General features: G+C 71.1%; 105 protein-coding genes and 1 pseudogene (2 of these 106 running past the window's edge). 28 read left to right on the forward strand and 78 right to left on the reverse strand.

Going from position 1 to position 113720, the window contains the following annotated elements:
• The 8 genes from hpf to efeU all read right to left on the reverse strand — a co-directional run.
• Positions 1-425 carry the 5' portion of a ribosome hibernation-promoting factor, HPF/YfiA family gene (hpf, locus tag ACGFIQ_RS04305; protein WP_357071759.1) on the reverse strand. Its footprint begins 217 nt before the window's first position, so 425 of the gene's 642 nt are visible here — the first part of the coding sequence; the start codon lies at positions 423-425; the stop codon falls past the left edge of the window.
• Between the two features lie 243 nt (positions 426-668).
• Entirely contained in the window at positions 669-1373 is a 705-nt protein-coding gene (locus ACGFIQ_RS04310) for a ComF family protein (protein ID WP_393238949.1), read from the reverse strand.
• A gap of 12 nt (positions 1374-1385) precedes the next feature.
• Entirely contained in the window at positions 1386-3200 is a 1815-nt protein-coding gene (locus ACGFIQ_RS04315) for an LpqB family beta-propeller domain-containing protein (RefSeq protein WP_393238952.1), read from the reverse strand.
• Positions 3197-4954: an MtrAB system histidine kinase MtrB gene (gene mtrB, locus ACGFIQ_RS04320; protein ID WP_393238955.1), complete on the reverse strand. Its 1758-nt coding sequence runs from the start codon at positions 4952-4954 to the stop codon at positions 3197-3199. Before mtrB ends, ACGFIQ_RS04315 begins: the two co-directional genes overlap by 4 nt.
• Positions 4955-4966: 12 nt before the next feature.
• On the reverse strand, positions 4967-5656 hold the full coding sequence (mtrA, locus tag ACGFIQ_RS04325) for an MtrAB system response regulator MtrA (RefSeq protein ID WP_110564421.1): 690 nt from the start codon (positions 5654-5656) through the stop codon (positions 4967-4969).
• Between the two features lie 209 nt (positions 5657-5865).
• Positions 5866-7143 carry an iron uptake transporter deferrochelatase/peroxidase subunit gene (gene efeB, locus ACGFIQ_RS04330; protein ID WP_357071745.1) on the reverse strand — a complete coding sequence of 426 codons (1278 nt, stop codon included), beginning with the start codon at positions 7141-7143 and terminating at the stop codon, positions 5866-5868.
• 25 nt (positions 7144-7168) lie between these two features.
• On the reverse strand, positions 7169-8302 hold the full coding sequence (gene efeO, locus ACGFIQ_RS04335; protein ID WP_393238959.1) for an iron uptake system protein EfeO: 1134 nt from the start codon (positions 8300-8302) through the stop codon (positions 7169-7171).
• A 24-nt stretch (positions 8303-8326) separates the two neighbouring features.
• Complete coding sequence (gene efeU, locus ACGFIQ_RS04340; RefSeq protein WP_393238962.1) at positions 8327-9229, reverse strand: iron uptake transporter permease EfeU; 903 nt, start codon at positions 9227-9229, stop codon at positions 8327-8329.
• Between the two features lie 172 nt (positions 9230-9401).
• Here efeU and ACGFIQ_RS04345 point away from each other — a divergent pair, with 172 nt between their 5' ends.
• Positions 9402-9560 (forward strand): hypothetical protein, encoded by a 159-nt coding sequence (locus ACGFIQ_RS04345; protein WP_393238965.1) that lies wholly within the window; start codon positions 9402-9404, stop codon positions 9558-9560.
• A gap of 94 nt (positions 9561-9654) precedes the next feature.
• Here the strand turns inward: ACGFIQ_RS04345 and ahcY are convergent, their stop codons facing one another.
• The 13 genes from ahcY to ACGFIQ_RS04410 all read right to left on the reverse strand — a co-directional run bounded on the left by ahcY (position 9655) and on the right by ACGFIQ_RS04410 (position 24275).
• Positions 9655-11154, reverse strand: coding sequence for an adenosylhomocysteinase (ahcY, locus tag ACGFIQ_RS04350; RefSeq protein WP_393238968.1), 1500 nt, complete (start codon positions 11152-11154; stop codon positions 9655-9657).
• Positions 11155-11433: 279 nt separating this feature from the next.
• Positions 11434-12597, reverse strand: coding sequence for a mannose-6-phosphate isomerase, class I (gene manA / locus ACGFIQ_RS04355; RefSeq protein ID WP_393238971.1), 1164 nt, complete (start codon positions 12595-12597; stop codon positions 11434-11436).
• Between the two features lie 3 nt (positions 12598-12600).
• Entirely contained in the window at positions 12601-13602 is a 1002-nt protein-coding gene (locus ACGFIQ_RS04360; RefSeq protein WP_393238974.1) for a cation diffusion facilitator family transporter, read from the reverse strand.
• Between the two features lie 67 nt (positions 13603-13669).
• Positions 13670-14866, reverse strand: coding sequence for an SIS domain-containing protein (locus ACGFIQ_RS04365; protein ID WP_393238977.1), 1197 nt, complete (start codon positions 14864-14866; stop codon positions 13670-13672).
• Positions 14863-15048 carry a Trm112 family protein gene (locus tag ACGFIQ_RS04370; RefSeq protein ID WP_091394023.1) on the reverse strand — a complete coding sequence of 62 codons (186 nt, stop codon included), beginning with the start codon at positions 15046-15048 and terminating at the stop codon, positions 14863-14865. Before ACGFIQ_RS04370 ends, ACGFIQ_RS04365 begins: the two co-directional genes overlap by 4 nt.
• 94 nt (positions 15049-15142) lie before the next feature.
• Positions 15143-16528 carry a phosphomannomutase/phosphoglucomutase gene (locus ACGFIQ_RS04375; protein ID WP_393238980.1) on the reverse strand — a complete coding sequence of 462 codons (1386 nt, stop codon included), beginning with the start codon at positions 16526-16528 and terminating at the stop codon, positions 15143-15145.
• A gap of 69 nt (positions 16529-16597) precedes the next feature.
• Entirely contained in the window at positions 16598-17653 is a 1056-nt protein-coding gene (locus ACGFIQ_RS04380; protein WP_393238983.1) for a hypothetical protein, read from the reverse strand.
• Between the two features lie 307 nt (positions 17654-17960).
• Complete coding sequence (locus ACGFIQ_RS04385) at positions 17961-18710, reverse strand: endonuclease V (protein ID WP_393238986.1); 750 nt, start codon at positions 18708-18710, stop codon at positions 17961-17963.
• Positions 18711-18766: 56 nt separating this feature from the next.
• A complete protein-coding gene (locus tag ACGFIQ_RS04390) occupies positions 18767-19015 on the reverse strand; it encodes a hypothetical protein (RefSeq protein ID WP_393238989.1) in 249 nt (82 codons plus the stop codon).
• Between the two features lie 259 nt (positions 19016-19274).
• The gene (locus tag ACGFIQ_RS04395) at positions 19275-19562 is read right to left on the reverse strand and encodes a hypothetical protein (RefSeq protein WP_393238992.1); all 288 of its coding nucleotides are present in this window, start codon (positions 19560-19562) and stop codon (positions 19275-19277) included.
• The gene (locus ACGFIQ_RS04400) at positions 19534-23508 is read right to left on the reverse strand and encodes a toxin glutamine deamidase domain-containing protein (RefSeq protein ID WP_393238995.1); all 3975 of its coding nucleotides are present in this window, start codon (positions 23506-23508) and stop codon (positions 19534-19536) included. The genes ACGFIQ_RS04395 and ACGFIQ_RS04400 overlap by 29 nt, the downstream gene beginning before the upstream one ends.
• Positions 23509-23523: 15 nt before the next feature.
• Positions 23524-23856 carry a hypothetical protein gene (locus ACGFIQ_RS04405; RefSeq protein WP_393238998.1) on the reverse strand — a complete coding sequence of 111 codons (333 nt, stop codon included), beginning with the start codon at positions 23854-23856 and terminating at the stop codon, positions 23524-23526.
• Complete coding sequence (locus ACGFIQ_RS04410; protein ID WP_393239001.1) at positions 23853-24275, reverse strand: YbaB/EbfC family nucleoid-associated protein; 423 nt, start codon at positions 24273-24275, stop codon at positions 23853-23855. The genes ACGFIQ_RS04405 and ACGFIQ_RS04410 overlap by 4 nt, the downstream gene beginning before the upstream one ends.
• A gap of 79 nt (positions 24276-24354) precedes the next feature.
• On the opposite strand from ACGFIQ_RS04410, the gene ACGFIQ_RS04415 reads away from it, so the two are divergent.
• Positions 24355-25596: an SUKH-3 domain-containing protein gene (locus ACGFIQ_RS04415; protein ID WP_393239004.1), complete on the forward strand. Its 1242-nt coding sequence runs from the start codon at positions 24355-24357 to the stop codon at positions 25594-25596.
• Positions 25597-25606: 10 nt separating this feature from the next.
• Here the strand turns inward: ACGFIQ_RS04415 and ACGFIQ_RS04420 are convergent, their stop codons facing one another.
• The 15 genes from ACGFIQ_RS04420 to ACGFIQ_RS04490 form a co-directional block, all read right to left on the reverse strand.
• Positions 25607-26281, reverse strand: coding sequence for a hypothetical protein (locus ACGFIQ_RS04420; protein ID WP_393239007.1), 675 nt, complete (start codon positions 26279-26281; stop codon positions 25607-25609).
• Between the two features lie 57 nt (positions 26282-26338).
• Positions 26339-26992: a M15 family metallopeptidase gene (locus ACGFIQ_RS04425; protein ID WP_393239009.1), complete on the reverse strand. Its 654-nt coding sequence runs from the start codon at positions 26990-26992 to the stop codon at positions 26339-26341.
• A 20-nt stretch (positions 26993-27012) separates the two neighbouring features.
• Entirely contained in the window at positions 27013-28143 is a 1131-nt protein-coding gene (locus tag ACGFIQ_RS04430) for a D-alanine--D-alanine ligase family protein (RefSeq protein ID WP_393239012.1), read from the reverse strand.
• A complete protein-coding gene (locus ACGFIQ_RS04435) occupies positions 28140-29153 on the reverse strand; it encodes a threonine/serine dehydratase (RefSeq protein ID WP_393239015.1) in 1014 nt (337 codons plus the stop codon). The genes ACGFIQ_RS04430 and ACGFIQ_RS04435 overlap by 4 nt, the downstream gene beginning before the upstream one ends.
• A gap of 71 nt (positions 29154-29224) precedes the next feature.
• Positions 29225-30289: a sensor histidine kinase gene (locus ACGFIQ_RS04440; protein WP_393239018.1), complete on the reverse strand. Its 1065-nt coding sequence runs from the start codon at positions 30287-30289 to the stop codon at positions 29225-29227.
• Positions 30286-30951 (reverse strand): response regulator transcription factor, encoded by a 666-nt coding sequence (locus ACGFIQ_RS04445; RefSeq protein ID WP_393239021.1) that lies wholly within the window; start codon positions 30949-30951, stop codon positions 30286-30288. The genes ACGFIQ_RS04440 and ACGFIQ_RS04445 overlap by 4 nt, the downstream gene beginning before the upstream one ends.
• A 400-nt stretch (positions 30952-31351) precedes the next feature.
• Entirely contained in the window at positions 31352-32149 is a 798-nt protein-coding gene (locus ACGFIQ_RS04450; protein WP_393239024.1) for an endonuclease domain-containing protein, read from the reverse strand.
• Between the two features lie 274 nt (positions 32150-32423).
• Complete coding sequence (locus ACGFIQ_RS04455; RefSeq protein WP_393239027.1) at positions 32424-33206, reverse strand: ABC transporter permease; 783 nt, start codon at positions 33204-33206, stop codon at positions 32424-32426.
• Positions 33203-34117, reverse strand: coding sequence for an ABC transporter permease (locus tag ACGFIQ_RS04460; protein WP_393239030.1), 915 nt, complete (start codon positions 34115-34117; stop codon positions 33203-33205). The genes ACGFIQ_RS04455 and ACGFIQ_RS04460 overlap by 4 nt, the downstream gene beginning before the upstream one ends.
• Positions 34114-35265, reverse strand: a complete 1152-nt coding sequence (locus ACGFIQ_RS04465) for an ABC transporter ATP-binding protein (RefSeq protein WP_393239033.1) — start codon at positions 35263-35265, stop codon at positions 34114-34116. The genes ACGFIQ_RS04460 and ACGFIQ_RS04465 overlap by 4 nt, the downstream gene beginning before the upstream one ends.
• Positions 35266-35270: 5 nt before the next feature.
• Positions 35271-36467, reverse strand: coding sequence for a spermidine/putrescine ABC transporter substrate-binding protein (locus tag ACGFIQ_RS04470; RefSeq protein ID WP_393239036.1), 1197 nt, complete (start codon positions 36465-36467; stop codon positions 35271-35273).
• A 251-nt stretch (positions 36468-36718) separates the two neighbouring features.
• On the reverse strand, positions 36719-36913 hold the full coding sequence (locus ACGFIQ_RS04475; protein ID WP_393239039.1) for a DUF397 domain-containing protein: 195 nt from the start codon (positions 36911-36913) through the stop codon (positions 36719-36721).
• Positions 36914-36932: 19 nt separating this feature from the next.
• Positions 36933-37121 (reverse strand): DUF397 domain-containing protein, encoded by a 189-nt coding sequence (locus ACGFIQ_RS04480; RefSeq protein ID WP_393239042.1) that lies wholly within the window; start codon positions 37119-37121, stop codon positions 36933-36935.
• On the reverse strand, positions 37112-37855 hold the full coding sequence (locus ACGFIQ_RS04485; RefSeq protein WP_393240340.1) for a Scr1 family TA system antitoxin-like transcriptional regulator: 744 nt from the start codon (positions 37853-37855) through the stop codon (positions 37112-37114). The genes ACGFIQ_RS04480 and ACGFIQ_RS04485 overlap by 10 nt, the downstream gene beginning before the upstream one ends.
• Positions 37856-38168: 313 nt before the next feature.
• Positions 38169-38537 (reverse strand): DUF3499 domain-containing protein, encoded by a 369-nt coding sequence (locus ACGFIQ_RS04490; RefSeq protein ID WP_357071658.1) that lies wholly within the window; start codon positions 38535-38537, stop codon positions 38169-38171.
• Between the two features lie 152 nt (positions 38538-38689).
• On the opposite strand from ACGFIQ_RS04490, the gene ACGFIQ_RS04495 reads away from it, so the two are divergent.
• Positions 38690-39139, forward strand: a complete 450-nt coding sequence (locus ACGFIQ_RS04495; protein ID WP_110562108.1) for a metallopeptidase family protein — start codon at positions 38690-38692, stop codon at positions 39137-39139.
• 156 nt (positions 39140-39295) lie between these two features.
• Here the strand turns inward: ACGFIQ_RS04495 and ACGFIQ_RS04500 are convergent, their stop codons facing one another.
• The 5 genes from ACGFIQ_RS04500 to ACGFIQ_RS04520 form a co-directional block, all read right to left on the reverse strand.
• Positions 39296-39553: a WhiB family transcriptional regulator gene (locus ACGFIQ_RS04500; RefSeq protein ID WP_007455784.1), complete on the reverse strand. Its 258-nt coding sequence runs from the start codon at positions 39551-39553 to the stop codon at positions 39296-39298.
• 459 nt (positions 39554-40012) lie between these two features.
• Positions 40013-40342: a phospholipase gene (locus tag ACGFIQ_RS04505; protein ID WP_393239046.1), complete on the reverse strand. Its 330-nt coding sequence runs from the start codon at positions 40340-40342 to the stop codon at positions 40013-40015.
• Between the two features lie 15 nt (positions 40343-40357).
• Positions 40358-41749 (reverse strand): DUF4331 domain-containing protein, encoded by a 1392-nt coding sequence (locus ACGFIQ_RS04510; RefSeq protein WP_393239049.1) that lies wholly within the window; start codon positions 41747-41749, stop codon positions 40358-40360.
• 51 nt (positions 41750-41800) lie between these two features.
• Positions 41801-42079, reverse strand: a complete 279-nt coding sequence (locus ACGFIQ_RS04515) for a hypothetical protein (RefSeq protein ID WP_357071649.1) — start codon at positions 42077-42079, stop codon at positions 41801-41803.
• Positions 42080-42244: 165 nt separating this feature from the next.
• On the reverse strand, positions 42245-44788 hold the full coding sequence (locus ACGFIQ_RS04520) for a bifunctional FO biosynthesis protein CofGH (RefSeq protein ID WP_393239052.1): 2544 nt from the start codon (positions 44786-44788) through the stop codon (positions 42245-42247).
• 94 nt (positions 44789-44882) lie between these two features.
• Here ACGFIQ_RS04520 and ACGFIQ_RS04525 point away from each other — a divergent pair, with 94 nt between their 5' ends.
• On the forward strand, positions 44883-45032 hold the full coding sequence (locus tag ACGFIQ_RS04525; protein ID WP_393239055.1) for a hypothetical protein: 150 nt from the start codon (positions 44883-44885) through the stop codon (positions 45030-45032).
• Between the two features lie 301 nt (positions 45033-45333).
• On the opposite strand, the pseudogene ACGFIQ_RS04530 reads toward ACGFIQ_RS04525, so the two are convergent.
• Positions 45334-46281: pseudogene (locus tag ACGFIQ_RS04530) on the reverse strand (hypothetical protein); the annotation flags it as partial.
• A gap of 98 nt (positions 46282-46379) precedes the next feature.
• Between ACGFIQ_RS04530 and cofD the strand changes: the two are divergent.
• Both cofD and ACGFIQ_RS04540 read left to right on the forward strand, forming a co-directional pair.
• Positions 46380-47381: a 2-phospho-L-lactate transferase gene (gene cofD, locus ACGFIQ_RS04535; protein WP_393239058.1), complete on the forward strand. Its 1002-nt coding sequence runs from the start codon at positions 46380-46382 to the stop codon at positions 47379-47381.
• Positions 47378-48463, forward strand: coding sequence for a coenzyme F420-0:L-glutamate ligase (locus ACGFIQ_RS04540; protein ID WP_393239061.1), 1086 nt, complete (start codon positions 47378-47380; stop codon positions 48461-48463). The genes cofD and ACGFIQ_RS04540 overlap by 4 nt, the downstream gene beginning before the upstream one ends.
• Positions 48464-48610: 147 nt before the next feature.
• Here ACGFIQ_RS04540 and ACGFIQ_RS04545 read toward each other — a convergent pair whose 3' ends face one another.
• Together ACGFIQ_RS04545 and ACGFIQ_RS04550 are read right to left on the reverse strand one after the other, a co-directional pair.
• Positions 48611-49609, reverse strand: coding sequence for an ArsR/SmtB family transcription factor (locus ACGFIQ_RS04545; protein WP_393239064.1), 999 nt, complete (start codon positions 49607-49609; stop codon positions 48611-48613).
• Positions 49610-49894: 285 nt separating this feature from the next.
• On the reverse strand, positions 49895-50941 hold the full coding sequence (locus tag ACGFIQ_RS04550; protein ID WP_393239067.1) for a hypothetical protein: 1047 nt from the start codon (positions 50939-50941) through the stop codon (positions 49895-49897).
• A gap of 39 nt (positions 50942-50980) precedes the next feature.
• Here ACGFIQ_RS04550 and ACGFIQ_RS04555 point away from each other — a divergent pair, with 39 nt between their 5' ends.
• A complete protein-coding gene (locus ACGFIQ_RS04555; RefSeq protein ID WP_393239070.1) occupies positions 50981-51589 on the forward strand; it encodes an NUDIX hydrolase in 609 nt (202 codons plus the stop codon).
• Here ACGFIQ_RS04555 and ACGFIQ_RS04560 read toward each other — a convergent pair.
• Both ACGFIQ_RS04560 and ACGFIQ_RS04565 read right to left on the reverse strand, forming a co-directional pair.
• Positions 51558-52649 carry a mannose-1-phosphate guanylyltransferase gene (locus ACGFIQ_RS04560; RefSeq protein ID WP_393239073.1) on the reverse strand — a complete coding sequence of 364 codons (1092 nt, stop codon included), beginning with the start codon at positions 52647-52649 and terminating at the stop codon, positions 51558-51560. The genes ACGFIQ_RS04555 and ACGFIQ_RS04560 overlap by 32 nt on opposite strands.
• A gap of 62 nt (positions 52650-52711) precedes the next feature.
• A complete protein-coding gene (locus ACGFIQ_RS04565; RefSeq protein ID WP_393239076.1) occupies positions 52712-53857 on the reverse strand; it encodes a glycosyltransferase family 4 protein in 1146 nt (381 codons plus the stop codon).
• 152 nt (positions 53858-54009) lie between these two features.
• On the opposite strand from ACGFIQ_RS04565, the gene ACGFIQ_RS04570 reads away from it, so the two are divergent.
• A complete protein-coding gene (locus ACGFIQ_RS04570) occupies positions 54010-54699 on the forward strand; it encodes a TIGR03089 family protein (RefSeq protein ID WP_393239079.1) in 690 nt (229 codons plus the stop codon).
• 195 nt (positions 54700-54894) lie between these two features.
• Here the strand turns inward: ACGFIQ_RS04570 and ACGFIQ_RS04575 are convergent, their stop codons facing one another.
• Both ACGFIQ_RS04575 and ACGFIQ_RS04580 read right to left on the reverse strand, forming a co-directional pair.
• Positions 54895-56895 carry an acetoacetate--CoA ligase gene (locus ACGFIQ_RS04575; RefSeq protein WP_393239081.1) on the reverse strand — a complete coding sequence of 667 codons (2001 nt, stop codon included), beginning with the start codon at positions 56893-56895 and terminating at the stop codon, positions 54895-54897.
• Between the two features lie 141 nt (positions 56896-57036).
• Positions 57037-57555, reverse strand: coding sequence for an acyl-CoA thioesterase (locus ACGFIQ_RS04580; protein WP_204943434.1), 519 nt, complete (start codon positions 57553-57555; stop codon positions 57037-57039).
• A gap of 23 nt (positions 57556-57578) precedes the next feature.
• Here ACGFIQ_RS04580 and ACGFIQ_RS04585 point away from each other — a divergent pair, with 23 nt between their 5' ends.
• The gene (locus tag ACGFIQ_RS04585; protein WP_393239084.1) at positions 57579-58250 is read left to right on the forward strand and encodes a hypothetical protein; all 672 of its coding nucleotides are present in this window, start codon (positions 57579-57581) and stop codon (positions 58248-58250) included.
• 39 nt (positions 58251-58289) lie between these two features.
• Here ACGFIQ_RS04585 and ACGFIQ_RS04590 read toward each other — a convergent pair whose 3' ends face one another.
• Positions 58290-59510, reverse strand: coding sequence for a multidrug effflux MFS transporter (locus ACGFIQ_RS04590; RefSeq protein WP_393240343.1), 1221 nt, complete (start codon positions 59508-59510; stop codon positions 58290-58292).
• Positions 59511-59826: 316 nt separating this feature from the next.
• Here ACGFIQ_RS04590 and ACGFIQ_RS04595 point away from each other — a divergent pair, with 316 nt between their 5' ends.
• The 7 genes from ACGFIQ_RS04595 (at position 59827) to ACGFIQ_RS04625 (ending at position 65269) form a co-directional block, all read left to right on the forward strand.
• A complete protein-coding gene (locus tag ACGFIQ_RS04595) occupies positions 59827-60405 on the forward strand; it encodes an RNA polymerase sigma factor (protein ID WP_393239087.1) in 579 nt (192 codons plus the stop codon).
• On the forward strand, positions 60402-61199 hold the full coding sequence (locus ACGFIQ_RS04600; protein ID WP_393239089.1) for a hypothetical protein: 798 nt from the start codon (positions 60402-60404) through the stop codon (positions 61197-61199). Before ACGFIQ_RS04595 ends, ACGFIQ_RS04600 begins: the two co-directional genes overlap by 4 nt.
• Positions 61200-61240: 41 nt before the next feature.
• On the forward strand, positions 61241-62041 hold the full coding sequence (locus tag ACGFIQ_RS04605; protein ID WP_393240346.1) for an ABC transporter ATP-binding protein: 801 nt from the start codon (positions 61241-61243) through the stop codon (positions 62039-62041).
• Positions 62038-63420, forward strand: a complete 1383-nt coding sequence (locus tag ACGFIQ_RS04610) for a hypothetical protein (RefSeq protein WP_393239092.1) — start codon at positions 62038-62040, stop codon at positions 63418-63420. Before ACGFIQ_RS04605 ends, ACGFIQ_RS04610 begins: the two co-directional genes overlap by 4 nt.
• Complete coding sequence (locus ACGFIQ_RS04615) at positions 63417-64031, forward strand: hypothetical protein (RefSeq protein WP_393239095.1); 615 nt, start codon at positions 63417-63419, stop codon at positions 64029-64031. Before ACGFIQ_RS04610 ends, ACGFIQ_RS04615 begins: the two co-directional genes overlap by 4 nt.
• Positions 64009-64266: a GNAT family N-acetyltransferase gene (locus ACGFIQ_RS04620; protein ID WP_393239098.1), complete on the forward strand. Its 258-nt coding sequence runs from the start codon at positions 64009-64011 to the stop codon at positions 64264-64266. Before ACGFIQ_RS04615 ends, ACGFIQ_RS04620 begins: the two co-directional genes overlap by 23 nt.
• Before the next feature lie 196 nt (positions 64267-64462).
• Entirely contained in the window at positions 64463-65269 is an 807-nt protein-coding gene (locus tag ACGFIQ_RS04625; protein WP_393239101.1) for an SAM-dependent methyltransferase, read from the forward strand.
• A gap of 115 nt (positions 65270-65384) precedes the next feature.
• On the opposite strand, the gene ACGFIQ_RS04630 is transcribed toward ACGFIQ_RS04625, so the two are convergent.
• The 3 genes from ACGFIQ_RS04630 to ACGFIQ_RS04640 form a co-directional block, all read right to left on the reverse strand.
• On the reverse strand, positions 65385-66395 hold the full coding sequence (locus ACGFIQ_RS04630) for a DUF5954 family protein (protein ID WP_393239104.1): 1011 nt from the start codon (positions 66393-66395) through the stop codon (positions 65385-65387).
• Positions 66396-66557: 162 nt separating this feature from the next.
• Positions 66558-67601 carry an ABC transporter permease gene (locus ACGFIQ_RS04635; RefSeq protein ID WP_393239107.1) on the reverse strand — a complete coding sequence of 348 codons (1044 nt, stop codon included), beginning with the start codon at positions 67599-67601 and terminating at the stop codon, positions 66558-66560.
• Complete coding sequence (locus ACGFIQ_RS04640) at positions 67598-68350, reverse strand: ABC transporter ATP-binding protein (protein ID WP_393239110.1); 753 nt, start codon at positions 68348-68350, stop codon at positions 67598-67600. The genes ACGFIQ_RS04635 and ACGFIQ_RS04640 overlap by 4 nt, the downstream gene beginning before the upstream one ends.
• Positions 68351-68438: 88 nt before the next feature.
• On the opposite strand from ACGFIQ_RS04640, the gene ACGFIQ_RS04645 reads away from it, so the two are divergent.
• From ACGFIQ_RS04645 to ACGFIQ_RS04655, 3 genes are all read left to right on the forward strand, one after another.
• Positions 68439-69098 carry a response regulator transcription factor gene (locus tag ACGFIQ_RS04645; RefSeq protein ID WP_393239113.1) on the forward strand — a complete coding sequence of 220 codons (660 nt, stop codon included), beginning with the start codon at positions 68439-68441 and terminating at the stop codon, positions 69096-69098.
• Positions 69085-70152, forward strand: a complete 1068-nt coding sequence (locus ACGFIQ_RS04650; RefSeq protein WP_393239115.1) for a sensor histidine kinase — start codon at positions 69085-69087, stop codon at positions 70150-70152. Before ACGFIQ_RS04645 ends, ACGFIQ_RS04650 begins: the two co-directional genes overlap by 14 nt.
• Before the next feature lie 266 nt (positions 70153-70418).
• The gene (locus tag ACGFIQ_RS04655) at positions 70419-71339 is read left to right on the forward strand and encodes a helix-turn-helix domain-containing protein (RefSeq protein WP_393239118.1); all 921 of its coding nucleotides are present in this window, start codon (positions 70419-70421) and stop codon (positions 71337-71339) included.
• Between the two features lie 192 nt (positions 71340-71531).
• Here ACGFIQ_RS04655 and ACGFIQ_RS04660 read toward each other — a convergent pair whose 3' ends face one another.
• Entirely contained in the window at positions 71532-72311 is a 780-nt protein-coding gene (locus ACGFIQ_RS04660) for an NAD(P)H-dependent oxidoreductase (RefSeq protein WP_393239121.1), read from the reverse strand.
• Between the two features lie 145 nt (positions 72312-72456).
• Here ACGFIQ_RS04660 and ACGFIQ_RS04665 point away from each other — a divergent pair, with 145 nt between their 5' ends.
• Positions 72457-73305, forward strand: a complete 849-nt coding sequence (locus tag ACGFIQ_RS04665; protein ID WP_393239124.1) for a helix-turn-helix transcriptional regulator — start codon at positions 72457-72459, stop codon at positions 73303-73305.
• Positions 73306-73343: 38 nt separating this feature from the next.
• Here the strand turns inward: ACGFIQ_RS04665 and ACGFIQ_RS04670 are convergent, their stop codons facing one another.
• Positions 73344-75596 (reverse strand): MMPL family transporter, encoded by a 2253-nt coding sequence (locus ACGFIQ_RS04670; RefSeq protein WP_393239127.1) that lies wholly within the window; start codon positions 75594-75596, stop codon positions 73344-73346.
• Between the two features lie 107 nt (positions 75597-75703).
• Between ACGFIQ_RS04670 and ACGFIQ_RS04675 the strand changes: the two genes are divergently transcribed.
• Positions 75704-76318, forward strand: a complete 615-nt coding sequence (locus ACGFIQ_RS04675) for a TetR/AcrR family transcriptional regulator (RefSeq protein WP_393239130.1) — start codon at positions 75704-75706, stop codon at positions 76316-76318.
• Between the two features lie 72 nt (positions 76319-76390).
• On the opposite strand, the gene ACGFIQ_RS04680 is transcribed toward ACGFIQ_RS04675, so the two are convergent.
• From ACGFIQ_RS04680 to ACGFIQ_RS04690, 3 genes are read right to left on the reverse strand one after another with little or no spacing between them, the layout of a single operon-like run.
• Entirely contained in the window at positions 76391-76810 is a 420-nt protein-coding gene (locus tag ACGFIQ_RS04680; protein WP_393239133.1) for an NADPH-dependent F420 reductase, read from the reverse strand.
• A 53-nt stretch (positions 76811-76863) separates the two neighbouring features.
• A complete protein-coding gene (locus ACGFIQ_RS04685; protein ID WP_393239136.1) occupies positions 76864-77805 on the reverse strand; it encodes an SDR family oxidoreductase in 942 nt (313 codons plus the stop codon).
• A gap of 52 nt (positions 77806-77857) precedes the next feature.
• The gene (locus ACGFIQ_RS04690; RefSeq protein WP_393239139.1) at positions 77858-78481 is read right to left on the reverse strand and encodes an NADPH-dependent F420 reductase; all 624 of its coding nucleotides are present in this window, start codon (positions 78479-78481) and stop codon (positions 77858-77860) included.
• 282 nt (positions 78482-78763) lie between these two features.
• On the opposite strand from ACGFIQ_RS04690, the gene ACGFIQ_RS04695 reads away from it, so the two are divergent.
• Entirely contained in the window at positions 78764-79678 is a 915-nt protein-coding gene (locus ACGFIQ_RS04695) for a LysR family transcriptional regulator (protein ID WP_393239142.1), read from the forward strand.
• Positions 79679-79732: 54 nt separating this feature from the next.
• On the opposite strand, the gene ACGFIQ_RS04700 is transcribed toward ACGFIQ_RS04695, so the two are convergent.
• The 6 genes from ACGFIQ_RS04700 to ACGFIQ_RS04725 form a co-directional block, all read right to left on the reverse strand.
• A complete protein-coding gene (locus ACGFIQ_RS04700) occupies positions 79733-80377 on the reverse strand; it encodes a response regulator (RefSeq protein WP_393239145.1) in 645 nt (214 codons plus the stop codon).
• A gap of 47 nt (positions 80378-80424) precedes the next feature.
• Entirely contained in the window at positions 80425-81765 is a 1341-nt protein-coding gene (locus ACGFIQ_RS04705) for a sensor histidine kinase (RefSeq protein ID WP_393239148.1), read from the reverse strand.
• Positions 81766-81839: 74 nt separating this feature from the next.
• The gene (locus ACGFIQ_RS04710) at positions 81840-83927 is read right to left on the reverse strand and encodes a serine hydrolase domain-containing protein (RefSeq protein WP_393239151.1); all 2088 of its coding nucleotides are present in this window, start codon (positions 83925-83927) and stop codon (positions 81840-81842) included.
• A 615-nt stretch (positions 83928-84542) separates the two neighbouring features.
• Positions 84543-84923 carry a carbon-nitrogen hydrolase family protein gene (locus ACGFIQ_RS04715; protein ID WP_393239154.1) on the reverse strand — a complete coding sequence of 127 codons (381 nt, stop codon included), beginning with the start codon at positions 84921-84923 and terminating at the stop codon, positions 84543-84545.
• A 55-nt stretch (positions 84924-84978) separates the two neighbouring features.
• Positions 84979-85512, reverse strand: a complete 534-nt coding sequence (locus ACGFIQ_RS04720) for an NUDIX domain-containing protein (protein ID WP_393239157.1) — start codon at positions 85510-85512, stop codon at positions 84979-84981.
• 175 nt (positions 85513-85687) lie between these two features.
• Positions 85688-86431: a hypothetical protein gene (locus ACGFIQ_RS04725; protein ID WP_393239160.1), complete on the reverse strand. Its 744-nt coding sequence runs from the start codon at positions 86429-86431 to the stop codon at positions 85688-85690.
• Between the two features lie 221 nt (positions 86432-86652).
• Here ACGFIQ_RS04725 and ACGFIQ_RS04730 point away from each other — a divergent pair, with 221 nt between their 5' ends.
• Complete coding sequence (locus ACGFIQ_RS04730) at positions 86653-86853, forward strand: hypothetical protein (protein WP_393239162.1); 201 nt, start codon at positions 86653-86655, stop codon at positions 86851-86853.
• Positions 86854-87341: 488 nt separating this feature from the next.
• On the opposite strand, the gene ACGFIQ_RS04735 is transcribed toward ACGFIQ_RS04730, so the two are convergent.
• Complete coding sequence (locus ACGFIQ_RS04735; protein WP_393239165.1) at positions 87342-88511, reverse strand: acyl-CoA dehydrogenase family protein; 1170 nt, start codon at positions 88509-88511, stop codon at positions 87342-87344.
• A 249-nt stretch (positions 88512-88760) separates the two neighbouring features.
• Here ACGFIQ_RS04735 and ACGFIQ_RS04740 point away from each other — a divergent pair, with 249 nt between their 5' ends.
• On the forward strand, positions 88761-90188 hold the full coding sequence (locus tag ACGFIQ_RS04740) for a UDP-glucose dehydrogenase family protein (RefSeq protein WP_393239169.1): 1428 nt from the start codon (positions 88761-88763) through the stop codon (positions 90186-90188).
• 149 nt (positions 90189-90337) lie between these two features.
• Positions 90338-95236, forward strand: coding sequence for an SCO7613 C-terminal domain-containing membrane protein (locus tag ACGFIQ_RS04745; protein ID WP_393239172.1), 4899 nt, complete (start codon positions 90338-90340; stop codon positions 95234-95236).
• 175 nt (positions 95237-95411) lie between these two features.
• Here the strand turns inward: ACGFIQ_RS04745 and purE are convergent, their stop codons facing one another.
• The 9 genes from purE to mca all read right to left on the reverse strand — a co-directional run bounded on the left by purE (position 95412) and on the right by mca (position 105548).
• Positions 95412-95903 (reverse strand): 5-(carboxyamino)imidazole ribonucleotide mutase, encoded by a 492-nt coding sequence (purE, locus tag ACGFIQ_RS04750; protein ID WP_393239175.1) that lies wholly within the window; start codon positions 95901-95903, stop codon positions 95412-95414.
• A 26-nt stretch (positions 95904-95929) separates the two neighbouring features.
• The gene (locus ACGFIQ_RS04755; protein WP_393239178.1) at positions 95930-97105 is read right to left on the reverse strand and encodes a 5-(carboxyamino)imidazole ribonucleotide synthase; all 1176 of its coding nucleotides are present in this window, start codon (positions 97103-97105) and stop codon (positions 95930-95932) included.
• A 111-nt stretch (positions 97106-97216) separates the two neighbouring features.
• A complete protein-coding gene (locus tag ACGFIQ_RS04760) occupies positions 97217-99253 on the reverse strand; it encodes a thioredoxin domain-containing protein (RefSeq protein ID WP_393239180.1) in 2037 nt (678 codons plus the stop codon).
• A gap of 41 nt (positions 99254-99294) precedes the next feature.
• Positions 99295-99930 (reverse strand): restriction endonuclease subunit S, encoded by a 636-nt coding sequence (locus ACGFIQ_RS04765; protein ID WP_393239183.1) that lies wholly within the window; start codon positions 99928-99930, stop codon positions 99295-99297.
• Positions 99927-101261 (reverse strand): class I SAM-dependent DNA methyltransferase, encoded by a 1335-nt coding sequence (locus tag ACGFIQ_RS04770; protein WP_393239186.1) that lies wholly within the window; start codon positions 101259-101261, stop codon positions 99927-99929. Before ACGFIQ_RS04770 ends, ACGFIQ_RS04765 begins: the two co-directional genes overlap by 4 nt.
• On the reverse strand, positions 101231-101374 hold the full coding sequence (locus ACGFIQ_RS04775) for a hypothetical protein (protein ID WP_393239189.1): 144 nt from the start codon (positions 101372-101374) through the stop codon (positions 101231-101233). Before ACGFIQ_RS04775 ends, ACGFIQ_RS04770 begins: the two co-directional genes overlap by 31 nt.
• Before the next feature lie 240 nt (positions 101375-101614).
• Positions 101615-104146 (reverse strand): putative bifunctional diguanylate cyclase/phosphodiesterase, encoded by a 2532-nt coding sequence (locus ACGFIQ_RS04780; protein WP_393239192.1) that lies wholly within the window; start codon positions 104144-104146, stop codon positions 101615-101617.
• Between the two features lie 178 nt (positions 104147-104324).
• Positions 104325-104618, reverse strand: a complete 294-nt coding sequence (locus tag ACGFIQ_RS04785; RefSeq protein ID WP_393239195.1) for a hypothetical protein — start codon at positions 104616-104618, stop codon at positions 104325-104327.
• Between the two features lie 48 nt (positions 104619-104666).
• Positions 104667-105548, reverse strand: a complete 882-nt coding sequence (mca, locus tag ACGFIQ_RS04790; RefSeq protein WP_393239198.1) for a mycothiol conjugate amidase Mca — start codon at positions 105546-105548, stop codon at positions 104667-104669.
• Positions 105549-105750: 202 nt separating this feature from the next.
• On the opposite strand from mca, the gene ACGFIQ_RS04795 reads away from it, so the two are divergent.
• On the forward strand, positions 105751-106191 hold the full coding sequence (locus ACGFIQ_RS04795; protein WP_393240349.1) for a DUF4307 domain-containing protein: 441 nt from the start codon (positions 105751-105753) through the stop codon (positions 106189-106191).
• A gap of 156 nt (positions 106192-106347) precedes the next feature.
• Positions 106348-106845: a transcription elongation factor GreA gene (gene greA, locus ACGFIQ_RS04800; RefSeq protein WP_357078998.1), complete on the forward strand. Its 498-nt coding sequence runs from the start codon at positions 106348-106350 to the stop codon at positions 106843-106845.
• A gap of 203 nt (positions 106846-107048) precedes the next feature.
• Here greA and ilvA read toward each other — a convergent pair whose 3' ends face one another.
• The 5 genes from ilvA to ACGFIQ_RS04825 all read right to left on the reverse strand — a co-directional run bounded on the left by ilvA (position 107049) and on the right by ACGFIQ_RS04825 (position 113068).
• Positions 107049-108269: a threonine ammonia-lyase gene (gene ilvA / locus ACGFIQ_RS04805; RefSeq protein WP_393239201.1), complete on the reverse strand. Its 1221-nt coding sequence runs from the start codon at positions 108267-108269 to the stop codon at positions 107049-107051.
• Positions 108270-108422: 153 nt separating this feature from the next.
• Positions 108423-109226: a DUF4328 domain-containing protein gene (locus ACGFIQ_RS04810; RefSeq protein ID WP_393239204.1), complete on the reverse strand. Its 804-nt coding sequence runs from the start codon at positions 109224-109226 to the stop codon at positions 108423-108425.
• Positions 109227-109341: 115 nt separating this feature from the next.
• On the reverse strand, positions 109342-110751 hold the full coding sequence (locus ACGFIQ_RS04815) for an amidase (protein WP_393239207.1): 1410 nt from the start codon (positions 110749-110751) through the stop codon (positions 109342-109344).
• A gap of 12 nt (positions 110752-110763) precedes the next feature.
• Positions 110764-111906, reverse strand: coding sequence for a cystathionine gamma-synthase (locus tag ACGFIQ_RS04820; protein WP_393239210.1), 1143 nt, complete (start codon positions 111904-111906; stop codon positions 110764-110766).
• Positions 111907-112018: 112 nt separating this feature from the next.
• Complete coding sequence (locus ACGFIQ_RS04825) at positions 112019-113068, reverse strand: YncE family protein (protein ID WP_393239213.1); 1050 nt, start codon at positions 113066-113068, stop codon at positions 112019-112021.
• Between the two features lie 250 nt (positions 113069-113318).
• On the opposite strand from ACGFIQ_RS04825, the gene ACGFIQ_RS04830 reads away from it, so the two are divergent.
• Positions 113319-113720, forward strand: partial view of an HIT family protein gene (locus tag ACGFIQ_RS04830; protein WP_393239216.1) — the 5' portion only. Its footprint extends 21 nt past the window's final position; the window shows 402 of its 423 coding nt (coding positions 1-402); the start codon lies at positions 113319-113321; its stop codon lies off the right edge, out of view.

A 113720-nucleotide genomic window follows, 5' to 3' on the forward strand; every position in this document is an offset into this window, starting at 1 on the left:
TCCGCGACGGCGGTGCCGGCGCGGGCACCGTCAAGCGGCGCGCTCAGCGGGGTGGCCACCAGGTCCGCGACGGGCAGATTCGCGGTGGCCTCGGCGACGGAGATCGGAGCGTGCCGACCCCGGTGTACGCGGCGGCGGTCGGCCGCGCGGCGCAGCCGGGTGTCGAGCTTCGCGATGGCCGCGTCGAGTGCGCTGTAGAAGTCGTTCGTGCAGGCCTCGGCCCGCATCACCGGGCCTCGGGAAACGCAGGTGATCTCCACCCGCTGGCAGTGCTCGGCCTGGCGCGGATTGCGCTCGTGAAACAGCTCGACATCGACGCGAATCAGTTTGTGGTCGTAGCGTTCGATCTTTGCGAGTTTCTCGGCTACGTGCACCCGGTAATGGTCCGGCACTTCGACGTTTCGGCCCTTGACCACGATGTCCACGTGACCTCCCTTGTTCGGACGGTCTTCGATCCGGTAACCCGGTCGCGCGCCGTGGGGGGACCCGCTGGCGTCGACCGGTTGGTACGGCTACGCCTCCTCTCACCGCCGAGGGCGTTGGAACGACCTCCTACCCCCGACAGCGAAACGCTAACTCCTGTTCGCCCGACAGTCACCCCAAGTCGCCAAGACTCTCAGGATTTTTCGCAGCTCATACACCAATGGGTGAAACGTAAACACGGTCTGTTACAAGCGGTGTCTTTTTTGGGTCGCCGCGAGCACCGCGGCGACACTCGGCACCCATCCGGTCGCACTCAGCACCCGGGTCGCGGCGGCCAGGGTCACGCCGGTGGTGACGATGTCGTCGAGCAGCACCACGACCGGCGCCGTGCCGGCGGCACGACCCCAACTCGCCGTGGAACGCGGCCGGAAAGCCGCCTCGGCCGCCGCCGCCCGGCCGGCGCTGTCCAGGGTGACCGAGTCGGGCCGGGGCAGGGCACGCAGCGGACGGTGCACCCGCGCCGCCCAGCCGCCCCGGTTGAGTCGGGCCGCGCAGTGTCTTGCCAGTCGGTCCAGGTGGTCCCCGTAGCGGGACCGGGCCGCCGCCGCCGTGTCCGGAACCGGCACCAGCGCCACGGGCCGCGCCGTACCGACCGCGGCGGCGACAACCTCCGCGAGCAGTGCGCCGAGCGGGCGGGCCAGGCCGTGCCGGCCGTGCTCCTTGTACGCCAGCAGAGCCTCGCGCAGCGGGCCGGCGTACGGGCCGAGGGCGACGCAGGCCGGCAGGCCCGGCGGGGCGGGTGTCGGGCGGACCGACCGTGGGCGCAGTGCGCCCAGCGCCGCGACGCAGGCCGGGCAGACCCCGTGCCGCAGGCCGGGCCGGCGCTCCCGACAACCCGCGCAGGTGGCGGGCAACACCAGGTCGGCCAGGTCGGTCCAGAGCCCGGTCATCGCGTCAGTGCTTCAGTGGAGGAAGAACGGTGCCGACGGGTTGCTCGGGCGCACGCCGGTCGGGACCGGGGCGATGTCCCGCACGCTGTCCGGCTCGATCCGTTCGAAGGGGCTGCTGCGGTAGGCCACCCCGTTCGCCTCGTACATGTAGGCGCCGCTGGGCACCCGGATGGTGCGGTTGGTCGGGTACGCCGTCAGGTGGGTGACCTTGGCACCGAGGTCGGTACGCAGCGGCGTCTCCAGGGCACCGTCGACGCTGATCTCGTAGATCGCCGGCTGACCGACGGACCCCGCCACCACCAGTTGGTCCTCACTGCCCCAGTCGACAGCGGTGAGGGCGGTCAGCGAGGTGGCCAGCTGTCGGGGCGGGCCGACGGACACGCCCCCGCCATCCGGGTTGACGGCGGCGACGTAGAGCCGGCCGCCGGCGATCAGCGCGACCCGTTGGCCGTCCAGCGCGGCGGCCACCGCGGTGACGTCGGCGGGCAGGTTGAGCGGCACCTGATACATCCGCGCCGACTCGTCGAACCGGTAGAGCTGCCCGTCGGCGACGACCAGACCACGGCCGGGGCGTGCGTCGACGGCACGCAACCAGACCGGACGGCTCATCGAGGAGTATTCGGACGTGCTGCGGTTGAGGGCGGAGATCGGCGCGGCGCTCGCGCCCACCGCGAGGCGGTGCCGGCCGTCGCTGCTGCCCTTGACCACCATCGCGGCGAGGACCCGCTTCCCCTTGGCCAACGCCAGGTCGGCGGAGACGATGTTGCGGTTGGCCTCGGGCGCCAGCGGCACGGCGCCGCTGAGTTCGCTGCCGAAGTCGAGCGGATGGATGGCGCCCTCGTACAGGCCGAACCGCTGCGGGCTCTCGGCGTTCGGGTAGAGCTCGACGGAGTCCCGTCGCTCGCTCAGGTCCTGGACGGGTAGCGAGTTGTTGCGGATCCGCAACTCCAGCTCACCCGGCAGGTCCCCCAACGACCAGGCGATCTGCGTGATCAACTGGTCGATGCCGTTCTGGTCGTCGCCGGACATGTCCAGGTTGATCTCCCACCGGCCGTTGCCGCCGGTGGCGTTGTTGATCAGCTCGGTGCGGTCGGGCAGCCCGACGACGCCCGGGCGCAGCCAGTCGGAGGGACCGCCGACCAGCCACTTCACCACCTCGTTGACCCGGCGCTCGGCCGGCACCGCGAGCGGCCGGTAACGCTGGTCGGGCACGAGGCGGGTGCGGTCCGAACTCCAGAAGTAGATCGACTCGTCCTGGTAGTAGCGACGAAGGGCGACGTCGCTGAGCAACAGCACGTTCGGCGGGTCGAGAACGTACAACCCGGCGCGCTCGTCGTTGACGCCGCCGTTGAACGCCGCGCTGCGGAGACCGAACTCGTACTCCGTCTCGGTCGCCACCGGCGGTGCGAGGATGCCGTTGGCCCGCAGCACACCGATCTGCTGCACGGTGATCTTCACGGTGGTGGTCGAGTCGCTGTTGAGGGTGTAGACCGCCTCCCGCAGCCGGACCACGTTCAACGCGACCTCGCTGCCCTTCTTGTCCTGGAGGCGGGACTTGTGCTCCGGGGCGATGTACGCCTTGACCCGCTCGTACGCCCGATCCGGCTCACCGGCGGCGGCGGACAGGAAGTTGCGGACGAACGCCTCGTTGACGCTGCCGCTGGCCGTTCGTGTCGGCGGCTCGTTGCCCGGACCGTTGACCATGCCGGCCTCGGTCGCGGCCCCACCCTTACCGTCCACCCGGACGTCGGAGGCCGCCGGAATGCCGCAGCCGGCGCCCAGCAGCACCACCACGCCGAGCACCGCGACCAGAGCCGGTCGTCTCATGAGCGCACCTCCGCCCGCTGCCCGTCCCCGGTCGGCGCCGGGTCGATCGCCAACGCCCCGCCGCTGCCGGGCCCGATGGCCAGCGGTCCACCGTCGCGGGGACCGCCGAACGGCAGCGCGGCATCGGCCGGCACCAGCCGCAGCGGCGAGGTGGTCAGCCGGTCACCGGCACGGGCCGGCAGCGTGAGCCGGAACTGCGCGCCCTGCCCGGGAGCACCCCACGCCTCCAGCCAGCCGCCGTGCAGCCGGGCGTCCTCCAGGCTGATCGACAGGCCCAGCCCGGTGCCCCCGGTCTGCCGAGCCCGGGACGGGTCCGCCCGCCAGAACCGGTTGAACACCAACTTCTCCTCGCCCGCCTTGAGCCCCACACCACGGTCGCGGACGGTGATCGCCACGGCGGTGTCGTCCACCCCGAGGGTGATCAGCACCGGACGGGCCTCGCCGTGTTCGACGGCGTTGCCGACCAGGTTGCGCAACACCCGCTCGACCCGGCGCGGGTCGACCTCGGCGATCACCGGCGTGCCCGGCAGGTCGAGCTCGATCGGGACGCCCACCCGCTCGGCCAGGCCAGCCAGCCGGTCGACCACCCGGTGCACCACCGGCACCAGGTCGGTCGGCTCGGAGTCCAGCATGGCGAAGCCCGCGTCGAAGCGGCTGATCTCCAACAGGTCGGTGAGCAACTCCTCGAAGCGGTCCAACTCGGCCTGCAGCAGCTCGGCGCTGCGGGCCACCGCGGGATCGAACTCGTCGCGCTCGGCGAAGATCAGGTCGGCGGCCATCCGTACCGTGGTCAGCGGGGTACGCAGCTCGTGCGAGACGTCGGAGGTGAACCGGCGCTGCAGTCGGGACATCTCCTCCAGACGCAGGATCTGCCGTTGCAGGTTGGTGGCCATCTGGTTGAAGGAGGCGGCGAGCAGGGCCAGGTCGTCCTCACCGTTGACCACCATCCGCTGGTCGAGCAGGCCGGCGGAGAGCCGCTGGGCGGTCCGTGCGGCGACCCGGACCGGGTTGACGACCAACCGGGTGACCAGCGCCGCGAGCAGCCCGAGCAGGATCACCAGGGCGACCCCGGTGGCCACGACTGTGGCCCGCGCGTCGGCGGCGGTGACGTCCTGCCGGCTCAACGGCACCAGATAGTAGAGCTCGATCTGGCCGAAGCGGGTGGGCACCGGTGAGCCGTACACCAGGTATTTGGTGGACTGGCTGGTGAGCCGCCCGGTGCGGATCTGGCTGGCCACCTTGCCGTCGGCGATCGCAGCCCGCAGCTCCGGGCTGATCAGCGACTGGACGTTCGCCGATGGCGCGGTGCGGGTCTGGATGTCGTTGTGGTAGCCGTCGGCGGTGATCGCCACCACCACCCCGCTGGTCTGCTGGGGGTCACCGCCGGCCAGGTAGTTGACCGTGCCGTCGATGGTCTCCTGGAGCTGCGCCTCCTGCGGCTGACCGTAGAGGGAGACCTGTTTGGCCGCGTAGCTCGCACCGCTGATCACCCGCTGCCGGACGTCGCTGCGGGCGTTGTCGAGCAGGATGGTGCTGATCTTGTCAGCGATCAGGAACGCGAAACCGCCGACCAGCAGACTGGACGCGACGAGCGTGATGGTCACCACCCGGACCTGAAGTGAACGGCGCCAGGTCTGGTGCACCCGGGCCACCACCCGGGCGACCCGGCCACTCACCGCACGCCAGAGCTCCCCGCCGGCGCTGGGCCGGCGGGCAGCCGTGCTCTGGGGGTGCGGGGGCGGCGAGGTCGACACAGTGCGACCAGGCTATCCGGTCCCCGCCTTGTATCCCACGCCCCGCACGGTGAGGATGATTTCCGGTCGCTCCGGGTCTGGCTCGATCTTGGCGCGCAACCGCTGGACGTGCACGTTGACCAGGCGGGTGTCGGCCGCGTGCCGGTAGCCCCAGACCTGCTCCAGCAGCACCTCGCGGGTGAAGACCTGACGGGGCTTGCGGGCGAGCGCGACCAGCAGGTCGAACTCCAGCGGAGTCAGCTTCACCTCCTCGTCGTTACGGCTCACGGTGTGCGCCGGCACGTCGATGGTGATCTGGTTGTCCGGTGGCCCGATGGTCAGCATCTCGGGAGCGACGTCCTCGCCTCGGCGCAGGCGGGCCCGCATCCGGGCGACCAGCTCCTTGGGCTTGAACGGCTTGACCACGTAGTCGTCGGCACCGGACTCCAGGCCGAGCACGACGTCCACGGTGTCGCTCTTGGCGGTCAGCATGACGATCGGCACGCCGGACTCCGCCCGAATCGACCGCGCGACGTCGATACCGCTCATACCAGGCAGCATCAGGTCGAGCAGCACGATGTCGGGACGGCTGTCACGAAAGGCGGCCAACGCTCGCTCGCCGTCCGCCACGAACGAGGGCTGGAAACCTTCGCTGCGCAGGACGATGCCGAGCATCTCGGCGAGCGCGGGGTCGTCGTCGACCACCAGTACGCGGGCTCTCATGGGATTAATATTGCATCCTCAGTCAGTTCGGTGGGACCGGCGTCCGCCGGTAACGCGTGTCACCGCCGACGAACCTGTCACCGCGACCCGCGGCGGCGGCGCCACGTGCTGCGGTGCCTGGTGCCCGGATGACGTCCCGGGCCAGGCTGCCACCATGATCCCCCTTCGACGCCAGCCAGCGCCACCGCAGCCTGGGAACCAGGTCCAGGTCAGCCGAAGAGGGCGCGCCCCCAGTGGTCCCCGCCGTCGCGTACCCCGGGTGGGCAGGCGAACACCCCGCTGGAGACATGCCGCAGGTACTCGTTCATCACGTCGTGTCGCGCCAACTGGGTCTGGATCGGGACGAACTGGCGACGCGGGTCACGCTGGTAGGCGATGAAGAAGAGGCCCGCGTCGAGCCGGCCGAGGCCGTCCGAGCCGTCGACGAAGTTGTAGCCCCGGCGCAGCAACTGGGCGCCGCTGTTCCGGCTCGGGTGGGCCAGCGTCACGTGCGCGTGCTCGGCGATCACCGGCTTGCCGTCCGCGCCGCGCGCGGCGAAGTCCGGTTCGTCGAACTCGTCGGTCCGGCCGAGGGGTGCACCGCTGCCCTTCGTCCGGCCGACGATCTCCTCCTGCTCGGCCAGGGAGGTCCGGTCCCAGGTCTCCACCAGCATCCGGATCTTGCGGGTGACCAGGTACGAGCCTCCCGTCATCCAGTCCGGCCCGTCGCCCGGCTGCACCCACAGCTGGTCGCGCAGCAGCTCGGTGTCCTCGGCCTTGAGGTTGGCCGTGCCGTCCTTGAACCCGAACAGGTTGCGCGCGGTGGCCTGGTCACGGGAGGTCGACGAGGTACGCCCGAAGCCGAGCTGCGACCAGCGGACGCTCACCACGCCCATGCCGAGCCGGGCCAGGTTGCGGATCGCGTGCACCGCGACCTGCGGATCGTTGGCGCACGCCTGCACGCAGAGGTCACCGCCGGACAGCTGCGGCTGGAGGGCGTCGCCGGGAAACTTCGGCAGCTCGGCGAGGGCGGCGGGCCGCCGGTCGGCGATGCCGAAGCGATCCCGGCCGTCGGCGTCGCGGAACAGCGTCGGCCCGAAGCCGATCGTCAGGGTGAGCTGCGACGGGGGCAGGCCGAGCGCCTCGCCGGTGTCGTCCGGTGGGGCCTCCGGCATCCCGCCCACCGCGCCGAGCACTCCGGCATCCCGCCCGGCGGTCATCCGGGCGGCGGCGGCGGTCCACTCCTCGAGCAGCTCGACGAGCCGGGCCCGGTCCTTGGTGATCACGTCGAAGGCGACGAAGTGCAGCCGGTCCTGCGCCGGGGTGACGATGCCGGCCTGGTGCTCGCCGTGGAACGGCACCGCCCCGGCCGGGTGGTCGCTCGCCCCGGCCGGGCCGCGGGAGCCGTTGACCAACGCCGTCGCACCTGCCGACACCCCGGCGATCCCGGCCACGCCGGCGCCGGCGAGCGTGATCGCCCGCCGCCGGGTCAACCTGCTCCCGCTCATCCCACCAACTCTTTCTGCTATCTGGTCACTTGGCGACGGCCGCGGCGACCTTGCTGATCGGCTCGGCGAGCGCGTTGATCCCGTCGGAAAGCTCCTTGAGCTCGTCCTTGCTCAGCGCGGTGTGCAGCTTCCACCCGTCGCCGTCGCGGTGCTTGCCGAGCAGCGTCTCGACGTTGGCGAACTCGGTGTCCAACTGCTTGACCAGCTCCGGGTTGCGCTGCTCGAGGGCCGGGCGCAGGGCGGACACGGCGGCCTTGGAACCTTCGAGGTTGGCGGCGAAGTCCCACAGGTCGGTGTGCGAGTAGCGGTCCTCCTCGCCAGTGATCTTGCCGCTGGCCACCTCGTCGAGCAGCTCCTTGGCACCGTTGGCGAGTTGGAGTGGGGAGAGCTTCTCGGCGTTGGCCTTGGTCACGATCTCCTTGACGTCGACGAGCAGGCGGTCGGCGATGGGGCCGTCCTTGCTGATGTCGCCGGACTGCCAGAGGTCCTTCTCGATCCGGTGGAAGCCGGTGAACTCCATCCCCTCCTCGATGACCTCCTCGCGGCCATCGATCTTGGGGTCGAGGTCGCCGAAGATCTCGGCCACCGGCTCGATCCGCTCCCAGTAGGTGCGGGCGACCGGGTAGAGCGTCTTGGACTTCGCCACGTCGCCGGCCTTGACCGCGGTCACGAACTCCTCGGTCTTGTCCAGCAGCGCCTCGGTCTGACTCTTGACGTAGCGCTGGTAGTTCTCGGCCGCGCCGGCCAACGCGGCGTCGGCGGTGAGCGGCTGCGCCGACCCGCTGACCTTGAGCGCACCCCGGATGCCCTTGCCGCTCATCCCGGGCTTGCAGGCCGTCTGGTACGTGCCGGCCGGCAACTCCACGTGCAGCTCACGGCTGAGGCCCGGGGCGATGTTCTCCACCTCGCCCAGCACCCGGTCGCCGTCGGCGTAGACGTAGAACTCGGTCACCTTCGCACCGGAGTTGGTGATCTTGAAGGTGGCCGTGCCGGCGCCCAGTTCGGTGGTGCCGACCTCACAGGCGGTGTCCGTCGCCTTGACCGCGATCGGGCCGCCGGCCACGGCCGGGTCGTCCTTGTCGCCGCCGGAGCAGGCGGTCACACCGGCCGTCGCCAGCACGCCGACGGCGGCCAGCGCGAAAAATCGGGTGGTACGCATCTGAGCTGTCTCTCCTCGTGGGGGTCAGGCACGCTGCGGCGTGGTTGCCGCCTCGGCCTTGGCCTCGGTGCCGGTGTCGGCCCCGCGCTCGGTGACGGTGGTGGTCGGGGCAGGTGCCGGCTTGCGCCGGGCCGGCCGCAGGAAGAGCAGGAGGACCGGCACGGCATACCCGATCCAGGCGATCGTCTCCAGCACGGTGGGTGCGGGCGTCACGTTGAACATGCCGGCGAGCAGGGCCGCGTACCAGGTGCTCGGGTCGAGCGCGCCGGTGATGTCGTAGGCCAGGTCGTTCAGACCGGGCAGGACACCGGCCTCCTGGAAGTCGTGGACGCCGTACTTGAGGATGCCGGCGGCGACCAGGATCAGCAGCGCGCCGGTCCAGGTGAAGAACTTGCCGAGGTTGATCCGCAGGGCGCTGGCGTAGAGCAGCACGCCGAGCACCACGGCGGTGACGATGCCGCCGACCAACGCGAGCAGCGGACCGCTGTCACCGGCCGCGCCCTGGGCGGCCGAGTAGAAGATCAGCGCGGTTTCCAGGCCCTCCCGGACGACCGCGAGGAAGGCCATCCCGGCGACCGCGAACGAGCCGACGGCCAGCGCCTCGGTCAGCCTGCCGCGCAGCTCACCGGCGATGGTCCGGGCCGCCCGGCGCATCCAGAAGATCATCCAGGTGACGAAGACCACGGCGGCGACGGAGGTGATCGCCTCGAACAACTCCCGGTCCTCGGAGCGGGACAGCAGCGAGGTCGACGTGTACTCGATCAGCCAGCCGAAGAGCACCGAGAGCGCCACGGCCAGACCGACGCCCGCCCAGACCTGGGGCAGCCGGTCCCGGCGCTGCGACTTCACCAGGAAGGCGACCAGGATGCTGACCACCAGGGTGGCTTCCAGGCCCTCCCGCAGGCCGATCAGATAGGTGGCGAACATCCGGGCTCCGAGTTCATCAGGTACGCCTCAACCAACTTAGGGCAGGCATACCTTGCTCCCTGGTCAGGAGGCCCGTCAAGTCGTACGCGACAAGCTCACTCGACCCCGGCGCCGCAGGCCCGGCCGGCCGGCGACACCGACGCCACCCCTCGGATGTGGAAGGATCCCCGCCGTGAGGGGATTCCTGCCGTGGCTGGCGGTGCTGGCCGTGGTTCTGCTGCTCAGCGCGCTGCGAATGCGGGCGCTGGCCACCATCGTGTCGCTCGGCTGGCTGGCCTGGTGCGTCTGGACGTGGTTCCGCCCCACCCGCCGCGACCCACGGTCGGGCTGAGCCCGCCGAGCCCGGGCGGAGTCGCCCAGCCAAGGCGGAAACGACGAACCGGGCCGGCTGCGAACAGCCGACCCGGTCCGGTGCAGAGCGTCGATCAGTAGCGGTAGTGGTCCGGCTTGAACGGGCCCTCGGTGGAGACACCCAGGTACGCCGCCTGCTCCTTGGTCAGCGTGCTCAGCTTGGCGCCGAGCGCGCCCAGGTGCAGCCGCGCCACCTTCTCGTCCAGGTGCTTGGGCAGCACGTAGACGCCGATCGGGTATTCCTCGGTCTTGGTGAACAGCTCGATCTGGGCGATCGTCTGGTTGGCGAACGAGTTCGACATCACGAAGCTCGGGTGCCCGGTCGCGTTGCCCAGGTTGAGCAGGCGGCCCTCGGACAGCACGATGATGGCGTGCCCGTCGGCGAAGCGCCACAGGTCGACCTGCGGCTTGATGTTGACCCGCTCGACGTCGGAACGCTTGGCCAGACCGGCCATGTCGATCTCGTTGTCGAAGTGACCGATGTTGCCGACGATGGCCTGGTGCTTCATCCGGGCCATGTGCTCGTTCGTGATGACGTCGAAGCAGCCGGTGGCGGTGATGAAGATGTCCGCCTGCTCGACCACGTCGTCCAGGGTGGCGACCTGGTAGCCGTCCATCGCGGCCTGCAACGCGCAGATCGGGTCCACCTCGGTCACCACGACCCGGGCACCCTGGCCGCGCAGCGACTCGGCGCAGCCCTTGCCCACGTCGCCGTAGCCCATCACGACGGCCATCTTGCCGCCGATCAGCACGTCGGTGGCCCGGTTGATGCCGTCGATCAGCGAGTGCCGGCAGCCGTACTTGTTGTCGAACTTGCTCTTGGTCACCGAGTCGTTGACGTTGATGGCAGGGAAGAGCAGGGTGCCCGCCCGGTGCATCTCGTAGAGGCGGTGCACGCCGGTGGTGGTCTCCTCGGTCACGCCCTTGATGCCGGCGGCGATCCGGGTCCAGCGCTGGCTGTCCTCGCCGAGCGAGCGGTGCAGCACCTCCAGGATGACCGCGTACTCCTCGGAGTCGGCGGACTCGACCGGCGGGACCGCGCCGGCCTTCTCGAACTCGGCGCCCCTGTGCACGAGCAGGGTGGCGTCGCCACCGTCGTCGAGGATCATGTTGGGGCCCTGCCCGTCCGGCCAGGCGAGCACCTGCTCGGTGCACCACCAGTATTCCGGGAGGGTCTCGCCCTTCCACGCGTACACCGGGACGCCGGCCGGGGCCTCGGGGGTGCCGTTCGGGCCGACGACGATCGCCGCGGCGGCGTGGTCCTGGGTGGAGAAGATGTTGCAGGACGCCCAGCGCACCTGCGCGCCGAGGGCGACCAGCGTCTCGATCAGGACGGCGGTCTGGATGGTCATGTGCAGCGAGCCGGTGATCCGCGCGCCGGCCAGCGGCTGCGCCTCGGCGAACTCCCGTCGAATCGCCATCAGGCCGGGCATCTCGTGCTCGGCGAGCTGGATCTCCTTACGCCCGAACTCGGCGAGCGACAGATCCGCCACCTTGAAGTCGCCTTCGGCGAGGGTGCTTGGCCGGGCCTCGGACGGCGTACCGCTGGGGGACGCCGGGAGGGTGCTGGTCATGAAAGCTCCTGTCGAACGATGTCTGCGCCGACCCTCCACCTTACGCGCGCCGCCGCCACCTGTCCGGCACGGTCCACGGACAGCGCACGGGGCGGTCGGTGATGAGCGGACTTTCCCGCCCACGTCCCGCCCGCCCCGTGCATCCCCCCGGTTTGGTTCCCCGCACGTTCTCGGACCGTCGTCGCGATAACGCTGCGTACCCATAGAGTCACACTCAGGCAACTCGCCGTCAAGCTATTCCGGAAAAGTCGGACTTGTGTCGTCGCTGACGCGGACGGGTCAGCGCAATCCGGAGGTCGCCACGTACGCCTCGCCGTCGCCGCTGACCCGCAGCGGCTCGCCGGCCGCCGTGCCGATCGCCGCCTCACCGGACGCCAACGTCAACGCGCCGGCACCGTCGTCCACGGTGATCGACCCACCGGCACAGAGCACCACCCGGGGACCGGGCAACGGCAGCGTGGCCGAGGGCACCGCCGCGCCGACCCGTACCCGGTGCAGCGCGAAATCGTCCACCGGCACGGGCCACCAGTCCACACCCGGGCCGACCGGCCGCGCGGCCCGCACCGGATCGTGCAGCACCTCGAAGCGCAGCACCCGCATCAGCTCGTCGACGTCCACCCGTTTCGGGGTCAGCCCACCACGCAGCACGTTGTCGCTGGCCGCCATGATCTCCACACCACAGCCGCTCAGGTAGGCGTGCAGGTTGCCGGCGGGCATCCAGATCGCCTCCCCCGGCACCAGCCGCACATGGTGCAACAGCAACGCCACGAGCACGCCCGGGTCCGCCGGATACGCCTTGGTCAGCCGGCGGGCCAACTCCGCGTCCGGACCGTCGGCGGACGCGGCCACCACCGAACCCAGCAACCCGTCGCGCTCGGAGACCGGCCAGTCGAGCAGCGTCCGCACCGCCGTGCGCAACCCCGCCGGCCCGTCCCGCAACGCGGCGACCACCGGGGCCAACTCCGGTACGCCGAACGCGGCGAGCGCCTCGGCCGACTCCGCCGGCTCCCGAAAACCGCACAGCGCCTCGAACGGGGTCAGCGCGACAAGCAACTCCGGCTTGTGGTGCGGGTCGGAGTAGTTGCGCCGCCCCTCGGGAAGCCCCGCCTCCGCCGCATAGCCGGCCCGCGCCTGCTCGGCGTCCGGATGTGCCTGCAGGCTCAACGGGGCGTCGGCCGCGAGCACCTTGAGCAGGAACGGCAGCCTGCTGCCGAACCGCTCGGACACCCGCTGGCCGAGCCACTGCCCCGGCTCGTCCCGCACCAGGTCGCAGAGGCTCACCCGCAGTCCGGCGCGGTCCACACTGGCCGGGGCACCCGGGTGGGCACCCAACCACAGCTCCGCCTCCGGGCCCGCGCTGGGCACCACCCGGCCCTGCAGGAGGGCGATGGCCGAGCGGGAGCCCCAGGCGTAGTCGCGGATCGGTCCGTACAGTGGCTCCACCCGTCAGCCCCCGGGCCGCCCGGCCGCCTCGCCCGACGCGTCCTGCGGCACGGCGGTGTCGGCGGCCGCACCGGTGCCGGCCTCGGCCGCGGCAGCGCTGTAGATGTCCGGCTCCAGGTAGATCACCCGGGCGATCGGCACCGCGGCGCGGATCCGCGCCTCCACGGCGTTGATGCCCCGTGCCAGGTCGTGGGCACTCTCCCACTCCGGAACGGCGATCTTGGCGGCCACCATCAGCTCTTCCGGGCCCAGGTAGAGCGTCTTCATGTGGATGATCCGCTCCACCTCGGGGCCGTCGGTGACGGCCCGCTCGATGGTGGCCAGGTCGGACGCCTCGGCGCCCTCACCGAGCAGCAGGCTCTTCGTCTCGATGGCCAGCACGACGGCGATGACCACGAGCAGCACGCCGATCATCGCCGTTCCGGCGGCGTCCCACCGGCCGTTGCCGGTGATCAGCGTCATGGTGACGCCGAACAGCGCGAACACCAGACCGACGAGCGCGCCGAGGTCCTCCAGCAGCACCACCGGCAGCTCCGGTGCCTTGGCCCGGCGGATGAAGTGCACCCAGGACTGGTTGCCCCGGACGTGGTTGGACTCCTTGATGGCGGTCCGGAAGGAGAACGACTCCATGATGATCGCCGCTACCAGCACGATCACCGGCACCGCGTGCCACTTGGTGATGCCGTGTGGGTGCGCCCACTTGTGGTACGCCTCGTAGAGCGCGAACAGGCCACCGATGCTGAACAGCACGATGGACACGATGAACGCGTAGATGTAGCGCTCCCGGCCGTACCCGAACGGGTGCTCCGGGGTGGCCGCCCGCTTCGCCCGCTTGCCGCCGAGCAGCAGCAGGCCCTGGTTGCCGGAGTCGGCGACGGAGTGGACCGACTCGGCCAGCATCGACGACGAGCCGGTCAGCAGGAACGCTGCGAACTTGGTGACGGCGATGCCGATGTTGGCCAGCAGGGCGGCGACAATCGCCTTCGTCCCACCGTTCGCGCTCATGCCACCGCTCCGCTTCGCGGCACGAAGCCAACCGGTCCGCGCATGACGCGCCGCCCCCTACGTTCGTTCACTGGTTCGACAGCTCCTTCATCTCGGTGATGGCCGGTACGGCCATCGGGTCCAGTCCGTGTGCCAGAGCAAGGTAGATCGAGGCGAAATCCGGGACCGCGATCAGCGAGGCCAACCGCTCCAACGCGGAGCCACCCTCGGCGGTCACCACGTCGCACCGCACACCACGACGCTCGGCGAGGGTCTGCACCGCGTCCGCGCGGCGCTCCTCGACGGCGAGCGGCTCGTCGGTGTCGTCCTCGGCGTTCAGCCCGCCGTCGCGCAGCAGCACCAGCCGCAACCGGGTGCCCTCGCCATCGTCCTCCGCCGGATCGGCGAAGATGTCCCGCTCGCCCTCGGCCAGACCGCCGAAGACGCCGTCGAGCAGCCCGACCCGGCCCCGACCGGCCTCACCGAGCGCTCCGGTGACCACCGGGTAGCGGGCGTTGGCCGACAGGGTGTCACCGAACCGGCGGGCGGCCACGGTGGCCAGTGGGGACGAGCCCCAGACGATCGGGATCGAGCCGGCCAGGCCCAGGGCCAGTGACTTCGCCGGGTTGACGAACGACTCCGCGGCGGAACGGCAGCGGTCCGCGTCCGCGTCGAGCCGGGCCGCGGTCTCCGCCAGGTCCGCCTCGTTGACCTTCACGAGCCCGAGGGAACGGGCCGCGAGCAGGACCGGCACGGTGAGCGCCCAGAGGCTGGCACGGGCCGGGGCACGGCGGGGCACCGGGATGAACGGTGCCCGGGCCTGCTCGGCGATCGACTGCAACTGCGAGTCGGGGGCACCCACGGCGACCAGCCGGGCACCGCGCCGGTGCGCCGCCTCGGCGGCACCCAGCGCCTCCGGGCTACGACCGGACGCGCTCACCGCGATCACCACGTCCGCCGCGCCCACCCAACCGGGCACCCCGGCGCTGCGGTGCCCGATGATCGGGACCGGGCAGCGCGGCCCGGCGACCGTGGCCAGCACATCCCCGGTACGCCCCGCGGTGCCGATGCCGGCGATCACGACGGCTCGGGGCCGCCCGTCGTCGGCGAGCACCGCCAGGTTCGCCTCGGCAGCCAGAGCCGCGCTCTCGCGAACCTGCGCACCGGCCGACGCCGTGTGCCGGAGCATGCCGCCCGGGTCGCGCTCGGCCAGCGCCTCCGGGTTGTCGAGCAGGGCCTCGTCGGCGTCGCGACGACCGCTGACCCCGGCCGTACCGTCGATCATGACGACTGCCCCGGGCCGCCGCGCGCCTCGTCGAGCAGCAGCACCGGCACGTCGTCGCGGACCTCGAAGATCCGGCCACACTCCGTGCAGGTAAGCGTCTGCGCCTCGGCGTCGTAGGTGAGCGGGGCGTGGTGCGTGTCCGGACAGGCGAGAATCTCGAGCAACTGCGGATCCAGGGCCATGGCACGGCTCCTTCCACGTGTGCGGCTTGACCGGCGGCGGTGCCGACCGGGTGTGCGGCTTGACCGGCGGCGGTACCGACCGGCGCAGGCGATCTTATCGGCGAACGCGGCCGAGCACGTCGTCCCGGAGCGAGACCATCCGATCCTGGGTAGGCGCTTCGACGTTGAGCCGCAGCAGCGGCTCCGTGTTGGAGGCGCGCAGGTTGAACCAGGCGCCGTCGGGGAATCGCAGGGTGAGCCCGTCCATCTCGTCGGCCACCGCGTCGGGGTACGCGGCCCGCACCTCGGCCACCGCCGCCGCCTGGTCGGCCACCGTCGAGTTGATCTCGCCGGAGGCGATGTAGCGCTCGTACTCGCCGGCCAGCACGGACAGCGGCAGCGACTGCTCGCCCAGCGCGGCCAGGGTGTGCATCGCCGCGAGCATCCCGGTGTCGGCGAACCAGAAGTCCCGGAAGTAGTAGTGCGCGGAGTGCTCGCCGCCGAAGACGGCATTGGTCCGGGCCATCTCCGCCTTGATGAAGGAGTGCCCGACCCGGGCGACGACCGGCTTCCCACCGTGCTCACGGATGATCTCCGCGACCGCGCTGGAGGTGATCAGGCCGTGGATCACCGTGGAACCGGGGTGCTTGGCCAACTCCCGTGCGGCGACGAGGGCGGTGATCGCCGACGGCGAGACCGGCTCGCCACGCTCGTCCACCACGAAGCACCGGTCGGCATCGCCGTCGAAGGCCAACCCGATGTCGGCTCCGTGCTCCACCACCGCCCGCTGCAGGTCGACCAGGTTCGCCGGGTCCAGTGGGTTGGCCTCGTGATTGGGGAAGGTGCCGTCCAACTCGAAGTAGAGCGGCACGATCTCCAACGGCAGCGGCGACAGGGCGGCGTCGCCCAGCACGGTGGGCACGGTGAAGCCGCCCATCCCGTTGCCGGCGTCGACGACGACCTTCAACGGCCGGATACCCGAGAGGTCGACGAGCTTGCGCAGGTAGCCGGCGTAGTCGGGGAGCAGGTCACGCCGCTCGGCCGGCCGGGCCGGCGCACCGGCCGGGCGGGCGTCGCCCGAGTCCAGCAGAGCCTGGGCCCGCTCCCGGATCTCCGCCAGACCGCTCTCCTGGCCGATCGGCCGGGCACCGGAGCGGCACATCTTGATGCCGTTGTATTGAGCGGGGTTGTGACTGGCGGTGAACATCGCCCCGGGCAGGTCGAGCGAGCCGGAGGCGAAGTAGAGCAGGTCGGTGGAGGCGAGCCCGATCTCGATCACCGAGCGACCCTCGGCCCGCACGCCGGCGGCGAACGCGGCGGCCAGTCCCGGCGAGGTGGCTCGCATGTCGTACCCGACGACGACCGCGTCACCCGGCTCCTCGGTGGAGTTGAGGAGTTGGGTGAACGCGGCGCCCAGCGCCTCGGCGACCCGTTCGTCCCACTGGTCCGGCACCGTCCCTCGGACGTCGTACGCCTTCACAATCTGGGACAGATCAGACACGTGTTCCACTCCTTGGCCGCAGGTAGACACCGAGCCTGAGCGTAACGGAGGGTCCGGGTCGAGCCCCGCTCAGCCGGGGAGCCGGGGCATGATCACGGTGTGACCGCCGTCGTCGGGAGGCGGATTCCCGGGCAACGGCCGGGTTTCGGGTGCTCCCGGCATCGGCTGCGTCGCCTCCGGGGGCGCGCCGGCAGCCCCTGGCCGGGCCCCGTAGACCCCGCCCGCGGCGGGGCGCGGAGACGGCACGGCACCCCAACCGGTGGCGGGCGGCTGCTGGCCGTACACCTGGCCGGGGCGACCGGGCGCGGCCGGCGGCCCACCGGCGGCCCGGTAGGTGGTGCCGCCGGGGTTGCCCGGCAGCGTGCCGGGCGCCTCGTCGGACGGTTTGCGGTCCTGGCGCGAGCGACGGAACAGCAGCACGATGAGCAGCAACCCGATCGCCACCATGACGATGCCGAAGATCATCACCGGCGACATGCCGGACGAGGCCGCAGCGGCCGCCGAGGTGTCCGGCGCAGTGGACGCGCCTCCCAGCGCCGCCGGGGTCGCCGCGTCGTCGACGGTCGCGACGTCGGTCGGGCTCGGGGTGGGCGTCGCCTTCTTCGACGGCGTCGGCGACGGGGTGACCCGCGCGCCGGTCACCCGCGCCGCGTCGCTGCCCCGGCCGATCTCCTGACCGGCCGCGTTGACACCCACGCCGGTCACGGCGAGCTGGCCGCCAGGGGCACCGGCACCGAACGTCACCCGGTACCGCACCGTGATGCCCTTGCCCTTGCACAGGGTCGGCTTCGACGGCGACGTCTGCGCGGTGCCCACGGCACCGCCGCCGCCGGTGACGGCCACCGGGGTCCACCGCCCGCCCGCGTTGACCTCGACCTTCAACTGGTGCGGCTGGAGCTCCTCGAGGTTGAGAAACAGCACGGTACGCAGCAGGACGCAGCCGTCGGTGCGCTTGCGCACCGCCACGTTCACCGCCTGCCCGGAACCGCCAGCGGCGAAGCTGCTGGCCGCACCCACCCGGACCGAGTCCTCGTCGGCCAGCGCCGGCGACGCGCCGAGCATCACCAGGCCGCCCACCAGACCGCAGACCGCCGCGAGCCGTGCCGCGCGTCGACGCACCGTCATGATCACCTCGCCGTTCTCCCCGGGTGGGGTCCGCGGGTCAGGCTACTACCGGCCCACCCACCCCGCGGGTCATAGAGCGGCCCGGATGTGTGCCGCGTTACGGTTTGCGACCCGACCCGCCGACCTGCTCACGGCGCGGTTCTCGATCAGTGCGCGGCGCGGGGTAGCCCACCACGATCCACTCGGTTTCAGGAAAGTCGGGCTATCCCATGCCCCCGGATGCCCCGACTTCACCAAACCCGAGTCGATCATCATGGCGTGTCACGCGGGCGCTCTGCCGGCCGCCACTCCGGCCGGACGCCGGCCGTCAGTCCGGGTGCTCCGCGCGGGAGAGCGCATCGCGGCAGAGGCGGTCGGCGGTGCGGGTGCTCTCCGGCAGCCGGAATCGCGGAGCCAACGCAAGCACCTGCGCGGTCGCGTTCTCCAGACTCATCCGATGCCCCACGCTGACGAAGACCGGCTTCACCCCGTCCTGGGTCCGTAGCACCCGCCCGACGACATCACCGCCGTCGCGCAGCGGCGACCAGGCACCCCGCCCGGTGGCCGGCGGATCCCACGTCCCGACCAGCGCAGTCTTCCCCACCCCGATCGCGGGCAACCCGGTGACCACCCCGAGGTGGCAGGCCAGCCCGAACCGACGCGGATGCGCCAGCCCGTGCCCGTCGCACACCAGCAGGTCCGGGACCGTGGCCAGGCGGTCCAGGGCGGCGAGCAGCGCGGGCAACTCACGGAAGGCGAACAACCCCGGCACATAGCCGAACGCCGGCCGCCCCACACTGACCGCCGAGTCCACCACGGCCAACGTCCGGGCATCCAACACCGTCACGGCCGCCGCCAGAAGGTCACCACCCAGGGAGTACGCGACGTCCAGGCCGGCCACCGTCTCCGGTGCGCTCGGCCCCGGCCCGACCAGGTCGACCAACGGCCGCAACTCCTCCTGTACGGCCACCGCCTCCGCCACACTGCCCGGCCCCGAGACCACCTCCGCCACGCCACCCGCCCCCGCCACCTCGCCCGGCCCCGGGGCCGCCGCCCGCCATGATCCACTCGGTTTCATGAAAGTCGGGCTATCCCCGGCCCCCGGATGCCCCGACTTCACCAAACCCGAGTCGATCACCCTCGGCCGCGGCCATCAGCGCCGTCCCCGCTGGCACTGCCGTCCGGTGCACCCTGGGCAGGGTCGTCGGCGGTTCGCCCTCGGGTCGCGCCGAAGACGATCGCGGAGACGATGCCGAGAGCCACACCGAAGGCGACGCCGCCCGTCGAGCCGAACGAGGGGATGCCGATCGCCAGGCCAATCAGCATGCCAACCAGCCATGCCCAGACATTGAACTTGCCGCTTCGCGTGTCGAAACTCGCCATCCGTCGATGCTATTCGGCCCGGCCGGCTCCCCAGCTTCGCGCCACAGCGACGACCCACCGTCAGGCCGAAACCCACCGCCAGGCGGCGACCCACCGCCAGGCGGCGACCCACCGCCAGGCGGCGACCCACCGCCAGGCGGCGAACCACCGTCAGGGCAGGCCCAACCTGCCGAATTTCACGAGGTGACTGCTCCCGTGATGCCTCGGGGGCGTGCGACAGTGTCCGCCAGACCTCTGGATGCGCAGCCGTTATCAGCGATCACTGTTGCTGCCCATCCCTGAACATCGCACGAAATGAACTCTCGTCAGGCAACTTCCCGTCCCCGGTGACCGCCTCGGCCACTAACTCAACCGCGGCGCGGCTGACGTTCTTGTAGCGGTCCGCATTACGGTAGTCATCGAGAAAGCGCACAACGAGTTCTGGGTCATAGGCCCAGGCTCGAGCGCGATGATCCCAAAGAACAGCGTGACCGGGTCCCGCATCCATGACGAAGATGCCAACCGGCCTTTCCTCCTCATCAGTCCGGTAGATTACGTAGTAACTCAACAATCTCCCGCTCCAACTCTTCTGCAACATCCGGCGCTACTGGGAAGTCCCGAGACCCTAACCCAAGGTCATGCACAACCTGCGGGAGGCTCGTCCCGCGTTGAGTCAACCACGCATGATACTTGCGCCAAACGTCAATGTTCTGACTAATCCATTTGGCAAAGGTGGCGTCCTTGGCAGGGAAACGAATATCCAGCCCGCCTGGCAGGGCATCCGGCAGGCCACGTTCGCGGTTCGCGGCAAGCATCCGCAGTAACGCCTCGAATCGTCGTTCGGCGCGGTTCGACGGCCGCCGCACGACCTCATACTCTTCGTGAGTAGCCAGCCAGGCCTCCCGCGATACCGGGGTGTGCAGCTGCAGCTCGACCAGCATCCCGTCGGGCAAACGAAGGGTGCAGTTCAAGCCGTAGAACCGATTGCCCTCCCGCCAAAAGTTCTTGCAAGCTGAGGTCGGCACTGAGAACCCCACTCCAACCAGGCCCGCCAGAACCAGATCCACGGCTTGGGTGTAGTGCTCAGCGGACGGGATCTCTAAGCAGAATCTCAAAACGTCATTGACGCTCAGTACGAATTCAGTTACGTCGATCTGGGCGACGCGCCCCTCGTCAAGGTACTTCCGTGCCAACGATTCGAGACCCTTTACCCGAAAATCGCGGTCTCGCAATCGAATCGGATTACTCAGGCCAAGCGTGTTGGTCACGCGTTGCCCGATTCGAGTCAAAGCATCCTCGACCCGGTCAGCGGAACCCAGGGCGCGTTCGCGAAGGTCTGTCAGCGCCGCCAACTCCGAGGTCGTGAGCTGGGCGAGATTGGAAGTTGGCTGACTGGAACTGCCAGAATTCGCCGTGCTGTCGCCCGCGCTCGCCGAGCCCGGGCCGTCCAACAGCAGGTACATCCGGTTGATGTACGGGTCACCGTGGCCGCCGTCGTCGTCCGCCGAAGGGTGGTCCGGCAGGTCGGGCCGTTCGCTGAACCGGCCGCGGGGCAGCCCGCCGAGCGGCATCGGTCGGCCGTCTCCGCTCAGCACCAGCGCGTCGATGCCGACCACGTCGGGGTACAGCGGCCGGTCCCGGACCACGCCGTTCTGCGGGTCCACGTAGAGCACCGTGCCGTTCTGGTTGAGCGCCACCCACGCGTGCGAACCGCCGTGTGGCCACTCGGTGACGAGGAACGCGTAACTGCCGTGGCCGCCCAGCAGTAGTTGGTCGTGCAGGTTGCGGTAGCCCCGGTCGGCGGCCTGCCGCGCCTGCTCGGCGTACGGGCGTTGACCGGACGGCGGGGCGAGGAGCTGCTGGAAGCGTCCTCCGGTCACGTCCTCCACCCGGCCCGGGCCACCGGCCTCGCCCCGGATCGGGCGGCGGATGTCCCCGTCCAGGTAGCCGTCGAAGGTACGCGGCGCCGACACCCGTGGCCGCCCGTGCACCCAGGTTTCGAACATCGACAGCGTGCAGTCCAGGCAGTTGATGCCTCGGGTGGCGTCGGCCGCTGGACCTCCGTCGTTCAGCAGCCGGAACCAGCCGCCCTGGCGGGGATCGGCGGTGCGGGTGACGGCGCCGTCCGGCTCGCGGGGCATCTGCCGTTCGACGTCGACCTGGTGCAGGGCGAGCGGTGGCCGCAGTCCTCCTGGCCGCCCGTACGGCCGGGAGTCGTCGATCGGTGGGGGTACGTCGTCGCCGGTGAGCCGGGACGGACCGGAGGTCTCCACCGCGCCGAGCGCCAGCGCGCCGACGTCCCGGTTGGCGTACTCGAAGGTGGTGTCGCCGATGTCCACGACCGCCGGCGCCGTGGTGCCGGCCAGCACGGCGTCGGCCAGGTCACGCCACTGGGCGTACGCGCGTGTCTCGTCGTTCGCGGCCCGCTGCCAGCCGTCGGCCCACTGCCGGCGCCCGGCCTGGTGCAGTTGTCGGGCGTAGGTGGCGTACTCGGTGGCCCGCCGATCGTGCTCGGCGGCCCTGGCGCGTAGTCGGGTTGCCTCGGCCTGCCGGCGGTTGCGCTCGAACCCGGTCCGTTGCGATTCGTAGTGCCCCTGGTAGCGCCGCCGCTCGGCGGCTTCGGCCTCGGCGGCCCACTGGGCGGCATACCAGTCGATGGTGTCGGTCGTGGTTGCCACCGGATCGCCGAACGCCACGACGTCGACGGGGATCGACGCCCTGCCCCGGGCCGGATGGTCGGGTGGGCGCACCTGCCGCATCGGGGCGTACGGTCGCCCCACCTCCGGGGTGGTGGAGGTGACCGGCGCTGACGGGCCGGGGCTGGTCGCCGCCGTTGCCGTGCCTGTCGACGGAGACCAGGCGACCGGACCGGAGGTGGCGACGTGCGGCGAGTCGCCGGGGTGACCCGGCGCTACACCGGTGGCCGGCCCGAAGGCCCCGGCCGCAGGTGCGGCCACGGACGAAAGCCTCGGTTCGGCGACCGCTGGTGGCAGTGTCGGATCGGCCGCGACCAGGGGTGTGGCACTGGCCTCCCTCAGGAGAGGTCCGTCCGCCGACGGTATCGGCTGCGACGAACGCTCGGCATCCACGCTGGACACCGCCCCGATCGGCGGTGGTGGCGACACGTGCCCGTCGGAGGCGGTGGAGGACGGCAGTGCCGTCACCTGAGCCGCGGAGACGCCCGGCAGGTCGGCACGTTGCGGCACCACGTGGTCCGGCGGCGACGTCGCGGCGAAAGGTGTCGCCTGCACCGGAACACCCGCAGCCGGGCCCCCGCCACTCGAACCCGCCGCACTCGCGGCCGGCACTGTCGAACCTGCTCCAACCACACCCCCTGCCGCATGGGCCGTACCCGCCGAAGCCTCGAACGACGGCGACACCCCCGAGGCGGACGGCAACACCCCCGAGGTCGACGAGGATGCCCCCGCCGCCGACGGATCGCCGGCGACCGACGGAGGAGGCAGCGGACCGGCCGCCAGGGGTAGACAACCGGCGAGGGCGTTGGCCTGCGCGTCGAGCCGGGCACGTAACGCATGGTCGGTCTGGCCGGTCGCCGAACCGGTGGCCCCGGAGGCGGCCGCGCGTGCCACATCCTCCACCGAGGTCAGGCCCTGACCGGTGGCCAGGCTGGCCGCGCTGTCGGCGAGCACCTCGCCGGCCATCTCCCGTCCCAGGTGCTCCCCGACTCGCGCCACCCGCCCGGTCGCGTGCCGGCCCAGGCCGGCCAGCGGTGCCACAGCCCCGCCGGCCAGGCCGCCGACCGCCGACGCGCCGAGATCGGTCAGGTCCAGGCCGTGTGCCCGCCCGGTGGAGTTTTGGTACGCCTGGGTGGCCAGGGTGACCCCGGCCTCCTCGGCGGCCTCCTCCAGCCCTTCCCGGGCGGCCCGCTCGGTGAACCCGCGCACGCCGCCGCGCGCGACATCCTTGGCCGCCCGCTCGCCGGCCTCCTTGAGGCCGTGTTTGAGGGACTTGCTGGCGAGTTGGCCCATCAGCCGTTTGAAGATCTGCTGGACCAGCAGCCGGGTCGCGGTGATCGCCGCGCCGGCGGCCGGGGTTGCCGCACCGGCGGTGAGCACGGCCGCCACCGCCACCGAGAGCAGCTCGACGACCAGGATGCCCAGCTCGATCCAGACTTCGAGTTTGGCGCCCTCGATGTCGCAGCCGCACTCCTCGACCAGTCGGCCCAGGTCGGCGCTGACCGCGAGCAGCACGGGCAGCGGGGCGTCGACACCCTCGGCGAGGCCCCGCCAGGCCGCCTCGAATGCCTCGTCGACCGCGCCGACACCGCCGTACCCGCTGTGCACCTCGGTGGCGGCCGCGGCGGCATCGGTGTACGGGCCGGACAGCGCGCCGGCAACCGCGTACCACTGGTCAGCGACGTCCCAGACGGCCCGCTCGTTGCCCTCCGGCCACTGCACACCGATCACCCAGTCGAGGGCCTCGTAGATCCAGCCCGGCACGTCCCAGGGTGCGTGGTCCAGTGGATGCGGAATCGGGCTCGGCAGCACGCTCATCGCAGTCGACGGCCGTCAGCGCCTGTCGGCGGCCCGACCGAACCGGGCCGCGCTCGCCCCGTCGGTCTGCACGCTCGCGTCGACGGCGCGGACCACGTCACCGCCCAGCTCGGTGAGTCGGTGCCCGACACCCGCCCAGGCCCGCAGCACGGTCTGCTCGAACCCGCGGTAGTTGCGCTCGAACGCGGCGCCGATGTCGTCGCGACCCCACGGCCGGGCACCGCTGGCGGCCTCGATCGCACCGCCTTCCGTGGCCCGGCGGGCCGTCACCGCCTCACCAGCGAGCGCCAGGTCGGCACCACCGCGGCGGGCCCGGGACGGATCGAGCCAGAGCTGCCCGTCGGTCATGACTGCCCCGCGCCCCTGCCGAACACGGCATCGGCCCGGCCGAGCAGCGCGGCGTAGTCTCCGGTGCGCAGGAAGTCCGCCGACCCGGAGCCGGCCGGCATGGTTTCGGCGACGAGGTCGCGGGTGGCGTCGGCGGCGGCGGTCGCGGCGGCGCGGACCGTTTCGGTGATCTTTCGGCCGAGCGCCCCGGCGTCCCGCTCGCGGTAGACGGCCGGCGTCAACTCGACGTCGATGAGCTGGCCCTGGGCGCCCACGGTGGCCGTCACCTGGCCGTCGGCCGAGCGTCGGGTCACCCGCAGCTCGGCGAGCCGCGTCTGCAAGCTGTCCAATCCGGACCTGAGCTGCTGGTACTGCCCGTACACGTCGTCGAATCGGGCCCGTAGCTCGCGATTGGCGCCCCGGTCCACGTGATCGCTCACCGCTGCTCCTCCCGTCACCGTCGGTAGAGCGAAACAATACCGGCCGCCATCGATCCGCGTGGTCCGGTAGTTTCGTTGTGTGATCGACCGACGACAGGCAGAGCAGCTCGCGGCCACCTGGGCCCGCCGCGACTCGCAGCGCCTCGGCCACGAGTGCACGCCGATGGTCGACGAGTTCGACCTGGGCTACGTCATCACGTCGGTGGTGCCCACCGAGGCGCGCACGGTCCCCGGCGACCTGCCGACGACTGTCATCGACAAGCAGACCGGCAAGGTCACCACCTGGCCGCGGGTGCCGAGCGACGTGGTGGCGGACCTCTACCGACGCAGTCGACCCGCCGGGCCGACCGCTCCGCGCACCGTCGACCCGTCGAGTCTGCTGGTCCGGGAGATCAATCGGGCCACCACACCGAACACCGCCGCGCACCTGACCCTCGAAGGTCGAATCTGGACGGCCCAGGGCACGAAGGCGGACGTGCCGCTCAACCATCATCCGCTGGTCCGCGGCTACCTCGACCAGTTGCCTCCGGGTGACCTGGTCCGTGGGGGCGCTGCCCACGCCGAGCTGATCGTGGTCTCCGACGTGCTGCACGAGTACGACCACCGCCGGGCTGCCGAGGGCATCGCGCCGATGGGTCGGGCGGAGGCGGCGGCGCTCCTGGAGGGGGCCCGGTTCGAGATCTTCCGCATCCGTGAGCCGGGTGATCCCGCGGGCGGCCCCGCTGACCTGCCCTGTGACTCGTGCATCACCTTCCTGGTGCGCGCCAACGTCCTACCGGAGTCCGCCCGGGCGTACACCGAGACCTGGCGTGCACCGGCCGAGCCGGACCCGGATCCGGGCCGTTTTCCGGCGGAGGTCGCCAACGCGCTGGTCGCGGCCGGCTGGCGACCGCACATCGGCGATCAGATCATGGCCGCCGCGGCCGTACGCGACGTCACCGCGGTGCGGGGGGCGACCCACCAGCACACGGTCTTCCCCGCCGCCGTCGAGGCGCTCACCGCGTTTCCCAGCCTGGTCGGTGCCCGACGCGGCCGGGGCGAGCAGGTGTGGATCTCCCGTTTCGACATCCGCCCGCACCTGATCGCGCACACCGCCGACACACTCGCGGACTTCGGGGCGGTGCTCGGCGTCCGGCTCTTCCCGATCGGCACCGAACAACAGGACAGCATCCTGGCGGTGGACGAGCGCGGCCGGGTCTTCGCCCTCGACCAGGCCGGCGAGTGGTTCCTCGGCGACACCATCGACGCGGCGCTGACCACGCTGCTGCTCGGCCGCGCCCCCGCCCGGGTCCGCGAGGACGGCACCTGGCAGTCCGCCTGAGGCGGGAGCGTCAGCGCAGCACCTCGACCGTGTTGCGGCGGATGAGGTTCTTGCCGGGCTCACGGATCTGGTCCATCGCCGCCGAGTTGAGCAGCACGCAACTGCCCGACGGGCCGGTCACCGTCACCGTGGTCGCCCGGTTGTTGTCCAGGTTCGTCACCCGCAGCCGCGTACCCACCGGGAACTGGCCGCTGGTCGCCGCCGGAGCGCCACCCTCGGCGAAGAAGGTGATCGAGCCGGAGCAGGCCGAGCGGGGGGCCGGGCCCGACGCCCCGGGGGACGCCGCGCCGGGGCGGACCGTGCCGGCGGTCTGCTGCCCGGCCGGCGGCGCGCCCCCGTCCACCCGTTCCACCACGTTGCGGCGGATCACGTTCTTGCCCGGCTCCCGCACCAACTCCATGGCCGCCGCGTTGAGCAGCACACAACTGCCCGACGGGCCGGTCACCGTCACCGTGGCCGCCCGGTTGTTGTCCAGATTCGTCACCCGCAGCCGCGTACCCACCGGGAAGCGGTCGCTGGTCGCCGCCGGCGCACCACCCTCCGCCGAGAAGGTGACCGAGCCGGAGCAGACCGACGACCGGGCCGGGGCGGTGTCGGCGAAACCGAAGTTGGTCCCCACCGCCACACCCACCGCGGCGAGCACCGCCACGCTCGCCGCCAGCACGTGCCTGCGCTGCACCCTCATCGCCGTCACTCCCGTCCTCGGTGGTGTCCTGCACACCCTGGTACGGACGGGAACCGCCTACCGTTCAGCCGGTACGGGCACCGATCGTGCGGCGGCCAGGTCCACCGGCCCGTACCGGGTGTGCGGCGCCCCGGTCATCAGCGCCCAGTAGCGGTCGCCGTACGACCAGTGCCACCACTCGGTCGGATAGTTCACCATCCCGGCGCCGCCGAGAGCGTCCACCATGATCTGGCGGTGCCGTCGGGCGGTGGCGCCGATCGTGGGTGCGTCGGTGAAACAGGCGTCGGCGCTGTCCTCCGGGGTCGCGTCGATGGCCGTGCCCAGGTCCAACTCCACACCGTCGTCGGTGCACAGCGTCAGGTCGACCGCGCCGCCGGTGCTGTGCGGGGCCACCTCGACCGGTGAGACGAACTTGGTGGTCTCCCGGTGCAGCCGCTGCGGGGACCAGTCCGGGTGCCGTCGGCGCAGCTCGTCCCGGTAGCCGGTGAAGATGGCCAACTGGGCCTGGTACGGCCGGTAGCCCTCCACCACCAGCAGGCGCATCCCGGTCGGCAGGGCACGCTGCGCGGCCAGCAGGCGGTCCACGACCGCCGCGCGCAGCCGGGCGTACGCCCCGGCGGGGTCGGCCGCGCGGCAGTCGAGCCGCAGCTCCGGCAGCTCACGCAGGTCCAGCAGCGGGTCGCCGTCGTCGGCGCTGGGCACCGCCGACACGCGGGGATCGGAGAGCAGGATCATCGGACGGCCGCCGCGGTGATCGGGGTGCGTTCCGCATGCCGGGTACGGGCCAACTCGACGAGACGATCCACCACCTCGCGGTAGCCGACACCGACGGCCGCCCACACCTTCGGATACATCGAGTGCGCGGTGAAGCCGGGCATGGTGTTCAGCTCGTTGACGTACAGCTCACCTGTCGTCTCGTCGTAGAAGAAGTCGACCCGGGCCAGGCCCCAACCGCCGATCGCGGCGAACGCGCGCAGCGACAGCTCGCGGACCCGCGCGGTGACCTCGTCCGGCAACACGGCGGGGACGATCATCGGATCGGCGACGCCGAAGTACTTCTGCTGGTAGTCGAACCAACCGCCGTCGACCCGCACCTCGCCCACCGCCGACGCCTCCGGGCGCCAGCCACCGAGCACCGCGCACTCCAGCTCGCGGCCGGTGACCCCCTGCTCGACCATGACGAGCTGATCGTGGCGAAGCGCCTCCTCCACGGCGGCGGCCAGGTCGTCGCCCTCGCCGACCCGGGAGATGCCGATCGAGGAACCCATGCTGGCCGGCTTCACGAACAGCGGCCGGCGCAGGCCGAGAACCAGCTTCTCCGGGTCGTCGGCCGTCCGGTAGGTGTGCGCGTCGAACGCCACGTACGGGGTGACGGGAATGCCCTCGGCACGCAGCGCCCGCTTCATCGCCACCTTGTTCATGCCCACCGCGGAGGCGAGGATGCCGCACCCGACGTACGGCACGTTCAGCGACTCCAACAGCCCCTGCACCACGCCGTCCTCACCGAACGGGCCGTGCAGCACCGGGAAGACCACGTCCAGCTCGGCGTGCACCGCGCCGGGCGCGTTACCCGCGTACACCTGCACGACGCCGGGACGCGGACCCGCCCGCAGCTCGACGGCCGGGCCGGTCACCAGCAGGCGGTCGTCGATGGCCCGCTCGGCGGCCGGCCGGTCGCGCAACTCGGCCAGCAGCGCGTCGGGCATCAGCCGCAGTCCGCCACTGCGGGTGACGCCGATGGCGACCGTGCGGTAACCGCCGCCGCCGAGCGCCCGAGCCACCCCGAGCGCGGACGCACAGGACACCTCGTGCTCCGCCGACGGACCACCGAACAGGATTCCGATCCGCGTCGGCGCGCTCACGCCGCCACCTGATCCACAGCCGCCACCTCGGCGGCCGGTTGCGTCAGCAGCCGGGCCACCAGCGCCGCCTCCACGTTCCCGCCGGTCAACACCACCCCGACCGTCCGCTGCCGGCCGGCTTCGCGGGCGAGCCGGAGCGCACCGGCCAGGCCGGCCGCACCGGACGGCTCGGCGAGCACCTTCAGCTCCGTCAGGATCAGCCGGAACGCCGCGGAGATCTCGTCGTCGTCGACCCGGACGACCCCACACAGCGCGTTGCGCACGATCGCGAACGGCAGCTCACCCACGCAGGACGGCCGCAGCCCGTCCGCGATCGTCGGCACCGGCGCGACCGGGACACGCTCACCGGCCGCCAGGCTGCGGGCGAGCGAGTCACAACCAACCGGTTCCACGCCGTACACCTCGATGTTCGTGCCGGCGGCGGCCAGGCAGCCGCCCGCGACCCCACCACCCCCACCCACCGGTACGACGAGCACGTCCAACGGTGTGCCCGCGCGCTCGGCCTCCTCGATCAGTTCGAGGCTGGCGGTGCCCTGCCCGGCGATGACGTCCGGGTGGTCGTACGCGTCGACCACGGGGTGACCGCTCTCGTCGCTGAGCCCGCTGGCCACCACCACCCGCTCCTGCACGCTGGTGCCGGCGAACACCACCCGCGCCCCCGCCGCGCGGGCCCGGTCGACCTTCGTCGGCGCCGCGTCGACCGGCAACACCACAGTCGCCGCGATCCCGTGCCGCCGGGCCGCCAACGCCACCGCCACCGCGTGGTTGCCGGTGCTCTGCGCGATCACCCCGGTGTGACCGGCCGCCGCGAGCCGACCGACCGCCCGCAGCGCGCCACGCATCTTGTACGAGCCGCCGTCCTGCAGGTTCTCCGCCTTGAGCAGGACTCGCGCCCCGGCCAGTTCGTCGATCACCGGGGACCGCAGCACGGGTGTCCGGACCACGCGGCCGGCGAGCCAGCGGGCGGCCTCCCGCACATCGACCCGGGTCTGGGTAACGGTGTGTGACATCGGTTTCTCCTTTCGGGCACACCACGGGCCGGGTCCAGCGGTACGCGGACCCGGTAGACGACGGTGCGGCGCTAGGTCACATTGGGTAGTTGGACGTCGACGCGGAGGCCCCCGTGCTCGGCGGGCCGGGCCGCGATGATCCCGTCGTGCGCCTGGGTGATCGAGCGGGCGATGGCCAGACCGAGGCCCGCGCCGCCGCCGTGCGAGGTGCGATCCCGGGCGAGCCGGCGGAACGGCTCGAAGAGACCGGCCACCGCCTCGGCCGGCACGGGCTGACCGGTGTTGACCACGGACAGCGCGGGCACCCCGCTCACCGTGACGGTCAGCGAGCCACCCCGCCGGTTGTACTTGATCCCGTTCTCCACCAGGTTGCTGACCAGGCGCTCCAGCAGCACCCGCTCCCCCACCACGACCCGGGGTACGAGTTGGGTGTCGACGGTGACCCCGGCCTCCCGAGCGCGGTCCTGATACCCGGCCAGCACCGACGCGACGAGCGAGTCGAGCCGCTGCGGTATCCGCGAGCGCAGGCCCTGGTCGCTCTCGCTGAGGGCGAGCAGGCCCTCGATCAGCCGCTCGTTGCGCTCGTTGGTTTCCAACAGTTGGCTGGTCAACAGCTCCAACTGCGCACCGGACAACGCCCGCGCCATGCCGACCTCGATGAGCGTCCGCTGCACCGCCAGCGGGGTACGCAGCTCGTGCGAGGCGTTCGCGGCGAACCGTCGCTGCCCCTCGTACCCGGCGGAGACGCGTTCCATCATCTCGTCGATCGACCGGGACAACTGGGCCAACTCGTCGCGCCCCCGAGGTCGGATCCGGTGACCCAGATTCTGCGGGCCGAGATGCCCGATCGGCCCCGCCAGGTCACGCACCGGGCGTAGGCACCACGCCGCGCCGAACCAGAGCGCCACCAGGACCGCCACGCTCACGACCAGCACGGCAACCAGGGGCAGCACGAACGCCCCCGAACGCGCCTCGGCACACGCGCCGCCGAGCCCTGGCACGGGCACCTCGCAGAACTGCTGCCCCCAGGTCCAGGTCACCCCGGCCAGCCATTTGCCCAGCGTCGGCAGCAGTGGCCCGGCCAGCAGAGCCAGCAGGCCCACCAGCAGCACCCGACGTCGAGGCGTCCAGGTCACGCCGTACCGCCGATCCGGTAGCCGGCCTTCGGAACCGTGTGGATGACCGCGGGATCGCCGAGCTTCTTGCGCAGGGTCATCACGGTGACCCGTACCGCGTTGGTGAACGGGTCGGCGAACTCGTCCCAGGCCTGCTCCAGCAACTCCTCGGCGCTGACCACCTTCCCGTCGGCCCGCAGCAGCACGTGCAGCACGGCGAACTCCTTCGGGCTCAGGGCCAGCGGACGGCCGTCCCGGGTCGCCACGTGCCGGCCCACGTCCAGCGTCAGGCCGTCCCGGGCGAGCACCGGCGGCAACGCCGGGGAGGACCGTCGACCCAGCGCCTGCACCCGGGCCACCAACTCGGCGAAGGCGAACGGCTTGGTCAGGTAGTCGTCCGCGCCGAGACCGAGACCCTCCACCCGGTCCCGAATGCCAGCCGCCGCGGTGAGCAGCAGCACCCGGGTGCCGACCTGCGAATCGGCGATGCTGCGGCACACCTCGTCGCCGGTGTGCCCGGGCATGTCCCGGTCCAGCACGGCGACGTCGTACCGGTTCACCCCGATCCGCTCCAGCGCACCGTCGCCGTCGTAGCAGACGTCGACGGCCATCGACAGACGGCGCAGCCCTTCGGCCACCGTATCCGCCAACAACCGCTCGTCGTCCGCCACCAGCACCCGCACGTCGTCCGCTCCCCCGAGTTCCCCTCTACCCGGCATACCGTGGCAGGCCGGGGTTAAGGGTTCTGTAAGCACCCGTCGCAGCCATCCTCCACGCGCATAACCAACGGGCAAACCAGCGCAAGCCAGACCCCGCCGGTTTCGTCCCCACCCCACACCATTCGCCCCGTCCGTCCCCAACAACCACGCCGGAGCCAAGAACGGTGACCCCCGTCACCCCAACTCCCACAACCCAAGCCCTCACCCCGAGGCCCCACCCCACTCCTCCCGCCCCGCCGCGCCGCGCCGCGCCGCGCCGATCTTGCACTTTCTGTCGCCCAAATGTGCCGCTTGCACCAGTTTGCCGGGGCAGAAAGTGCAAGATCGGCGGTGAGGGCGGGCCGCGAGGGCGGGAGGGGCGGGGTTACGAGAGGGCTGCGCGGATGGTGGCGCTGATGTATTGGGGGCGGCGGTAGAGGTCACGGTCGGTGAAGTAGCGCATCCGCCAGCCCGCTGCATCCAGCCAGTTGACCCGCTCCCGGTCGTACCGGAGTCGATCACGGTCCAGATGCGACATTCCGTCGTACTCGATGCCGACCCGGCGCTCGCGATAGGCCAGATCCAGCCGGTAGCGAAGGCCGCCGTGACGATCGGTCACCCATAGCTGCGGCTCGGGGGGCGGCAGCCCCGCATCGAGCAGGATCAGTCGCAGTTGGCTCTCCTGCCGGCACTCCGCCCGGCCGTCGGCGAGCGGTACGAGGTGCCGGGCCTGCCGGACACCACGCAGCGCGGTGTGGCAAGGGACTTCCGCCAGCAGGTCGTCCTGGCTGACCACGCCCGAGCGGAGTGCGGCATCGAGTACCGGTAGGGCGTCGAACCGCGGAACGGCGCGCGCCAGGTCGACCGCACAACGGGCGGCCGGCACGCACGGCAGCCCGTTGACGAGGGCTGGCCGGGTGGGGAGGACCGTCCGGTGTACGACGAGCCCGGGCAGACGGGGCTTCGGCACCTCCGCGGGCAACTGGATGTGGATCAGGTCATCCCGGAGCACACCGAAGCCGTGCCGGCGTGCGGCACTCTGCCTCGCCAGCATGGCCCCTTCGGGCAGGCGGAGCAGCAGGGCGCGCAGGTCGTCATCGTCGTCGCAGGGCTGGTCGGCATAAACCCCCCGGCGCACTCGCAGCAGCTCCTCGCGGTCGAGCTGGCTACGGATCCGCCTCATTGTGAGCTTCTGCATGAGCCCGTCAGTACGCCACAACTGAGTTGCCACCCATGCAGGTTGACTGCCAAACGGCCCCCAAGAATGCCCGCCCCCACCCACCTGTGGAAAACAATTGCCCCTGTGGACAACCCCCGAAACCCCCTCCCCGGTGCTAACCACCCGCGCCCTCGCCCCGTCACCCGCCGCGATCTTGCACTTTCTGTCGCCGAAATGCCCCGATAGAAGCAAAATGCGGGGACAGAAAGTGCAAGATCGCGGCGAAAGGGGGCGAGGGTCAGCCGCGTTGACGTCGTGTGGTTAGGGCGGTCAGGAGCAGGGCTAGGGCGAACATCGCCGTGCTGATGACGTTTACCTGTGGGGGGATGCCACGCTGGGCGGCGCCCCAGACGTACATCGGGAACGTGACTGTGGTGCCTGCGTTGAAGTTCGTGACGATGAAGTCGTCGAAGCTCAGCGAGAAGGCCAGCAGCGCGGCGGCCACGATGCCGGGCAGCACCAGCGGCAGGGTGATCCTCCGGAAGGTCTGCCACTCGTTGGCGTAGAGGTCCATGGCGGCCTCCTCCAGCCGCCGGTCCATTCCGGCCAGCCGTGCCTTCACGGTGACCACCACGAACGACACGCAGAACGTCACGTGTGCGATCACGACGGTCCAGAAGCCCTGCGGCACCCCCGCCGCCACGAAGAGCGCCAGCAGCGACGTGCCCATCACCAGCTCCGGGGTGGCCATCGACAGGAAGATCAGCATGTTGATGCCGGACCGGCCGCGCGGGCGGTGCCGGACCAGCGCGAACGCCAGCAGGGTGCCCAGCGCGGTGGCGATCACCGTGGCGACGAAACCGATCCGTACGCTGCGCAGCACCGCGTCACACATGTCCGAGGTGGCGCAGGGCTGTCGCCAGTTGTCCAGGGTGAACTCGTTGAAGTCGTACGACAGTCGACTCGACGGCCGGTTGACGGACAGCCCGGCCACCACCAGGATCGGCAGCGCCAGGTAGCCGAGCACCAGCAGCGCCACGATCAGCACCCAGCGGTCGGCCAGCCAACGGGAGATCCTCACGGCACCTCCCGCGTGCCGGCCCTGCGCAGGTGGCCGAAGACCACCGCGAGGATCGCCGCCAGCAGCAGGAACGACAGCGCGGCGCCCTGCGGGTAGTCCAGCCGGACCAGGAACGCCGAGTCGATCACGTTGCCGATCATGTACTCGTTGGGGGTGCCGAGCAGTTCGGCGTTGATGTAGTCGCCGCTGGCCGGGATGAAGAACAGCAGCATGCCGGCGACCAGGCCGGGCCGGGACAACGGCCACGTCACCCGGCGGAACGTCTGCGCCGCGCTCGCGTACAGGTCGCCGGCCGCCTCCAGCAACCGGTGGTCGAGCCGCTCCAGGCTCGCGTACAGCGGCAGCACCAGAAACGGCAGGAAGTTGTACGTCAGGCCGAGCACCACCGCGAACGGCGTGGCCAGCAGCCGGCCGTCCGGTGCGAGCAGGTGCACGTCGCGCAGCAGGCCGACGAGCGCGCCGTTGTCCGACAGGATCGTCTTCCACGCCAACGTGCGGACCAGGAAACTGGTGAACATCGGCGCGACCACGCAGACCAGCAGCAGGTTCTTCCACCGCCCGGCCTTCCGCGCGATCGCGTACGCCAGCGGGTAGCCCAGCAGCAACGCCAGCACCAGGGCCAGCCCGGCGTAGCCGAACGAGCGCAGGAACTGCGGCCAGTACGCCCGCACCACGTCCGGGTAGTTGCCGACCGCCCAGCTCATCGCGTAACCGGTGGACAGTGAGCCGTTGGGGTCGTACAGGCTGGCCGCCGCGAGCTGCGCCAGCGGCACCCCGAAAAAGACGAACAGCCAGGCAACACCAGGCAAAACCAGGAGGTACGGCAGAAGCCGGCGCCTCCCGGACCGGGCTGCCGGTGCCGCAGCCGCAGGCGCTGCCTGCCCCGAGCCGCTGGGAGGCGGGCGGGTCACGACGACGCGCTCACCGGCTCGTCGAGCACCGGCGACGTCCGGTCGGCGCTCGTGGCACCCCGGGGCAGCAGGAACGCGTGCCGCGGGTGCCAGTACGCGACGGCCGCACCGCCGAGGGCGACAGGCGTCGACGTCGCGCTGTTCGCCACGAACACCGTCAGCTCGCCGCCCCAGTCGGTACGCAGCAGATACTGCGTGCTGACCCCCACGTAGGAGGCGTCGCTGACCACCCCGGTGACGTGTTGATGCCCCACGGGCACCTGGTCGGCGGAGCCGACCAGAGTCAGCTTCTCGGGGCGTACCCCCAGGTGGACCGGACCGCGGGCGGACCGTGCCCGGCCGGCGGGCACCGAGAAGCGCGTGCCGTGCGCCGTCACCGCGACGTCGCCGCCGCTGGCGCCGGTGGCCTCGCCGGCGATCAGGTTGGACTGGCCGAGGAAGCTCGCCACGAACGCGGTGGCGGGGAACTCGTAGAGGTCGGCCGGCGCGCCCTGCTGCTCGATCCGACCCGCGTTCAGCACCGCGACGGTGTCGGCCATGGTCAGGGCCTCCTCCTGGTCGTGGGTGACGTGTACGAAGGTGATGCCGACCTCGGTCTGGATGCGCTTCAGCTCGATCTGCATCTGCCGACGCAGCTTCAGGTCGAGAGCGCCGATCGGCTCGTCGAGCAGCAGCACCTGCGGCCGGTTGACCAGGGCGCGGGCCAGCGCGACCCGTTGCTGCTGGCCGCCGGAGAGCTGGGCCGGTCGGCGTTTGCCGTAGCCGTCGAGCTGCACCAGCGACAGCATCCGGTGCACCTCGCCGTCGACCGGGCGGAGGCCGCGTCGACGCAGCCCGAAGGCCACGTTCTCGAAGACGGTGAGGTGCGGAAAGAGCGCGTAGCTCTGGAACACGGTGTTGACCGGCCGCCGGTACGGTCGCAGTCGGGTGACGTCCCGGTCACCGAGCAGCACCTGGCCGCTTGTCGGCTCCTCCAGGCCGGCGATCATCCGCAGCGTGGTGGTCTTGCCGCAGCCGGACGGGCCGAGCAGCGCGAAGAACGAGCCCTGCCCGACGGTCAGGCTGAGGCCGTCGACGGCGGTGACGCTGCCGAAGCGCTTGGTGAGGTCGGCCAGGCGCAGGTCGCCGGCGGGTGTCTCGCGCGCCATCCCCGTCACGCCCCGATGACCTGCTGGAACTTGCTCTCGTACTCCTGCTCCTGCTTGGTGTCCAGGACCATGAACGTCGTGGCCTTCGACAACAGCGCGTCGTCGGGGAAGATCAGCGGGTTGGCGGCCAACGCGCTGTCGATCTTCTCCATCTCGGCCTGCGCGCCCTTGACCGGGCAGATGTAGTTGACGTACGCGGCGAGCCTCGCGGCGACGGCCGGCTCGTAGTAGTAGTTGATGAGCTGCTCGGCGTTCGCCTTGTGGGTGGCCCGGATCGGCACCATCATGTTGTCGCTGTAGAGCACCACGCCGGAGTCGGGCGCGACGAACCGCACCTTCTCGTTGGCACCGGAGAGTTGGATGACATCCCCGGACCAGCCGATGCACGCGGCGATGTCGCCCTTGGCCAGGTCGGGTGCGTAGTCGTTGCCGGTGAACCTGCGGATCTGCCCGGAGTCGACGGCCTTCCTGAGCTTGTGCAGCGCGTCGTCGAACTGGGCGGTGGTGAAGTTGGCCGGGTCGTGCCCGTTGGACTGCATCAGCAGGCCCATCGTGTCGCGCATCTCGCTGAGCGCCGACACCCGGCCCTTCAGGTCGGGGCGGGTCAGCAACTCGTCGACGGTACGCAGTTCCCCGGTGACGTCACCGTTGTACGCCAACCCGGCGAGGCCGGCCTGCCACGGGACGGAGAGCCGGCTGTCGGTGTCGAAGGAGTGGTTGACCAGCGACGGCAGCAGGTTGGCCCGCACGTTCGGCATCTTCGCGGGGTCGAGCTGCTGGATCCAGCCGAGCCGGCTCATCCGGGCCGCCATCCAGTCGGTCAGCACGATGATGTCCCGGTCGGTGCTCTGGCAGGCGGCGAGTTGGTGCTGCACCTTGCCGAAGAACTCGTTGTTGTCGTTGATGTCCTCGGTGTAGGTGACCTGGATGCCGGTCTTCCGCCCGAACTCGTCCAGGCTGGGTCGCTTGGACTCGTCCGCGTCGTCCACGTCCAGGTACTGCGGCCAGTTGGAGAACGCCAGTTTCTTCTCGGTGCCGGAGAGGTCCTCGCTGACGCAGCCGGCCTCGGTCTGCTGCGCGCCCTTGGTGCCGCAGCCGGCGAGGCCGCCCGCGAGGCCGCCGCCCCCGGCGAGCAGGGCGGCCGAACCGAGAGTGCCGCTGAGTAGTCCACGCCGGGAGAGGGGCCGGAGGGGAACACGCATCAGTTTTCCTCAGGGTCGGCGCCGTGGACGACTGACACGATGGCAAACCGGCGGCGGGAGAGCAGCATCGGGGCCGGAGCGTCACTGCCCGTGCAGGAGTCGACCACACTCAGCTTGGTCCACTCGTGTTTCCGGAAGTCGGGGTGTCATGGAGGCTGCGACACCGCGCTTTTCATGAAGCCGAGTGGATCAGCGGGCGGACCGGCGGACGTCCCTCAGCGGCGGCCCAGAGCGGGCGGCCCGGCGTCGGCTCAGCGGCCGGACCGGCGGACGAGGTCGACGAAGGACGACCAGGTGGCCGGCGCGAAGGTCAGGGTGCCGCCGTCGCGGTCCTTGCTGTCGCGCACCAGCACCCGACCGGGCAGGTTGTCGGCCACCTCGACGCAGTCGCCGCCGTTGTTGCTGCTGCGGGTCGCGGTGCGCCAACGGGCGTTGGTCATGTCCATGTCGTGGCCACCTCCCTGATCAGCTCGATCGGACAAGCTCGACGAAGGACGACCAGGCGGCCGGCGCGAAGGCCAGGGTGCCACCGTCGCGGTCCTTGCTGTCGCGCACCAGCACCCGACCGGGCAGGTTGTCGGCCACCTCCACGCAGGCACCGCCGTTGTTGCTGCTGCGGGTCGCGGTGCGCCAACGGGCGTCGGTCATCTCCATGTCGTGGCCACTTCCCTGATCAGCTCGATCGACTGACGTTGGGGTAACGCCTCACCGGCGACGCTCTCCCACCTGCGTCCCAGGTTAGCGACATCGACGGGATCGGTCACGACCTGACCGCGAAGCTGGTTGTCGAGATACGCCAATTCCGTCCCGTCGGGCAGGCGACCCAACACGAAGGGGCCAGCCAGACCGGTGTGCCACGGGCTCTCCGCCGGGATGACCCGCACCTGCACGTGCTCCCACTCCGCGACCGCCGCCAGGTGGGCCAACTGCCCGGACATCACGGCGCGGTCACCGACCAGCCGGCGCAGCACCACCTCGTCGATCACCGCCACGAACTGCGGTGGGGCAGCCCGGCCGAGGACCGCCTGCCGTTCGAGGCGGCCCGCGACGATCAGGTCCACCTCGGACGGTGGGAGCAGACCACCGGTGCCCAGCACCGCGCGAGCGTACCCCTCGGTCTGGAGCAGGCCCGGCACGAGCAGCGGCTGGTAGGAGCGGATCGAGACGGCGTCCTGTTCAAGCTCGGCCCACTGTCGGAACCACGGCAGGTCACGGCGGCGGAACGGCTCCGGCCAGAGGTCGGCCGCGTCCCGACACAGCACCTGGGCCACCGCGACCCGGGTACGGGAGTGCGGGATACGCCCCGCGGCAAGCCACCGCGCGGCCGTCTTGGGGTCGACGCGAACCTTCTCCGCCAGCGATTCGGCCGTCTCCCCCGCCTCGGCCATCGCCACCCGCAACGCCTCGTTCGCCACCGGATCCTCCTGCCCGCCAGGTTATGCACGCTGCGGCGCATGCTAATCACGGTGAGTGGCGATGTCTGCGGCGTACCGGCGTGTGGCGGTCAGACGTGTCAACACGTACCCCAGGCATCCCCAAAACGCCCCCAAAGTGCCCCTCCCTCAGCGGGCCGCCACGCCCGACAGCACCGCGCGTTGATCATGGAGTTATAGCGCCGACACGCCGGGCGGGATGGCAATGACCTCATGATCAACGGGACCACGAGGGAGGGGCCGGGCGGGTGGGGCAGGGGCGGGTGGGTTAGTGGTTGGGGGGGATTACCCGGAGGTGGCCTCGGCGGCCGGTCTGGTGGGGGTGGTCGTGGTGGTTCTGGTCGGGGTCCGGGGGGCGGGGGGCCGGGCGGGCGGCCTCGCGGACCGCCTCGGCGAGCGCGACCAGGTCGTCAGTGGTGGGCGGCGGCGGCTCGAACTCACCCTCGTGCCGGACCACGTCCCAGCCGCGCGGTGCCGTCAGGCTGCGGGCGTGCGGCTCACACAGGTCGTACGTGTGCGGCTCGGCGAACGCCGCCAGCGGCCCCACCACCGCTGTCGACTCGTTGTAGACATAGGTCAATGTGGCAACCGCTTGCCGGGGGCAGCCGTTACGGGAGCAGCGCCGTGGTGACCTCACGGGCGCAGGGTATCTCCATTACCGGGTCCGGCGCATCGCTTCGCGTTGCGACACGCCCGTAGCGGTGATCACAGTTCGCCGTCCTGGGCGCGCCGCGCCACGGGAGCGGCGGTGCCGCTGACCAGCCCGGCACGGGCGCTACCCTTTGCCTCATGACGAGCCCGGAACACCGCCGCCCCGGCCCTGGCCGGCGCGTGCACCGTGACCGGCACGGTCGCGGCCTGCGCGGGCGGCTGGTGCCGGCCACCGTGCCGCTGGCGCGGACCAAGGCCGAGGTCTTCGACGACCTGGTCCTGGACACCGTGGAGACGCTGGAGCGTCGGTTCGCCAAGGAGTTGGCCGGGGTCGAGTTCGCGGTCGAGGACGTGCCACCGGACCTGAACGTCTACGACTCCGATGTGTTGGAGGACGGCGAGGTCCCGCTGGCCCGGCTGCTGCCCGGTCGTCCGGGCCGCCAGGAGGTGCCGCCGCGGATCGTTTTGTACCGACGGCCTCTGGAGTTCCGGGCGATGGACCGTGAGGACCTCGCCGATCTCGTGCATGACGTGATCATCGAACAGGTGGCGAACCTGCTCGGCGTCGACCCCGACGAGCTGGCCTGAGCAGTCCCCCGACAGCTCAGATCGAACCGACAGCCACACCGAACCACCAGTTCAGCTCGAACCGCAGCCCCCGACAAGCCGGGCCGAACGAGCCCCGGTCGGGCAGCCTGTGCCGGGCGAGTCGGGCGGCCCCCACCGCCGGCGACCTCGCACCGCTCAGGCGGCCCGCCGCTTCAACTTGCGCCGCTCCCGCTCGGAGAGCCCACCCCAGATGCCGAATCGCTCGTCGTGACCGAGAGCGTATTCGAGGCATTCGGTCTTGACCTCACACCGCGAGCAGATCCGCTTCGCCTCGCGGGTTGAGCCGCCCTTCTCGGGGAAGAACGCTTCGGGGTCGGTCTGCGAGCACAACGCCCGCTCCTGCCACTCCGGCGCGTTTCCGAGCAGGTCGGCCACTTCAAGCTGGCCGTCCATCAAATGCCTCCTTGTCGCGCACCGGCGTCATCGCCGCTGCAACCCCCCACGCGAAAGGCGTGCTTGTCCGTCCGGTCCCGTTTTGTTGCGTTCCGTGCGAACAACCCCATTCAAATTACACGCGTGTAATGCGTGCGCCGTCAAGCCAAACTTGATAATGGAGTCGCCCTCCCGACACCCCCGGACGACCACTGGGGCCGTCCAGCCTCGCAACCTGCCCTATCGATTCAGACCCCGGCCGAGTAACGCCCTCTCCGGCGAGTTGCCCGACTTTTCTGCCGTGGCGCTCCCCCGGCAGGTCATCGCCAGGGCCGCCCCAGACACCCGCACCCCCAAAGCTGATCTTGGTGGGGGACAGGTTAACGCGGCACGGCGCAGACTGCCCCTCAAGCTGGGCACAGCGCGTGCGCCCCGCCCACAATGTGGACGGGGCGCGACGCGAAAAGCGGTGTGGAAGGGTCAGCCGGCGACCCCGAAACCGCTGCTGGGCCATACGAACTCGGCTATCCCTCCACCTTGGACAGAAACTCTGCCGACGGGCGTGTTCGCGTCCCACCAGACGGTATAGATCCCGCCGGGCAGATCCGGGTAGACCGCACTGTGGAACGAGCCGTCCTGCACCCGGCGCTCCCGCACCGCGGAGTGCACCCGCCGATCATCGTCCCGGCTGATCTCGATCTCCCGGCCATGCAGATCCCGGCCGGTGTAGACGATCAGGGCACCGGTGTCGCCACCCAGATCGAGGACGACGCTGCCCGTCTCCGACGGCCCGTACGCGTGCTCGTGCATCCGCTGCGCCCCCACTCAGGCCGCCGGCGGGTTGTTGAACCCGTCGTACGGCGTACCCAGGTAGGGGAAGTTCCCGAGGAACGGCGCGGTCACGTCGGCGGCGCTCAGGCCGGGGGTGACCGCGGCGGCCGCCGCGTCCGGACGGAACGTCTTGTCGACGAGCGGCACGGTCACCCCGGCGATCGCCCGCAGCGCGATGCTGACCACGTCGTCGCCGACCCGCCGCCCGTTCGGGAACCCGGCCAGATCGCCACCGAGCACCCCGAACCGGTCCGGCTTGGCCGTCGGCGGGATCGCCGTGTTCAGCCGCAGCATGTCGGCCTGCACGTCGCCGGTGGTGTTGGTGAAGCCGTCGATCAGCCCGGCCGGTATGCCGGTGAGCAGGATCGCCACCAGATCCGCGCGGACCTTCTTGGCCTTGGTGAGTTTGTCCAGGTTGGGGAAGACGTCCGGGTAGAGCGCCGGCAGCAGCGCGGCCAGCTCCGGTTGCTCGACGAACCGCGCGAACCGCTTGTCCTCCGACGGCGGCAGCGAGTTCCACAGGTCCTTCTTGGACATCGGCACGATGACCTCGTTGAACAGCGGATTGCCCAGCCGGGAGACCTGCGTGAACGGGCCGGTCGCGGTGTCCGCACCGCCCCGGTCGCCGAGCACGCGGACCTGCCGGCGCGACGCCGACGTCCACACCCCGAGCACCGACGCCGGGTCAGCGGCGCCGTACCGGCTGGCGCGTCGGCGCACCTGCTTCAGTGGCACCTGCACGGCGATGCTGTGCACGTTCATCCGGTCGGTGGCGTTGACCGGCTCCCCCTCGGCCTTGAAGATCTTCTTTCCGGCGACGTGCAGCTGCTGGAACGGCCGCAACGTGCCGAGGTCGAAGATCGCCCCCAGGTCGACGAAGAAGCCGTCGGCGCGCTGCCCGGCGAAGACCTTTTCCCCCGTGGAGAGGGAGTAGGTCGCCTGCCGGACGAGGTCGGCGTACTTCGGGGTGGACAGCGGGCCGACGTTGCACGGCGGGCAGGGCAGCTTGTGCGCCAACCGGTGCTCCCGGCCGTCGGCCACCCGGGTCAGGCTGTAGAACTGCCGCCGGTTCCAGTTCTTGCTGTCCAGCGACTCGATCGTGCCGGTGTTGTAGAGAAAGCTGTTCGGATTGGTGATCTCGGTGGTGAATTCGAACCGGTAGGTGACATCCGGACGACCGTCGCCGTCGTTGTCGATATGGATCTCGTAACGGACGTCGTCACCGAACTCGAAGAAGTTCGGGCCCCCGGAGGGCAACTGCAACGGCACGTAGTTGGCGATCAACGTCACCGTGTCGGGCTTGTCGGGGCTGACGAACGCGTACAGGTCGGAGCTGTCGGCGACCGGATCCTTGGCTATCTCCGGGGCCTCACGGTGGGAAGACATGGCGGACCAACCTCACTGGGCGGGGACAGGATGGCAGTGCGGGATGTCGGGTCAGCGCCGGGCGGCGCGCCGCAGCCGGTCCGCCAGGCCGCGGTCACGTACCTCGATCCGCGCCTCACCGACGAAGACGTCCATCGTTCCGGATTCGGCGTCACGCAGGTGCACGACTATCGGTTCGTCGGCTCGGCCGGCCGCGCCGGGGGCGTTCTGCGCGGCTGACAGGCCCGGCACGGTGAGCGCGGCGGCACCGAGAGTGGCGCTCGCCGCTGCGGTCAACGTCTGCCGGCGGGTCAGTCGCGGCCACTGCCGCTTCCGCTGATCACTGGTCATGGGCAACCTTTCCGGCTGCGGCGCGCACGCGCCCGCGGGGGGACGGACGGGTCCGGCACCGTCCAACGACGCCACCGGGCCCCTGAAGGGGACACCGGCGGCGATCCTCGCCGCGACCGCCGCCGGCACCGCGTGGTACGGCCGGCGGCGGGGAAAGGTTCGACGTCAGGGTCGAACGTGACCGTACGCAGTCGACCGCTTGCGCGCCGGACGACCGGCGGCCTTCGCGATGGCCCGCAACTGCTCCTCGGTACGCGCGGAACCGTTGTCGGAGCCGGCCATCCGGGAGATCGTCTCCTCCATCAGCGTGCCGCCCAGGTCGTTGCATCCACCCTGGAGCATGGCCACCGTGCCCTCGTCGCCGAGCTTCACCCAGGAGCACTGGATGTTGTCGATCCGGCCGTGCAGCAGCAGCCGGGACATGGCGTGTACCACCCGGTTCTCCCGCCAGGTCGGCCCGGGCCGGGCGATGCCGGCCAGATAGATCGGAGCATTCGTGTGCACGAACGGCAGCGCCACGAACTCGGTGAACCCACCGGTGCGGTCCTGCACACCGGCCAGCACCCGGAAGTGCGCCAGCCACTGCCCGGGGTGGTCGACGTGGCCGTACATCATCGTGGAGCTGGACCGGATGCCCAGCTCGTGGGCCGTGCTGACCACGTCGACCCAGGCGGCGGCCGGGAGTTTGCCCTTGGTCAGCACCCAGCGCACGTCGTCGTCGAGGATCTCGGCGGCGGTGCCGGGGATGGTGTCCAGCCCGGCCTCGCGCAGCTGGAGCAACCACTCACGCACCGGCACCCCGGCCTTCGCGGCGGCGGTGACGATCTCCATGGGCGAGAACGCGTGCACGTGCATCTCCGGCAGCCGGGCCTTGATCGCGCGCACGATGTCGGCGTACCCGGTGACCGGCATCTTCGGGTCGATGCCGCCCTGCAGGCACACCTCGCTGGCACCGGCCGCCCACGCCTGCTCGGCCCGGTCGGCGACCTGGTCGACGGAGAGCCGGTACGCGTCGGCGTCCCGCTCACGCTGCGCGAACGCACAGAACCGGCAGCCCACGTAACAGACGTTGCTGAAGTTGATGTTGCGGTTGACCACGTAGGTGACGTCGTCGCCGACCGCGTCCCGGCGCACGTCGTCGGCGAGCCGGCACAACGCGTCGAGCGCCGGCCCGTCCGCGCCGAACAGCGCCAGCGCGGCGTCGGCGTGCCGGGGGTCGAGCAGCGCCGCCGGGTCGTCGGCGGCCAACCGCAGCCCGGCCGCCAGGTCACGGTCCGCGCCACTCCCGGCAATCACCGGGGGTACGCCCGCTCGACGCGCGACCGCCTCGGGGGCGACCTTGCCGGCGACCTCGGACCAGTCGCCGTAGACGCTGTCGAAGTCACCCCGCCGGTCGTCGGTGCGGCCGGTGGTGTCGATGGTGGCGTGCAGGTCGACCCGCCCGCCGAACACCTCCTCCGGCTCCTGCCAGCGTCGCCCCTGCGGCAGCGCCGACTCGACAGCCATGCCCGTCGCCGGGTCGGCCAGCGCGGTCACGTGCGGCGACAGCCGTGGGTCGAGCCACGGGTCGCCGGCGCGCACGTACTCGGGGTAGATCGTCAGCCGCTCCCGCAGCGTGAACCCGGCCAGCTCGGTGTGCCGGGCCAACTCGTCGATCTGCGGCCACGGGCGTTCCGGGTTGACGTGGTCCGGGGTGAGCGGCGAGACGCCACCCCAGTCGTCGATGCCGGCGCGCAACAGCAGGTCGTACTCGCCGGCGATGAGGTTCGGCGGGGCCTGGATGCGGGCCTTCGGGCCCAGCAGCAGCCGGGCCACCGCCACCGTGGCGGCCAGGTCGTGCAGCTCCGCGTCGGGCATGCCACGCATCGCCGTGTCCGGCTTGGCGCGGAAGTTCTGCACGATCACCTCCTGGAGGTGGCCGTACTCCCGGTGGGCGCGACGGATCGCGAAGAGCGCGTCCACCCGCTCGGCCGGCGTCTCGCCGATGCCGATCAGGATGCCCGTGGTGAACGGCACCCCGACCCGACCCGCGTCCTCCAGGACCCGCAGCCGCACCGCCGGCTCCTTGTCCGGTGAGCCGAAGTGCGGGCCGCCCGGCTCCGACCAGAGCCGGGTCGCGGTCGTCTCCAACATCATGCCCATGCTCGGCGCGACCGGCTTGAGCCGTTGCAACTCCGACCAGGACAGCACACCGGGGTTGAGGTGCGGCAGCAGCCCGGTCTCCTCCAACACGGCGACCGCACAGGCCCGCAGGTAGTCCAGTGTGGAGTCGTAGCCACGCTCGTCCAACCAGCTCCGGGCCGCCGGCCAGCGCTCCTCCGGCCGGTCACCGAGCGTGAAGAGCGCCTCCTTGCACCCCTGGGCGGCGCCGGCCCGCGCGATGGCGAGCACCTCGTCACGGTCCAGGAACGGCGCCGGCAGCCGGTGCGGCACGGTGGCGAACGTGCAGTAGTGGCAGCGGTCCCGGCAGAGCCGGGTCAGCGGGATGAAGACCTTCTTCGAGTACGTGACCACGCCCGGCCGCCCGGCGTCACGTAGCCCGGCGTCACGAACCCCACCGGCCACCCGGAGCAGCTCGTCGAGCGCGTCACCACGGGCGGACAGCAGCGCGGTCGCCTCCTCGACGTCCAGCGCCCGCCCGTTCGCGGCCCGGGCCAGGGCCCGTCGCACGCTAGCGTCGCTCGGGCCGGATTGGGTGCGATCAACCATCCGCTCAGCCTATGCGCAGCGCGGGCCCGCTCGACCGACCAGTGCCCGGACCGTGCGAAACGGCCCACCTCGGCTCCCCGTGAGCGTGGCGACCGTGCCCAGCGCTAGCCACCCCGCGCTCCCCGCCAGCGCGATGACCCTGCCCAGCGACCTCGCCAGCCGGCCCCTCGGCTCCCCCGCCAGCGCGATGACCCTGCCCAGCGACCTCGCCAGCCGGCCCCCGGCTCCCCCGCCAGCGCGGTGATCAGGTGATGAAAAATAGGTGTGAGGACCCGTTGCCGACCTACTTTTCATCACCTGATCATGAAGTCACCCCGCAGGCCGATTCAGCGCGGCTGGTCGGGGTGCTCGCCGGGCTTGATGTGCTGGGTACGGTCGTCGTCCGGATTGGCGGGCCGGGGAATCGCCTGCGCCGGGTCCGCCGAGGGGCGCGGGATGGCCTCGGTCAGGTCCCCCGAGGGGCGCGGGATCGCCTCGGTCGGGTCCGCCGACGGGCGCGGGATGGCCTCGGTCGGGTCCGCCGAGGGGCGCGGGATGGCCTGGGTTGGTTCGGCCGACGGGCGCGGGATCGCCTCGGTCGGGTCCCCCGAGGGGCGCGGGATCGCCTGGGTTGGTTCGGCCGACGGGCGCGGGATGGCCTGGGTCGGGTCCGCCGACGGCGGCTGCCCGAACGGCGGCGCGGCAGGCGACGGCGGCGCCGACCGCGGGAACGGCGGCGCGGACTGCTGGTGCGGCGGGGCCGACTGTGGGAACGGGGGCGCCGACTGCGGGGCCTGGAACGGCGGCGCGGACTGCGGGAACGGCGGGGCCGACTGCGGGTGCGGCGGGGCGGACTGCGGGTGGGACGGGGCCGACGGCGGGGCCTGGAACGGTGGGGACGGCTGGGCGTACTGGCCGGGAGCGGGCCACCCGCCCTGCGGCTGGCCACCGGGCTGCCCCGGGGACGGCCAACCACCCTGCTGCTGCGGCCAGCCTGCCTGCGGCTGGCCGTAGACGCCCGGCTGGGGCTTGGGCCGCGGCACGTAGTAGCGGGCACGCCAGATGGTGTAGACCACCCAGGCGGCAACCGCGAAGATCACCATCCAGGCGATCTGGTCGAGCACACCGAGGAGCGCGTCGAGCACCCTGGCATCGGCCAGGCGACCCACCGTCGAGATCAGCATGGTCAGCGTACCGATCACCGCGCTGGCCGCGTACTCACCGAGGGCCACCTGCGTGATCAGCTTGGCCTTCGGCACCACCGGCGAGATGTGCGTGGCCAGCAGCACGGCCAGCAGCGGGAGGCCCACCGCCTCCAACCCGACGAACGTGCCGAAGGCACCGCCCGCCCGTTCGGTGAAGGAGCCGTTCGGGGCGATCAACCGGAGCAGGCCCACGAAGAGGAACACGGCGTTGGCGCCGAGCAACGCGAGCGCGGCGAGTTCGCGTAGTGGCTTGGTCAGCTGACGGGCCTGCGTCGCGTCGGAGGACGCGGGCTCGGCGGGGCTGGTCACGAGTTCCCCCTCGGGGCCGGATCGGACAGGGCGCACGTGAGCCTAGTCTCGTGGGCCACCGGCGGACCGGAGGCGTCACGTGCGCGAGGATGGTCGACATGCACATCGTGGTTCTGGCCGGCGGCATCGGCGGCGCCCGGTTCCTGCTCGGCGTACGGGCGTACGCCCGCGAGGTCGGCGCGGACGTGACGGCCGTGGTCAACGTCGGCGACGACCTGTGGCTGCACGGGTTGAAGATCTGCCCCGACCTGGACAGCGTCATGTACACGCTCGGCGGCGGCGCGGACCCGGAGCGGGGCTGGGGCCGGGTCGGCGAGAGTTGGACGGTCAAGGGCGAGTTGGCCGCGTACGGGGCACAGCCGGACTGGTTCGGCCTCGGCGACAAGGACATCGCCACCCACCTGGTCAGGAGCACCATGCTCAACGGCGGTTACCCGTTGAGCACGGTCACCGAGGCGCTGTCCACCCGCTGGGAGCCGGGGGTACGTCTGCTGCCGGCCACCGACGACCGCCTGGAAACGCACGCTGTCGTGAGCGGGAGGAGTGAGCTTGCGAGCCCCGCACCCGCGAACAGCGCCGGCACCGTCGAGGACGAGCAGGGTCAGCGGGCGATCCACTTCCAGGAGTGGTGGGTACGCTACCGGGCCGACATCCGCACCCACCGCTTCGTCTTCGTCGGTGCGGAGACGGCGAAGCCGGCACCCGGTGTGCTGGACGCGATCGGCTCCGCCGACCTGGTGTTGGTCGCCCCCAGCAATCCGGTGGTGAGCGTCGCGCCGGTGCTGGCCGTACCGGGGCTGCGGGAGGCTGTGGCGGACGGCCCCGCGCCGGTGGTGGGCGTCTCGCCGATCATCGGCGGTGCTCCGGTGCGGGGGATGGCCGACCGCTGTCTGGACGTGCTGGGTGTCGAGTGCAGCGCCGCCGGGGTGGGCCGCCTCTACGGGGGCCGGTCCGACGGCGGCCTGCTCGATGGCTGGTTGGTCGCCGAGGAGGACGCTGACACTGTGGTGCCCGGGGTGACGGTCCGCGCGGTGCCGCTGCGGATGACCGACGAGGCGGCGACGGCGGCCATGGTCCGCGCCGCGGTGGAGTTGACGTGAGGCTGGAGATCCTGCCGGTGCTCGGCATCGGCCACGTGACCGAGGGTGACGACCTGGCCGCGATGATCGCGACCGCTGCGCCGTGGCTGCGCAACGGAGACGTGCTTGTGGTCACCAGCAAGATCGTCTCGAAGTCGGAGGGGCGGCTGGTCGACGTCCCGGCGGACGGGCCCGAGCGGCTGGCCGCACGGGACGAGGTCCTGGCCGGTGAGACCGCCCGGGTGGTCGCCAGTCGGGGGCCGACCCGGATCGTGCAGACCCACCACGGTTTCGTGATGGCGTCGGCGGGGATCGACGCATCGAACGTGGACAAGACCCAACTGGTGCTGCTGCCGGTCGACCCGGACGCATCGGCACGGGCGCTTTCCGACGCGTTGCGGGAGCGCTACGACCTGGACGTGGCCGTGATCATCAGTGACACCATGGGCCGGCCCTGGCGCAACGGGCTCACCGACGTGGCGCTGGGCGTGGCCGGGATGCCGGCCATCCGCGACCACCGGGGCGAGGTCGACCCGTACGGCAACGAGCTTCAGTTGACCCAGATGGCCGTGGTGGACGAGCTGGCGGGTGCCGGCGAGCTGATCAAGGGCAAGTGCGATCAGGTCCCCGTCGCGGTCGTGCGCGGCTACCTCGCCGCCACCGCCCCGGACGACGCCGGCGGCGCGCGGGCGCTGATCCGCGACGCCGCACAGGATCTCTTCGCCCTCGGTACCGCCGAGGCCCGCGCCGCCGGGTTGGCCGACGCCGCCACCCTGGGCGACGGTCCCGGCCCCACGCCGGCCGACCTGACCGCGGTGCGACGGGCGATCGACGCGGTCGCCGAGGTGGTCGCCCCCGGCACGGTCTTCACCCTGGTCGACGAGGCCGAGGTACGCGCCGGACTGGTCGCCGAGATGCCCGGCTGGCCGGACGGGGCCTCCCTGCTGCTCGGCTCGGCCCCGACCCCCGTCGAGCCGATCGGCCTGGTGCGCTTCGGTGCCGACCTGCACCGACTGCGCGTCGCCCTGGCCGCCCAGGGTGTCGGCTCGACCCTGTTGCCGCCGCCCCCCGGCAGCCCGGCGAGCGCCGCCCTCGCGCTCTGAGAAACGGCCTGGTCACGCGGCCCGGCGAGCGCCGCCCTCGCGCACTGACAGACGGCCGGATCACCCGACCCGGCGAGCGCTGCGCTCGCGCGCTGAGAAACGGCCTGGTCACGCGGCCAGCCGGCCCGGCGCTCGCCCGGTGGCGGGTCAGGCGTCCAGCATGGCCCGGCCGAGCGGAGTCAGCGTGTGCAGCACGCTGTTGCGGTCCCGGTGGCTGACCAGCAGGCCGGCGTTGCGCAGCACCGTGGCATGTTGGCTCGCCGCTGCCGGTGAGATGTTGAGTTGGCGGGCGACCTCACCGGTGGTGCAGCCCTCGTCGCTTGCCTCCAACACCGCCGCCCTGGTGCGGCCGAGCAGCGCGGCGAGCGACTCACGGGCAGCGGCGGACCGGGTCGACCCGGCGTCGTTCACCGACAGCAGCCCGCCGAGACGGTCCACCCGGTAGACCAGCACGGGCGGTAGGGCCGGGTCGAGCAGGGCGACAGGTGTGTCGGCACAGAAGAACGACGGCACCAGCAGCAGCCCTCGGCCGTCGAGGTGCAGCTCCCGGCTGTCTGGATAGTTGCGGACCTCGAGCACCCCACCGTCCCACCGCATGGCCGGTCGGAGGCTGGTGAGCAGGCTCTCGACACCGCCGTCGAGCAACGCCCTGGCCCGGCGGGCCCGGTCCGCCGCGACTGCCGCCTGGATGCGGCTCCAGTAGGGATTGATCGCCAATGATCGGTATTGCACCATCGAGTCCGCGAGGTGGTGCAGCACCGCCACCTCACCCCGGGCCAGCGCGGCGGCAGAGGGTGGCAGCTGGTTCTCGGCGGCGAGCACGCTCAGGTCTCGCCGGAGCATCCCGGTCGGGGTGCTGCGGAGCGCGTCCAGCCCGGCCTCGAAGCCGTCGACACTGGCGTACGGGGTGAGGAAGTCGGGAAAGTAGCCGCGCGGCGGGCTCAGCGCGAAGAGCAACCGGAGCTGCTCGGAGGCGACGTCCTGACGCAGCCCCTGAGACACGGTGCGCCGCCAGTGTGCCGTCACCGGGTCGCGGTTGCGGCTCTGTAACGCGTGCAGGCTGAGGACCAGCTCCCAGACCGGGTCCGCCGCCGGCGCCACCCGAGTCCGGAGGATGTCCTCCCCGGAAAAGTGGATCTTCAGCATGGAGCGCTCCATCGTCGCCAGCAGGGGGATGCCGGGTGACCGTTCGACTCTACCCGGCCGGCACTAATCTCCATCTTTAAGCCTGGACTGAAAAACCTCGACGCCGCCGGAGCGTTTCGACATGCTTCCAGTGCCCGAACACCGCGCCGGTGCGTCCTCGACGTGCCGGCCCGAGGGCACCGGGCCCGGGGAGGCCCCGGTGATCGGGCGGCACCACGAGGGTCTGCGGCCCTTGCTCCGCAGAGGTGCCGTCCGGTCATCCCGCCCCAGCGTCACCCATCCGACTCAACCGGCCCACAGCGCGACCCGGTGATCCTCGTCCGTGACGTAGAACGGTCGCCCGTCCAACTCCGCCAGCCCCTCCACGTGGTGGAACGGCGCCAGGTCCACCACCGACTCCCCGACCAGCCGAAACGCGTCGTCCGACCCACCGTGCGGCAGCCGGAAGCGGACCTGCCGAGACGTGACGTCCCCGCCGCCCGGATGGTCGTCGAGCAGCACGGATCCCTTGCCCAGCGCGTCGATCGAGCCGATCACGGCCGCGTACCCGCCGTCCGACGTCGGGGTGATCGCACGGAACCCGGTCAGCTTGCCCACCGGGGTGACCCCGGTCAACGCGTACGCCCGCAACGCCCGCGGCCACGCCGGCTCCGCCGTGAACATGCCCGGCACACCAGCCACCTCCACCAGGATCGGCTCACCGGCCGCGGTGACCGGGAACCGCAGCCCGAGCAGCACCGTCGCGTCCGGGGTGAAGGCCGCCGCCTCCACGTTCAACGGCAGGTCGCCCGGGGCCAGCCGGCTCACCCAGCGCTTCTCCCGGGCGGTCCCCCTCGCCAACGTCTCGACGACGAACCGCGCCCGCACCCGTTCCCCCGGTGGCAACAGGGTCAGCGGCGATCCAGCGAGAGCGTCGTTCACCGCCCGGTGCAGCCGGAACGAGTTCCGCACCACGTGCACCGGCACCGACCCGGCCGCCGCGTCGTCCTCCCGGAAGCGGGCCACGAAGGCTCGCCGGGGACGCAACGGGCCAGCCTTCGAGCCGAAGTGGGAGCCGAAGACGTACACCCAACCGTCGTGGTGGGCGAGCGCCTCACCATCCTCGGTCCGCCCGTTCTCCACGCCCGCGTCCGCCCGCACGTGCTGGGACGTCCACTCGCCGTCGTCCCGTTCCAGCAGCAACACCAGGCAGCGCTCCACCGGCCCCTCGTCCAGCACCGTCCAGAAGCCCCGACGCGCACCGTACGCGCCAAGCAGCGCCGCCGACCGCACCGGCAGCAGATCGCTGGCCTCGTTGCCGGCCACCACGAATTCGACGAGTCGCAGGGTCACCGCGTCAGCGTACGGAGCACACGCTCGTACAGTGATGGGGTGCCCGACACCTCGCTCACCGCCCACCCGACCGACCCCGAGACCTACGCGCCGTTGCACTCCGACGCCATCGCGCTCCTCGAAGGTTGGCAGCCCACCAGCCCGGGGGCGGCCGCGGCGAGGGACCGGACGCTCGCGTTGCTCGACGCCGGGCCGATCGCGATGAGCCGGCAACACCGCCCCGGGCACGTCACCGCGAGCACGCTGGTGTTGGACGCCACCGGCACACGGGTGCTGCTCTGTCTGCACGTCAAGTTCGGGCTCTGGGTGCAGCTCGGCGGGCACTGCGAGCCGGTCGACCAGACGCTGGTGGCCGCCGCGCTTCGCGAGGCCACCGAGGAGTCCGGGATCGCCGGGCTGCGCATCGACCCGGTGCCGATCGACGTCGACGTGCACGAGGTGCTCTGCCAGGGCGGCTCGCGTCACTTCGACGTCCGGTTCGTCGTGGTCGCGCCGCCCGGTGCGGTGGAGCAGATCAGCGACGAGGCCGAGGAGTTGGGCTGGTTCCCACCGGATCAACTGCCCGAGCCGCTGGCCGGCGGGACCGCACAACTTGTCGCACCGGCCCTCGCGGCCCTCAGACGTAACCCTCTTCGCCTCGCGCCTTGAGCTCGTCGACCAGGGCCTTGACGCCCTGGGCCTGGTCGCGCGGGCAGACCAGCACCGCGTCCGGGGTGTCCACCACGATCAGGTCGCGCAGCCCGAGGACGGCCACCAGCCGACCGGACTGCGGCACCACCACCAGGTTGGCGCTGTCCCGTAGGAGCACACCGGGCTTGGCGTCGGTGCCGAGCACCACGTTGCCCGCCTCGTCGGCCGGCAGCACCTCACCGAGGGTGTGGAAGTCGCCGACGTCGTTCCAACCGAAGTCACCCGGCACCGTCGCGACCCGACCCGCGGTCGCCGCGCCCTCCATCACCGCGTAGTCGACGGAGATCTTCGGCAGCGTCGGCCAGATCGCGCCGAGCACCTCGTCCTGCTCCGGGGTGCCCCAGGCGGCGGCGATCGCGGTGACGCCAGCGTGCAACGCCGGTTGCTGGCGGGCCAGCTCGGCGAGGAAGACGTCCACCCGCCACACGAACATGCTCGCGTTCCACAGGTGCCGGCCCGAACGGACGTACGCCTCGGCCACCTCGGCGTCGGGCTTCTCCTTGAACTCGGTCACCGGCCGCCAGGGGGCGTCGTCGGACGGGTCACCGGTCTCCAGGTAGCCGTAGCCGGTCTCCGCGCGGGTCGGGGTGATCCCGACCGTCATCAGCATCCCCTGCTCGGCCCCCCGGACCGCTTCCTGAACGGTATGGACCCAGTTCCCCGGGTCACCGATCAGGTGGTCGGCCGCGAAGCTGCCCATCACCGCGTCCGGGTCGCGTACCGCGATCACCGCCGCGGCCAGCGCGATCGCCGCGCAGGAATCCCGTGGGGACGGCTCGACCAGGATGTTCTCCTCGGGCAGACCGGTCAGCTGCCGAGCCACCGCCGCGACGTGTGCCGCACCGGTGACCACAAGGGTCCGATCCGGTGTGGTCAGCGGCGCGAGCCGCTCCACGGTCGCCTGGAGCAGGGAGGAGCTGGTGCCGGTCAGCGGGTGGAGGAACTTGGGATGGCCGGCGCGGGACAACGGCCACAACCTCGTGCCGCTGCCACCTGCCGGAATGACCGCATAAAGCATCCGCACATCATGCCCGACGCACCTGCTGGCAGTGGCACGGGTCACCACCAGGGGGCCCGGGGTCACGAACGGGCGCGACTCCAGGCGGTGATGTGCACCTCGGCGCTGGACTCCCAGGTGAACTCCTTGGCCCGGTCGAAACCGGCCTTCGCCAGCGACAACCGCCGCTGCTCGTCGTCGAGCAGCGCGGCCAGGTCGATGCCGATCTGCTCCGCGTCCTCCGAGGTGTACGCGACCGCGTCGCCGCCCACCTCGGGCAGCGAGAGGCGCGGCGTGGTCAGCACCGGGGCGGCGCACGCCATGGCCTCCAGGATCGGCAGCCCGAACCCCTCGCCGTAGGACGGGTAGGCGGCGACGAGCGCACCGCCGAGGAAACCGGGCAGGTCGCCGTAGCGCAGGTAGCCGGGGCGCAGCAGACGCAGGTGCGATGGAACCTCGGCCACCGCCCGGTCGATGTCGTCGTCGTGCCCCTGGCCACCGGCGATCACCAGAGCCGGGGGGTCGACGCGGTCGGCCACCGCACGGGCCCAACCGCGGATCAGGTTGGGCACGTTCTTCCGCGGCTCCTTGGCGCCGAGGAAGGCGACGTAGCTGCTGTTGCCCAGCCCCAGTCGGGCCCGGACCCGGGCCTTCTCCTCCTCGGTGGGGGCGTGGAAGGCCGCCTGGTCGACACCGTGGTAGGCCACGTCGATCCGCGTCGGGTCGGCGTCGAGCAGCCGGATCAGCTCGTCCCGGGTGGCCTTGCTGGGCACGATCACCCGGTCGGCGCGGCGCAGCGAGGTCTTGATGGCGCTGCGGAAGAACGTGCGGCGGGACTTGTCGTAGTGCTCCGGCTCGGTGAAGAACGTCGCGTCGTGCACGGTGACCGTGACCGGGCACCCGGCCCGCAGCGGGCAGGTGTAGAAGGGCGAGTGCAGCACGTCGGCGCCCACCTGCTGGGCGAGCAGCGGCAGGCCGGTCTGCTCCCACGCGAGCCGGGCCGGGCGGTGCGCCACGGCGGCCGGTGCCGGGATGATCTCCGCGCCAGGCAGCATCCGGGTGTAACGCTCCAGGTCGGTGCGGAGGCTGACCACCGCCAGCTCCACCCCCGACCCGCACACCTTGCCGAGGGCACCGAGCAGACCATCGACATATCGACCGACACCACCACGGTCGGTGGGGACACTCGTGGCGTCGATGAGCACGCGGGGCGGGCGACCGGCGGTCACGGGGCGACTCCTTGCACTGGCGGGTCTGTGGGGAACAACACTCCGGGTCAAGCCTACGCCGGGGCGCGGGGGCCACGCTGACTGCGACCCGACGGTACGCCGAGTTGTCATCGACATTGGGTACGGCCCGCACTGGCGTATCGTTCGCGCCGATGGCCGACAACATTGCCCGGGTGTTCGCCGACGCGATCGCGACCGACCCGACCCGACCGTTGCTCACCTGGTACGACGATGCCAGCGGTGACCGCACCGAACTCTCCGGCGCCACCCTGGCGAACTGGGTGGCGAAGACCGCCAACCTGCTCGTCGACGAGGTCGGTCTCGCCCCCGGCACGCCGGCCGGTGTGCTGCTGCCACCGCACTGGCAGACCGCGGCGGTGCTGCTGGGCTGCTGGTCGGCCAAGCTGAGCGTCGTCGACACACCGGGTGAGGTGGACGTGCTCTTCGCCGCCGCCGACCGGCTGGACGCGGCCCAGTCCTGGCCGGCCGACGAACGCTACGCCCTCGGGTTGGCCCCGCTCGCCGTCCCGCTCCGGCAGGTGCCGCCCGGGTTCGCCGACTACGTGGTCGAGGTACGCCGGCACGGCGACCACTTCAACCCGCAGCCCGGTCCGGGCCCCACCGACGCCCACCTACTGGCCCGCGCCGAGGCCCGCGCCACCGAGTTGGGCATCGAGCCCGGTGCGCGGGTCCTCATCGACGCCGCCCGCTACCCGGACCCGGTCGACTGGCTGCTGGCCCCCCTGACCCAAGCCGCCACCGTGGTCCTCAACGCGAACCTCGACCCAACGAAGGTGGCCAGCCGCCAGGCCACCGAAAAGGTCACGAAAACCCTCCAGTAACCCCACCGCCCACCCCGCCCCACCCCACCCCGCCCCGTCGATCATGGAGTTGTGGTGGGCAACTGCTGCGCCTATGCCCCTTTTGCAAGGCACCACAACTCCTTGATCGACGCGGGCGGGAGGCGGGCGGGCGGCGCGGGCGGGCGGGGCGGGAGGGAGGGCGGGGCGGGAGGGGTTGGCGGGAGAGGGCTGCTGTTAGGGGGTGGGGGTTCGGGACTGGGCCAGGGCGGCGAAGGCGGTCAGGGACTCGGGGTTGGCCAGGGCGCCCTTGGCCGCCGCTTCGTCGACCGGGGTGCCCGTCAGGATCTTCTTGACCGGGACCTCCAGCTTCTTCGCCGACAGGGTGCGGGGCACCGCGCGTACCTGGTGGATCTCGTCGGGCACGTGCCGGGGGGACAGGGCGGTGCGCAGTTCACGGCTGATCTTCGCGCGCATCGGGTCGTCCAGCTCCAGGCCGTCGGCCAGCACCACGAAGAGCAGTAGCTCACCGGCGCCGCCCTCGTCGTCCTCCAGGTGGACGACGACCGAGTCGACCACCTCGTCCAGCCCCTCGACCACCGAGTAGAACTCGGCGGTGCCCAGCCGTACCCCACCCCGGTTGAGGGTGGCGTCGGAGCGGCCGGTGATCACGCAGCCGCCCCGTTCGTTGATGGTGATCCAGTCGCCGTGCCGCCAGACGCCCGGGTAGACGTCGAAGTACGCCTCGAAGTAGCGGGTGCCGTCCGGGTCGTTCCAGAAACCCACGGGCATGCTCGGCATCGGCTCGGTGATGACCAGCTCGCCCAGCTCGCCGATGACCGGTGTGCCGTCGGCGGAGCGGGCCTCCACCTTGGCGCCCAGCGCGCGGCAGGCGATCTCGCCGGCGTACACCGGCAGGAGCGGCACCCCGCCGACGAAGCCGGTGCACACGTCGGTGCCGCCGGACAGCGACTGGAGCTGCACCTGGTCGCCGACGGTGTCGTACACCCATCCGAAGCCCTCGGCGGGTAGCGGCGCACCGGTGGAGCCGACGCCGCGCAGCGCGGACAGGTCGGTGATCTCGCGGGGCACCAGGCCAGCCTTGCGGCAGGCCAGCAGGAACGGCGCGGAGGTGCCGAAATAGGTGGTGCCGGTCTCGGCCGCCAGCCGCCACAACCCACCCAGGTCCGGCTCAGCCGGCCGGCCGGGCTCCGCCCGGACCGCCGGGTTGCCGTCGAAGAGCACGATCGTCGCGCCCACGGCCGGGCCGGAGACCAGGAAGTTCCACATCATCCAGCCGGTGGTGGTGAACCAGAAGAACCGGTCGGCCGGGCCCAGGTCGTGGTGCAGGGCGAGCATTTTCAGGTGCTCCAGCAGGATGCCCCCGTGGCCGTGCACGATCGGCTTGGGCAACCCGGTGGTGCCGGAGGAGTAGAGCACGTACAGCGGGTGGTCGAACGGCACCGGCGTGAACGTCGACGGCCCGTCGGTGGGCGCGGCCAGCTCGGCCCAGCTCAGCGTGCCCTCGGGCACGGGGCCGGTCGGGTCGAGGTAGCCGATGCTGACGGTGTGCCGCAGCGACGGCAGGGCGGCCCGGATCGCGGCGACCTCGGCGCGCCGGTCCACCGCCTTGTCGCCGTACCGGTAGCCGTCCACGGCGACCAGGACTGTCGGCTCGATCTGCTGCCAGCGGTCGGTGACGCTGCGGGTGCCGAACTCCGGCGCGCAGGACGAGAAGATCGCCCCCAGGCTGGCGGTGGCCAGCAGGAGGACGTACGTCTCGGGGATGTTCGGGGCGTACGCCGCCACCCGGTCACCGGCGGTGACACCGAGCCGGCGCAGCCCGGCCGACACCCGGCGGACCTGCTCGCGCAGCTCCCCGGCGGTCAGCGTGACCGGCGCGCGGGTCTGCCCGTGCGCGATCAACACCGGGTCGTCGTCGGCGCGCCCCGGCATCCGCAGCACGTTCTCCGCGTAGTTGAGCGTGGCACCGGGGAACCAGCGTGCTCCGGGCATCCCCCGCTCGGCGAGGGTGGCGGTCGGCGGGGTGTGCGCGATCACTTCGAAGTGGTCCCAGATCGAGCGCCAGAACCCGTCCAGGTCGGTGACCGACCAGCGCCACAGCGCGTCGTAGTCGGCGAAGTCCAGCCCGCGGTGCTCCCGCAGCCAGCGCAGATAGCCGCCGATGCGGGACCGCTCGCGTACGTCCGCCGGCGGCGTCCACAGCACGTCACCCACTGCTCCACCCTCCCCCGGCCCGGCACGACACTGTGCGTGGCCGTGGCGCCATCTTGCCCTACCTCGAAGCGCCATTCTGCGCACCGGGTACGGCAACCGATGCGTGCCCGTCCCACACTCCAGCCCGGCACCTCGTGTGGGTCAGCCGGCGCGGTGGGCCTGGATGGCGCGGCGACGGGCGAGGCGGTGCGCGCGTCGGATCTCGGCCTCCTTGTACCGGCGCTCGTCCTCCGCCGTCTCGGGCAGCACCGGGCGGACCACCCGCGGGGCCCCGCCGACGTCCACACCGACGAAGACCAGGTACGCGGTGGCCACCCGGACCGGCGCGTCCTCGGCCGAGTCCCAGCGCTCGGCGACCACCCGCACGCCCACCTCCATCGAGGTCTGGCCGGTCCAGTTCACCTGCGCGTGCGCGTGCACCAGGTCGCCGACCCGGACCGCCTCGGAGAAGACGATCTCGTCGATCGCCGCGGTCACGGCCGTCCCGCCGCTGTGCCGGGCCGCCGCGGCCCCCGCCACGTCGTCGACGAACTTCATCAGAACCCCGCCGTGCACGGTGCCGTAGAGGTTCACGTCCACGGCAGTCATGATCTTGCTCAGCGTGACGCGCGAGTACGACGTCGGCTTGCCGATCGGTGCGGCGGAGAGGTGCTCAGTCATGTCGAAAACGGTACGGTGCGCGGATGCGACATCTCTGGAGCTTCCTCGCCGGGTTGGTGGTGGCGCCCATCACCTGGGTGCTCGTCACACTGGGGCAGGACGGGTCGAGCCGGACGGTCGACCGCTGGGTGGAGACCGGCACGTTCAACACCGCCAACCTGATCGAGCCAGCCGTGTACCTCGGTGTCGGCGGCGTCCTGCTGGGCCTGCTCGGCACGCTGCGCTTCTCGCCGCTCGGTCCGCTGGTGGCCGGGTTGCTGCTGGTCAGCCCGTACGTCGGGATGTTCGTGGCACCCTTCACGGTCCGGGACGCGATCCCGCACGGGTGGAAGGTGGCCGGCGACCCGTTGCCGTTGCGGCTGCCCGTGGAGAACGGCACGCTCTTCCTGATCGGCCTGCTGCTGCTGATGGCGACCTTCAGTGTGCAGCGGTGGCGGCAGTGGCCGCGCCCGGCCACTGAGTCGGCCGTGCCGCCGGCACCGGCACCGGAGACCACTCCCCGCGACGACGACTTCACGTTGACCGACTGGCCGTCCCCCGCGCCCGCGGAGCGCGACACCGCGCCGCTCACTCTGGGTTACCCGGCCGACTCGACACCGACCGAGCCGTTGCCGCGCCGGGTGGGTGGCGAGTCACCCTGGTCCGCCCCACCGCGCGGCCAACCGCGCCCGGAGGACACCACGGAGATCCGCTGATCGTCGGGCGGGCCGGGCAACCGGCCCGCCCGCAGGCCCTCAGTGCAGGGCGACCGCCAGGTCGGGGTCGACCGTGCCGAGGCCGGCGCGGGGCACGACCAGGAGCATGACCGTCAGCGCGGCGGCCATGCCACCGGCGATGACGACAGCCATCGGTACGCTCCCGGCGCCGAACAGGCCCGCCAGGGGTGCCGCGAGTGCGCCGACACCGAACTGCACCGCGCCGAGCAGCGCCGCGGCGGTGCCCGCGGCCTCGCTGTGTCGGCTCATGGCCAGCGCCGGCGCGTTGGGCAGGGCCAGACCGGCCGCGGCCAGGACCAGCCACAGTGCCGCGAGCAGGGTGCCCAGGCCACCGAAGCCGGTCGCCGCGAACAGGACGAGCAGCAGCCCCGCCGCCGTGCCGGCGAGCAGGGCGCTGACCAGGATCTGCTGCGGGCTGTAGCGGCGCAGCAACCGGACGTTGAACTGGGTGGCCCCGATCAGTCCGACGGCGCCCGCGCCGAAGGCCAGGCCGAACTGCTGCTCGTCGAGGCCGTACTCCCGCTGGAGCACGAACGACGACCCGGAGACGTACGCGAACAGGGCCGCCATCGCCAGCCCGGCGACCAGCACCAGACCGACGAACGCCCGGTCGTTGAGCAGCCCCCGGTAGTCGCGCAGGGTGGCACCGACTCCCCCGTGCCGCCGACGCGTCACCGGGAGGGTCTCCGGGAGCCGGAGCGCGGCCACGACGATCAGCAACGCGCCGAGCACCGCCAGTGCCGCGAAGACGCCCCGCCAGTCGGTCCAGCCCAGCAGGCCGCTGCCCAGGGTCGGCGCGAGGATGGGCGCCAGGCCCATGACGAGCATCAGCCGGGAGAAGATCCGGGCGAAGGAGGCACCGCTGAACAGGTCGCGGACGACGGCGGTCGCGACCACTGTGGCGGCCGCCACGCCCAGCCCCTGTAGGACGCGCAGCGCGCCGAGCACGGCGATGCTGGGCGCGAAGACGCACAGCACGGATGCCACGATGTGCGTGGCCAGCCCGGCCAGCAGCGGCAGCCGTCGCCCGACCACGTCGGAGAGCGGCCCGATCAGCAACTGACCAAGCGCGAGGCCGGCAAGCGTGCCGGTCAGCGTCAACTGCACAGCGGTCTCGGTGGTCTGCAGCCCCGCCGTGATGGCGGGCAGCGCGGGCAGGTACATGTCGATGGTCAACGGCCCGATGGCGATCAACGCACCCAGCACAAGGACGAGTTGTGCCCGCTGGCGGTTGGTCATCAGGTCACCGGGCAGCATGTCCTCGGTCGTGCCCGGGTTGTCCGCGCGGGTGCCGGCTCCGGTCTTGTCCACCAACTGCCTCATCATCTCGATCTCTCTGCGGAAGCTTGTGCGTCGTCACGGGGCGGCGAGACTGTGACGAGGCAGGGGTCGTGGTGGGGGCGGCCGGACGGGTCGATCACCCGGTGGTGATCCTGTCGCTCGCCAACGTCCGGAAGCCGTCCGACGTTCCCGCTGTGGGGGGAGTCACGCCCCGCTGATCCGCCCCGGGCCCGGACCAAGCTGTGACCGGGGTCACAGTTGCACCAGAACCGGGATGGAGTCCCGCGTCGTCTTGCCTGTCGTGAGACGAAGTCTGGACGGCCTCGACGAGGCCGAGTTGCTCCGCCGCGTCGGCCGTGGCGACCGGCGTGCCTTCGACGCCCTGTACCGGCGTACCGCCCCGTGGTTGACCGCGCGGCTGCGTCGGCGTTGCGCCGACGAGGACGTGGTGGCCGAGGTGTTGCAGGAGACGTACCTGGCGGTGTGGCGGTCGGCCGGCAGCCAGGCACAGTCCGCGGGCTCCGGCAGCGCGGTGGGCTGGTTGTGGACGATCGCCGCCCACCGGCTGATCGACGCGTTCCGCCACCGGGCCCGAAGGGAACGGATCCCGTCGGTGCAGACCTACGACACCGTGGCTCCGGCGGCCGAGGAAGAGGCGCTGGCCGGCGGGTTGGACGCCAACCTGGAGCGGGCCCTACAGGCGCTGCCGGCGGAGTTGCGTCAGGTGCTGCGCGCGATGGTCCTCGACGGACTGACCGTGCGGGAGACCTCGCTGCTGCTCGGCATGCCGGAAGGAACCGTGAAGACCCGCGCGCGGCGGGCCCGAATCGCGCTGCGGGAGGCGCTGTCATGACCACTCATCCCACCCCCACACTGATCTCCGAGTACGCCTCGGGCGGTCACGGCGTCGACGACACGACCATCTGGGCGGTCGAGGCGCACCTGGAGTCCTGCGCCGCCTGCCGGGCGGTCCTGGCCGACGCGACCGACTCCGCCACCCGCGACCTGCTGGACCGGGTCGCCGACGGAATCGCCACCGGCATCGCCACCGGCCCCGCTCCGGTGCGTCGGCGGCGACTTCGGCGGACCGGGGTCGCCGCCCGGATCCTGCCGTGGCTGGCCACCGCCACCGGCATGATGCTGGCCGCGGTGCTCTTCGAGACGACCTTCGACAACCTGCCGTCGCTGGTGCTGCTCGTCGCGCCGATGGCACCGCTGCTGCCGGTGGCCGCGCTCTGGAGCCGACGACTCGACCCGGCCTGGGAGCTGACGGCCACCACGCCGCGAGCTGGGTTGGCGCTGCTGCTGCGCCGCACGTTGGCGGTCCTGGTGGCGGTCATCCCGGTGCTGGCCGTGGCGGGCTGGGGCACCGGCCACTCCCCGGGTCTCTGGCTGTTGCCGGCGCTGGGCTTCACCGCCGGGGCCCTGGCCCTGGGCGGGCTGGTCGGGGTGGACCGCGCCGCCGCCGTACTGGCCCTCACCTGGTCCGCGGGTGTCGTGGCGCCGAGTCTGGCCGGCGGACGCCTCCCGGCCGTCCTCGCGGACAGCAGCTCGCCCTGGTGGGCTGCGACCACCGTGGCACTGGTGGCCGTGGTGCTCGTCCGGGCCCGACGACGTCCGTTCGGAGGACTTCCCCGCACGTCGTGACAGCTGACGACACGAACCACGAACCGAATGGAGAAGCAATGATGCGTATGGTCAGCGTGGCGGAGACCACGCCGTCCACCTATCCGTGGGCGGTACAGACCGAGAAGTTGCAGGTCCGCGCCGGCCGGCACCTGGCGGTCAACGGGCTGGACCTGGCGCTGGGCACCGGCGTGCACGGGTTGCTCGGCCCCAACGGCGCCGGCAAGACGACGTTGATGCGCGCACTCGCCACGGTGGTGAAACCCGCCGAGGGCCGGCTGCGTCTGCTCGGCGAGGACATCACCGCCAGGGCGGACCTCCGTCGGGTCCGCCGTGGCCTGGGCTACCTGCCGCAACACTTCGGCTTCTACCCGCGCTTCACCGTCCGGGAGTTCGTCGAGTACATGGCCTGGCTCAAGGAGATGCCGAAGACGGTCATCCCGGGCGCGGTGCAACGGGCCGTCGAACGGGTCGGCCTCGCCGACCGGGCGGACTCCCGGATGAAGACGCTCTCCGGCGGGATGCTGCGCCGTGCCGGCATCGCCCAGGCGATCGTCAACGACCCGGAGGTGCTGCTGCTCGACGAGCCGACGGTCGGCCTGGACCCGGAGCAGCGTCTCGACTTCCGCGAGCTGTTACGCGAGATCGGCCTGGACAGCTGCGTGCTCGTCTCCACCCACCTGGTCGAGGACGTCGCGGTGGCCTGCACCGACGTGGTGCTGGTCCACGAAGGTCGCCTGGTCTGGCAGGGCACCACCGGGCAGCTGGCCCAGCAGGGCGGCGCCGGCGACGCGGGCGACAGCGCCACCGAACGCGGCTACTCGGCGCTGCTGCGCTCCCACCGTGGGCAGGTGCCGGCATGATCGGGCGCATCCTCCGCATCGAGCTACGCCGGTCGGCGGCCCTGGGCGTCGGACTGCTGTTGCTGGTGACCGGCGTGCCGTTACTGCTCACCTCCACCCTGTTCTTCGCCGGCCGGTGGATGCAACTGGCCGTCATCGCACGATCGATGCTCGTGGTGCTGCTGCCGCTGGCGCTCGCCGGTGGGGCGTGGCTGGGTCGGCGCGACGCCCGTAACCGGGTCGACGAGTTGTTCACCAGCACCGCCCGACCCCGGTGGCACCGCACCACGGTGACCGCCAGCGCGCTCGCGATCACGGTGGTGGCCGCGTACACCCTGCTGTGTCTCATCGCGACCGGATGGGTGGTGCCGACGGCGCACTACTTCCCGAGCGCCGCCATCGTCGTCGCCGCCGTCGGTGTTCCGGCACTGATCGCCGCCGGCTGGCTGGGCATGGCCGCCGGCCGGGCCGCACCCCGGGTGATCACCGCACCCGTCATCGCGGTGGCCGGGTTCGCCCTGCTCGGGCTCCTCCCCGAGCTCATGTCGCAGCCCGCTCCCGACGCGCCGGTCTTCCTACCCGAACCCTCGGCGCTACTGCTCGTCCCGGTCATCAGCGGACTCGACGACTTCCAGACGATCATGCCGCGGGTGAGCGCGCTCCAGACGCTGTGGCTGGTGGCGCTCGCCGCCACCGGGCTGCTGCTGTTGGGCACGGTCCGCCGCCGCGCCACGGCGCTGGCCGTACTCCCGGCGGTGCTCGGCGCCGCGGTGGCCGTGCCGCTCCTGCCCGTCGGCGGTACCCGCGGGGCGGCGGTCGTCGACCCGGTCGCCATCGAGCTGGTCTGTGACAACGCCGGCCCGCAGGTCTGCGTGACGCGGGTGCACGCCGAGTTGCTGCCCGCCGTCGTCGGCCCGGCCCGGCAGGCTCTCGCCATGATGGCGGCCAAGCTGCCCAACGCACCAGTCCGGGCGGTGCAGACCCAGCAGGTCACCTACTGGGCACGGCTGGATCCGAGCACGGCACCGGCACCGCACTCCGCCGACACTGTCGTCTTCGACACCCCCACGATCGACCGCCTCGGGCGTGCCGACATGTCCGGCGACTACTTCCTGCCGTCCCTGCTCGAGGCCGCCTGGCAGCAGGAGTGCGCCGACCAGTCGGTTCAGGGTGACGAGTACCGGGCCCGGATCGTCGCCGCCGCCTGGCTGACCGGTCGACCACCGGCCCCGCAGCCCGGATGGGACCCCACGGAGATGGAGGGGCTGGTGAACGCGTACCAGGCGCTGGTGAGTCTCCCGGAGGCCGAGCAACGGCGTCGGATGGCAGCGGCACGCGAGGCGGCGCTGGCCTGCCAGGGCGACGCCCTCGCGGCGGTCCTGCCCGAGGACCAGCCGTGAGGTGGCTTCAGCTCTACCTCCGCTCCCGCCGGGTCCCCGTCGCGCTGACCACCGCGACCGCGCTCATCGCGTTGGCGTGGGCCCTGTCGTTGGCCTACACCGACGCGACGACCATCAACACCCGCACGGCCAGCCTCGTCATCATGCTGGCGGTGGTCGCGGCCGGCAGCACCCTCAGCGGTGCCGACGACGCCCTCGACCACACGGCGGCGGTCAACTGGCCGCTCCGACGTGCCGGGCACCTGCTGCTCGCCGCCGCCACGATCACCGCCCTGCTCACCCTCAGCACGGTCACCGACGCGCGCTACGAACCGTTGGCCCTGGTGTTGCGCAACATCACGGGGCTCCTCGGGCTCACCGCCCTCGGTGCCGCCCTGTTCGGTGCCGCCCTGTCGTGGATCTCCCCGATGACCTGGACCCTCGTCGCGGTCCTGCCCCTCATGGGCCCCAGCAGGGACCTGCGGATGCAGGTCGCCGGCTGGCTGGTCCAACCCGCCGGCACCACCGCCGCCACGGTCTGCGCCGCCACCCTGGCGGTGACCGGTCTGCTCGCGTACAGCCTGCGGGGCTGTCCCCTGCGACCCGCCAGTGAAACCGGACCCGACCGGTAGCAGACCATTGCACTGCCTCGGCACCCGACCTTCCTGGCGCCGCCAGGGCCTGGCCACCGCGATGATATTGCGCGCCCTGCACCGGGCACGATCATCGGGCTTCCGCCGACTGCGACTCCAGGTGAGCAACACCAACCAACCGGCGCTGGCGCTGTACCAGAAGATCGGCTTCACCGAATCGGGACGCGGGTACGCGGTGCTGATGCGCCACCTCACCGGACCGACAGCCGAGTGACGGCGGTCAGTCCTTCAGCAGCTCCCACGCCATGACGATCCGCGGCACCTGGTTCGTAAGCAACTCCCGGACCATTCGGTGGCGACGAGAACTCTGGTGGTCCGCACCCGGTTGCCATACCTGGGCACCCGATTGGACTCCGTCGGGCCGCCGCCCCACTTGCGTCACCGAGCCTTCCGTGCGGAAGAATGCCCGCATGACCGAGGACCGGGAGTTCCCGTCAGGCTCCAAGTTGGACACCACGGTTCCGCACTCGGCGCGGATCTGGAACTACTGGCTCGGCGGCAAGGACAACTTCGCGGTCGACCGGGCCGCCGGCGATGGGGTGATCGCGCACATCCCGGACATCCCCATCGGGGCCAAGTCCGAGCGCGCGTTCCTCAAGCGCGTGGTCCGGTTCCTCGTCGAGGATGCCGGCATCCGTCAGTTCCTCGACGTCGGCACCGGGCTCCCCTCGGCGGACAACACCCACGAGGTCGCGCAGTCCCTCGACCCGCGCTGCCGGGTGGTCTACATCGACAACGACCCGCTCGTCATGGCGCATGCGCGTGCGCTCCTGACCAGCGCGCCCGAAGGCAGGTGCGACTACGTCGAAGCCGATCTGCGGCAGCCGGACACGATACTCGCGTCCGCGCGGCAGACGCTCGACTTCTCGCAGCCGATCGGGCTCATGCTCCTCGGCGTCGTCAACCACCTCATGGACGACGACGTGGCGTACGGCTCCGTCGCGCAACTGGTGCAGGCGATGCCCACCGGTAGCCACCTGGTGCTCACCCACTCCACCGCGGAGATCCACGGCGAGCCGATGCTGCGCGTGATGCGGGAAACCACCGAGCGCGGCGGCACGCCAATCCGCGCCAGGACGAAGACGGAGCTCGAACGCTTCTTCGACGGGCTGGATCTGCTGGAGCCCGGCGTCGTTACGTGCTCGCGCTGGCGCCCCGACCCAGAGTCCGACGAGCCGGAGGTCTACCTGTTCGGCGGCGTCGGCCGCGTCGGCTGAGCTGAGCCTCCGCACGTTGCGATCCTCGCCCGGTCCGAGAACCGGACGCAGAGCAGGGACGGCTGCCCGTCCCAGCGAGTGCACTGCGCGGGCCGCCGATCCCCACCGGGTCGGATCAGTCCGGGTCGGGCATCAGACCCTGCTCGCGGAGATCGTGGACCTGCCGGGCGGGCGGTGGATACGAATCGAGGTCCGAGGGGCGCGGCCCTTCCGGCCCGTCCGGACCGACCCGGACGAAGGTCTCGACCCGGGTCACCCGGCACGGCACGCCCTGCACCTCGAAGTCGTCTGTGGACGGCGGCCGGTGCGCGGCCCGCGCGCGCTCGTACGCCGCCATGACCTCCTCGATCGGGGCATTCTCGCCCGGGGCGAAGGAACCCACGGAGAAGGAACCCGCGTCCCGTGCCGCCTGCGGCGTCGGATAGGTAACCGCCGTTCGGGGTCGCCAACCGCCACCGACATACGCCCCGATGGTGTACTCGACCGGGAGGAGAACCACGTTGGGGTGGGTGCTCACCGCGAGGCGAGAGTCGGCGCGGACATCCGCGCCGACGACGTCGGTCTGCAGGTAGCCCGAAATCATCTCCATCCGGACGAGCCCGTCGGTGAGCCCGGTACCCGCGGTCGGGTCGATGACGAACCCCTCCATCGGCGAGCTGCCCCGCTCCGCCTGGCCCGGCGGGTAGGGGTCCGGGTCGGTGGGCCGAGGCGGCTCCGGCCCGTCCGGGCCCATCCGGATGAACGGCTGGGCGCGGATGATCCGGTAGCGGCGGCCGTTGACGGTGAGCTCGTCGAGCGGCTCCCAGTCGAGCAGCTCGTACGCCGTCTCGTACTCCGCTCTCTCGGTCGCGTGCTCGTCGGTCTCCGGCAGCGCGCTGTGCAGCTTCCGGAAGTGCGACGCAAGGCCGTCGCGGGCATGCTGGGGCTCATCGTCACCGAGCTGGAGCAGCCGCCACCGACCGTCGACCTGCTCGACGAAACCGAAGACCGGCAGACCCCACATCAGCGTCGGATAAGCAAATGATCGCTCCCGGGCGTCGTCCTCGGAGAGCTCCGACACCGGATCGTCCCGCTGCTCGATCCTGACCAGCAGATGATCAGGCACCCGCTCATCGTGATACGTCATGTACGCATTGTGTCGCCCAGCTGCCGAAGTGCAGACTCGCACCGCCGCAGTGGCTGACAGACATCGTCGTGTGGTCTGCAACCCATCACGTTGCGCACGTCAGGCTTGGCTGCGGCGCTCCCGTCCTCGAACGTCACAGCACCACACGCGTCGGTCCGAACGTCAGCCCCGGAAACGACGCAGGCGGTAGTACGCGTACCCGCAGAGAAGCACCGTGAGCAGGACGAACAGCGCCAACTCCCACCATTGAAACGTCCAGTAGCGGTCGCCGGGTTGGTAGGTGACAACCTCGTGGTAGTTCTCGCCGATCCGCCTGACGCAGTCGTGCATCCGCTGCCGAGCGGCTTCCGAAGCCGGGCCGGCCGGGCCTTGGGGCCCTTCGCCGAGACCCGGGCAGGTCGCCCGCAGCACCTGGTCGGTGAGCGGAAGGCCGGCGGCGTCGACGACGCGGACGGACTGGATCCAGGCGTTCGGGATGTCCGGCGTCGTTGGTTCCAGTGCGCTCGGCCCGACGCCAAACAGGATGTTCCCGCCCGAGCCGTACCCGGTCGTGGCGGGGTCGAGCGGCATGGACACCACCCGCGGAGCGACCAGGAGCGGTCGGATCCACTCGGCCACCATGATCCGGACTGTCAGCAGACCGGCCAGGGTCAGGACCATCGCCGGCAGCGTCCGGCGAGTGACCAAGCCTGCGGTCACGCCGAACGCGAAGGCGAACAGCGCGTACCCGATCGGCACGAGGTCGCGTTGGTCGAAGGTGCCGTAAACCGCCGCGGCCGCGCGGTCCAGCGGTGTGGCCCACCACGTGACGAGCGCGCTGAGCAGCGCGGTCGCCACGACGGTCGCGGTGCCGACGACCGCCAGCTTCACCGCCAGCCAGCGGCTCCGGCTGATGCTCTGTGTCCAGACCAGTCGGTAGGTGCCGGCCTCGAACTCCCGAGCGACCAGCGGCGCACCCCAGAACGCGCCGATCAGCGCGGGTGCCACGGTCACGACGAGACCGAAGACGGTCCGCGGGGTCGTGTTGTCGAGTACGAACGCGGTGAGGGCGGGGCAGTGGGGGTCCGATCCGCAGGCGCGCTGTGCGGCTGCCGCGGCGTCGGCGAAGTGCGGCCGGGTCGCCAGGGCTACTGCGGCGACGGCCACGAGCCCGAGCACCGCGGTCCACGTCGACGTCCGGAACTGGCGGAGCGCGAGGCGGATCATGGGACCTCCCCCGTCGTCGTGGCGATGTGGTTCGGGTGCCCCTCGTCGGTCGCCCGGCCGAGCTGGTCAAGGACCACGCGCTCCAGCTCGGCCGGGGTGCCGCACAGACCGGCGATCGCGGTGGCGAGCCGGATCTGGCCCCCGGCGACGACCACCACGTCGGTGCAGATGTGGGCCAGATCGGCGACCAGGTGCGTGGAGAGCACCACCGCGCTGCCGGTGGCCGTCGCGGTCGCCACCGTTTCGTCCAGGAACGCACGCCGCGCGAGCGGATCGAGGCTGGCCACCGGTTCATCAAGGACCAGGAGGTCGGGGCGTTTCGACAGGGCGAGCGTGAGCGCCAACTGGGCGCGTTGGCCGCCGGAGAGACGTCCGACTCGCCGCCGGGGCGGCAGTCCCAGCCGTTCCACCCGCTCCCTTGCCGCGACTGCGTCCCAACGGTGGGAATTGAGGCCCGCACCCAGGCTCAGATGGTCGGCGACGGTCAGGCCGGAATACGTCGGCGCGTCCTGCGCGACGAACCCGACCCGACCCGACCGCATCGCCTCACCAGCGGTGCCGCCGAGCACCCGCACCGCACCCGCCGTCGGCGGTAGCAGGCCCACGATCAGCTGCAGCAGGGTCGTCTTGCCGGCGCCGTTCGGTCCGACCAGGCCGACGATCGCGCCCTCGGGTACGGCCAACGTGCAGTCGCGCAACGCCCAACGTCGCCGGTACCTCTTGCCGAGCGCTTCGGTTTCCAGGATCATGCCGTCGATTTCTACGTCAGCGCCGGTGACAGCCCGGTCACAAGCGCCTGTCACCGTTCTGTCACCGGTACGCCGCCATACTGGGTCGATGCGGGTGCTGGTCGTCGAGGATCACGAGTTGCTCGCCCACACGATCGGGGCCGGGCTGCGCCGCGAACGAATGGCCGTCGATGTCGTCACCGACGGAGGCCAGGCGCTGGAACGCCTGGACCTCACGCCGTACGACGTGGTGGTGCTCGACCGCGACCTGCCGACCGTCTCCGGTGACGACGTGTGCCGACGCGTCGGCGAGCGCCGCCTACCCGCCAGGGTCCTGATGCTCACCGCCGCAGGCACGCTCGCCGACCGGGTACACGGGCTCGATCTCGGTGCCGACGACTACCTGACCAAGCCGTTCGACTTTCCGGAACTCGTGGCCCGGGTCCGGGCACTCGCCCGCCGTTGCGGCCCGCCCGTGCCTCCGGTGCTGCGCTGTGCCGACGTGGAGCTGAACCCGGCCCGCCGGACCGTCACCCGCGCGGGCCAGCCGGTGGCCGTCAGCCCGAAGGAGTTCGCCGTGCTGGCGCACCTGCTGGCTCATCCCGGTCTGGTGGTGTCCGCCGAGGACCTGCTCGACCACGTCTGGGACGAGGCCGCCAACCCGTTCACCACCACGGTCAAGACCACGCTCGGCCGGCTCCGGGCCAAACTCGGCGAGCCGCCGATCATCACGACGGTCCGCGAGGGCGGCTACCGTGTCGGCGACTGAGCAGCCGCGGCTACGTACCCGACTCGCGTTGCTGTACGCCACGGTGGCGGTCGTCCTGGGCGCCGTACCGGTGGCAGTCGTCGGCCTCGCCGCCTGGGCAGGCCGGTCCACCCACGCGGTCGGTGCCGCTGCTGGCGCAGAAACCGTGAGCAACACCGGGCCGGTACTCGTGGCTGTCCTCGTGGGGTTGATCGTGGTAGCGCTCGTGGCTGCTCCGATCGGATGGGCGCTCGCCGGACGAGCGTTGCGACCGCTACGGGAACTCACCTCCGCAGCCAAGGGCGCCACCGCCGACCGGCTCCCCGAACACGGCGAACCCGGCCGGTACGCGGAGTTCGCCGACCTGTCCACCGCGCTTGCCGGGCTCTACACCCGGCTCGACGTCGCCTATGCCGCACAACGCCGCTTCGTCGCCGACGCCTCACACGAACTGCGGACACCGCTGACCGCCCAGCGGGCGCTGATCCAGGTCACGCTCGTCGATCCAGACGCCGACGCGACGACGATGCGCGCCGTGTACGAGGATCTGTTGCGCATCGGGGACCAACTGGAGCGGCTGGTCGCCGCCCTGCTGATGCTGGCGCAGGGCCAGCAGGGCCTCACCGCCAGCGAGCCGGTCGACTTGGCCATGCTCACCACCGAGGTGATGACGGCACGCGGGTCCGCAGCCGCCGGCCTCACCATTCGCACCGACATACAGTCGGCCGTCGTGGCACGCGCCGATCCGACGCTGCTCGCCAGCCTGATCGGCAACCTGCTGGACAACGCGATCCGCTACAACCTCGACGACGGACGGGTCGATGTCGAGACGCGCTCACGTGGGACACGGGCGGTAATCGCGATCAGCAACACCGGTCCGATGGTGCCGGAGGACGCCGTCGACCGGATCCTGAGGCCGTTCCATCGCCTCGCCGCGCCGCGAATGCAGAGCGAAAGCAGCGGCTTGGGGTTGGCGATCGTTGGTGCTATCGCTGACAGTCACGGGGCGGATCTGCGAGTGATGCCAAACCCGGACGGCGGCCTCACCGTCACGGTCAGCTTCGCAGCCACCTGACCGAACTCGTCTTTCTCAGTGAGCCGCCGGGCACCGGTCCAGAGCGTCCGCCGATGGGCAGATGGCGCGGTGGAGGTCCAGGGGGCGACAGGCGGCCGGCCCAGGGCCGCCAGGCTGTGCAGGTGTATGTACCGCCGCTCGACGAGCCAGTTGCGATCGTGACGGTCGACGTCCGGAACAAGTAGCCGAGATGACTGCACGGATCTGCCCGGTAACCGCGCAAGAATCGTCAAGTGGTGGTGCCCGGCGAGGGGTACCGTCCCACCGTGTCGTCGGGAACCAGAGAGTTGCTCCAGCTCCTCGCCGCCGTCAACTCCCGGCTGGGGGGAGACGTCTCGCTGCCGATGCTGGCGGTGTGGGCGCGCCGGTCCCGGTTTGATCTGCACCGCCGGTTCCGGCGACTGGTCGGCGAAACCCCGAAGGCATACACCACGCGGGTACGGCTGGCCCGCGCCGCGGCCGACCTGCTGTCCAACGACCGTCGCGTGTCGGCGATCGCCGCCGACCACGGATTCGCCAGCCACGAGGTCTTCACCCGGGCCTTCACACGCCACCTCGATCACAGCCCGCTGCGCTACCGCGCCCGCGGCTTGCACGTGGCCGGCCGGCGTATCGCCGCAATGCACGCCTCGGCGGTGACCTCGACGGCACCCTGCATCAGCCTGTACCACCTGCGCATCACCGAAAGGAAACCGGCTGTGCCCTTGCAAATCTCGGTTCGTGACGTGCCCGCCTTCCACGCCCTCGTGATACGTCGACGGATCACCCGCGACGAGATCGCGGCCGCGCTCGCCGAGTGCCTTCCCACGGTTTTCGACTACGCCCAGCAGCACGGCCTGGCCATCACCGGGCCGCCGTTCGCCCGCTATCCCGAGGTAGGAATGGGGTCACTCGTCATCGAGGGCGGTATAACGATCGCCGAACCCCCGGCAACGGCACTCAGCGACGGGATCGAGGCAATCACCATTCCCGCGGGGCGGGCGGTGGTGGCCATTCATCGAGGACCCTACGACAGCCTGCCCGAGTCTTACCAGGAGATCGAGAAGTGGATGCGTGACCAGCAACTGTCGGCGGCGGGAGCGCCATGGGAGACGTACCTGACCGATCCCGGGGAACGCCCCGACCCGGCAACCTGGGAAACCGAAATCGCCCAGCCCATGCGTGACACCCAACGGACACCGAACTGACAGCCAGCCCGGTGCTCCCCGCCCCTCACACTCTCATGCCGCCGTCCGGGTGCGCTCGCCGAGGGAAGCAGCCACGGTGCCATCGGCCGCGAATCGCATCGACACGTCTACCGCACTACGCGACTCACGGCCGATTCACATTCGCGTGGTCACGCCCAGATTGGTCTTGACTGCCTGTCCCCTCACCGACGGCTAACCTCGCACGTGCAGGCCGAAGCCCTTGCGGCCTGGCACTTCCAGGCCCTCCTTCAACCGCAGCGACGGGATCTCGTAGTCACCGAAGTTCTGGCGCCGAAACGGAATCGGCTCGGTCGTCTCCAGCGACAGCAGCCGCTCCTTCCACGCCTTCGCGGCGTCCTCAAAGTCGCCGCCGGTGATCTTGTCGGTGCCGTACAGCACGAACGGCGGCAGCACCTCCAAGCCCGGGTAGTAAAGGATCCCGTGGTGGATCGGGAACAGCAGGTCCTCGATCGGGCCGTTGATCCCGCGATCGGTGTAGTGGGACTCCGGGCCCCCGACGGTCACCGACAGGATCGCCCGCCGCCCCTGCAGCGTCCCCTCACCGAAACGCTCGCCGTACCGGGTCTCGTCGTGCACTCCGACGCCGTACGCGAAGCGGAAGGAGAACACCCGGTCCACCCAGCCTTTGAGGATCGCCGGCATCGTGTACCACCACATCGGGAACTGGAAGACCACCCTGTCGGCCCACAGCAGCTTCTCCTGCTCGGCCGCCACGTCGGCCGTGAGCGCGCCGGCGTCGGTCGCCCCGCCCGAACTTGGTATCACCTGCAGCGGGCTCGTGGCGTGCTCGCCGAAGTCCGTCGCGTCCACCACGGCCTTCCAGTTCATCGCGTACAGGTCGCTCACCCGCACCTCGTGCCCGGCTGTTTCGAGCGTGGACACGGCGAGGTCCTTCAGTGAGCCGTTCAGCGAACGCGGCTCGGGGTGGGTGTAGACGATGAGCGTCTTCATGGCTGTTCCCTTCAAACGAGGTGTGTCGCCATAGATGCTCGACCGCCGAGGCCGCGTCGTTCAGGGGGCGGCTCTTCCATCGGACGGGACTTCCTGGTAATGGCAGGACCACGTTGACGTGCGTTACCCAAGTCATACTGGGGGCATGGACGATCTCGCGGGCTTCCTGCGCACCCGGCGCTCCCGGATCGACCCTTCCGCCGTCGGCATCCCCACCGACAGCCGCCGTCGTGTCGAAGGGCTGCGCCGCGAAGAGGTCGCGCACCTGTCCGGGGTCAGCGTCGACTACTACGTACGCTTGGAGCAGGGCCGGGCCACCCAGCCCTCTGAGCAGGTCCTCGACGCGCTCGTCCGCGTTCTCGGCCTCGACGAGACCGAACGCGGGCACCTGTACCGGCTCGCCCGGCAGCGCCGCCGCCGCGCGAAGTCGCCCAGCGGGCGCCTACGGCCGGAGTTGCTGCGCGTGCTCGACCTGGTCACCGACGCGCCCGCCCTGATCATGGACCACCGGCTGGACGTGGCCGCCGGGAATCGCCTCGCTAGGCTCCTCTACGGCCGGGAGATGCCGGGCTTGAACACCGCTCGGCACATCTTCCTCGAGGAGGCCGATCGCGGCCTGTACGCCGACTGGGAGAAATGCACCCTCGACGTGGTCGGGCACCTGCGCTTGGCGGCCGGGAAGTACCCCGACGACCCACGCCTGGCCTCGCTTATCGGCGAGCTGGCAATGGGCAGCGAGCGCTTCCGCCGCCTCTGGGCCCGCGCGGACGTGAGCGCCCGCACACATGGACGCAAGGCGTACCGGCACCCGCTGGTCGGACTACTGGAACTGCATCAGGAGAACTTCGCACTGCCGGATGAGTCAGGCATGGAGCTGCTAGTCCTGTCGGCGACATCGGGGAGTTCTACCGAAGACGGGCTGCGCCTGCTGGGCGCGCTTAATAGTGACGGGAATCCCACAGGGAAAGGCTCACGGGTAATGAATGCGTCATGAGCCGCAATATAGGCGCAAAGCCTTCACTTCTGTGGCGCTTACGTCATGAACTCAGGGCGCCGAGAAGGTTTCGACGAAGCGGAGGTCCGTTCCGACCGGGGATCCACGACAGTGGCTGGTGGGACAGAGGCGTGCGGGTCGAGCCGGCGTTGGAGTCGTCGCAGCGGGGCGGGGGCCCACCAGTTGGCTCGCCCGGCGAGGCGCATGAATGCCGGCACCAGCATGGCGCGGATGATGGTCGCGTCGATCAGGATCGCGATCGCGATGCCGATGCCGATCATCTGGAGGTACATGACCCTGCCGGTGGCGTAGAGGGAGAATGACACGGCCAGGATGACGGCGGCAGAGGTGATCAGGGGAGCACTACGCTGCAACCCCTCCAGCACCGCTCGGGTGTTGTCGCCGGTGGCCTCGTACCGCTCCTTGATCCGGGAGAGCATGAACACCTCGTAGTCCATGGATAGTCCGTAGGCGACGCAGAACATCAGGATCGGGAAGGCGGGGTCGAGAGTGCCGATCGGCGTGAAGCCGAGCAGTGACGAGAACGCTCCTTCTTGGAAGACGAACACCAGCGCGCCGAACATGACGGAGAGGCTGAGCAGGTTCAGCACGGTGGCCTTGACCGGGATGAGCAGACTGCCCGACATCAGGAACAGCAGCACGAACGTGATGGCGAGGATCAGCGCGGCGACCAGCGGCACCCGTTCCATCAAGGTGGAGCGGAAGTCGGTCAACTCGGCCGGGTACCCGCCGACCAGCACGCGCTCGAACGGCGCCGGCTCGGCCCGGATCCGCTCGACGAGTTCGGAGACCTCGGTACCGGCGAGCACGTGGCGGGTCGGGATCGCCTCCAGACGGGTGCCCGTGGCAGTGGTCAACCGTTCTGGTTTCGGTGCCGGGCGTGCCAGCGTACCGTCGACGAAGACGCCGACGGCCGAGTTGACCTGCGCGATGCCGTCGATGCGCGAGAGTCGGGCGGCGTAGTCGGCGGCCCTGGCGTCCGGGCGTCCGGCTGGGGCGAGGATGTGAATGGCGTCGTTCGCCTCCTGGGCGAAGTTGGCCCGTAGCTCGTCGTACGCCTGGCGGGTGGACGCCGACGGCGGCAACACCCGGTCGTCGGGCAGGCCGATCCGTAGCCCCAGCGCCGGCGCGCCGAGCACCGCGATCAGGACGAGCCCGGCGGTGCCGAACAGCAGCGGCCGTCGCATCACGCGGGCACCGAAGCCGTACCAGCGCCGGCCACTGACCGCGCCGGGCGATGCGCCGCGGGGCATCGCCCGGGGGCCGAGCACGGCGAGCGCCCCGGGCAGCAGGGTCAGCGAGCCGAGCACCGCCATCGCGACGACCAGGACGCCCGCGTAGGCGAAGGAGCGCAGGAAGGGGTACGGGAACACGAGCAGCGCCGACAGGGAGGCGGCGACCGTGAGCCCGCTGAAGATGACGGTACGGCCGGCGGTGCGGACCGTCGTCGCCACCGCGTCTGGTGTCCGCGCGCCGGCGGCCAGTTCTTCGCGGAACCGCGCGATGACGAAGAGGCTGTAGTCGACGCCGAGACCGATGCCCATGACCAGCGTGATGTTGGCGGCGAACGTCGACACCTCGGTGACTCCGGCCAGCAGTCGGAGCCCGGCCAGGGTGCCGAACACGGCGAACAGTCCGATGCCGAGGGTGAGCAGGGCCAGCCGTACCCGCCGGTACAGCGCGCACAGCAGGATGACCATCAGGGGAATGATCAGTATCTCCGCTCGGACGAAGTCCATCGTCGCCTGCTGGCTTATCTGGGCGGACGCCGCTTCCGCGCCGGCCACCTGCACGTGGATCGTCTCTGAGGTGCGCGTGAATGCGGGCAGCAGCCGTTCCCTGATCTCCGCGCGCGCGGTCGTGGCGTCGCCTTCGACGTGGGCGAGGACCAGCGCCTGCCGGCCGTCCGAGCCGCGCAGCATCGGGTCACCCCCCTCCGTCCAGTACGACCACACGTCGGCGACGAGTGGCCGGCTCCGCAGGCCGTCGGAGAGTTGCTGAGCGGCGGCGCGGGTCGCCGGGTCGTCTACGGTGCCGCTGTGGGCGGTGATCAGCAGGATGAGGTTCGCGTTACCGGTGTCGAAGTCCCGGCGCAGCACCTCCTGGGCGTGAACCGACTCGGTGCCGGGCGCCTCCCAACGGCTGAGCACCAGAACGCCCATGGCGCCGGCCCCGACAGCGGCAAACGCCAGGGTCACGATCAGACCGGTGACGAGCGTGAGCCGACGATGGCGGGCAATGTACGCGCCCAGCCGGTGCAGTGGTGACATGCACGGTCCTCTGCTAGCGTCAAAACACGAGCGGTCGCCCGTATTTTGACAATACGAGCGGCCACTCGCATTAGTCAAGGCACTGTCCGCAACGCGAAGGGGTACGGGTGACTGAGGCGCATTCGGTCAAGCGGCAGGCGCGGGGGCGGCAGCGGATCGCCGACATCCTCGACGCGGCGCTCGCCCTGTTTGCACAGAACGGGTACGAGGGGACGAGTACCAACGCCATCGCCGCCCGTGCCGGCATCTCGCCCGGTTCGCTGTATCAGTTCTTCCCGAACAAGGAGGCGATCGCGGAGGCGCTCTCCGCCCGGCTGCTAGAGCAGATGCGGGCTGCGCACTCCTCGGCGTTCGACCTGGCGCAGGTCACCGACCTGACGTTGCACGAGGTGATCGATCGGATGGTGGACCCGCTCATCGCGTTCAACCTGGCAAACCCGGGTGCGAAGGCACTGATGGCGAACACCGACCTGCCGGCCCGCCTGCAAGGGGTGGCGCGTCCGCTGCAACAGGCGGTGGTCGACAGGGTAGCGGCTATCATCGGAGCCCGTTCCCCCCGGCTGCCCGCCGCCGAACGGAACCTCGCCGCCATGGTGGCGGTGCGCATCGTTGTGGCCATGATGCCGCCCATCGTGGCGGCACAGGGAGCCGAGCGGAACGCCCTGATCGCCGAGCTGAAGAAGGCGCTGCACGGCTACGTCCTCCCGATCGAGGCCCACTGAGGCAGAGCTGTGATGTCCCGTACCTCAGCCAGGGGCTCTCCACTCCGCTCACCGCACCGGAAGGACCGACAACTACCCGCCGCCCGACATGCTGTTCGCGCACCCGACGCCCATGCAGGTGATCGTGAGGCTCCAAATTGTGTCCGGGAGGTGCCGCCGCAGCAGCTCGCTTGAGGTGAGCGACTTGTTGTCGAGCTCGGGGATGGGCCCGTCACGCTCGGGGCCGTAGTTGCACGTGTCGATGACCGTCCTCCCGGCCAGTGACGCGGCGGGCACGTGGGGGAAGGCCTTGACCGGCACCGCGATCACGACGATGGCACCGGCTGCCGCGGCTTCCCCGCTGGTTGCCGCGGACGCCCGTGGACCCAGTTCCGCGGCCATGTCAGCGAGCGTTTCGGGCCCGCGTGAGTTGCTGAGCACGACCTGATGCCCAGCCTCGACGGCGAGCCGCGCGATGGCGCTGCCGATGGCGCCGCTGCCGATGAATCCCACAGTAGTCATATCTGAGCCGTCCTCCTTTTCATGTGTCGGACTCGTCGCGACTCTCAGCTGGCCGAGAAGTAGTGGCCATTGCCCAGATCGGCGAGCAGGCGGGGCTGGGTGGGTTCCCAGCCGAGGATCTGGCGGGTGATGCGGTTGGACGCCGGGTAGCTCTGCGTGACGATGTTCGCGAGGAACCCGAAATACCCCGGCAGCACCAGTTCGTCTACGGGAACACTCACGGCGGGCAGGCCCAGACGGTGGCCAATGGCCTCGGCGATCTCGCGGAACGGGATGCCCCCGTCATCGACCGCGTGCCAGTATCTGCCGGCCGGGCCCTTCTCCAGCGCCAGGCGGAACAAGGAGGCGACATCGCGGATGTGCACGGCGTTCCACAGGTTCGCGCCGTCTGCGGGGTAGCCGACGAAGCCCTTCTCCTTCGCGAGCGCGATCAGCGTCGGGAGGAAGCCGGCACGATCGGTCGTGCCGTGCGCGATGTTGGCAATCCGCACGACCGAAGACCGCACTCCCCGCTCGGCGAGGCCGACCACTGTGGTTTCCACGACGTTACGAGCCCGCAGGGTGCCCCTGTGCTCATCGCCGCTGGGGAGGGCGGGGTCCTCCTCGGTGGCCGTCCGGCCCAGGAATCCCTGCCCGGGCGAGCCGATGCTCCCCGCCGCGACAAGCGGCTTTCCGGTTCCCGCCAGTGCCTCGCCGTAGGCGAGCATGATCGGGACCTCCGCTGCGGCCACGGCGTGGATCCCGCCGGAGAAAAGCAGGTCTTGCCTGTGCGCGACGTGGATGACACCGTCGGAGTCCGCAGCCGCCTCCTTGAGCCCGTCGAGGTCCTGGAGGTCGCCGCGGCGAACCTTCGCGCCGAGCGCGAACAGCGCCGATGCGGCAGTGTCCGACCGGGCCAGGCCGGTGACCTCGTGCCCGGCGGCGATGAGCTCGGGGACGATGTACGAACCGGTATGGCCGGTCCCGCCAGTGACGAAAACGCGCATGCTGCTGTTCCTTATGAATGAGGTGACGTGAAAAGTGGCGGTGCCGGTCTGCTCAGCCGAGATTGCTGACGCCGAGGGCGAAGTTGAAGTCCCCCACGCCGTGGCGGGCCAGGCTGACCATCAGCAGACCCGTCCCCTCCAGCCAGTGCGCCATCTCCAGGCCGCCGGCATCCAGGGGACGCAACCCGAGGCTCTCGATGAACGCCGATACGCTCGCCTTGGCCCGCGCGTCGTCGCCGGCAAAGAGCACGTCCAGTGGGCGGCCCGGGGCCAGGATGTGGCCGAAGACGGTGTTGAACGCCTTCACGACATGTGCGCTCGCCGGGGCGGCCTCGGCGATCTCCTGCGCGGCGGACGTGCCGTCGGCGGTGGTCAGCCCGCTCGCATCGGCTTTCATGGGGTTGGTGATGTCGATGATGACCTTGTCGGCCAGTGCGTTGCCGTACTGGACGACGACCGGCACGGCGCTGGCGTTCGGCACGGCGAGGATGACGATGTCGCCGGCTGGGGCGGTGCCGAATGTCCCGGCCGTGGCGCCGCCGCCGAGCGCGGCGGCCAGATCCTTGGCCTTGGCTGCGTCGCGACCGATGACCTCGACGGCGTGGCCGCCCTCGACCGCGCGGGCGCTTATGGCGCGACCCATACCCCCCAGGCCGATAATGCTGATACTGCTCATGGAGTGCCTGCTTTCTGAAGTGGAATATCTGGGCAGACGCCCACCCCGTTTTTGTTGACGGTGGTGTCGTCGATGCGATCGGGTGACTTGACGGGCCTGACCCAATCCATGCCGTGCTGATTCCATTTCTGGGACCTGCCATCAATCCCGATGTCGATTCTTGTACCGAATTCGCTCCGGCCCATCGGGTACCTATTGAGGCTGTCACGGGTCTGAGCAGGTGTCCAAGACCTATTTCAGCGATGGCGATACCCTGGAGGCATCGCCGTACCGGAGGGCTTCATGGATCTGGACCTGCGCAAGTTGCGCTACTTCGTCGCCGTCGCCGAGCGGCTGCACTTCGGCCGCGCCGCCGAGGAGCTGCACATCGCGCAGCCGGCGCTCAGCCGGCAGATACGCGCGCTGGAACAGGATCTCGGCACCCCGCTGCTGATCCGGGACAGCCACGGCGTCGCGCTGACCGACGCTGGCAGGCAGTTGCTGACCGACGCCGGCCCGCTGCTGGCCTCCGCAGACGCGGTCCGCCGCCGGGTGACCGTGGCCGCGCGTGGCAGCCAGCGGCTGATGGTCGGCTTCCGCACGGGCATCACGGCCACCGCGGCGGTGCGGGAGTTCGCCATCCGGCACCCGGACGTGATCGTGGACGTGCAGCGGATCGAGTCCGACGACCAGGCCGCGATGCTGCTCGACGGCCGCATCGACGTCGGCTACGTGCGGCTGCCCATCGACGAGACCGGCCTGCACGTCACCCCGCTGTACACCGAGCCACGGGTGGCGGTGCTGCCCGCCGGCCACCGACTCGCCGGCAAGGAACAGATCACCGAGACCGACCTGGCCGGCGAGCCGGTGCTCTGGCATCCCGACACGAGCACACAGCCCACCAGGCGCCCGCACCCCAACGCCGGATACCTGGTGCGCGGGGTGGACGAGACGCTCGAACATGTCGCGGCCGGTCGGGGCATCTCGTTCCTGGCCCGTTCGACAGCCGTGTTCTACTCCCACCCGGAAGTCAGCTATGTGCCCGTCACAGATCTGGCACCCGACCAGGTGTGCCTCGCGGTGGCGGCATCGCGCACCTCACCGCTGGTCGACGACTTCCTCACCGCGGCGCATGCGACGTCCGACATCACAGCAGAATGCGGGAACTATGAAATGTGGCAGCTTGGGGGCGAAACCGCTTCAAAGCGCGTTGACTAGTTCGACCGACAACAGCTGCACGCCGGCGTCACCCTCCCCGTCCTCGACCGACTGTCAGCTCGAGGCCAACCCGTTCTGGTACGCCCACACCACGGTCTGCACCCGGTCCCGTACGCCGATCTTGGTCATCGCCCGCCCGAGGTGTGACTTGACCGTGCTGGTCTCGATGAAGAGTTCGTCGGCGATCTCGTTGTTGGACAGACCCTTGGCGAGCAACCGTACGATCTCGGCTTCGCGCGGAGTGAGCTGGTGCGCCGCCGCGGACTCGGGCGGTGCTGCCGGTCGCCGACGGGCGAACTCCGAGATCACCCGGCGGGTCACGACCTGGTCGACGAGACCGTACCCGTTCGCCAGCCGACGGATCGCGTCGATCAGGTCCTCCGGCTCGCAGTCCTTGAGGATGAAGCCACTGGCCCCGGATTCGAGTGCGCCGAAGACGTACTCGTCGAGGTCGAACGTGGTCACCACCAGGATGGCTGGCGGCGACTCGGGCGCGGCGGCGAGGATCTCGCGGGTCGCGGTGAGCCCGTCGCCGCCGGGCATCCGGACATCCATGCAGATGACGTCGGGGCGCAGCCGGGCAGCCACCGCCACCGCGGACGATCCGCTGGACGCCTCCGCCACCACCTCGATGTCGTCCGCCTGCGCCAGGAGCACCCGGAAACCGGCCCGCACCACCGCCTGGTCGTCGACCAGCATCACTCGGACCATCCCAGCGCCAGTCTCGGCCCCATTCCCAGAACCGGTCACGACGGGTCCCCTCCCTTTGATGTCAGCGTCGCTGTGACGGACCAGCCGCCTTCGGTCGTCGGCCCGGCCGCGAAACGTGCGCGGATCAACTGCGCCCGTTCCCGCATGCCGATCAGCCCGACTCCGCTGCTGGTGCGCGCCGCCGGCTCGGGACGCCGCGCTGGCGGACCGTTCACCACCGTCAGCGACACCTCTCGCGGCAGGTAGCGCAGCGTGATCAGCACCGGCGCGCCCGGCGCGTGCTGCCGCGCATTGGACAGCGACTCCTGCACCATCCGATAGAGAGCGACGTCGGCGATCGGCGGCACCGGCCGCGGCGACCCCTCGCCCACGAACTCGACCGGCGTGCCCAGGTCCCGAGCGGTCCGGACCAGGTCGTCGAGCACGGCCAAGCCTGGCACCGGAACGCTTCCTTCGGCATCCTGGCCGGGCGTGTCGCCGCCGCCGCTGCCGTCGGCCGGGGTGCCGCGCAGCACCCCGACCACCAACCGCAGGTTGTCCAGGGTTTCCTTACCCTGGGCCCGCAACCAGGCCACGCCGGCCTTCGCCGCGTCCGGGTCCCGGTCGATCAGCAGCTGGACCGCCGCCGCCTGCACCACCATGCCGGACAGGTGGTGGGCGGCGACATCGTGCAGTTCCCGAGCCATCTGGGTGCGTTCCGCGCCGAGCGCGGCCTGCACCTTCGCCTGCTGGGCCCGGACCGCCTCGGCGGCCTGCAGGCGTAGCAGCTGCGTGTAGCGTCGGCGGGTCGCCACGTAGTTGCCGACGAGGACCGCAGCGAGATTGGACAGTGCGCTCGACCCGGCAGGGCCGACAGCCGACAGCAGAAGGTCCGGCGCCGTGACGGCGGCGGTGCCGAACGCCGCTGTCGCCTCGATCGCCACCGCCGCGCCGACCAGCACGAACGCCGTCCGGGCCGGCAGCAGAACCCCGATGGTGTACGCGACGACGAACGGCGCGAATCCCCGGATCGTCGCCTCTGCTGGGGACAGGGCGATCATGGCGACCTGGAGGCCGACGATGCCGGCGAGGCAGAGCAGCGGGCGGACCCGGCGCAGGCAGAGCAGCAGCGCCTGCCCGACCCCGAGGGCGACGAGCAGCCAGGCCCGCACCGGGTCGACCACGATTTCGCCCGGTGACGTCGCGCCCCAGAACAGAGCCGCCATCAACGTGAACGTCAGCCCGGCGACGACGGCCGCGAGTAGACAGTCCCGGGCGAACCGCCCGGTCACCCCGAGGCTGGCGAGCAGTACGTCCACCCGCTTCGTCAGCCGGGGCTGGTCCGCCGGACCGGTTGGCTCGGCGGTGACCGGGCCGCCCTCGATGTGATCGTTCACCGTGTCAGCATCCTCTGCTCGCAGATCGAGACGGATCGGGAGGGGGTGGGTCGGGAAGGGACCGGTCGAGACCGTCAGTAGGAGATGTTCGGCGAGAGCAGCATGAACTCGACGGCGAACCATCCCGTACCGGCGAGGGCCAGCAGGACCAGCGCGCTGCCGGCGGTCCGCGACCAGCCGACCCGCCGGCGGACGTCGTCCACCAGCCGGACCGCTGCGGGGATCACCCCGAGCAGGCCGATCAGCTGGGCCACCTGCACGCTCCGCATCGAGACGGTGGAGAGATCCTCCAGGCCCATGATGAGCACCAGGCTTCCCACCCAGCCGCCGACCGCGAGCAGGGCGCAGCCGACTGCGACGCGGCTCAGGATGCGCGCGGTGCGTCCAGCCCGATCACGCGGTGCCCGCCGCCGCAGCCGGCGACCGATCGCCCCGATCGGCCAGGCCAGGACGGTGAGCAGGAGGATGACCACCGAGCCGACGATCACCGGGATGGCCAGGTAGGTGCTGCGTGCGGTCTCGACGGGCACCAGGGCGAACGCGGAGTCGAAACCGATCACTTCGACCCGGCCGTCGACCGCTCGCATCGCGATCGTCTCCTGGCCGCCCACCTCGCGCCAGACCCAGGGCTCGATCTCTTCGTAGACGGCGGCGGTATCGGCCATCGGACGCGGTTCGAGCAGCAGCCGGCCGTCATCGCGGACGCTCACCGTGGTACGCCCGGACAGGCCGATCACGGTCAGGAAGTTGCTCTCGATCGCGCGGGAGCTCTCGTAGGTGCCGGCGGCCATCGCGGCCCGCTCGGCCGTGCCCGAGGCGTCGGTGGTCGGGGCGTCGGTGGTCGGGGCGGCCAGTTCGGTCGCCGGCACGTTGTTCGCCGCCGCGCCGGGCACCGCCGGGAAGTAACGGTCGGCGAAGGCTCTCGTCAGCTCCTGTCGCAGCTTGTGGTTGGCCAGCCCCGACGTACCGGTGCTGTTGAGCGAGATGAACAGGCCGGCGCCCTCGTCCGGGTAGATCTGCAGGTGGGTGTGGAAGTAGAGGGTGTCGCCGCCGTGGCCGATGATCCGACGGCCGTTGCGGCTCTCGTCGAAGAACCCGAGGGTCATCCGGGGTGCACCGGCGAGGGTGCCGAGCGTGGTGGCGTCGAGCGCTGGCTGGTGCATCAGGTCGAGCGTCGGCTTGTCCAGGATCGGGGTGTCGCCGACGGGTTCGCCCAGGTGGGCGAGCATGAAGCGGGCCATGTCCGGGGCCGAGGCGCTCATCGACCCGGCGGGCGGGGTGCCGATGATCTCGAAGTACCCGGCGGGGGACGACGCGTTGTCGTATCCGTTCGAAACACGGCCTGCCAGGTCGGCGGGGAGCGGCTGGGCGAATGAGGACGATGTCATGCCGAGGCGGTCGAAGACGTTACGGTCGACGTACTCCTCGAACGGGATGCCACTGACCCGTTCGACGATGTATCCGGCGAGCGAGTTGCCGTAGTTGGAGTAGGCCGGCACGGTGCCCGGCCGGTAGATCTGCTCCGGCGGGTCGGTGACCAGAGCGTCGCGTAGGACGGCCTCGGTGCCTTCCTTGCCGATGAGGCCGGCGATCCGCTCCTCGAACCCGGCGGTGTGGGTCAGCAGGTGCCGCAGGGTGATCGGCTCGTCGAAGTTGCGGGGGATGGCGAAGTCGAGGTAGCCGGCGATGTCGGCGTCGAGGTCGACCCTGCCAGCCTGGACGAGCTGCATCGCGGCGGTGGCGGTGGCGAGCTTCGACACCGACCCGATCCGGAACAGGTGCTGCTCGGGGTCGACCGGCACCGGCTCGGTGCCCTCGCCACCAGTGTCGACGTGGCCGTACCCCCGGGTGGTGACGGTCCCACCGTCGTTGACGACGGCGACCGTTGCCCCGGCGATGTCACTGGCTTCCAGCGCGGCCGGGAGCATCTCGTCGAGCCAGGCGTTCACGTCGCTGGCGTTCAGCACGCCCGGTTCGACGGCTGCCGCCGGGGTGTCGCTCGTCGGGGCCGGCTCCTGCGCGGCACCGGCACCGCAGCCGACGACGCCCGCCCCGACGACGACCGCGGTTGCCAGGGCGGCACCGAGACGCCGCAGGCGGAAAGCCGGCCGGGACAGGTAGGACCGGGAAGGAGTCTGCTCTGGTGCATCGCTCTGGTTCATACCCGAGAGCCTGCTGCAGCGGCACCGCCGCGCCATCTGGCGCAGGACCACACTCGACTTACGACTTAAGTAGGAGGCTCAACCAGCGATCAAGCCGGACCATACCGCCGACCGGCCCCGCAGATCGGCCGGGCTCGCGGCAACGACGTAGTGCCGGTGATCGGCGTACCGCGAACCAGCCGGCGCCTGATGACCTCGCCATTGCCGTACCTCCTGGCCTCGACCCTACGTCCGAGCCTGCGGAGAGATCGCTGTGCGACCCTCTTACCCCATCTCTCTGGAAGTTCCAGCGCGGGACGGCGCACCATCGACGGCACCGACACGCGGCGGCTACGCCAGTCGCGGGCGAGGCACGGGCGCCAGGCCCGGTGGCGCCTTGCGGCAATCCACCGTGGCGGTGGCCACGCCAGGGGTCATCGCCGGAACTTGGGCGACGACCTCGCCCTGCGGGTTGATGATGCTCGTCGGCCCGTAGCCGATGCGGTCCGCGCCACGCTCGCCGGTGACGTCAGCCGAGACCAAACCACATGCCGTTTTCTCGTGCACGGGCGGTGCGGATAGGAGTGTGCCGGTCTTTCCATTGCCGAACCGAACGCCCTCGACGTCGAAGGTCGGTTAATCCTCACCGGCGGTGAAAAGCGATTCGCCCGGCATGAGGTGGACCTTGCGGTAGATGCCGAGAAGTTCACCGCCACCCACGACGACTGCGGAATTGAAGTAACGACCTTCCCGCCGTTCAATCACCCCGAAGACCAGAGTCTGCCCGATCGGGTCCAGGCGGCGCAGCAGCGCGCCGAACGACGCGGAGCGCAGGTCCATGGCGTGGGCGTCCAGGTGCCGCTCCTGCACGAGATAGCCCTGAAGAAAGCACTCCGGGAACAGCAGCAGCTCCACACCCTGCTGATCGGCCTCCCGAGCGAACCCCTCCATGCACCGCAGCGCCGCGTCGACGTCACCCAGAATCTCCGGGGTTTGACAGGCCCCGACACGCAACACCCCAGTCACCCCAATGATCCCGGCGAGTTGTGACGACGTCGCTGCTTGTGCGCAGTCATCGCGGGGACGACGCCGCCGCTGGGGGATAAGAAGTGAGGCTGTCGGTGACGCTGTAGGACCAGCTGACGGCCCTGCCGTGGGCGAAGGGCATCACACCGTGAAAGACGCGAGGCTGGTTGCTAAACACCAGCGGTAGGAAGTGTCGGTCACTTTCCCACATCGGCACGCGCCCAGCGAGCACGTCTGCGATCTTGGCCCAGACCAGGGTGCCCTCAGGGCACTCCGGCCGTAGCTGTCCTGTCCAGTCGGGGATACGGAACAGGAATCCGAACCAGTTCTCCCCACCGCGGCCGAAGCCGGGCCAGGAGATCGTTCCTGAAAGCTGCACCTCGCGGCACTCCAGACCGCTCTCTTCCCGGATCTCCCGGCGCATCCCAGCCACCACGTCCTCGTCCGGCTCGAGCTTCCCGCCCAACCCGTTGTGGTAACCGAAGTGCACGTCGTCGGGTCGCTTGTCCCGCCGGATCAGCAACACCTGCTCGCCGTCGGGGTGCAGGACGTAGCCGAGCGTCGCGAGGATGGTCAGCATCCCCTCACCCTATGTGCCTGTACCAACCACGACAGTGCGGCGGATTGGGTGTGTCGGCCGCTCCCGAGCCAGTGCCGCTCGGATGAATCTGCATCTTGCGGGTCCAGCCGGGCAGGCGTACCGGCGCCTCAGCCCGAGCCAGCCCTCCCACACGCCACCGTGACCAGCACCCTTATCAGGGAAAGGGTCGAACACTGTGCGGCGACTTGGTCACCACCACCACCATCATCTGCTCGAAGCGAAGCCGACAGCTTGTCCTCCACACGCCCATGTCCTTCGTCTCGAAGACGTACGAGGCCATAATCTCGCCCGTCCATCGGAGAACGAGCTCGATTCGTTCCGCCTTGCTCAGCCCGACGCGCACCGACTTGCACCTGTACCTGGTTGCATAAGCCGTGGTGTCAGCGGAGGCGCGCTGGTAGATGAGGTCGTGGGGCTCACCGTTGACTAGGAGTTGCGGTCGGTTCATGCCGATCTGTTCGGGCACGACGAACTCGATCGCGCAGACCAGATCGTCAGCCTCGACCGAGAGCCGTAGCCCGATCCTCGGATCGACCCACGGCGCTTCGCCCACCAGTAGCGGGGCAAGCTTGGCTATGCCCGCGTCGCTCCAGCGTCGCACCGTGCGTCCGTCGACGAAGTTGGCTTCGCCGTAGTCGGTCAACCGGTCAAGCACGGTGTCGCCGTCCGCGCCCAGCCCGATCGAGGCGAACGCGGCCGTGATCTCAGCGTCGTTCTTGTGCCGGGCGTGAACGAGTAGGAGTCGGTTCATGGCGGCTCCCACGTCGCCACCACCAAGCCCCTTGCAGATGAAGGGTGCCCGGGCGAGCTTGACGTCCGTGAATTGGCCCGGCAGCCGACGCAGCAGGCGAAGCTCGGCCGCCATCGCCCGGATGAGCCCTGGATTACCCTCGGCCACCGCCGTCACCTTCTGCCATCTGGTACCGGCTGGAGGTGCCACCACGTCCGCGAGGCCACCCGGAAGCCATGTCACTTTCCTGTCACGACGTCGCCGGCTCGATCCTCTTCAATCGTAGGAGCACCGCGACAACCGCACGCCGCCAAGCGGACGGCCCCCGGGAGGCACCCCGGAGGCCGCGGTGCGGACCAACCCGTGTCTTCGAGGAAGGAGAGCTCCGCATGCCCAGACTACGTCCAACCCACCGGCGGAACCGCCCACCGATGCAGGCCAAGGAGCCGCAGCGGCTGCCCCAACGGTGGGCCATCATCGCGATGGTCACAGCTGCGGCAGCCATCGTCGCCTACCTCGCTGGCGGCCCGATCGCGGCCATCACTGTCGGGGCCGGCGTGCTCGTCGCTGCGCACCGAGTCCTCGACTAGTGCTCTGACCAGAAACGTCGATGGTGTTGGTCAGGCCGCCGCCCATGCGGGGTCTGACCCCATCGGTGTTCGCATTCAGAGCGGATCCGGACGCGTTCGCGTCGGTGACGAGGCGACTCGGGAACTGTCGGTGCGGCCGGACGCGATGGCCGGTGAGCCCCACATCTCCGACGAGGTGGTGGAGAAGATCGCGGTGGCCGCCACCCGCTCGGCTGCGCCACCCGCCAGCCCACCCAAATCGAGACAGGTTGTCACACAACGCAATGATAAATTTACTCCGAGTAGTTTTGCCTGCCGATTGCCCGTGAGCAACAACCAATCAGATGATCGGGTAGGCGGGTCCACAAAGGCCGATCCCTATTGGTTGATCGAAATGCGTAAGCCCACAGGCCAGCATTTGGCCAGCATGACACCCGAAACGAGCCATGATCAGCCGAAGCCAACCGAAAGATCAACTCAGCCGCTGCGGCCCTGAGCTGGGAAACAGCCTAAGCGATGCCGTTGAGCATCTGCCTTGCCATGACGATCCGCTGCACTTGATTTGTGCCCTCGTAGATCTGGGTGATCTTGGCGTCGCGCATCATCCGCTCGACGGGGTAGTCCCGCGTGTAGCCGTAGCCGCCCAGCAGCTGCACCGCGTCCGTGGTGATCTCCATGGCGGCGTCGGAGGCGAAGCACTTGGCCGCCGCGCCGAAGTAGGTCAGGTCGGCGTCGCCGCGCTCGGACTTGCCGGCCGCCGCGTACGTGAGCTGCCGGGCGGCTTCCAGCTTCATGCCCATGTCGGCGAGCATGAACTGGACGCCCTGGAACTCGGCGACCGCCTTGCCGAACTGTCGACGCTCGGCCACGTACCCCTTGGCGTAGTCGAGCGCGCCCTGCGCGATCCCGACGGCCTGCGCGGCGATGGTGACCCGGGTGTGGTCCAGGGTCTTCATCGCGGTGGCGAAGCCGGTGCCCTCCGCGCCGATCATCCGGTCGGCGGGGATCCGCACGTTGTCGAGGTAGACCTCGCGGGTGGGCGAGCCCTTGATGCCGAGCTTCTTCTCGGGTGCGCCGAAGCTCACACCGGGATCGGACTTCTCGACCACAAAGGCCGAGATGCCGCGGGAGCGGGCAGTGGGGTCGGTGACGGCGAAGACGGTGTAGAACTCGGACACGCCCGCATTGGTGATCCACCGCTTCACGCCGTTGAGCACCCAGTGATCCCCGTCACGAACCGCGCGGGTCGTCATCGACGCGGCGTCGCTGCCCGCCTCGGGCTCCGAGAGGCAGTACGAGAACATCGCCGCACCGGAGGCGACAGGCGTCAGGTAGCGGCGCTTGAGCTCCGCGGAACCGGACAACAACAGCGGCATCGTGCCGAGTTTGTTCACCGCGGGGATCAGCGAGGAGGACGCGCAGGCGCGGGCCACCTCCTCGATCACGATGGCGGTGGCCAGCGCGTCGGCGCCGGCGCCGCCGTACTCCTCGGGGATGTGCGGGGCGTGGAAGTCGGCTGCCCGCAGCGCCTCGTAGGACGCCTTGGGGAACTCCCCGGTCTCGTCCGCCTCGGTGGCGTGCGGGGCGACCTTCGCCGTGCAGACGGCACGCGCGGCCTCCCGGATCGCCTGGTGCTCCTCGGGCAACTGGTAGACGTCGAACGACTCGCCTGCGACCATGTTGGCCCCTCCCCTTCACCGCTATCATGCGCAGTCTCTGACGACTCCTGACCGCCGACCGCGCAGACTGAAGACTAGCGACTGCAGTTCGAGTGATGTTACCGGCGCGTAGGTGTGGGCATGAGGGTGCACCCACGCCGCTGGGCAATGATGGAGGACAACAGTGAGCCACCCCTCCGGTGCCCCGCCAGGCGCCGCAGCAGAATGCGACGCGACGACGCGACGCCAGTGCGAGCGGAGAAGACAGGCGTGACGATCCCCTACCCCACCATCCAGCCGACCCCCGCCATCGCCGCGGTGACACCGCCCTCGGGCGCGCCTCGGCCGCGGGTGACGTTCCTGGGGACTGGTTACCTCGGTGCGACGTACGCCATCTGCTACGCCGAACTGGGCTACGACGTGCTCGGGTTCGACGTCGACGCCGACAAGATCGCGATGCTGAACGCCGGGCAGGTGCCGATCCACGAGCCCGGCCTGGACGAGCTGCTGCGGCGCAACCTCGCCGCCGGCCGCCTCCGCTTCAGCACCGACATCGCCGAGACCGCCGACTTCGGTGACGTGCACTTCATCTGCGTCGGCACCCCGCAGCGGGCCGACGGGATGGGCGCCGACCTGTCGTACGTCGAAGCGTCGATCACCAGCCTGGCGCAGCACCTGACCCGCAAGGCGCTGATCGTCGGCAAGTCCACGGTGCCGGTCGGCACCGCCGAGTGGGTGGAGCAACTGGTCGGCAAGCACACCCGCCACGACCTGGGCGTCGAGGTGGCGTGGAGCCCCGAGTTCCTCCAGGAGGGCTTCGCCGTCGACGACGTCCTGCGCCCCAACCGGATCGTGGTCGGCGTCAAGAGCGAGTGGGCCAACGGCATGCTCTACGCCGCCCACAAGGGCGTGTTCGACCTGGCGGCCACCGAGGACCGCGAGGTGCCTCTGGTGGTCACCGACTTCGCCACCGCCGAGCTGGTCAAGGTCGCCGCGAACGCCTTCCTCGCCACCAAGATCTCGTTCATCAACGCGATGGCCGAGGTCTGCGAGGCCTCCGGTGGTGACGTCACCCAACTGGCCCGCGCGATCGGTTACGACCCGCGGATCGGCAACCGGTTCCTCCAGTCCGGCCTCGGCTTCGGTGGCGCCTGTCTGCCCAAGGACATCCGAGCCTTCCAGGCCCGCGCCCAGGAGCTGGGTGCCGGCGAGGCGCTGCGCTTCCTGCACGAGGTCGACCTGATCAACCTGCGCCGTCGTACCCGGGTGTTGCAACTCGCCGCGGATCTGCTCGGCCGCCGCTCCGGTCCGGCCGGTCCGGACTTCTCCGGCACCCGGATCGCCGTACTCGGTGCGACCTTCAAACCCAACACCGACGACGTCCGCGACGCTCCGGCGCTCGCCGTCGCCGCACTGCTGCACAAGGCCGGCGCCGAGGTGCACGTGTACGACCCGCAGGGCACCGAGAACGCCCGCCGTGCGGTGCCGGAGTTGACCTACGAGACCGGCATCAACGAGGCGGTCACCGGTGCCGACCTGGTGTGCGTCCTCACCGAGTGGGCCGACTTCCGCAACGCCGACCCGGTCGCGCTCGGTGAGTTGGTCAACGGCCGCAAGGTGGTCGACGGTCGAAACTGCCTCGACTCGGCGCTCTGGACGCAGGCCGGCTGGGAGTACCGGGGTATGGGCCGCCCCTGATCGACAGGCGTCCGCCGGCCGGCCATCGAGCATCTCGGTGGCCGGCCGGTGTCGTTGTTTGCCCCGGACCCGCCGACAAGAGTCGAAATCCGCGCCAGCTTTGGGCATGCTGCGACAGTGGGAGTCCACAGTGCGGGTGGAGGGGTGTCGTGGCGACCTTTCAGTGCTCCTCGTGCGGCCGGGAGATCAAGCCGGCCGTCCAGTGCCCGCATTGCGGGGCTGACCAGCCGCAGTGGGTCGAGCACCTCGCGGACATCGAGCGTTCGATCGCGGAGATGAAGGCGCGCGACGCCGCCATCGCCCGCGAGCAGCGGCAGATCGCCGCGAAGATGCAGGCCGCGCTCTTCCAGCGGGACATCCTCGCGCACGCCGGGGAGGAACGACTCAAGCAGGCCACCCGGCCGCGCCGAGTGCTCCGCCGCCGCCCCGGCCGTCGCCCGCCGACGGCCACCACCGGTGCGCCGCCCCGGGTGCCCCGCCAGGGCACTCCGCCCGCACCGGAGGACCCGCCGCCTCCGCCGCCGCGGGCAAGCTGGCTGGACGCGGACGATCCCGAGCATCCTCCGGAGGCCTCGTCACGCGAGGTACAGAACATCCCCCTCGGGCTGGGCGCGTTGCTGCTCGCGGTCTCCGCGGTGGTCTTCGCCGTGGTCGCCACCAGCTCGATGGACGCACTGGCCCGGCTCGGCATCCTGCTCCTGGCCACCGTGCTGATGCTGCTCGCCCCGCCGGCGCTGGCCCGCCGGGGGCTCACCTCCACCGCCGAGACCATCGCCGCGGTCGGCCTGCTGCTGGTGCCGCTTGCCGGCAACGCCCTCTGGGCCGTGGACCGGATCGGTGCCGGCGGCGCGTCCGGCACGGTCTTCGCCGGGGTGATCTTCGCGGTCACCGCCGCCGTCGCGTTCGGGTACGCCGGCTGGACGGGTCTGCGCGCACCCCGCTTCGCCACCGTGCTCGCCGCGCAGCCGGTGCTTCCGCTGCTGGCGTACGACCGGATCACCGGCCCGGGCGGCTGGGCGCTGGTGCTGGCCCTGGTCGCCCTCGTCGACCTCTGGCTGGCCCGCTCCGGCGTTGCCCTGGAACGCCCCGTCCCGCAGGACCTGCCGCCCTCGGACACCACCACGTCGGCACCCCGGCAGCGCGGCGCCGAGACCCGGCCGGAGGGCGACCCGGAGGAGGCCGCCGAGCTGATCGACGCCAGCGCGGGTTCCGCCGACACACGACCGACCCGTCCGGTTCCCGGCCTGCGCGAGCTGACCTGGCTGCTGCACGCGGTGGCGGTCGCGCTCGCCCTGGCGTACGCGACCACCGCCCTCCTCCGGGCGCAGACCGTGCCGACCGCGACCGGCGCCGGGGTGGTGCTGCTGCTGGCCGCCACGGTCGGGCTGGCCGGCGCGCTGGTGCTGCGCCGCCCGCCGCTGCCCGACGTCGCAGCGGGCATCGTCACCCTCGCCGTGATCGGCGCGCTCAGTCGGATCGCCTCGGTGGCCTTCCCGGGTCGTGCACTGCTGCTGATCGCGGCGGTCATCACGGTGACCGGGCTGGCCGTGCGTGCGGTGCCCGAGGCGGCCCGACGCGGCCCGCAGATCGCCTCGGCGGTGGCGCTGACCGTCAGCGGGCTGGTGGTCGCCGGAGGCGCGCTACGCGCCGGGTTGGCACCGGTCCGGGCGGCACTGCCCGCCTGGGATGCCGACCTCGACAGGTATCCGGCCGAGTTGGCCGCGGCGGTCGGGCCGACCTCCTGGCAGTTGGCCGCAGCGGCGTTCCTGCTCACCGTCGCGGCGGTGCTGGCCCTGCCCATGGAGATCCGCAGTGAGTTCGCGGTCGCCGGCGCGGCGCTGACCGCGCTGGCCGTGCCGGCGTCGCTCGGCCTCGGTTGGGCGATGGCACCCTGGCCGATGGTGATCACCGCGATCGGTATCGGGGTCATCGGCCTCTCCGCCCGCACCGACCGGGCCGCGGCGGCGCACGCCATCGGGGCGGCCGTGGTGGGCCTGCTCGGCGCCGGCGCCAGCCTGTCGCGCCCCGCCCTCACCGCCACGGTCCTGCTCACCCTGTTCGCGGCCGGCACGCTTGTCGCGCTGGCACCCCGGGTCCGGATCGCCTCGGCCGCGTCCGACACGGTCACCGCCTGGGCCGCCGGAGGCGCGGCGTTCGCGCTGCCCGGTGCGGTGGCCGCGTTCGTGGCCGCCAGCATGCCGACCGACCCGACCCCCACCCCGGCCAGCCTCCGGGAGGTGACAGTCCCGGTCCTGGCGGCCAGTTTCCTGGCGGTCTGCATGACCCTCGGCTACGCGGCCATCGTGCAGGTCTCCCAGCGCCGCATCCCCGCACCGCTGTCGGTCGGCACCGGGTTGGGCGCGTTGCTGGTCACCGCAGCCGCGTTCGGGGCGCCCGGTGCGACAGTCGCCGACGCCTGGGTGGGCGCGTTACTGCTGGTCGCGGCGGTGCTGCTCTTCCTGGCCCCGTCCATCGACGCCGGCCGTCGCGCCGACCTCACCCTCGACGGCTCGGACCTGGCCGCCGCGGCGGTCACCACCGCCCTGATCGCCACGCTGGTGCGGATCGGGGCGGTGTTCGCCCCGGGCGGGCAGTTGGCGGTGGCCGCCGCCCTGCTCCTGGTGGTCGCCGTGGGGGCACGCACCATGCCGGAGGAGTGGCGACGCGGGCCGATCCTCGGCCTCGCCGTCGGCGGTCTCCTCATCGGCGTCCTCGCCGGTTGGTCGGCGGCGCGCGGTGGGGTCGGCGTGCTGGCCACGCCCGGTCCGATCTGGCAGGGCGACCTGAGCGGCTGGCCGGCCTCGCCCGTGGGCGGCGCCACCTGGCAGGCACCTGTCGCGCTGGCGCTGTTGGCTCTCGCGGCCGGCATCCTGCTCCCCCGGCCCTGGCGGTGGGACGTGTCCGGCGGGGCGGTGGTGCTGGCCACGATCGGCGCGCCGGCCGCGTTCGATCTGGCCTGGTGGTCCCCGGTCCTGGTGGGCGGAATGGTCGCCACCGTCTACGGGATGGCCGCGGTGGCCACGGAGGAGGCGCGGGCCGGGCTGTCCCGGGCGACCGTGGCCGGGGTGGTCGCGCTGCACGCCGCCGGAGCCGGCCTGGTCCGGCCCTGGACCACGGCACTGGCCCTGGGCAGCATCGCGCTGATCGGCGTGGTGGTGGCGACGCTGGCACGTGTCCTGGCCGGCCCACAGGTGACCGACATCGACACCGAGGGGATGCCGCCGCACCTGGTGCTGATCGGTGGTGCGGCGATCGGTGGTGCGTTGCTCGCCCTCCCCGGTGCGGTGGCGGCACTGGCCGCCGAATTCGGCAACTCGACGCAGGTGGTGCTGACCGCCGCGCTGGCCGCGTCCAGCCTCGGCCTGGCCGCCGTGGCCGCGGTCCGGCGGCAGGTGCCGCAATATCTGCCCTGGGTCAGCGTCGCGGTGGTCGGCGGGGCCAGCATCAGCGCCCTCGCCGCCATCCCCACCGGCCTCCCCGCGGGTGTCTACGCGGCCGCCGCCGCCCTGCTCGGCGTGCTGGCCGAGCTGATCCGCGCGGCCACCGTGCCGCCCACCGGCTCCGCCCAGCCGGTCCGGCGCTGGGCGGTACGCCTCGACGGCGCGCTGCGGCGACTGCCGGACGACCCGGAGCGACGCCGTTGGCGGGTCGACCCGGCGGCGGGTGCGCTGGCCGCGGCAGCCCTGCCCACCGCCCTGGCCCTCGTCTCGATCGCACCCGCGCTGTTCACCGCACTTGTCGAGCCACACCGCACCCTGACCCGGATCTGGCAGGGCCCGCCGCCGGCGCTGCTCACCCCACCACCGGACGTGGTCAATCCGACCCACGTGCTGACGGCGCTGCTGCTCACCGCGACCGCGGCGCTCGCCGCCACCGGCTTCAGCGGTGGTCGACGTTCCCGTGCCGTCCCGGTGGTGCTGCCCGGAGCCGCCGTCACGCTGCTGATCGCACCGATCGCGCTGGGCTGGGGCTGGCCCGCCAGCACCGTTGCCGCGCTCTCCGTCTTCACCATCGCGATGCTCGGCCTCGCGCTGACCCCACCGCCGCCACTCGTCGAGCGGGCCCGCTCGCTGCGGCTGGCCCGGGTGCTGGTGTTCGTCATGGGCCTGGCCGGTGGCAGCGCCGGGCTCGCCGGCAGCCTGGCCGACCGGCAGTTGACCCTGTTCACCCTCGGCAGCGGTGTCGGCGTCGGCATGGTGGCGGCCCTGTTCGGCACCACCCAACGGGCGCGCATCCTCGGCTGGCTCTTCGCCTCACTCATGGCGCAGCTCTTCGTCCTCACCGTCGGCCTGGTCGCCGGGCTGGCCGCGGTCTGGTCCGCGTTCGGAGTGCTCGCCGTGGGGGCGGTCCTCCAGGTGCTCGCCGCGACCCTGCCTCGTTTGCGCCGTCCCGAGGCGCAGCGGGAGGCCTCCACCGTGGAATGGACCGGGTACGCTGCGGCGCTGATCGCGTTGGCCCTCGCCTTCGACTCGCCCCGACACATCGCCGCCCTGCTGGCCGCCTGGGGTGCGGTCCTCGGCGTGGCGGCGACCCGGCCCGGTCGCCGGCCGGTGGAACGCCGGATCCTGTTCTGGGCGGTGGTGGTCTGCGAGATCACCGCGTGGTGGATCCTGATGCGGGTCGCCGGGGTGGCGCTGCCCGAGGCGTACACGCTGCCGTTCGCCGCGCTGGCCCTCCTCGTCGGCTTCCTGGAGCTGCGGCACCGACCGGACCTGAGCAGTTGGGTGGCGTACGGGCCGGCACTGGTGGCCACCTTCGTGCCGACGTTGGCCATCGTGCTGGCCACCGAATCCAGCACGCTGCGGCAGATGCTCCTGCTACTCGGCGCGGTCGCAGTGTTGATCTTCGGCTCGTCCAGCCGTCAGCAGGCACCGGTGATCGTCGGCGCGTCGGTCACCGCGATCACCGCGATCCACGCCCTGTTCAGCCTCGGCCCGTGGCTGGTCCTCATCCCGGTGGGCATCCTGCTCCTCGTGCTCGGCGCGAGCAACGAACGCCGCCGCCGCGCCCAGGAACGCCTACAGACCGCCCTACGCGGCATGAGATGACAACCGGAGGGTCCCCGCGGCCCGGGTGAGTGGGCACGGCGCGTGGTCCGGGTTCCGGGACCAACGCCCTCGTGTGTCGATCATGGAGTTGTGGTGGGTGACAAAAGCCCCGTAGTGCCTTCTTGCCGGCACCACAACTCCATGATCGACGCGGCTGCGGCCTGACCGGGAGGGGCTACGGCAGGGTTGCCTGGAGGGTTGCTTCCTTCTCGGCCACCAGCTTCTCCAGGTTTTGCTGGTAGGTCGTCATCCTGGCGCGCAGGTCTTCGTCGTTCGCGCCGAGGATGCGAACGGCCAGCAGGCCCGCGTTGCGGGCGTTGCCGATCGACACGGTGGCGACCGGGATCCCGGCCGGCATCTGCACGATGGACAGCAGCGAGTCCATGCCGTCGAGGTGCTTCAGCGGCACCGGCACACCGATCACCGGCAGCGGCGTCACCGAGGCGACCATGCCCGGCAGGGCGGCGGCACCGCCAGCCCCGGCGATGATCACCTTCAGGCCCCGGTCGGCGGCGTCCCGGCCGTACTCGATCATCGCGACCGGGGTCCGGTGCGCCGAGATCACCCGCACCTCGTACGCCACGCCGAAGTCGTCCAGCACCTCGGCGGCGGCCCGCATGGTCGGCCAGTCCGAGTCGCTGCCCATGATCAGCCCGACCGTGGTCACCGGGGTCTCCTTCTCTCCCGAGGATGTCACTCGTGCCCCTCGCGCAGCCAGCGGGCGGCCCGTGCGGCCCGTGCCCGTACGTCGTCCAGGTCGTCGCCGAGCACTGTGACGTGCCCGACCTTCCGGCCGGGTCGCACCTGCTTGCCGTAGAGGTGCACCTTGGCACCCGGTTCGGCGGCGAAGAGGTGGTGCAACCGCTCGTCGATCGACATTCCGCCCGGCTCGCCGCCCAGCACGTTCGCCATCACCACCACCGGCGCGGTCAACGCGGTGTCGCCCATCGGGTAGTCCAACACCGCCCGCAGATGCTGCTCGAACTGCGAGGTCCGGGCACCCTCGATGGTCCAGTGCCCGGAGTTGTGCGGGCGCATCGCCAGCTCGTTGACCACGATCGCGGGCCGGCCGGCCCCGTCACGCACCTCGAACAGCTCCACGGCCAGCAGACCGATCACACCGAGCGCGGTGGCCAGGTCGATGGCGAGTTGCTGAGCGGCGACTGCCAGCTCCTCGTCCAGGTCGGGTGCCGGGGCCAGCACCTCCACGTTGATGCCGTCGGACTGCACCGTCTCGACCACCGGGTACGCGGCCACCTGGCCGAACGGCGAGCGGGCCACCTGCACGGCCAACTCCCGCCGCAGCGGCACCCGCTCCTCGACGATCAGCCGAGTGCCGCCGGCGAGCAGCGTGGCTGCCAGTTCGGCGGCCTGGTCGGCGTCGTCGACCATCCAGACGCCCCGACCGTCGTAGCCACCCCGAGCGGCCTTGAGCACCACCGGCCAGCCGACCCGCGCACCGAAGCCGACCAGGTCGGCGGGCTCGCCGACCGGGCGCCACGCCGGGTTGGGCGCACCCAACTCGGTCAGGCGTTCCCGCATGACCTGTTTGTCCTGGGCGTGCAGGAGCGCGTCCGCCGGCGGATAGAGGGTCACCCCTTCCGCCGCCAGCGTGCGGATGTGCTCGGAGGGCACGTGCTCGTGGTCGAAGGTGAGCACATCGCAGCCCTTGGCGAAGGTGCGCAGGGCGGCCAGGTCGGTGTGGTCGCCGTACTGGACGTCGGCGGCGACCAACGCCGCGCCGTCGTCGGGGGAGGTCGCGAGCACACGCAGTGACTGGCCGAGGGCGATCGCGGCCTGGTGGGTCATCCGGGCCAACTGGCCGCCACCCACCATGCCGACAACAGGCAGACCGGTACGGGAATCCATAGCGCGGCCAGCCTATCCGGGCCCTCGGCACGCCCACCCGGTGGGCCGGCGACCCGCCCCGGAAGCGCCGCGGGAGCCACCCGGCGGGCGGCGTAGGCGACTACTGTGCGCTCAGCCCAGCTCGGCGACCAGCTCCTCCACCGAGGTGACCGGCCGCTGGCAGACGAAACCCCGGCAGACGTACGCGGCGGACCGCCCTTCGACAAGCGGCCGGTCGGCGAGCAGCGGCACACCGGGCTGGTCCGGACGCCCGGCGACGACCACCGCCCCGGGCGGGGCATGCCGGTGGGCAGCGGCCACCAGCGGATCCCCGGTCGGGTCCTCGGTCGCCACGGCGATCTCGTACGGCCCGGACAGCAGCGCCTCGCCGACCATGGCCGCGTACCCGGCGAACCGGGGATGCTGCCCGACGATCGGCGCGACAGTGGCGAGCGCCGCCTCGGCGGCCTCCCGGTAACGCGTCTCCCCGGTCAGCGCCGCGTACGCCACCAGCCCGGCGATCAGGGCCGACCGGCCGGACGGGGTGGCATTGTCGGTCGGGTCGGCCGGGCGGGCGACCAGCCGCTCCGCGTCGTCGGCGGTGTCGTAGAAGGCGCCACCGGGCGCGGCGAAGTGTGCCAGGGCGGCGTCCAGCAGCTCGCCGGCCAGCGTGAGCCAACGGCCCTCGCCGGTGAGCTGGTGCAGCGCGCAGAAGGCCTCGGCCACACAGCCGTAGTCCTCCAGAACACCTGCCGGATCGCCGACCTTGCCGTTGCGGGAGACCCGCCGCAGCCGGCCGTCCACCAGGTGTACGGCGGCCAGGTGCTCGGCGGCGTCGCGCAGCGCGCCGTCGGCGACGATGGTGACGCCCTCCATCAGGTTCGCGTCCTCGTCCTGCGGGGAGGCGGACAACGCAGCGACCTGGAGGAACTCGACGATCGCGGTGATCGCCAACCCGTTCCAGGCGGCCACCACCTTGTCGTCGCGCGCCGGCTGCGGGCGGGTGTCCCGGGCGCTGAGCAGCCGCCCGACCATCTGCTGCCAGCGGGCCCGCACCTCGGGTGCGGCGTCGTCGACGTCCCGGGCCAGCCTGAGCACGCTCATGCCGTGCTCAAAGGTGCCCTCGTCGGTCACTCTGAACAGGTCGGCGGCAAAGCGGCCGTCCTCCTCGCCCAACGCCTCGACGAGCTGCGCGGGCGTCCACGCATAGGTAAGCCCCTCGACGCCCTCGGTGTCGGCGTCCAGCGCGGACGCGAAACCCTCCCCCGGCCGGTGCAGCTCATCGGCGAGGAACCGGGCGGTGTCCCGGGCCACCCGGCGGGCCAACGGGTCACCGGTGAGCCGCCACAGCTGGGTGTAGACCCGCAGCAGCAGCGCGTTGTCGTAGAGCATCTTCTCGAAGTGCGGCACCGTCCAGTGCGCGTCCACCGAATAGCGGGCGAACCCACCGGCGAGCTGGTCGTAGATGCCGCCACGGGCCATCGCCTCGGCGGTGTGTCGGGTGATCTCCAGGCTGCGCGGGTCGCCGGTGCGCTGGTGGTGGCGCAGCAGGAAGAGCATGTTCATGTGCGGTGGAAACTTCGGGGCGCCACCGAAGCCGCCGTTCGTCGCGTCGTACTCACTGGCCAACCTGCCCGCCGCGGCGTCGAGCAGCGGCGCGTCCAGCGGGGCGGTGGGGCCACCCACGGCCTGCGCGCCACCGATCGCCTCGACCACCGCGGCGCCCTGGCCCAGCACCGCCTCGCGCTGCTCCCGCCAGGCGGTGGTGACCGACTGGAGCAACTGGACGAAGTTGGGCCTCGGGAAGTAGGTGCCGCAGAAGAACGGCGTGCCGTCCGGGGTGGCGAAGACTGTCATCGGCCAGCCACCCTGGCCGGTCATCGCCTGGGTCGCGGTCATGTAGACGGCGTCCACGTCCGGGCGTTCCTCACGGTCCACCTTGATCGACACGAAGTTGTCGTTCATCAGGGCGCCGACCTGCTCGTTCTCGAACGACTCGTGCGCCATGACGTGACACCAGTGGCAGGCGGCATAACCGACCGAGATGAGCACCGGCACGTCGCGCCGTTTCGCCTCGGCGAACGCCTCGTCCGACCAGGGCCACCAGTCGACCGGGTTGTCGGCGTGCTGGAGCAGGTACGGGCTGGTGGCGTCGACGAGTCGGTTCACCCGACGACCATAACCAGCCCCGCCGCGACGGGCACGACAAGTTACCCAGGAAACACGAGCCGCCCGGGGCTCTCGCCACGCATCAGCATCCCGGCCAACCGATCCCGGGTCCTACCTGCCAACCGGCTCAGTGCGTCGTGGACTTCGACCTGCTCGTCCAGCAGAGCGAGGGCAGCAGCGATCTCCCGCTGATGATGGACGGGCGGAAGCATGACCGGCAGCCCGGCGAGGACTGCGGCGCTGATCGAAGGCACAGCCGTACCCCGGGCTCGCCGCCGCACCCACTCCTGCGCCTCGGGCAGCGCCAGATAGTAGGTGAGGTACCGCGACACCACCTGGTACGGGCGCACCCTCATCAGGCCGGTCGAGTAGAGCCACCCGTCACAGCTTGCCGGAACCCAAGCGAGTCGACCGACCGTGCCGGTTCGGGTAACGAGGATGTCGTCCGCGGCGACGGTATAGGACGCGAGAGTGGCAGCCACGTCGGCACGGACCCGACTGACGGCATCCGTGTGGACCCGCCCGTCCCGGACGTCCTTGGGCGCGATCATGCCCACGCCGTCTGCGCTCCGATCTTGCTGCCGCACCGACGCGCCCGAAGGCCCGGACCGAATATCGGCAACATCTCCCAGAATCGACTCTGCCCAGCCTCGGGGAACGACGTCCAGCAGGCTCATCGTTCGCCAGACCCCCTGAGCATCTCGTTCACGTCGGCGTCTATCCCTCTCGCAACGTTCGTCAACCGGATCAACTCGCTCGTCAGCGCCGAGAAGTCCGCGTCGGAATCGTGGTCTGTCGCGACTGCCTCAGGTTGGACGTAGCTTGGCGGAAACAACGAATAGTTTTGATCGGCGATGGCAGCAGCCGTTGCGGTGGCGCTGAACCCCACGCGCGGGACGAACTTCCGGTCGGCCCGGCTGGCCGACAGCCATCGTCGATACTCCTGCGACACATCCTCGATATCGTGCGGCGCCAACTGCCGGCGGGTTCGGGTGGACATGCCGCCCAACGTCTGCGCATCGATGAACAGCACCTCCCCGCGCCGCCTCGACGGGCTTCGAACCAGCCACAGGGCCACCCCGATCGATGTCCCGCCGAAGAGTTGCGTTGGCAGAGCCACGACGGCGGCAAGTGCGCCGCTCTCGACAAGCCCTCGCCGAATCTCGCGCTCCCGGGGAGCGAGGGTGGAGGCGGCGCCATTGGGCATGATCACGGCGCCCCGCCCGTTCTCGTCAAGCGACTCGATCACCAGTTGGAGCCAGTTGAACTCCTGCCGGCGGGAGGATCCGTATCGACGGCGCAGCCCGTCGTCCACTTCAGCGTCGGACAGAAAACCGAAGGGCGGATTCGATACGACGATGTCGAATCGAACCCTTGCTTCCATGGCGAGCGACCCCAACTCCGACTTCGACACCGTTGCCCGCACACCGTGCATGGCGAGGTTCATCTCGGCCAGTTCCACAAGAGTCGACTCGGGGTGCGATGCCTGCACGACGAGTGGTGGTGAGTCACCGCCTGCCACAGCGACCTCGACGAGAAGTTCCCCCGCGCGAGAGAACGGATCGAGACAACGCGACCTGGCCGTGATCGGGCCGACCAACTCCGCAATCAGCCGGGCGACCGATCGAGGTGTGAAGAACTGACCGCTCATACCGTCGCCGAGCTGGTCAAGCGCGCGATCGAAGATGTCGGTGAGATCGGACTCCACGCCCACGCCGTCAATGATGTAAATCGCGCGACGTACGGCGTGCCAGGTGGCCGGCTGCCCGTCTGCCAGCCGTCTGACGGCCCCCGCTGACTCGAAGAGACCGGCGTCGGCGAAGGTGTCAGCAAGCCGATCAGCCGGCTGGGATGACTTGTTGAGCCAGACTGTGAGATCCCGCCATGCCGTCGGACGTTCACGGCGCAGGAATACGAGCGCCAGGACGACGTGCCAGTAAATACCGTCGCGCGTCGCCGATCGGTGCAGGCCCGCCCTCAGCTCGGCGACCTCACCTCGATGTTCCACCAATACAGCCCCACCGCTTCTTCGGCGTCCTGCCCGCTCTCCGTCAGGTACGGCTCCAGCCGCGGGACGGAGAATGCCCGGCGGATCCAGTCCGGCAGGTCGTCGGCGCTCATGCTCGATCACTCCGTCCGAACGCGGTTACCTGCGAGGGGTGGCGTGGTACGGTGGGACGCGTAAGCCCCGGGTCCGCCTCTGCTCTGCATGCCGCCCGGGGCACGGCTTTATCTGGGACAGGCCGCGCCCACCCCACTGGCCTCAGCCAGCATCTCTCGCCGCACCAGGAACACCGCCGTGGAGTCCGATTCGCAAGCGCGCTCCACTACGCAGGACCTGTTAACCCCGACAGCCAGCCGTCAGGAGGCGCCGTCGGCGCGCAGCCGGAACACGTTCGACTCGGCCGAGTCCCGTAGCGACCCCAGCACGGCACCGATCTTGTCCGCCGGCATCGGCTTGAAGAAGTGGTAGCCCTGCGCGGAGGTGCAACCCAGCTCGGCCAGGGCCATCCGCTGCTCGGCGGTCTCCACCCCTTCGGCGACCACCCGCAGCCCCAACTCGTGGGCGAGGCCCACTGTCGTCCGGACGATCGCGGCGGCCTCCGGTGAGTCGGCCATCCGGATCACGAACGAGCGGTCCACCTTCAGCTCGTCGACCGCGATGCGGGTGAGGAAGGTCAGCGACGAGAAGCCGGTGCCGAAGTCGTCGACCGCGAGCTGCACGCCCATCGACCGGAGCGTGGCCAGCACCTCGTCGATGACCTCCAGCTCGCTCATCACCACCGTCTCGGTGATCTCCAGGACGAGCCGGCGCGGTGGCACCTGATGGCGGCGCAGCGCCTCGGCGATCTCCGCCGGCAGGCGGGGGTCGAGCAGGCTGCGCGCCGACAGGTTGACCGAGATCGGGACGTCGAGGCCCTCCCGGGCCCAGCCGGCGGCCACACCGAGGGCCTTGTCCAGCACGTAGCGGGTGAAGGTGCCGAGCTGCTCGCTGTTTTCCACCGGCCGGATGAAGTCGGCCGGGCTCAGCCACCCGCGCCGGGGATGCTGCCAGCGGATCAGCGCCTCCACCCCGGTGGGCGCGCCGGTGGCCAGGTCGACAGCCGGTTGCAACGCCAACACCAGCTGGTCGTCGACCTTCAGCGCCTCGCGTAGCTCCGCCAGCAGGGCAAGCTGATCGGTGCTGGCGGCGTCGCGGGTGCCGTCGTACGTGGCGACGTTGCCGCCGCCCTCCTTGGCCTGGTACATCGCGATGTCGGCCCGGCGCAGCAGCTCGGTCAGGTCGGCGGTGCCGGCGTCGGCCACCACCACCCCCACGGAGACCTCGATCGACATTCGGACGCCGGCCACCTCCGTCGGCGCGGCCAGTCGCTCGGCGATCTCGCGGGCCTGACGCAGTGCGTACGCCATCGGGGCGGCCCGGTCGCCGAGCACCGGCACCGCGGTGAGCAGCAGCGCGAACTCGTCGCCGCCGAGACGGCCGAGCAGATCGCCGGGGCGGGCCAGCACGTTGAGCCGGTTCGCGGTCAGCCGCAGCAGTTGGTCGCCCGCGGCGTGACCGAGGGTGTCGTTGACCTCTTTGAACTGGTTGATGTCCAACAGCAGCAGTGCCACCGGATGATCGTGCGCGAGCTGCCGCAGCGACTGATCGCCCTTACCGAGCATCGCCGCCCGGTTCGCCAGCCCGGTGAGCGGGTCGTGCACCGCCTCGTACGACGAACGGGCGGTGACCAGTCGCAGCTCTTGGTGAGTCGCGGCGTCGTGCAGCGCGGCGGCGAGCGCGTCGCCGAACGCGGCCACCGCGTCGCGTTCCCGGGCGTTGGGTGGGGCAGAGCGGGGGAACCGGACCCGCAGCCGTCCGACCGGCGCGGCACCGACGGACAGCGCCCGGCTCAGCTCGTGCTCGTCCGGCTCGGGCCGGTCCGGTGGGCCCGTCTCCCGGTCGACGAACTGGCCGGTGGCGTCTCCCCGGTACCGGTGCCACCGGCCTTCGGTACGAGCCACCTCGACGTCCACCAGTTCGGCGTTGAACAGCGTCAGCGCCCCGGTGACCGCCGCGGTGGCCACGCCCCGCTCGTCGAGCTGGTTGAGGGCCGCCGTGGCCTCGGCGAAGGCCCGCCAGGTGCGACGCTCGTGATCGGAGCGCAGCCGGTAGTGGTAGGTCTGCTGGAGCAACCACAGCAGCGGCGGGAGCAGCAGCAACCAGCGCGCGTCGAGCTCCAGCAGGGCGACGACCACGAGACCGACCGCGACGTTGCCGACGAACATCAGCAGCTTGCCGCGCAGCGCGGCGAGCAGCGGCGGCCCGATCGGCAGCCCGTGCCGCAGGCCCAGCGTCACCCCGCCCAGCCAGGCGGTCACCAGGAGGTAGGTCACCGACCCGGCGATCACGGCCAACGCCAGCATCGGGGTGGGCGGGGCGAGCAACGGCTGCCCCAGCGCGGTGGCCACGGAGACGGCAAGTGCCGACGCGGCGGCCAGCGACGCGGCGATCCGGACGATCTCCAGGGCCGGACGGCGGTCGGTGTGCAGGGAGAGCATCGTCCAGGCCAGGCCGGTGCCGAGCAGCGTGGCGGACGGCAACCAGCCGGCCGGTGTCAGGTAGAGGCAGACGATCAACGCGGCCTCGCCCCAGGTGATGCTGACCATGCCCGCGGCCGACCGGAACCGCAGCCGAGCGAGCTGGGCGAGAGCGAGGACGCCGACCGCGATGCCGAATCGGGCCGGCCCACCGAGGAAGTCGTCGGCCGGCAGCCGGGCGGGAAGCGTCAACCCGACCGCGGAGGCGACCAGGGCGGTCACGGTGACGGCGGCGGTGAGCACGAGCAGGCGGCCTGGCGTGCCCCGCACCCCGAGCCGGTCGAACGGAGCGCCGGCCGGACCGGAGGTCATCGACCTCCCCCGTCAGCCGACCGACCGACGAGACGGCGGGCGGCCGGTGCTGTGCTGGTCATCGGCGCCCCCTTCCGCACACGACTCGGAGACTTTTGGTCCCCCGGCGGAAGGCTAAGCCAAACCGGGTGGTCGCAACAGGGGGCGACCACCCGGTTCGGCGTGATTCACGTGCGGGCTACCCGTTCCGGTGCTGCTGGTGCCCGTTGGGACCAGGGGCGGATGAATCACGCCCTCCGGTCCTGTCTGTCGGATCGCCGACTGCCGCATCGACCCTGGTCGACTCGACCGGCCCCGTCTGCTGCGGAAACCGGTCCGGTAGGCGGCGCAGCCGAGAATTCATGTTGCGGATCAGCAGGATGGTCGCGGCGGCCAGCAGCAGGATGAGGAAAAGGCCCATCGGCCCGGCCAGACCACCCGTGCGGGTGTCTCCGAAGTTGTTCTCCGCGAGCACCTGGGCAGCGGTCAGCATGGCGTTCCTCCGATGTGCGGTTGGTTACCAGGGTAGCTCCGCCCGGAATCAGCGTGCGTGCGCCGTCTCCCGCACCCCCGCGAAGAGATCAGACTCGGGCAGCGGACTGTCGACCACCGAGCGGGCGAGCTGGAAATCCTCGGTTGGCCAGGCGTGGCGCTGCAACTCCATCGGAACGTGGAACCAGAAGCCGTCCGGATCGACCTGGGTGGCGTGGGCACGCAGCGCGTCGTCGCGGACCGGGAAGAACTCGGAGCACTCCACCCGGGTGGTGATCCGCGGGCCCTTGTCCGGCCGGTCCTCCCAGCGCTCGAGCCACTCCTGGTAGGGCGACTCCTTGCCCGCGGCCAGCATGCCCTCGTGCAGCGCCATGATCTTGGCCTTGGAGAAGCCGATGTCGTAGTAGAGCTTCAGCGGCTGCCAGGGCGCGCCCAGCTCCGGGTAGCGCTCCGGGTCACCGGCAGCCTCGAACGCGGCCACGCTCACCTTGTGGCACATGATGTGGTCCGGGTGTGGGTAGCCGCCCTCCTCGTCGTACGTGGTCACCACGTGCGGACGGAACTCGCGCATCAGCCGCACCAGTGGGCCGGCGGCCACCTCGACGTCCTGCAGGGCGAAACAGCCCTCCGGCAGCGGCGGCAGCGGGTCACCCTCGGGCAGCCCGGAGTCGACGAAGCCGAGCCATGCCTGCTCGACACCGAGGATCGCCCGGGCGGCGTCCATCTCGGCGCGGCGGATCTCGCCGATGTTGGCCCAGACGTCGGGGCGGTCGAGCTTGGGATTGAGCACGCTGCCGCGCTCCCCGCCGGTGCACGTCACGACCAGGACATCCACGCCCTCGGCGACATATTTGGCCATGGTCGCCGCGCCCTTGCTCGACTCGTCGTCCGGGTGCGCGTGCACGGCCATGAGTCGCAGCTGCTCTGCCAACTTTGGCACTCCTCGTCTGTGCCGGCCGGTGGACCCGACCGGGCTCGACCGGCTGACCTGCCGGGATCGTTGCCCACCGCACCCCGTCGCCGGCCAGCACCGCAGGGCACGACCTGCCATTTGTGCCTCTGGACCGGGTGGGAGGATGGACTCTGCCATTCTTGCCGATGCCGCCGACAACAACGCCAGGAGATACCCGCCGGTGACCGAGACGCACGCCACAATTTCAGCCGGCGCTCCGGTTTTCCCGGCCGGGCGCTACGGCCGTCGCCGGGCACCCGGTGGAGAACGCCGTCGTAGCCTGCTGGCCGCGTTGGTGCTGCTGGCACTCGTGGGAACGCTTACCGTGATCTCGGTGCGGCTCTACCGCCAGTACGGCGACCCGGTCTACGACGCCCAGGTGATCACCTACACCGACATCACGGACACGCAGGTGGTGGTCGACTTTCGGGTGACAGTTCCGGCGGGCGGATCGGCGGTCTGCGTGCTGCGCGCCCGCGACCGCGCGGGTGCCGAGGTGGCCCGCGACCAGATCACCGTGACCGCGCAGCCCGGCAACCGGCACGTGACGACCCGACACCGCCTCACCACCACCGCGCGGCCGTTCATCGGCGAGGTTCTGCGCTGTCGACCCCCGTCCTGAGCTGCCCAAACAGCCTTCGCCACCCGGCTCGGAGGGCGCCTACCCGCGGTGTCGGATCCGGACACCCGCGGTGATGGCCGACACGCTGTGTCGTACCGCACTGGTAACTTGGTAGTTCACCTGTCAGCCAGCCACGCACAACTGAGGAGAACGCCTGTGTCCACTGGCAACGAGGCGCCCGCCACCTGGCTGTCCCAGGACGCGCACGACCGTCTCCAGGCCGAGCTCGACGAGCACATCGCCAACCGTCCGGTGATCGCCGCCGAGATCAACGCTCGGCGTGAAGAGGGCGACCTGCGGGAAAATGGCGGCTACCACGCCGCCCGCGAGGAGCAGGGCAAGGCCGAGGGTCGCATCCGCTACCTGCAGGAGCTGCTGCGCACCGCGAAGGTCGGTGGGGCGCCGGCAGCGGACGCGGTGTCACCCGGCATGGTCGTGACGATCTACTTCGACGACGACGCCGACGACACCGAGACCTTCCTGCTCGGCTCGCGGGAGATCGCAGCCACCACCGACCTGACCGTCTACAGCCCCGAGTCCGCGCTCGGCAAGGCGATCCTGGGCGGCCGGCCGGGGCAGACCTGCACCTACACGGCCCCGAGCGGCGCCGACATCAAGGTGACAGTGGTCAGCTTCGAGCCGTTCTCCGGCTGACCGGCACCGCCCGCGCGAGCCGCCGACCCCTCAACGCCCACGTACGGCGCTGACCCCGGCACCGCCCGCGCGACGCGCTGAGCGGCACCCGCGCGACGCGCTGAGCGGCACCCGCGCGACGCGCTGAGCGGCACCCGCGCGACGCGCTCACCGACACCGCCCGCGCGCCAAGCACCGCTTCCGAGGCGTGGCACCCACCGGTGTCACGCCTCGGCGGCGAAGACCACCTGGTAGCCGCTGGCCCGCAACGCGCTGATCAGCGTGTCCGAGTGCTCCACGCCCCGGGTCTCCACCGACAGCGCCACCTCGACCTCGCCGAGGCTGAGGTGCGGGTTGGCCCGCTGGTGCTCCACGTCCACCACGTTGGCCCGGTGCTCGGCGATCTGACTCAGCAGCGACGCGAGTTGTCCCGGCCGGTCCGAGCAGCGCACGGTCACCCGAAGGTAGCGGCCCGCAGCGGCCAGACCGTGCTCGATCACCCGGAGCATCAGCAGCGGGTCGATGTTGCCGCCGGAGAGCACCGCGACCACCGGCGTCTGCACCTCGACCACGCCGGCCAGCAGCGCGGCGACGCCGACCGACCCGGCCGGCTCGACCACCTGCTTACCCCGCTCCAACAGCATCAGCAGAGCCCTGGAGATGTCCTCCTCGGAGACCGTGACGATCTCGTCGACGAGCTTGCGCACGTGGTTGAAGGTGATCTCTCCGGGCCGACCGACCGCGATGCCGTCGGCGATGGTGAAGAAGGCGGGCAGCCGGACCGGCTCCCCGGCCACCAGCGAGGGAGGGAACGCCGCCGCGCCGGCCGCCTGGACGCCGATGATCCGGACGTCCGGCCGCAACGCCTTCACGGCGACCGCCATGCCCGAGATGAGACCGCCACCACCGACCCCGGTGATGATCGTCTTGACGTCCGGACACTGTTCGAGGATCTCCAGCGCCACCGTGCCCTGGCCGGCGATCACGTCCGGGTGGTCGAACGGGTGGATCAGCACCGCACCGGTGCGCTCGGCGTACGTGTAGGCGGCGACAAGTGACTCGTCGACGGTGTTGCCGGCCAACTCCACCTGTGCGCCGTACCCCTTGGTGGCGGCCACCTTCGGCAGCGGCGCGTTGACCGGCATGAAGACTGTGGCGTGCGTGCCGACCAGGCCCGCGGCGAGGGCCACACCCTGCGCGTGGTTGCCCGCGCTCGCCGCGACCACACCGCGCGCCCGCTCCGCCGCCGACAACCGGGAGATCCGCACGTACGCGCCGCGCACCTTGTACGAGCCGGCGCGCTGCACGTTCTCGCACTTGAGCCAGGTCGGCCCGCCCAGTGCCGCGCTGAGCGGACGGGAGGGCTCCAGCGGGGTGGTCCGGATGACACCGGCGAGCAACTCCCGTGCGGCCCGCACGTCGTCGAGACCGACCAGTTCCGTCATGCCCCGATCGTGCCACCCGGCTGGGGAGCCCTCTGCGGCGACACCGGCCTCGACTGGTGCGCCGCCCGGCCCGGCGCGTTGACCCACTCGACATCCCTGCTCTCGCGGTATCAACCGGGCGGTGACGGCGCGATATCCGCAGGCCCGAGTGGATCACGTCCGGGACTGGCCCTCCGGCCCCGGCGGGGTCACGGTCGGCGCGGGAGCGTCCGACAGCGGCACACCCGGGAACGGCCCACCCGGGACTGGCCCGTTCGGCCACGCTGGCGCCGCGCGGGCGATGCGGGCCTCCTGGGCTGCGGAGATCCGCTGGATCAGCAGGTACAGCGCCACCGCGGCGATCACGCAGGCCACCGCGGGCACGGCGTTGCGCAGGAGCGAGTCGCGGTAGTAGTCGCCGTACGCCTGATAGTCGCCGCTTGTGGATGGTGTCTCCGGCAGCCTGTCGTACGCCCGGCTGTCGAGGCGGCTGACCACCCGCTCGCCGATGCTGAAGACCAGCCAGCCACTCCACCAGACGGTCACCAGGGTCGGGGTGAACCGCCGCCAGAGGCTGTCCCGCGCCACGTTGGCGATCACCCGGACCGGCATCACGAAGTTCGCGAATGGCACCAGCCAACCGGCGATCGCCCACCCTGCGCCGAGCGTCGGCAGCGCACCTGGGAACACCTCGATGTTCTTCCGCGCCCGCCAGGTCCAGATGATCACCAGCACGGCGGCGGTGAGGTACGCGGCCACCATGGGCAACGACAGCACCACCTCCACGATCAACGCGGCGAGCAGCAGCTCACGCTCGTTGTCGATCCGGGCCTGCCGAGCCAGGGCCATCCCCAGCAGTGGGGAGAGCGCCACCGCCAGGTACAGAACGGCGGTCGCGCCGACCGCGGTGCGGGCGGCCAGACCGATCCCCCGTACCCGATAGGTCGGCAGCCCGGGTGTGACTGCGGGCTGACCCAACGGCGTGTAGCACCGCTGGCACTCGTTGTGCTCGGGGGACGTGGGGCCCCCACAGGTCTGGCAGTGCATGACAGCCCCCCGGGTCCGCGCGACGATGCGCGCACACCGTAGACGATCATGCGACCGCCGGCGACCCCGTTCCGACCCGGGGGTAACCAGGGGCGTGGCGTGCCCACGGGGCGGCCATCTCGAACTGGCCGGCCACACCGAGCAGCAGCAGCTCCGAGCCGGGCGGACCGACGATCTGCACGGCGACCGGCAGGCCGTCCGGGCGGCGGCCGACCGGCACCACGATCGCCGGCAGGCCGGCGATGTTCCACGGTGCGCCGTACGGGGCGTACCGGATGCTGGCTGTCATGTTCGCCCGCCAGGACCGCTCCGACCAGCGTGCCGCCTCCGGAGGCGCGGTCGCCAGCGCCGGGGTGAGCAGCAGGTCGACCGAGTGGTCGGTGAAGAAGTCGACCGACCGCTGCCGCCACGCGGCCCGGTCCGCCTCCCGCACGTAGCCGCGACGCTGTGCCCACTCCCCCAACGCGACGTGCCGCCGGGTACGCCGTTGCAGGCCACGGCGGTCCAACCCGGCGGCCCGCACGTCGGTGGCGGCGGCGGCGAGCCAGGTGGCGATGCCCTGTAGACCCAGCGCGGTGGGATAGACCGGATCGGCGGGCACCGTGTCGTGCCCGGCGGCGGCGAGCAGCCGACCGGCGGCGGCGACCGCGTCCCGGTTGGGCGCGTCCGGTGCGACACCCCGCACCGGGGAACGCAGTGAGACACCCACCCGCAGCCGCTGCGGCGGGACCAGCTTCTCGGGACGCCGACCGGCGAGCACCGAGAAACCCACCGCGGCGTCGGCGACCGTGCTGGTCAGCACGCCGTGCTCGGTCAGGCCGAACCAGTCGTCCGCGCCGAGCTGGCAGGGCACCACGCCCCGGCCGGGCTTGAGCCCGACCAACCCGCAACAGGCGGCCGGGGTCCGGATCGAGCCGAGACCGTCGTTGGCGTGCGCGATCGGCACCAGCCCGGCGGCCACCGCGGCGGCCGCGCCGCCGGAGGAACCGCCGGGGGTACGCGTGCTGTCCCACGGATTGCGGGTCACCGCGTTGTCGTCGTCGGTGACCGCCCACAGCCCCAGCTCCGGCATCCGGGTCACACCGAGGATCACCGCGCCGGCGCCGCGTAGCCGGCGTACCACCTCGTGGTCGGCCTCCGCGACGTCGCTGCGTGCCGCCGCCGACCCGTTCCAGGTGGGCAGACCGGCGACCGGAGTGTTCTCCTTGACCGCCACCGGCACCCCGGCCAGTGGCAGGTTGGCCAGGTCTTCCTGCTCGTCGACCTTCTCCGCCTCGGTGATCGCCTCGCCGCCGCGTACGGCGCGGAACGCCGCCAGCTCACCGTCGGCACGGGAGATGTATTCCAGGTGGTCGGCGACGACCTGCGTGGCCGACACGTCACCCCGGCGTACGCCTCGGGCGATCTGCTTGGCGGTCGCTCCGACCCAGGTCGCCATGATGTCCTGCACGGCCATCCTTCCCAGCGGTCAGCCCAGCGCCTGCTCCAGATCGGCGAGTAGGTCGTCGACCGTCTCGATGCCGACAGACAGTCGCACGAGATCGCCGGGAACTTCAAGCGGCGAGCCGGCAGCACTTGCGTGTGTCATCCGACCCGGGTGCTCGATCAGGGATTCCACACCGCCCAGCGACTCGGCGAGCACGAAGAGCTTGGTGCGGTTGCAGATGTCCACCGCGTGGTCCTCCCCACCGGCGGCGCGGAACGAGATCATGCCCCCGAACCGGCGCATCTGCTTGGCGGCCACCTCGTGACCGGGGTGCGACGGCAGCCCGGGGTAGAGCACCTGGGCCACCTCGGCGTGCCCGTCGAGGTACGCGGCGAGCCGCTCGGCGTTGTCGCAGTGCCGGTCCATGCGTACCCCGAGGGTCTTGATGCCGCGCAGGGTGAGCCAGGCGTCGAAGGGGCCGTTGATCGCGCCCATCGCGTTCTGGTGGTAGCGCAGTTCCTCGCCGAGCGCGGCGTCCGCGACGACCAGCGCACCGCCGACCACGTCCGAGTGCCCGCCGATGTACTTGGTGGTGGAGTGCACCACCACGTCCGCGCCGAACGCGATCGGCTGTTGCAGGTACGGCGAGGCGAAGGTGTTGTCCACCACCAGCAGTGCGCCCGCGTCGTGTGCCACGGCGGCCAGGGCGGCGATGTCGGCGATGCCGAGCAGCGGGTTGGTCGGCGTCTCCAGCCAGACGATCTTCGTGCGGCCGGGTTGCACGGCGGCCCGGATCGCGGCCGCGTCGGAGACCTTGGCCGGGGTGAACTCCAGGCCCCAGCGCTGGGCGACCCGGGCGAAGAGCCGGTACGTGCCGCCGTACGCGTCGTCCGGGATCACCACGTGGTCGCCCGGTTGGCACACGGCCCGCAGCAGGGCGTCCTCCGCCGCCAGGCCGCTGGCGAAGGCGAGCCCCACCGACCCGCCCTCCAGCGCCGCCAGGCACTCCTGGAGGGCGTCCCGGGTCGGGTTGCCGGAGCGGCTGTACTCGTAGCCGAGCCGGGGCACGCCGACGGCGTCCTGGGCGTACGTGCTGGTCTGGTAGATCGGTGGGATCACCGCACCGGTCCGCGCCTCGGGGTCCTGACCGGCGTGGATGGCGAGCGTCTCGAAGCCGTGGTTCATTCTGGTGAGGCTAGTGCCCGTCCGAGATGGCCGGAACGGAACCCGCTCTCCCCGGCGGGGCCGGACCGTCCGGCCCGGCCCCGCGCTGGCCGACCAGGGGTCGGCGGGCCGGTCAGCCGGCCGGAACGGGCAGGACGTGCAGGGTGACCGGGTGGGCCCCGGTCCAGTCGTAGGAGACCGCGTAGAGCCGGGCTCCGTTCGGCGCCCAGGCCAGCGCGCCCGGGCTGAGGTCGTCGTTCAGCTCGAAGTGGGCCAGCTCGGTGCCGTCGACCCGGAAGACGAACACGTCCGGGTCATAGGTGGCGTCCGCCCCGCCGGCGATCCTGGTGCCGTCGCGGGACACCTCGACCGCATTCGGGTACGCACCGGTGGGATAGGTCGCGGACGGGGTGCTGATGTCGGCGAACGGGAACGCCTGCACCACGTACGGCGCACCGGAGGCGGTGAAGACGGTGGTGCCGGTGGGGTCGAGCGCGACATCGCGCAGGTTGCTGCCGACCGCCATGAAGTCGTTCTCCCTGGGCGCGCTCAGTGCGCCCCCGGTGCCGATGGTGTACGCGTACACCGACGCGGGGCTCAACCCGGGCTGCCCGGCCAGCAGCACCGAACGGTTCTGGCTGGCGGCGGTCAGCAGCGGGGCGTCGTAGAAGTCCTGACCGGTGGCCACCCCGGTGGTCACCACGGCCGGTTGCCGGCCCAGGTCGATCCGGCCGATGTTGCCGCCCCACTGGTCACAGCCGTAGCCGAACCACAGGTACCGCCCGGTCAACGCGAGCGACGACGGGCACTCCCCCGCGCCGGTGTCGTACCGGGCCGACTCGGTCAGCGACCCGGTGTTGAAGGCGGCGATGGCGTTGGCGCTGGGCAGCGCCACGTAGAGCGTCTGCCGGTCGGCGCTGAGCAGCAGGTCGCTGGGGCCGGGCAGCCCGGACAGGGTGCCGACCACCGCCCCTGTCGCGCTGGTCACCACGACCTCGGTCGAGGAGTAGCCGCCACTGACGAAGACCCGGTCGCCGGCCGACACCACGTCGGCAACGCCCGGCAGCGACAGCGGGGTGGCCGTCTGCGCGGGAGCCGCCTGGGCGGGGGTCGAGATCGCGGCGGTCAGCAGCCCGACGGTCAGGGCGGCCAGCGCCAGGGTCGGACCTCTTCTGATCTGCAAGGTGCGTCCTTTCGGAGTGTCGACGAACCGAACCCACGACGGACCGGGGTCCTGAGGCCGCAGCAAGGAACAGATCGTCGCCGTGAGGGCGCCGTCCAGGCGACAGCCCGCCTCGGCCGATTGGCCGGGCGTCGCTGTCGCGACAGCACGTTGCCCCCGTGTGCTTATCCAGACCGGTCAATGACTATCACAGTCGATGCCGGCGTGGGGGGCACCGTGATCCGTCGGACCGTCGGCATAGCCTGAGCCGATGAGCGGTTGCGTGTTCTGCGGGATCGTGGCGGGTGAGGTGCCGGCGTTCCGGGTCGCCGACACCCCGGACGGCGTGGCGTTGCTGGACACCCGGCCGGTGTTCAAGGGGCACGTGCTGGTGGTGCCGCGAGTCCACCTGGTGACCCTTGCCGAGTTGCCGGCGGACCTGCTGCCCGGCTACTTCGCGCTGGTCCGGCGACTGGCGGCGGCCGTGGAGACCGGTCTCGGGGCCGGTGGGACGTTCGTGGCGATGAACAACAAGGTGTCCCAATCAGTGCCCCACCTGCACACACACGTCGTTCCGCGGACGAAGGGCGACGGGTTGCGGGGCTTCTTCTGGCCACGCACCCGGTACGCCGACGACACCGAGGCCCAAACGTACGCGGACCGGATCTCGGCG

The sequence above is a fragment of the Micromonospora sp. NPDC048898 genome, from assembly GCF_043198035.1.
Lineage (GTDB): Bacteria > Actinomycetota > Actinomycetes > Mycobacteriales > Micromonosporaceae > Micromonospora.

Excerpts from the sequence above, each read along its gene's own strand:
- ACGFIQ_RS04665 (WP_393239124.1), top strand. The coding sequence starts at position 72,457 with ATGGACGATCTCGCGGGCTTCCTGCGCACCCGGCGCTCCCGGATCGAC.
- ACGFIQ_RS04495 (WP_110562108.1), top strand. The coding sequence starts at position 38,690 with ATGACGAGCCCGGAACACCGCCGCCCCGGCCCTGGCCGGCGCGTGCAC.
- ACGFIQ_RS04420 (WP_393239007.1), bottom strand. The coding sequence starts at position 26,281 with ATGAGGGTGCAGCGCAGGCACGTGCTGGCGGCGAGCGTGGCGGTGCTC.
- ACGFIQ_RS04500 (WP_007455784.1), bottom strand. The coding sequence starts at position 39,553 with ATGGACGGCCAGCTTGAAGTGGCCGACCTGCTCGGAAACGCGCCGGAG.
- ACGFIQ_RS04720 (WP_393239157.1), bottom strand. The coding sequence starts at position 85,512 with ATGCTGACCATCCTCGCGACGCTCGGCTACGTCCTGCACCCCGACGGC.
- mtrA (WP_110564421.1), bottom strand. The coding sequence starts at position 5,656 with ATGAGAGCCCGCGTACTGGTGGTCGACGACGACCCCGCGCTCGCCGAG.
- ACGFIQ_RS04515 (WP_357071649.1), bottom strand. The coding sequence starts at position 42,079 with ATGACCAGTGATCAGCGGAAGCGGCAGTGGCCGCGACTGACCCGCCGG.
- ACGFIQ_RS04475 (WP_393239039.1), bottom strand. The coding sequence starts at position 36,913 with ATGGACATGACCAACGCCCGTTGGCGCACCGCGACCCGCAGCAGCAAC.
- ACGFIQ_RS04595 (WP_393239087.1), top strand. The coding sequence starts at position 59,827 with ATGGAGTCCCGCGTCGTCTTGCCTGTCGTGAGACGAAGTCTGGACGGC.
- ACGFIQ_RS04765 (WP_393239183.1), bottom strand. The coding sequence starts at position 99,930 with ATGAGCCTGCTGGACGTCGTTCCCCGAGGCTGGGCAGAGTCGATTCTG.
- ACGFIQ_RS04385 (WP_393238986.1), bottom strand. The coding sequence starts at position 18,710 with ATGAAACCGAGTGGATCATGGCGGGCGGCGGCCCCGGGGCCGGGCGAG.
- ahcY (WP_393238968.1), bottom strand. The coding sequence starts at position 11,154 with ATGACCAGCACCCTCCCGGCGTCCCCCAGCGGTACGCCGTCCGAGGCC.
- ACGFIQ_RS04390 (WP_393238989.1), bottom strand. The coding sequence starts at position 19,015 with ATGGCGAGTTTCGACACGCGAAGCGGCAAGTTCAATGTCTGGGCATGG.
- ACGFIQ_RS04700 (WP_393239145.1), bottom strand. The coding sequence starts at position 80,377 with ATGCTGGTCGACGACCAGGCGGTGGTGCGGGCCGGTTTCCGGGTGCTC.
- ACGFIQ_RS04505 (WP_393239046.1), bottom strand. The coding sequence starts at position 40,342 with ATGCACGAGCACGCGTACGGGCCGTCGGAGACGGGCAGCGTCGTCCTC.
- ACGFIQ_RS04660 (WP_393239121.1), bottom strand. The coding sequence starts at position 72,311 with ATGAAGACGCTCATCGTCTACACCCACCCCGAGCCGCGTTCGCTGAAC.
- ACGFIQ_RS04735 (WP_393239165.1), bottom strand. The coding sequence starts at position 88,511 with ATGGTCGCAGGCGAGTCGTTCGACGTCTACCAGTTGCCCGAGGAGCAC.
- ACGFIQ_RS04310 (WP_393238949.1), bottom strand. The coding sequence starts at position 1,373 with ATGACCGGGCTCTGGACCGACCTGGCCGACCTGGTGTTGCCCGCCACC.
- ACGFIQ_RS04545 (WP_393239064.1), bottom strand. The coding sequence starts at position 49,609 with ATGCTGAAGATCCACTTTTCCGGGGAGGACATCCTCCGGACTCGGGTG.
- ACGFIQ_RS04605 (WP_393240346.1), top strand. The coding sequence starts at position 61,241 with ATGCGTATGGTCAGCGTGGCGGAGACCACGCCGTCCACCTATCCGTGG.
- ACGFIQ_RS04570 (WP_393239079.1), top strand. The coding sequence starts at position 54,010 with ATGGCCGACAACATTGCCCGGGTGTTCGCCGACGCGATCGCGACCGAC.
- ACGFIQ_RS04645 (WP_393239113.1), top strand. The coding sequence starts at position 68,439 with ATGCGGGTGCTGGTCGTCGAGGATCACGAGTTGCTCGCCCACACGATC.
- ACGFIQ_RS04580 (WP_204943434.1), bottom strand. The coding sequence starts at position 57,555 with ATGACTGAGCACCTCTCCGCCGCACCGATCGGCAAGCCGACGTCGTAC.
- ACGFIQ_RS04510 (WP_393239049.1), bottom strand. The coding sequence starts at position 41,749 with ATGTCTTCCCACCGTGAGGCCCCGGAGATAGCCAAGGATCCGGTCGCC.
- efeO (WP_393238959.1), bottom strand. The coding sequence starts at position 8,302 with ATGCGTACCACCCGATTTTTCGCGCTGGCCGCCGTCGGCGTGCTGGCG.
- ilvA (WP_393239201.1), bottom strand. The coding sequence starts at position 108,269 with ATGACGGAACTGGTCGGTCTCGACGACGTGCGGGCCGCACGGGAGTTG.
- ACGFIQ_RS04315 (WP_393238952.1), bottom strand. The coding sequence starts at position 3,200 with ATGAGACGACCGGCTCTGGTCGCGGTGCTCGGCGTGGTGGTGCTGCTG.
- ACGFIQ_RS04780 (WP_393239192.1), bottom strand. The coding sequence starts at position 104,146 with ATGACCTCCGGTCCGGCCGGCGCTCCGTTCGACCGGCTCGGGGTGCGG.
- ACGFIQ_RS04755 (WP_393239178.1), bottom strand. The coding sequence starts at position 97,105 with ATGGATTCCCGTACCGGTCTGCCTGTTGTCGGCATGGTGGGTGGCGGC.
- ACGFIQ_RS04370 (WP_091394023.1), bottom strand. The coding sequence starts at position 15,048 with ATGGCCCTGGATCCGCAGTTGCTCGAGATTCTCGCCTGTCCGGACACG.
- ACGFIQ_RS04625 (WP_393239101.1), top strand. The coding sequence starts at position 64,463 with ATGACCGAGGACCGGGAGTTCCCGTCAGGCTCCAAGTTGGACACCACG.
- ACGFIQ_RS04405 (WP_393238998.1), bottom strand. The coding sequence starts at position 23,856 with ATGACCGACGGGCAGCTCTGGCTCGATCCGTCCCGGGCCCGCCGCGGT.
- ACGFIQ_RS04485 (WP_393240340.1), bottom strand. The coding sequence starts at position 37,855 with ATGGCCGAGGCGGGGGAGACGGCCGAATCGCTGGCGGAGAAGGTTCGC.
- ACGFIQ_RS04590 (WP_393240343.1), bottom strand. The coding sequence starts at position 59,510 with ATGACCAACCGCCAGCGGGCACAACTCGTCCTTGTGCTGGGTGCGTTG.
- ACGFIQ_RS04695 (WP_393239142.1), top strand. The coding sequence starts at position 78,764 with ATGGATCTGGACCTGCGCAAGTTGCGCTACTTCGTCGCCGTCGCCGAG.
- ACGFIQ_RS04480 (WP_393239042.1), bottom strand. The coding sequence starts at position 37,121 with ATGGAGATGACCGACGCCCGTTGGCGCACCGCGACCCGCAGCAGCAAC.
- efeB (WP_357071745.1), bottom strand. The coding sequence starts at position 7,143 with ATGAGCGGGAGCAGGTTGACCCGGCGGCGGGCGATCACGCTCGCCGGC.
- ACGFIQ_RS04610 (WP_393239092.1), top strand. The coding sequence starts at position 62,038 with ATGATCGGGCGCATCCTCCGCATCGAGCTACGCCGGTCGGCGGCCCTG.
- ACGFIQ_RS04380 (WP_393238983.1), bottom strand. The coding sequence starts at position 17,653 with ATGACGGTGCGTCGACGCGCGGCACGGCTCGCGGCGGTCTGCGGTCTG.
- ACGFIQ_RS04730 (WP_393239162.1), top strand. The coding sequence starts at position 86,653 with ATGCCCAGACTACGTCCAACCCACCGGCGGAACCGCCCACCGATGCAG.
- ACGFIQ_RS04775 (WP_393239189.1), bottom strand. The coding sequence starts at position 101,374 with ATGAGCGCCGACGACCTGCCGGACTGGATCCGCCGGGCATTCTCCGTC.
- ACGFIQ_RS04520 (WP_393239052.1), bottom strand. The coding sequence starts at position 44,788 with ATGGTTGATCGCACCCAATCCGGCCCGAGCGACGCTAGCGTGCGACGG.
- ACGFIQ_RS04400 (WP_393238995.1), bottom strand. The coding sequence starts at position 23,508 with ATGAGCGTGCTGCCGAGCCCGATTCCGCATCCACTGGACCACGCACCC.
- ACGFIQ_RS04360 (WP_393238974.1), bottom strand. The coding sequence starts at position 13,602 with ATGAGCGCGAACGGTGGGACGAAGGCGATTGTCGCCGCCCTGCTGGCC.
- ACGFIQ_RS04710 (WP_393239151.1), bottom strand. The coding sequence starts at position 83,927 with ATGAACCAGAGCGATGCACCAGAGCAGACTCCTTCCCGGTCCTACCTG.
- ACGFIQ_RS04690 (WP_393239139.1), bottom strand. The coding sequence starts at position 78,481 with ATGAGCAGTATCAGCATTATCGGCCTGGGGGGTATGGGTCGCGCCATA.
- ACGFIQ_RS04450 (WP_393239024.1), bottom strand. The coding sequence starts at position 32,149 with ATGAGGCGGATCCGTAGCCAGCTCGACCGCGAGGAGCTGCTGCGAGTG.
- ACGFIQ_RS04815 (WP_393239207.1), bottom strand. The coding sequence starts at position 110,751 with ATGGCCGTGCAGGACATCATGGCGACCTGGGTCGGAGCGACCGCCAAG.
- ACGFIQ_RS04365 (WP_393238977.1), bottom strand. The coding sequence starts at position 14,866 with ATGATCGACGGTACGGCCGGGGTCAGCGGTCGTCGCGACGCCGACGAG.
- ACGFIQ_RS04435 (WP_393239015.1), bottom strand. The coding sequence starts at position 29,153 with ATGTCACACACCGTTACCCAGACCCGGGTCGATGTGCGGGAGGCCGCC.
- ACGFIQ_RS04465 (WP_393239033.1), bottom strand. The coding sequence starts at position 35,265 with ATGGCGCGCGAGACACCCGCCGGCGACCTGCGCCTGGCCGACCTCACC.
- cofD (WP_393239058.1), top strand. The coding sequence starts at position 46,380 with ATGCACATCGTGGTTCTGGCCGGCGGCATCGGCGGCGCCCGGTTCCTG.
- ACGFIQ_RS04560 (WP_393239073.1), bottom strand. The coding sequence starts at position 52,649 with ATGCTTTATGCGGTCATTCCGGCAGGTGGCAGCGGCACGAGGTTGTGG.
- efeU (WP_393238962.1), bottom strand. The coding sequence starts at position 9,229 with ATGTTCGCCACCTATCTGATCGGCCTGCGGGAGGGCCTGGAAGCCACC.
- ACGFIQ_RS04685 (WP_393239136.1), bottom strand. The coding sequence starts at position 77,805 with ATGCGCGTTTTCGTCACTGGCGGGACCGGCCATACCGGTTCGTACATC.
- ACGFIQ_RS04630 (WP_393239104.1), bottom strand. The coding sequence starts at position 66,395 with ATGACGTATCACGATGAGCGGGTGCCTGATCATCTGCTGGTCAGGATC.
- ACGFIQ_RS04600 (WP_393239089.1), top strand. The coding sequence starts at position 60,402 with ATGACCACTCATCCCACCCCCACACTGATCTCCGAGTACGCCTCGGGC.
- ACGFIQ_RS04585 (WP_393239084.1), top strand. The coding sequence starts at position 57,579 with ATGCGACATCTCTGGAGCTTCCTCGCCGGGTTGGTGGTGGCGCCCATC.
- ACGFIQ_RS04635 (WP_393239107.1), bottom strand. The coding sequence starts at position 67,601 with ATGATCCGCCTCGCGCTCCGCCAGTTCCGGACGTCGACGTGGACCGCG.
- ACGFIQ_RS04820 (WP_393239210.1), bottom strand. The coding sequence starts at position 111,906 with ATGAACCACGGCTTCGAGACGCTCGCCATCCACGCCGGTCAGGACCCC.
- ACGFIQ_RS04785 (WP_393239195.1), bottom strand. The coding sequence starts at position 104,618 with ATGCTGACCGCTGCCCAGGTGCTCGCGGAGAACAACTTCGGAGACACC.
- ACGFIQ_RS04470 (WP_393239036.1), bottom strand. The coding sequence starts at position 36,467 with ATGCGTGTTCCCCTCCGGCCCCTCTCCCGGCGTGGACTACTCAGCGGC.
- ACGFIQ_RS04670 (WP_393239127.1), bottom strand. The coding sequence starts at position 75,596 with ATGTCACCACTGCACCGGCTGGGCGCGTACATTGCCCGCCATCGTCGG.
- ACGFIQ_RS04640 (WP_393239110.1), bottom strand. The coding sequence starts at position 68,350 with ATGATCCTGGAAACCGAAGCGCTCGGCAAGAGGTACCGGCGACGTTGG.